The sequence below is a fragment of the Streptomyces sp. NPDC046821 genome, from assembly GCF_040645335.1.
Taxonomy (GTDB): Bacteria; Actinomycetota; Actinomycetes; order Streptomycetales; family Streptomycetaceae; genus Streptomyces.
The window spans coordinates 360035-448040 of sequence record NZ_JBEYYB010000007.1 but is presented as its reverse complement, the minus strand read 5'-3'; the positions used below and the strand labels follow the sequence as shown (position 1 = coordinate 448040).

Annotated in this window: 73 protein-coding genes, 2 tRNA genes and 1 riboswitch (1 of these 76 only partly in view); of the genes, 28 read left to right on the top strand and 47 right to left on the bottom strand. The window is 70.9% G+C overall.

The window, feature by feature from the left end; translation table 11 throughout:
• Positions 1-896, bottom strand: an 896-nt coding sequence (gene hutU, locus ABZ893_RS17085; RefSeq protein WP_361403523.1) for a urocanate hydratase, incomplete at its 3' end; no start/stop codon positions are given.
• 163 nt (positions 897-1059) lie between these two features.
• On the opposite strand from hutU, the gene ABZ893_RS17080 reads away from it, so the two are divergent.
• On the top strand, positions 1060-2412 hold the full coding sequence (locus ABZ893_RS17080) for a diaminopimelate decarboxylase (protein ID WP_361403520.1): 1353 nt from the start codon (positions 1060-1062) through the stop codon (positions 2410-2412).
• A 125-nt stretch (positions 2413-2537) separates the two neighbouring features.
• Here the strand turns inward: ABZ893_RS17080 and ABZ893_RS17075 are convergent, their stop codons facing one another.
• Positions 2538-3938: a cytosine permease gene (locus tag ABZ893_RS17075; protein WP_361403517.1), complete on the bottom strand. Its 1401-nt coding sequence runs from the start codon at positions 3936-3938 to the stop codon at positions 2538-2540.
• A gap of 346 nt (positions 3939-4284) precedes the next feature.
• Here ABZ893_RS17075 and ABZ893_RS17070 point away from each other — a divergent pair, with 346 nt between their 5' ends.
• Positions 4285-5145: a MurR/RpiR family transcriptional regulator gene (locus ABZ893_RS17070; RefSeq protein WP_361403514.1), complete on the top strand. Its 861-nt coding sequence runs from the start codon at positions 4285-4287 to the stop codon at positions 5143-5145.
• A 305-nt stretch (positions 5146-5450) separates the two neighbouring features.
• Here ABZ893_RS17070 and ABZ893_RS17065 read toward each other — a convergent pair whose 3' ends face one another.
• Positions 5451-6839 carry a cystathionine beta-synthase gene (locus ABZ893_RS17065; RefSeq protein ID WP_361403511.1) on the bottom strand — a complete coding sequence of 463 codons (1389 nt, stop codon included), beginning with the start codon at positions 6837-6839 and terminating at the stop codon, positions 5451-5453.
• A 173-nt stretch (positions 6840-7012) separates the two neighbouring features.
• Here ABZ893_RS17065 and ABZ893_RS17060 point away from each other — a divergent pair, with 173 nt between their 5' ends.
• The 3 genes from ABZ893_RS17060 (at position 7013) to ABZ893_RS17050 (ending at position 10496) form a co-directional block, all read left to right on the top strand.
• Positions 7013-8047, top strand: coding sequence for an SGNH/GDSL hydrolase family protein (locus ABZ893_RS17060; protein WP_361403610.1), 1035 nt, complete (start codon positions 7013-7015; stop codon positions 8045-8047).
• Positions 8048-8203: 156 nt separating this feature from the next.
• Positions 8204-9424 carry an acetyl-CoA C-acetyltransferase gene (locus tag ABZ893_RS17055; protein WP_361403508.1) on the top strand — a complete coding sequence of 407 codons (1221 nt, stop codon included), beginning with the start codon at positions 8204-8206 and terminating at the stop codon, positions 9422-9424.
• A gap of 253 nt (positions 9425-9677) precedes the next feature.
• The gene (locus ABZ893_RS17050; RefSeq protein ID WP_361403607.1) at positions 9678-10496 is read left to right on the top strand and encodes a hypothetical protein; all 819 of its coding nucleotides are present in this window, start codon (positions 9678-9680) and stop codon (positions 10494-10496) included.
• 49 nt (positions 10497-10545) lie between these two features.
• Here the strand turns inward: ABZ893_RS17050 and ABZ893_RS17045 are convergent, their stop codons facing one another.
• On the bottom strand, positions 10546-10857 hold the full coding sequence (locus ABZ893_RS17045; protein WP_361403505.1) for a hypothetical protein: 312 nt from the start codon (positions 10855-10857) through the stop codon (positions 10546-10548).
• 98 nt (positions 10858-10955) lie between these two features.
• On the opposite strand from ABZ893_RS17045, the gene ABZ893_RS17040 reads away from it, so the two are divergent.
• Positions 10956-11186: a DUF4287 domain-containing protein gene (locus tag ABZ893_RS17040; protein WP_361403605.1), complete on the top strand. Its 231-nt coding sequence runs from the start codon at positions 10956-10958 to the stop codon at positions 11184-11186.
• A gap of 96 nt (positions 11187-11282) precedes the next feature.
• Here ABZ893_RS17040 and ABZ893_RS17035 read toward each other — a convergent pair whose 3' ends face one another.
• From ABZ893_RS17035 to ABZ893_RS17020, 4 genes are all read right to left on the bottom strand, one after another.
• Complete coding sequence (locus ABZ893_RS17035; protein WP_361403502.1) at positions 11283-12134, bottom strand: Bax inhibitor-1/YccA family protein; 852 nt, start codon at positions 12132-12134, stop codon at positions 11283-11285.
• Between the two features lie 204 nt (positions 12135-12338).
• Positions 12339-12425: transfer RNA gene (locus tag ABZ893_RS17030), tRNA-Leu, on the bottom strand.
• A gap of 302 nt (positions 12426-12727) precedes the next feature.
• The gene (locus tag ABZ893_RS17025) at positions 12728-14023 is read right to left on the bottom strand and encodes a cyclopropane-fatty-acyl-phospholipid synthase family protein (protein ID WP_361403499.1); all 1296 of its coding nucleotides are present in this window, start codon (positions 14021-14023) and stop codon (positions 12728-12730) included.
• Between the two features lie 282 nt (positions 14024-14305).
• The gene (locus ABZ893_RS17020) at positions 14306-15697 is read right to left on the bottom strand and encodes an NAD(P)/FAD-dependent oxidoreductase (RefSeq protein ID WP_361403496.1); all 1392 of its coding nucleotides are present in this window, start codon (positions 15695-15697) and stop codon (positions 14306-14308) included.
• 524 nt (positions 15698-16221) lie between these two features.
• Here ABZ893_RS17020 and ABZ893_RS17015 point away from each other — a divergent pair.
• Both ABZ893_RS17015 and ABZ893_RS17010 read left to right on the top strand, forming a co-directional pair.
• Positions 16222-16494 (top strand): type II toxin-antitoxin system Phd/YefM family antitoxin, encoded by a 273-nt coding sequence (locus ABZ893_RS17015; RefSeq protein WP_361403495.1) that lies wholly within the window; start codon positions 16222-16224, stop codon positions 16492-16494.
• Positions 16491-16760 (top strand): type II toxin-antitoxin system RelE/ParE family toxin, encoded by a 270-nt coding sequence (locus tag ABZ893_RS17010; RefSeq protein ID WP_361403492.1) that lies wholly within the window; start codon positions 16491-16493, stop codon positions 16758-16760. Before ABZ893_RS17015 ends, ABZ893_RS17010 begins: the two co-directional genes overlap by 4 nt.
• Positions 16761-16772: 12 nt before the next feature.
• Here ABZ893_RS17010 and ABZ893_RS17005 read toward each other — a convergent pair whose 3' ends face one another.
• The 12 genes from ABZ893_RS17005 to ABZ893_RS16950 all read right to left on the bottom strand — a co-directional run bounded on the left by ABZ893_RS17005 (position 16773) and on the right by ABZ893_RS16950 (position 30379).
• Complete coding sequence (locus tag ABZ893_RS17005; protein WP_361403489.1) at positions 16773-17723, bottom strand: Ppx/GppA phosphatase family protein; 951 nt, start codon at positions 17721-17723, stop codon at positions 16773-16775.
• Positions 17720-18250 carry a DUF501 domain-containing protein gene (locus ABZ893_RS17000; protein WP_361403486.1) on the bottom strand — a complete coding sequence of 177 codons (531 nt, stop codon included), beginning with the start codon at positions 18248-18250 and terminating at the stop codon, positions 17720-17722. The genes ABZ893_RS17005 and ABZ893_RS17000 overlap by 4 nt, the downstream gene beginning before the upstream one ends.
• A 66-nt stretch (positions 18251-18316) precedes the next feature.
• Positions 18317-18805 carry a septum formation initiator family protein gene (locus ABZ893_RS16995; RefSeq protein ID WP_361403483.1) on the bottom strand — a complete coding sequence of 163 codons (489 nt, stop codon included), beginning with the start codon at positions 18803-18805 and terminating at the stop codon, positions 18317-18319.
• An 87-nt stretch (positions 18806-18892) separates the two neighbouring features.
• Positions 18893-20173, bottom strand: coding sequence for a phosphopyruvate hydratase (gene eno / locus ABZ893_RS16990; RefSeq protein WP_361403481.1), 1281 nt, complete (start codon positions 20171-20173; stop codon positions 18893-18895).
• Between the two features lie 358 nt (positions 20174-20531).
• Positions 20532-21227, bottom strand: coding sequence for a transglycosylase family protein (locus ABZ893_RS16985; protein WP_361403479.1), 696 nt, complete (start codon positions 21225-21227; stop codon positions 20532-20534).
• Positions 21228-21231: 4 nt separating this feature from the next.
• Positions 21232-21448: riboswitch (cyclic di-AMP (ydaO/yuaA leader) on the bottom strand.
• Between the two features lie 124 nt (positions 21449-21572).
• Positions 21573-22583 carry a transglycosylase family protein gene (locus tag ABZ893_RS16980; protein WP_361403476.1) on the bottom strand — a complete coding sequence of 337 codons (1011 nt, stop codon included), beginning with the start codon at positions 22581-22583 and terminating at the stop codon, positions 21573-21575.
• Between the two features lie 153 nt (positions 22584-22736).
• Positions 22737-23987: a cytochrome P450 gene (locus ABZ893_RS16975; RefSeq protein ID WP_361403474.1), complete on the bottom strand. Its 1251-nt coding sequence runs from the start codon at positions 23985-23987 to the stop codon at positions 22737-22739.
• A 59-nt stretch (positions 23988-24046) separates the two neighbouring features.
• Positions 24047-25054, bottom strand: coding sequence for a nucleoside triphosphate pyrophosphohydrolase (locus ABZ893_RS16970; protein ID WP_361403472.1), 1008 nt, complete (start codon positions 25052-25054; stop codon positions 24047-24049).
• 34 nt (positions 25055-25088) lie between these two features.
• On the bottom strand, positions 25089-25796 hold the full coding sequence (locus tag ABZ893_RS16965; protein ID WP_361403469.1) for a SurA N-terminal domain-containing protein: 708 nt from the start codon (positions 25794-25796) through the stop codon (positions 25089-25091).
• Between the two features lie 146 nt (positions 25797-25942).
• A complete protein-coding gene (locus ABZ893_RS16960; protein ID WP_361403603.1) occupies positions 25943-27433 on the bottom strand; it encodes a protein kinase in 1491 nt (496 codons plus the stop codon).
• Between the two features lie 50 nt (positions 27434-27483).
• Positions 27484-28128, bottom strand: coding sequence for a hypothetical protein (locus ABZ893_RS16955; protein ID WP_361403466.1), 645 nt, complete (start codon positions 28126-28128; stop codon positions 27484-27486).
• 124 nt (positions 28129-28252) lie between these two features.
• A complete protein-coding gene (locus ABZ893_RS16950; protein ID WP_361403464.1) occupies positions 28253-30379 on the bottom strand; it encodes an N-6 DNA methylase in 2127 nt (708 codons plus the stop codon).
• 177 nt (positions 30380-30556) lie between these two features.
• Between ABZ893_RS16950 and ABZ893_RS16945 the strand changes: the two genes are divergently transcribed.
• Positions 30557-31339 carry a hypothetical protein gene (locus ABZ893_RS16945; RefSeq protein WP_361403461.1) on the top strand — a complete coding sequence of 261 codons (783 nt, stop codon included), beginning with the start codon at positions 30557-30559 and terminating at the stop codon, positions 31337-31339.
• A 106-nt stretch (positions 31340-31445) separates the two neighbouring features.
• Here the strand turns inward: ABZ893_RS16945 and ABZ893_RS16940 are convergent, their stop codons facing one another.
• From ABZ893_RS16940 to ABZ893_RS16925, 4 genes are all read right to left on the bottom strand, one after another.
• A complete protein-coding gene (locus tag ABZ893_RS16940; RefSeq protein WP_361403600.1) occupies positions 31446-32171 on the bottom strand; it encodes an HNH endonuclease family protein in 726 nt (241 codons plus the stop codon).
• Between the two features lie 205 nt (positions 32172-32376).
• On the bottom strand, positions 32377-35907 hold the full coding sequence (gene mfd / locus ABZ893_RS16935) for a transcription-repair coupling factor (protein ID WP_361403457.1): 3531 nt from the start codon (positions 35905-35907) through the stop codon (positions 32377-32379).
• Positions 35908-36117: 210 nt separating this feature from the next.
• Positions 36118-38673 carry an FtsX-like permease family protein gene (locus ABZ893_RS16930; RefSeq protein ID WP_361403454.1) on the bottom strand — a complete coding sequence of 852 codons (2556 nt, stop codon included), beginning with the start codon at positions 38671-38673 and terminating at the stop codon, positions 36118-36120.
• 47 nt (positions 38674-38720) lie between these two features.
• Positions 38721-39509, bottom strand: a complete 789-nt coding sequence (locus ABZ893_RS16925; protein WP_361403451.1) for an ABC transporter ATP-binding protein — start codon at positions 39507-39509, stop codon at positions 38721-38723.
• A gap of 343 nt (positions 39510-39852) precedes the next feature.
• Here ABZ893_RS16925 and ABZ893_RS16920 point away from each other — a divergent pair, with 343 nt between their 5' ends.
• Positions 39853-41430, top strand: a complete 1578-nt coding sequence (locus ABZ893_RS16920) for an MDR family MFS transporter (RefSeq protein WP_361403448.1) — start codon at positions 39853-39855, stop codon at positions 41428-41430.
• 330 nt (positions 41431-41760) lie between these two features.
• Here ABZ893_RS16920 and ABZ893_RS16915 read toward each other — a convergent pair whose 3' ends face one another.
• From ABZ893_RS16915 to ABZ893_RS16905, 3 genes are all read right to left on the bottom strand, one after another.
• Positions 41761-42657 carry a cellulose-binding protein gene (locus tag ABZ893_RS16915; RefSeq protein ID WP_361403445.1) on the bottom strand — a complete coding sequence of 299 codons (897 nt, stop codon included), beginning with the start codon at positions 42655-42657 and terminating at the stop codon, positions 41761-41763.
• A 264-nt stretch (positions 42658-42921) separates the two neighbouring features.
• Positions 42922-45744: an SUKH-4 family immunity protein gene (locus ABZ893_RS16910; RefSeq protein ID WP_361403442.1), complete on the bottom strand. Its 2823-nt coding sequence runs from the start codon at positions 45742-45744 to the stop codon at positions 42922-42924.
• Between the two features lie 7 nt (positions 45745-45751).
• The gene (locus ABZ893_RS16905; protein ID WP_361403439.1) at positions 45752-46807 is read right to left on the bottom strand and encodes an SMI1/KNR4 family protein; all 1056 of its coding nucleotides are present in this window, start codon (positions 46805-46807) and stop codon (positions 45752-45754) included.
• A 221-nt stretch (positions 46808-47028) separates the two neighbouring features.
• Between ABZ893_RS16905 and ABZ893_RS16900 the strand changes: the two genes are divergently transcribed.
• The gene (locus ABZ893_RS16900) at positions 47029-47598 is read left to right on the top strand and encodes a YwqJ-related putative deaminase (RefSeq protein WP_361403436.1); all 570 of its coding nucleotides are present in this window, start codon (positions 47029-47031) and stop codon (positions 47596-47598) included.
• 58 nt (positions 47599-47656) lie between these two features.
• A complete protein-coding gene (locus tag ABZ893_RS16895; protein WP_361403433.1) occupies positions 47657-48142 on the top strand; it encodes an SUKH-3 domain-containing protein in 486 nt (161 codons plus the stop codon).
• A gap of 233 nt (positions 48143-48375) precedes the next feature.
• On the opposite strand, the gene ABZ893_RS16890 is transcribed toward ABZ893_RS16895, so the two are convergent.
• Positions 48376-49698 (bottom strand): histidine kinase, encoded by a 1323-nt coding sequence (locus ABZ893_RS16890; RefSeq protein ID WP_361403430.1) that lies wholly within the window; start codon positions 49696-49698, stop codon positions 48376-48378.
• Between the two features lie 167 nt (positions 49699-49865).
• On the opposite strand from ABZ893_RS16890, the gene ABZ893_RS16885 reads away from it, so the two are divergent.
• From ABZ893_RS16885 to ABZ893_RS16855, 7 genes are all read left to right on the top strand, one after another.
• The gene (locus ABZ893_RS16885) at positions 49866-50576 is read left to right on the top strand and encodes a hypothetical protein (RefSeq protein WP_361403427.1); all 711 of its coding nucleotides are present in this window, start codon (positions 49866-49868) and stop codon (positions 50574-50576) included.
• Positions 50577-50603: 27 nt separating this feature from the next.
• Positions 50604-50676: transfer RNA gene (locus tag ABZ893_RS16880), tRNA-Gln, on the top strand.
• Positions 50677-50795: 119 nt separating this feature from the next.
• On the top strand, positions 50796-52244 hold the full coding sequence (glmU, locus tag ABZ893_RS16875) for a bifunctional UDP-N-acetylglucosamine diphosphorylase/glucosamine-1-phosphate N-acetyltransferase GlmU (RefSeq protein WP_361403425.1): 1449 nt from the start codon (positions 50796-50798) through the stop codon (positions 52242-52244).
• Between the two features lie 119 nt (positions 52245-52363).
• Positions 52364-53338 (top strand): ribose-phosphate diphosphokinase, encoded by a 975-nt coding sequence (locus tag ABZ893_RS16870; protein WP_361403422.1) that lies wholly within the window; start codon positions 52364-52366, stop codon positions 53336-53338.
• Between the two features lie 223 nt (positions 53339-53561).
• Positions 53562-54146, top strand: coding sequence for a 50S ribosomal protein L25/general stress protein Ctc (locus tag ABZ893_RS16865; protein WP_361403421.1), 585 nt, complete (start codon positions 53562-53564; stop codon positions 54144-54146).
• Between the two features lie 87 nt (positions 54147-54233).
• Entirely contained in the window at positions 54234-54830 is a 597-nt protein-coding gene (gene pth, locus ABZ893_RS16860; RefSeq protein WP_361403418.1) for an aminoacyl-tRNA hydrolase, read from the top strand.
• Between the two features lie 55 nt (positions 54831-54885).
• A complete protein-coding gene (locus ABZ893_RS16855; RefSeq protein WP_361403415.1) occupies positions 54886-55341 on the top strand; it encodes a hypothetical protein in 456 nt (151 codons plus the stop codon).
• Between the two features lie 100 nt (positions 55342-55441).
• Here the strand turns inward: ABZ893_RS16855 and ppc are convergent, their stop codons facing one another.
• A complete protein-coding gene (gene ppc, locus ABZ893_RS16850; RefSeq protein WP_361403412.1) occupies positions 55442-58180 on the bottom strand; it encodes a phosphoenolpyruvate carboxylase in 2739 nt (912 codons plus the stop codon).
• A 299-nt stretch (positions 58181-58479) separates the two neighbouring features.
• Here ppc and ABZ893_RS16845 point away from each other — a divergent pair, with 299 nt between their 5' ends.
• Together ABZ893_RS16845 and ABZ893_RS16840 are read left to right on the top strand one after the other, a co-directional pair.
• Positions 58480-59475 (top strand): fatty acid desaturase, encoded by a 996-nt coding sequence (locus tag ABZ893_RS16845; RefSeq protein ID WP_361403409.1) that lies wholly within the window; start codon positions 58480-58482, stop codon positions 59473-59475.
• On the top strand, positions 59472-60155 hold the full coding sequence (locus ABZ893_RS16840; RefSeq protein WP_361403406.1) for a TetR/AcrR family transcriptional regulator: 684 nt from the start codon (positions 59472-59474) through the stop codon (positions 60153-60155). The genes ABZ893_RS16845 and ABZ893_RS16840 overlap by 4 nt, the downstream gene beginning before the upstream one ends.
• Positions 60156-60326: 171 nt before the next feature.
• On the opposite strand, the gene ABZ893_RS16835 is transcribed toward ABZ893_RS16840, so the two are convergent.
• Positions 60327-61118 (bottom strand): trans-aconitate 2-methyltransferase, encoded by a 792-nt coding sequence (locus ABZ893_RS16835; RefSeq protein ID WP_361403403.1) that lies wholly within the window; start codon positions 61116-61118, stop codon positions 60327-60329.
• Positions 61119-61207: 89 nt separating this feature from the next.
• On the opposite strand from ABZ893_RS16835, the gene ABZ893_RS16830 reads away from it, so the two are divergent.
• The gene (locus ABZ893_RS16830) at positions 61208-61705 is read left to right on the top strand and encodes a MarR family transcriptional regulator (RefSeq protein ID WP_361403400.1); all 498 of its coding nucleotides are present in this window, start codon (positions 61208-61210) and stop codon (positions 61703-61705) included.
• A 15-nt stretch (positions 61706-61720) separates the two neighbouring features.
• Here ABZ893_RS16830 and ABZ893_RS16825 read toward each other — a convergent pair whose 3' ends face one another.
• Both ABZ893_RS16825 and ABZ893_RS16820 read right to left on the bottom strand, forming a co-directional pair.
• On the bottom strand, positions 61721-62128 hold the full coding sequence (locus tag ABZ893_RS16825; RefSeq protein ID WP_361403597.1) for a hypothetical protein: 408 nt from the start codon (positions 62126-62128) through the stop codon (positions 61721-61723).
• Positions 62129-62306: 178 nt separating this feature from the next.
• Positions 62307-63059 (bottom strand): response regulator transcription factor, encoded by a 753-nt coding sequence (locus ABZ893_RS16820; protein WP_361403397.1) that lies wholly within the window; start codon positions 63057-63059, stop codon positions 62307-62309.
• Positions 63060-63319: 260 nt separating this feature from the next.
• On the opposite strand from ABZ893_RS16820, the gene ABZ893_RS16815 reads away from it, so the two are divergent.
• Positions 63320-63775, top strand: coding sequence for a GNAT family N-acetyltransferase (locus tag ABZ893_RS16815; protein ID WP_361403394.1), 456 nt, complete (start codon positions 63320-63322; stop codon positions 63773-63775).
• 2 nt (positions 63776-63777) lie between these two features.
• Here the strand turns inward: ABZ893_RS16815 and galK are convergent, their stop codons facing one another.
• The 14 genes from galK to rsmI form a co-directional block, all read right to left on the bottom strand.
• The gene (gene galK, locus ABZ893_RS16810) at positions 63778-64938 is read right to left on the bottom strand and encodes a galactokinase (protein ID WP_361403391.1); all 1161 of its coding nucleotides are present in this window, start codon (positions 64936-64938) and stop codon (positions 63778-63780) included.
• 3 nt (positions 64939-64941) lie between these two features.
• Positions 64942-65907, bottom strand: coding sequence for a UDP-glucose 4-epimerase GalE (gene galE / locus ABZ893_RS16805; protein WP_361403388.1), 966 nt, complete (start codon positions 65905-65907; stop codon positions 64942-64944).
• The gene (gene galT / locus ABZ893_RS16800) at positions 65904-66974 is read right to left on the bottom strand and encodes a galactose-1-phosphate uridylyltransferase (RefSeq protein WP_361403385.1); all 1071 of its coding nucleotides are present in this window, start codon (positions 66972-66974) and stop codon (positions 65904-65906) included. Before galT ends, galE begins: the two co-directional genes overlap by 4 nt.
• A 200-nt stretch (positions 66975-67174) precedes the next feature.
• Positions 67175-67870 carry a response regulator transcription factor gene (locus ABZ893_RS16795; RefSeq protein WP_361403382.1) on the bottom strand — a complete coding sequence of 232 codons (696 nt, stop codon included), beginning with the start codon at positions 67868-67870 and terminating at the stop codon, positions 67175-67177.
• Between the two features lie 258 nt (positions 67871-68128).
• Positions 68129-70060: a PQQ-binding-like beta-propeller repeat protein gene (locus tag ABZ893_RS16790; RefSeq protein ID WP_361403379.1), complete on the bottom strand. Its 1932-nt coding sequence runs from the start codon at positions 70058-70060 to the stop codon at positions 68129-68131.
• 76 nt (positions 70061-70136) lie between these two features.
• Positions 70137-71969, bottom strand: a complete 1833-nt coding sequence (locus ABZ893_RS16785; RefSeq protein ID WP_361403376.1) for a PQQ-binding-like beta-propeller repeat protein — start codon at positions 71967-71969, stop codon at positions 70137-70139.
• Positions 71970-72150: 181 nt separating this feature from the next.
• Positions 72151-73962 carry an ABC-F family ATP-binding cassette domain-containing protein gene (locus ABZ893_RS16780; protein WP_361403374.1) on the bottom strand — a complete coding sequence of 604 codons (1812 nt, stop codon included), beginning with the start codon at positions 73960-73962 and terminating at the stop codon, positions 72151-72153.
• Between the two features lie 23 nt (positions 73963-73985).
• The gene (locus ABZ893_RS16775; RefSeq protein WP_361403372.1) at positions 73986-74267 is read right to left on the bottom strand and encodes a hypothetical protein; all 282 of its coding nucleotides are present in this window, start codon (positions 74265-74267) and stop codon (positions 73986-73988) included.
• A 186-nt stretch (positions 74268-74453) separates the two neighbouring features.
• Positions 74454-75353, bottom strand: a complete 900-nt coding sequence (locus ABZ893_RS16770; protein ID WP_361403369.1) for a 4-(cytidine 5'-diphospho)-2-C-methyl-D-erythritol kinase — start codon at positions 75351-75353, stop codon at positions 74454-74456.
• Positions 75350-76228 carry a 16S rRNA (adenine(1518)-N(6)/adenine(1519)-N(6))-dimethyltransferase RsmA gene (gene rsmA / locus ABZ893_RS16765; protein WP_361403366.1) on the bottom strand — a complete coding sequence of 293 codons (879 nt, stop codon included), beginning with the start codon at positions 76226-76228 and terminating at the stop codon, positions 75350-75352. The genes ABZ893_RS16770 and rsmA overlap by 4 nt, the downstream gene beginning before the upstream one ends.
• Before the next feature lie 61 nt (positions 76229-76289).
• Positions 76290-77624, bottom strand: a complete 1335-nt coding sequence (locus ABZ893_RS16760; RefSeq protein WP_361403363.1) for a ubiquitin-like domain-containing protein — start codon at positions 77622-77624, stop codon at positions 76290-76292.
• A gap of 134 nt (positions 77625-77758) precedes the next feature.
• Positions 77759-78640, bottom strand: coding sequence for a TatD family hydrolase (locus ABZ893_RS16755; protein WP_361403360.1), 882 nt, complete (start codon positions 78638-78640; stop codon positions 77759-77761).
• A 46-nt stretch (positions 78641-78686) separates the two neighbouring features.
• Positions 78687-79127, bottom strand: a complete 441-nt coding sequence (locus ABZ893_RS16750) for a hypothetical protein (protein WP_361403358.1) — start codon at positions 79125-79127, stop codon at positions 78687-78689.
• A 195-nt stretch (positions 79128-79322) separates the two neighbouring features.
• The gene (gene rsmI / locus ABZ893_RS16745) at positions 79323-80219 is read right to left on the bottom strand and encodes a 16S rRNA (cytidine(1402)-2'-O)-methyltransferase (protein ID WP_361403355.1); all 897 of its coding nucleotides are present in this window, start codon (positions 80217-80219) and stop codon (positions 79323-79325) included.
• A 197-nt stretch (positions 80220-80416) separates the two neighbouring features.
• Between rsmI and ABZ893_RS16740 the strand changes: the two genes are divergently transcribed.
• The 5 genes from ABZ893_RS16740 (at position 80417) to ABZ893_RS16720 (ending at position 87320) form a co-directional block, all read left to right on the top strand.
• Entirely contained in the window at positions 80417-82171 is a 1755-nt protein-coding gene (locus ABZ893_RS16740) for a phospholipid carrier-dependent glycosyltransferase (RefSeq protein WP_361403353.1), read from the top strand.
• Positions 82172-82223: 52 nt separating this feature from the next.
• Positions 82224-83861: a penicillin-binding transpeptidase domain-containing protein gene (locus tag ABZ893_RS16735; RefSeq protein ID WP_361403350.1), complete on the top strand. Its 1638-nt coding sequence runs from the start codon at positions 82224-82226 to the stop codon at positions 83859-83861.
• Positions 83862-83962: 101 nt separating this feature from the next.
• The gene (locus tag ABZ893_RS16730) at positions 83963-85624 is read left to right on the top strand and encodes a penicillin-binding transpeptidase domain-containing protein (protein ID WP_361403594.1); all 1662 of its coding nucleotides are present in this window, start codon (positions 83963-83965) and stop codon (positions 85622-85624) included.
• Between the two features lie 335 nt (positions 85625-85959).
• Positions 85960-86469 carry a YbaK/EbsC family protein gene (locus tag ABZ893_RS16725; protein ID WP_361403347.1) on the top strand — a complete coding sequence of 170 codons (510 nt, stop codon included), beginning with the start codon at positions 85960-85962 and terminating at the stop codon, positions 86467-86469.
• Complete coding sequence (locus ABZ893_RS16720) at positions 86466-87320, top strand: DMT family transporter (RefSeq protein ID WP_361403344.1); 855 nt, start codon at positions 86466-86468, stop codon at positions 87318-87320. Before ABZ893_RS16725 ends, ABZ893_RS16720 begins: the two co-directional genes overlap by 4 nt.
• A 164-nt stretch (positions 87321-87484) precedes the next feature.
• Here the strand turns inward: ABZ893_RS16720 and ABZ893_RS16715 are convergent, their stop codons facing one another.
• On the bottom strand, positions 87485-88006 hold the 3' portion of the coding sequence (locus tag ABZ893_RS16715) for an SDR family NAD(P)-dependent oxidoreductase (protein ID WP_361403591.1). Its footprint extends 264 nt past the window's final position; only the last 522 of its 786 coding nucleotides appear in the window; its start codon lies off the right edge, out of view — the gene reads right to left on this strand; the stop codon is at positions 87485-87487.

Below are 88006 nucleotides of genomic sequence, written 5' to 3'. Positions count from 1 at the left end.
AGGCGCATCGACTGGCGGGCCTTCTCCGTGAAGCCGGCCGGGTCCGCCTCGCGCTCCTTGTCCCAGTCCTCGACCGAGATGCCGACCGGCAGGTACGCCAGCGGGTCGTGGGCCGAGGTCTGGTCCGTCACGATGTCGATCGGGGCGCCGCGGCGCAGCAGCTCCGGGAAGATCTCGGCGGCGTTGCCGACGACACCGATGGACAGGCCACGACGCTCGTCACGGGCCTTGATCGCCAGCTCGAGCGCGTGGTCCAGGTTGTCGGCCTTGACGTCCAGGTAACGGGTGCCGATGCGGCGGTCGATACGGGTCTCGTCGACGTCGACACAGAGGGCGACGCCCTCGTTCATCGTCACGGCCAGCGGCTGCGCGCCACCCATGCCGCCCATACCGGCGGTCAGCGTGATGGTGCCCGCGAGGGTGCCGTTGAACTTCTTCTTCGCGACCGCGCCGAAGGTCTCGTACGTGCCCTGGACGATGCCCTGCGAACCGATGTAGATCCACGAACCGGCCGTCATCTGGCCGTACATCGTCAGGCCCTCGGCCTCCAGCTTGCGGAACTCCTCCCAGTTCGCCCAGTCGCCGACCAGGTTGGAGTTCGCGAGGAGCACACGCGGCGCCCACTCGTTGGTGCGCATGACACCGACCGGCTTGCCGGACTGGACGAGGAGCGTCTCGTCGTTCTTCAGCGTCTTGAGCGTGCGCACGATCGCGTCGTACGCCTCCCAGGAGCGGGCGGCCTTGCCGGTGCCTCCGTACACGACGAGCTTGTCGGGGTGCTCGGCGACCTCGGGGTCGAGGTTGTTCTGCAGCATCCGGAGGGCGCCCTCCTGCTGCCACCCCAGGGTGTTGAGCTCGGTGCCGCGCGGGGCTCGTACCGGGCGGGGTCCTGACATGGCTTCCTCCTAGATGCTGCCGTCCAACCAGACACACGTGTGTGCTGTCTAGCGACTGTTGCTGTGGTTATTCACAATATGGCGCTCTGAATAGAACTAGTCAATACGTCGTGCCCGCCCGTTGCCCGGCGGCGGGCACACGCCGGGTGGTTGCCTGGATCCCATGACTGAGGACCAGCAGCGCACGTACGACGCCGCCACCCGCCGTGACCTGGCCGTTCGCTCCGCCGTCCGTCAAGGGCTCATCGGCCCCGCCGCCCCCGTGGCGGGCCTCCTCGACGTGACCGGAATCCGCGCATCGGCCGCCTCCCTGATCGCCGCGTTCCGGGCCGTCACCGCTCCGGGCACGCCCGTTCTGCACGCGTTCGCGGTGAAAGCGACGCCGCTCGTCCCTATCCTGCGCCTGTTGCGCGCGGAAGGCATCGGGGCGGAGGTGGCCAGTCCGGGCGAGCTGGCCCTCGCCCGCGCCGCCGGTCTGGAACCCGCCCGCACCGTCCTCGACTCCCCCGCCAAGACCCCGGCCGAACTGCGCGAGGCCCTGGCCTTCGGCATCGCCGTCAACGCGGACAACCCGCAGGAACTCGCCCGCATCGACGCCCTCGTACGCTCCGCGCCGACGAGGTCGCCCATCGGCCTCCGCGTGAACCCACAGATCGGCGCCGGGTCGATCGGCGCCCTCTCGACGGCGACCGCGACCTCCAAGTTCGGCGTCGCCCTGCGCGACGAGGGAGCGCGCGCGTGGGTCGTCCAGGCCTACCTGGACCGCCCCTGGCTGACCCGCCTGCACACGCACTCCGGCTCGCAGGGCGTGCCCCTGGAACTGATGGCCCAGGGCGTGGCCGCCACGTACGAGCTGGCGGAGGAGATCAACCGCGCGGCGGGCCGTCAGCAGATCGACACCGTCGACCTCGGCGGCGGACTCCCTGTGAACTTCGCCTCCGACGAGGAGAGCCCGACGTACGCGGACTACGCGCGGCTCCTCGCCCAGACCGTCCCCGGGCTGCTCGACGGGCGCTACGGGCTCGTCACGGAGTTCGGCCGCTCACTGCTCGCCAAGCACGGCACGGTCGTCGCCCTCGTCGAGTACGCGAAGACGTCCGGCGGCCGCCCGATCGCGGTCACCCACGCCGGCGTCCAGTCCGCGACCCGCACCGTGTACGCGCCCGAGTCCTGGCCCCTGCGGATCGCGGCCTACGACGCGAAGGGCCACCCGAAGTCCGGCCCGCCCGTGGCCCAGGACGTGGCGGGCCCCGCGTGCTTCGCCGGCGACCTCCTCGCCGAGAACCGCGAGCTCCCGCTCCTGGAACAGGGCGACTACGCCGCCGCCCTCGACACCGGCGCCTACTACTTCGCCCACCACTACTCGTACAACTCCCTGCCCCGGCCCGGCGTCCACGGCTTCACGGCGCACCCGGGCGGGCCGGTCACGTTCGCGACGGTCCGGGAGCCGCAGACGGCGGCCGAGATCGTCGCGGAGTCGGGGGGAGCGCAGCGGGACGCGCTGCTGGGGCTCTGAGGCGGTGCGACCAGCAAGACTCTGAGCCGGGGCGCACAGCAAGAGGGGGACCGGCCCCATGTCGGTGGAGCCGGCCCCCCTCTTGGGGCTGTGTCAGGCCTTACGTCTTGGGGCCGTGCCAGGCCTTATGACGCGACGGTCTCGGGCAGGATCGTCTGGTCCGGGATGTGGGCCTTGTTACGGCGGGCCACCAGCCAGTACAGGACCGCCGGGACGACGAGGCCCACGATCCAGGAGATGTCGGCGCCGCCCAGGGGCGCGACGAGCGGGCCGGTGTAGAAGGCCGTGGACAGGAACGGGAGCTGCGCGACCAGACCCAGCGCGTACACGCCGAGCGCGTCCCAGCGCCAGGTGCCGTAGCGGCCGTTCGGGTCGGAGAGCGCCGGGATGTCGTAGCGCTCACGCGAGATCAGGTAGTAGTCGACCAGGTTGATCGCCGACCACGGCGTGAAGAACGTCAGCAGGAACAGCAGGAAGTCCTTGAAGGACGACAGGAAGCTGTCCTTGCCGAGCAGCGCGACGACGGTGCCCGCGATCATGATCAGCGCGATGTACGCGGCGCGGCCGCGCTGCGAGAGGACCTTCTGGCCGCGGAAACCGCTGACGCTCGTCACCATCGACATGAAGCCGCCGTAGGTGTTGAGCACGTTGATGGTCAGCTTGCCGAGCGCGATCACGAAGTACAGGAACGAGGCGATGATGCCCGCGCCGCCGAGGCCGACGACGTAGCTGACCTGGTTGGCGAGGAACTTCTCGCCGGCGGTCGCCGCGACGAGGACGCCGAACGTCATCGACCACTGCGAGCCGAGCGCCGAGCCCGAAAGGGTCCACCAGAACGTGGCCTTCGACGAGGTCGAGCGGGGCAGGTAGCGCGAGTAGTCCGCGACGTACGGGCCGAAGGCGAGCTGCCAGGACGCGGAGAGCGAGATGGCGAGCAGGAACATCGGCGCGCTGAAGTGCGCGTTGTGCAGGAGCGCGGACACGTCGACGCGGTCCAGGAGCCGGATGCCGAGGTACACGAAGGCGAGGGCGCAGATGACGCTGGCGACCCGGCCGAGCGCGTGGATGATGCGGTAGCCGACGGCCGCCATCACGCCGGTGACCAGCGCGAAGATGACGATGCCGGAGGTGTCGCCGGTGTGGGTGAGCTGGCCGACGGCCTGCCCGGCGAGCACCGTGCCGCTGGCGAAGAAGCCGACGTACATCAGGACGACGAGGAGCAGCGGGACGACCGCGCCGCGCACGCCGAACTGGGCGCGGGACTGGATCATCTGCGGCAGGCCGAGCTTGGGGCCCTGCGCCGAGTGCAGCGCCATGACGGCGCCGCCGAGCAGGTTGCCGAGGACGAGGCCGATGATCGACCAGACCACGTCACCGCCGAAGACGACGGCGAGCGCGCCGGTCACGACGGCGGTGATCTGGAGGTTCGCCCCGAGCCAGAGCGTGAACTGCGAGAACGCAGTGCCATGGCGCTCGCTGTCCGGGACTACGTCGATGGAGCGCCGCTCCACCAGTGTTTCCGCCATGATGCGACACCCCTTCCGGTCCTGTGCATGTGTCTGCGCGGTGTGTACGTGCGTCACGCCCGCGGGCTTCTTCACCGCGCGACGGACTGCATACCGTCATGCAGAGTTTCCGGCCGTGAATAAATTGTCAATACCTGAAGGAAAATCCCCATGTAAAGCGCTAGTAAACGGCCCTGGAAGGCGGGGCCGGATGCCCGAATCGCGGTGATTCACACCACTTCGCCGTCTCATGCCTCGGACGTTCCCGGCAGTTACGGGTGTCTGCCGCCACAGCCCTGGTGTCGGACCCCCGCCTTGAATAAGCTCATACAACAGCGAAGCTCACTGAATGGACTGACGGGGAGACATGAGCAACCGCACGGAAATCGGCACGGGCGCGAACACCCCCTCCGCGCGCCTCCAGCACCTCTTCGAGAACCACCGGCTCACGCCGACCCAGCGCCGCATCGCCCACTGCATGGTGCGCCGCGCCGCCGACGTGCCGTTCCTGTCCTCCGTGGAACTCGCCGAACTCGCCGGGGTCAGCCAGCCCTCCGTGACCCGCTTCGCCGTGGCACTCGGCTTCGACGGCTACCCCGACCTGCGCAGGCACCTGCGCGAGGTCGCCCCCGTCGAACCCGCCGCCGCGGCCTCCGCCAACGAGTACCAGCAGGCCGTCGAGGCGGAGATAGAGAATCTGCGTCACCTCGCGCAGCTCCTCGCCGACCCGGCCCCCGTCGAGCGTGCAGGCCGCATCCTCGCCGAGTCCCGCCCGCTCCTCGTCCTCGGCCTGCGCGCCGCCGCCTCCCAGGCCTACGGCTTCTCGTACTTCGCGGCGAAGGTCCACCCGGACGTCCGGCTCCTCGACGAGGGCGGCACGACGCTGGCCGACCGCGTCCACGCCGCCAAGAACGCGGGAGCCACCGCGCTGCTCTGCTTCGCGCTCCCCCGCCACCCGAAAGAGGTCGTGGAGGCGCTGGCCTACGCGAAGTCGGCGGGCCTCACCGTCGTGACGGTCGCCGACTCGGCGTTCGCCCCCGTCGCCCCGTACTCGGACCTGCTCATCCCGGCGGCGGTCGGCGAGGGCCTGGCCTTCGACACCGCGTGCTCGCCGATGCTGCTCGGCCGCGTCCTGCTCGAAGCGATGTGCGACAACCTGCCGGAGGCCCAGGCACGCCTGGAGGAGTTCGACGCGCGCGCGGTGGAGCGGGGCCTGTTCGCCGAGTGAGGCGTACGGGGAAGCGCGGGAACCGCCGCACCCCCGTGAGCGGAGGGCGGGACTCGGCGGTCCCCGCGAGGAACACGGAACCAGCACGTCAGGGCCGGGCTTCCACCGTGTTCGAGGGCGTCCAGGAAGGACCGGGAGCCGCTCCGGTCCATGACGCCGCTACGGTGCCGGCCCGGGCGGGACTCCGAATCCCGCCCCTGCCGACACCCACCACTGTGCCGGGCTCGTGTTAAGCCGGTGCTGCGCCGACGTGACGCGCTCGTACCGAACACACGAAGCCGCTCCCCTGTGGGACCTGTGCGGGGCTACTTCCCGCCCTTGGCCAGGAACGACAGCAGGTCCTGACGGCTCACGACCCCCTTGGGCTTGCCCTCCACCAGCACGATCGCCGCGTCCGCCGAGCCGAGCACGGCCATCAGGTCCGCCACCGGCTCACCCGAACCGACCTGCGGCAGCGGCGACGACATGTGCTTCTCCAGCGGATCGCCCAGGGAGGCGCGCTGCGTGAAGAGCGCGTCCAGCAGTTCCCGTTCGACGACGGACCCGATGACCTCGGCGGCCATCACGTCCGGGTGCCCGGCCCCCGGCTTCACGATCGGCATCTGCGAGACGCCGTACTCGCGCAGCACGTCGATGGCCTCGCCGACGGTCTCCTCCGGGTGCATATGGACGAGCGACGGCAGCGCGCCGCCCTCCTTGTCCTTGAGCACGTCACTGACGCGGGCACTCGGCCCCTCGTCGTCGAGGAAGCCGTAGTCAGCCATCCACTCATCGTTGAAGATTTTGCTGAGGTACCCGCGCCCGCTGTCCGGCAGCAGCACGACCACCACATCGTCAGGCCCGAGCCGCTCCGCTACTCGCAGCGCCGCGACGACCGCCATGCCGCAGGACCCGCCCACGAGCAGGCCCTCCTCCTTGGCGAGGCGGCGCGTCATCTGGAAGGAGTCCTTGTCGGACACGGCGACGATCTCGTCCGCGACACTGCGGTCGTACGCGGTCGGCCAGAAGTCCTCGCCCACGCCCTCGACGAGGTACGGGCGCCCGGAACCGCCGGAGTACACAGAACCCTCGGGGTCGGCGCCGACGACCTGGACACGGCCCTCGCTCGCGTCCTTCAGATAGCGGCCGGTCCCGGAGATCGTGCCGCCGGTCCCGACACCGGCGACGAAGTGGGTGATCTTCCCTTCCGTCTGTTCCCACAGCTCCGGGCCGGTGGAGTGGTAGTGGGACAGCGGGTTGTTCGGGTTGGAGTACTGGTCCGGCTTCCAGGCCCCCGGCGTCTCACGCACGAGCCGGTCGGAGACGTTGTAGTACGAGTCCGGGTGCTCCGGGTCCACGGCCGTCGGGCAGACGACGACCTCCGCGCCGTACGCCCGCAGCACGTTGATCTTGTCGGTGGAGACCTTGTCGGGGCACACGAAGATGCACTTGTACCCCTTCTGCTGCGCCACGATGGCCAGGCCCACGCCCGTGTTGCCGCTGGTCGGCTCCACGATGGTGCCGCCCGGCTTCAGCTCGCCGCTCTGCTCCGCCGCCTCGATCATGCGCAGCGCGATGCGGTCCTTCACGGACCCGCCGGGGTTGAAGTACTCGACCTTGGCCAGGACGGTCGCCTGAATGCCTGCGGTCACACTGTTGAGCCTCACGAGCGGGGTGTTGCCGACGAGGCTGATCATCGAGTCGTGGAATTGCACCGTTGTCTCCGGGCTTCGATGGATCTGTGAGGGATCCGCGATGTCATGTGCGGTCAGAGTAAGCCGAGTGCCGCTCCTTCATGGCCCGAGGCGATTGGCCGACACTGCACACGGGGCAATGACTGGATGTACGACTGAATACGCACTACAACGCACTACGCAGAGGCAGGTGGCTGCGACGCATGTCGAGGGCGAGAGTGGCACGGCGGATCGCCGCGGGCGCGGCGTACGGCGGCGGCGGTATCGGTCTGGTCGGCGCGGCGGCGGTCGGCGTGCTGATCGCGGAGGCCCAGCTGGCGAAGCGGCAGGTGGGCAATCACGGCAGTGAGGTGCGGGTGCCGTCCGCGGACGGCCTGTACGGCAGGGTCTACGCCGAGCGTCCCTCCGACGCGGGCGCGGACACCGATCCGCTGCGGTTCGCGATGCTGGGCGACTCGACGGCGGCGGGCCAGGGCGTGCACCGGGCCCGGCAGACCCCGGCCGCGCTCCTCGCCTCGGGGCTCGCGGCGGTGGCGGAGCGGCCGGTGGAGCTGCGGAACGTGGCGCTGCCGGGCGCGAGGTCTGACGACCTGGACCGGCAGGTGGCGGTGATCCTCTCGGATCCGGAGTGGGTGCCGGACGTGTGCGTGGTGATGATCGGCGCGAACGACGTCACCCACCGGATGCCGGCGACCCGCTCGGTCCGCCATCTCTCGGCGGCGGTACGGGCGCTGCGCGCGGCCGGGGCCGAGGTGGTGGTCGGTACGTGCCCGGACCTGGGCACGATCGAGCCGGTGAACCAGCCGTTGCGCTATCTCGCCCGCCGGGCCTCACGGCAGCTGGCGGCGGCGCAGACGATCGGCACGGTGGAACAGGGCGGGCGCACGGTGTCCCTCGGCGACCTGCTCGGCCCGGAGTTCCAGGCGAACCCGCGCGAGCTGTTCGGCCCCGACAACTACCACCCGTCGGCGGAGGGCTACGCGACGGCCGCGATGGCGGTGCTCCCGACCCTGTGCGCGTCCCTCGGCCTGTGGCCGGAGGAGGAACGCCCGGACGTGTCGAGGCGCGAGGGCTTCCTGCCGGTGGCGAGGGCGGCGGCGGAGGCAGCGGGAGAGGGCGGCACAGAGGTGACGGCCGCGATGCCGACGGGTCCGCGGGGTCCGTGGGCACTGTTGAAGAGGAGGAGGCGCCGCCGGGTGACTACACAGGACCCGACGCCGGTCACGTGACAGCGCTCTGCCGCTGAGCAAACGCTTAGCAGAATGCGGCAGGCGTCACACGCCTACACCGGTGACCCGGACAGTACGCACAGGTAATTTCGCTCACGGTCCAGCCATTAGCTCGTAAGCGAATACCTCGTACGCGAAGACCCTCTTGGAGCCGTGATGCCCGAAGCCGTGATCGTCTCGACCGCCCGCTCCCCCATCGGCCGCGCCTTCAAGGGGTCCCTCAAGGACCTGCGCCCGGACGACCTGACCGCCACGATCATCCAGGCCGCCCTGGCCAAGGTCCCCGAGCTCGACCCGCGCGACATCGACGACCTGATGCTCGGCTGCGGCCTCCCCGGCGGCGAGCAGGGCTTCAACATGGGCCGCATCGTCTCCGTGAAGATGGGCATGGACCACCTGCCCGGCTGCACCGTCACCCGTTACTGCTCCTCGTCCCTCCAGACGAGCCGCATGGCGCTGCACGCGATCAAGGCCGGCGAGGGCGACGTCTTCATCTCGGCCGGTGTCGAGATGGTGTCGCGCTTCGCGAAGGGCAACTCGGACTCGCTGCCCGACACGCACAACCCGTTCTTCGCCGAGGCGGAGGCCCGTACCGCCGCCGTCGCCGCGTCCGAGGGCGCCTCCTGGCACGACCCGCGCGAGGACGGCCTGGTCCCGGACGCGTACATCGCGATGGGCCAGACCGCCGAGAACCTGGCCCGGCTCAAGGGCGTCACGCGCGAGGACATGGACGCGTTCGGAGTGCGCTCGCAGAACCTCGCCGAGCAGGCCATCAAGAACGGCTTCTGGGAGCGGGAGATCACCCCGGTCACCACGCCCGACGGCACGGTCGTCTCGCAGGACGACGGCCCGCGCGCGGGCGTGACGCTGGAGGGTGTCTCGGGCCTGAAGCCCGTGTTCCGCCCCGACGGCATGATCACCGCGGGCAACTGCTGCCCGCTCAACGACGGCGCCGCCGCCCTGGTGATCATGTCGGACACGAAGGCCCGCGAGCTCGGCCTGACCCCGCTCGCCCGCATCGTCTCCACCGGCGTCTCGGGCCTGTCCCCCGAGATCATGGGCCTCGGCCCGGTCGAGGCGTCGAAGCAGGCGCTGGGTCGCGCGGGCCTGGGCGTCGGCGACATCGACCTGTTCGAGATCAACGAGGCGTTCGCCGCGCAGGTCATCCCGTCCGCCCGTGACCTGGGCATCGACGAGGACAAGCTGAACGTCAACGGCGGCGCCATCGCGGTGGGTCACCCGTTCGGCATGACGGGCGCCCGCATTACTGGCACCCTGATCAACAGCCTCCAGTTCCACGACAAGCAGTTCGGTCTGGAGACCATGTGTGTCGGTGGCGGACAGGGCATGGCGATGGTCATCGAGCGTCTCAGCTGACCTCACAGGCCCCAGAAGTCGTGTTGCGGCTCTGCTGAATCGTGATCCAATCTCCCCCAGGATGTGACGTATCTCCTGGGGGAGAAGGTTTTTGCAGGTCAGCAGGGTCCCCAGGTCATAACACCCCTAAACACCCGGCCAAAAGACCTGTCCATTTCGTGACGTAATGCACTGACAGCGGGATGGTCAAGGCTTCAAGCTGAGGTAGGAAGTCGGGGGTCGACTTGAAACCGGGAGTACGTCAGTGAGCGCCATGTCTCTTGCCCTGCTCATCGCCACGGCCGCCGCCACGGCCGTGGGCGCCGCTGCCCTGCACACCGTCCACGGACTGCGCAGGCAGATCACGGAACTGCGAGACGAGCTCGCCGCGGACCGCGCGATCGCCGCCGGTCATGGCGTGCCCGCCGCGCGCACCACTCCGGACACCGAGGAGATACGCGCGGCCGTGGTCGACGCCCTCGCGGAGGAGCGTGAGCGCGAGCTCGCCGAGGCGCGGGCCTTCTGGGCCGCCCAGGAGGCGCGTGACGCCTCCGACGCGCCTACCGTGCTCGGCGGCTCCCTGGGTATCGGCGACGACCTGTTCATGCCGCGTCAGGCCGATTTCGCGGGCCTGGAGCCGGGTCTCGCGGCGGGCCTGGAGCCCGTGGTGGAACCGGCCGACGCCGGCGCCGACGAGCTCTCCGGTGAGTCCGCCGAGCTGGCGGCCGCCCGCCGCCGGCACCCCTCGCACCCCGACTTCGTGCCGGTTCAGTCGCCCGTGTCGGGCGGCGCCGGCGACCACGAGCGCACGGTGGCGGCCCTGGAGGAGCTGGCCGAGGCCCGCACCGCCCTGGCCGACGTCCGCCCCGGCCCCCTGGGCACGCTGGACGTGTACGTCTTCGTGGACGGCACCACGCTCTGCATGACCCCGGGTCACCGGGAGACCGCGGAGCAGCTGGCCGAGGCCCTGCGCGAGGGCGAGACCCCCGTGCTCCTGGGCGGCTCGGGCGTCTCCGGTGCCTACGCGCTGACCTTCGAGTGCGGCCGCGAGAACGTCTACATCCTGGCCGACCGCGTCATAGCGTCCGTGTAAGCGGCAGCGTCCGCACAAACGACAGCTTCCGAAACGCGCCGGGGACGGCTCACACCCCGGCGCGTTTCTGTGCCTCCTCGACGAGCAGGAGCGCTTCGGCGAGCTGCTCGGGGTCGGCCAGGACGACGGCCAGGTCGTGCGCGGCGACGGTGATCTGGTCGGACCCGGCGAACATCCCGGCGTCCGGCATCTCCCGTACGGGGCCTTCGGGGTCCTCGATGCGCTGGGCCCTGGCGGACAGCTCCCGGGCGAGTGCGAGCGCCTCCGCGGCGGCTCCGCGCTGGAGCCTGCTCTGCGGCGCGGCGCGCAGCCGGTCGGCGAATCGGTCCACTGCGTCCGTCAACGGCGTCGTATCGAGCATGTCGCGACCCTATGCGCCATTGCCCGACTGTTGCCAACGACCGCACGCTCAGGCACCGTGGCTTGAAGGACCGCATCGCACAGCGTCCGGAGGCGCCGATGTCCCAAGTGTTCTCCCAGGAGACTCACGAGAATCTTCTGGCTCGTATCCCCCATTGCACCGGTCGTGAGATCGCCGACTGGCTGCAGACCGTCGAGGATGGCCCCTGCTTCCTCCGTTTCGAAGACAAGGTCAGCTGGCTGCGCGGGGAGCATGACCTCGCGTACGGACACGCGAAGGCGATCATTCACGAGTACGACCTGCGGCGAGCCGCCCGCCGCCTCGGCTGAGGGCTCCCGCCCCGACCCATCCGTCCCCTAACGGCGAAGGGCCCGCGCACCGGACGGTGCGCGGGCCCTTCGCTTCATGGAGCCGGTGGCGGCGGGTCAGTCGCTGCTGCTGAAGATCGCGACGAGCCGCAGCATCTCGACGTAGATCCAGACGAGGGTCATGGTCAGGCCGAACGCGGCCAGCCAGGCCTCCTCGCGCGGAGCGCCGTACGCGATGCCGTCCTCGATCTGCTTGAAGTCCAGCGTCAGGAAGAACGCGCCGAGCAGGATCGCGATGATGCCGACGATCGCACCGAGCGGGCCCATGCTGCGCAGGCCGCCGTCCGGGGCGACGCCGAAGACGACCAGCAGGAGATTGACCGCCATCACGGCGACGAACGCGATCGCGATCGTCATGCCGATACGGGCGTAGCGGGCCGTGACCCGGATCCAGCCCGCCTTGTAGACGAGCAGCGTGGCGCCGGAGACGGCCATCGTGCCGAGCACCGCCTGGAAGGGCGCGCCCGACCAGGCCGTGTTGTACATCTCGCTGATGACGCCGAGGAAGACACCCTCGAAGGCCGCGTACGACAGGATCAGCGCGGGCGAGGCGTTGCGCTTGAACGACTGGACCATGGCCAGGACGAAGGCGATGAGCGCCGCGCCGACGGCCAGGCCGTAGCTCGTGGGCGTCACCGGGAGCAGCGCCCAGGCGAGGGCGGCGCCGACGACGACGGTGCCGAGGGTCATGGCGGAGCGGACGACGACGTCGTCCATCGTCATGCGGCCGGTGGCGGCCGGGGCCTGCGGCGGGGCGCCCTGCAGGTACTGCTGGGCGTAAGGGTTCTGCGCGTAAGGGTTCTGGCCGCCGACCGCGGGTCCCCCGGCCTGCGGCTGCGCGTTGAAGCCCGCGTAGCCGCTGTCGCGGCTGAACCCCCGTCGCGAGAAGACCGGGTTACTGCTCCTCATCTCACTCCTCCATGGCCACGTTGCGCGGCCTTGGCTCAAGGGTAATGGGACGGCAAAGACCCCAGCCTAGTGCTCAGGGAGGATCTTTCCCATCCTGTTACCCGGCAACGTCCGGCGCGTACGCGGTGTTCCGCCGAACGCACGAGAGATGGGACTCAGTGGCGGAAGCGAGGCGGAGAGAGCTGACAGGACGCCACAGCGGAATGGTGCCCGGAACCGGACTTGAACCGGTACGCCCGCGAAGGGGCAGCGAGGTTTAAGCTCGCCGTGTCTGCATTCCACCATCCGGGCAGGCTGTGGGCTCCGCAACAAGTTCTGAGCCTATCGGGACAGATCCCCCGAACAGCGGAACGCCAGCTCGATGTTGTCTTATTTTATTGACGTCTGAGGGTGCATCAGCCCACGGTAGCCGCCATCAGCACATGCCGCAGGCCCTTACCGGCCCGATGGCCCTCCCACCCCCGTCAAGATGGATTGACGGGATTTCACCTGCCACGGTGACACCCGTTCTGGTGGACGCGGGTCATCCCCAGGGATGAGAGGGGCGCCCCCGGCCGCATGACAGGGGGCGCCCGCACTCGTCGTACGCGCCGTCAGTTCCAGGTGCGTGCCCGCAAAGGCATCCCGGAGTCGCCGGAGAGCGGGGTCCGTACGGCGAGGATCTGGTTCACCCCGATCTTGTTCCGCTCGAAGCTGAGCGCGGACGCCGCCATGTAGAGCCGCCAGATCCGCGCTCGGCCCGGAGTGGTGAGCCGGACGGCCCGCTCCCAGTCGGCCTCCAGATTGGCCACCCAGCGGCGCAGCGTGAGCGCGTAGTGCTCGCGGATCGCCTCCAGGTCCCGGACCTCGAACCCGGCCCGCTCCAGGAGCGCGGCCGTCGACCCGACCGGCGCGAGCTCCCCGTCCGGGAAGACGTACGCGTCGATGAACTCGTCGACCTCGTACGCCGATTCGTCCCGCTGGGGGCGCCGCGCGATCTGGTGGTTGAGGAGCCGGCCGCCCGGCTTGAGGAGCGAATGCAGCGCCTCGGCGTACTCCAGGTACCGGTCCGAGCCGACGTGTTCGGCCATCCCGATGGACGAGATCGCGTCGAACGGGCCGTCCCGCACATCGCGGTAGTCCTGGACCCGGATCTCCACCCGGTCCGTCAGCCCCTCCTCCGCCACCCGCTTACGGGCGTACGCGGCCTGCTCCTGGGAGAGCGTGACGCCGACGACGCTCACGCCGAACTCACGGGCCGCGTGGATGGCCATCGAGCCCCAGCCACAGCCCACGTCGAGCAGCCGCTGACCCGGCGTCAGGCCCAGCTTGCGGGCCACGAGATCGAGCTTGGCGCGCTGGGCGTCCTCAAGGGTGCCGTCCGGCTCCCAGTACGCGCACGAGTAGACCATCGACGGGCCGAGCACCAGCTCGTAGAAGTCGTTGCCCACGTCGTAGTGGTGGCTGATGGCCCGTCGGTCGCTGTGCTTGGTGTGCAGATGGAGGCGGCCGCGGCGGCGCATCTCCTCCTGAGGCGGCGCGGGCGGCGGGAACGGCCGTGCGATCCGGACCAGTTGGCGGACGGCGGACCTGACCTTCGGCTCCTTCAGCACCTCGACGAGGCGTCTGGAGTCCTCCTCCGGGCGCTCCCAGATGAGCCCGGCCATCCGGTCGAGCGCGTCGTAGAGATCGCCCTCCACGTCCAGGTCGCCGGCCACCCAGGCGCGGGCGAGGCCCAGCTCTCCGGGCTTCCACAGCAGGCGGCGCAGGGCGCGGCGGCTGCGTACGACGAGGATGGGTCCGCCGGGCGGGCCGGCCTCCGAACCGTCCCACGCCCGGAGCCGCACGGGGAGCGGTGCTCCGAGCAGTTGTTCGGCAAGGTTCTTGAGCCGCAGTGCGGCGTCTGGCATGGCGCACACCTCCGAATCGGAGCGTCCCCTGCTCGCGCGAGGCCGAGAGCTCGGGGAAGAAATCCCGGAACCGTCCAACACCACGTAAACACCAACAGGGCGCTCTCACAGTCCCATTGCGGCGTTACGACTCGGCAAAGATACGTGCAGACGCCACGCAGATCGAGGGGTTTTCCCTGCCGGAGCGCCCCGGAAAGGTCCCTGAAAAGGCCCCGGGAACGCCCGAGGGGCGCTCGCACCACGGATGGCGAGCGCCCCTTGGGGGTGAAGCATGACCAGAGGTCAGGAGGCCTTGGCCTTCTCCTCGACCTTCGGCTTCTCGGCGGCGGCCGGGGCCGGCGCCGGCTTGGCGGCCTCGTAGAACTCCTCGCGCGGAGTCTCCAGGGCGCCGAGCGCGGTGATGTCGCGCTTCTGGAACATGTTGATCGTCCACTCGGCGATCACACGGATCTTGCGGTTGTACGTCGGCATCGCCATGCCGTGGTAGCCACGGTGCATGTACCAGGCGAGGCGGCCCTTGAGCTTGATCTTCATCTTGCCCATGACGATCATCGCGACGCCCTTGTGCAGGCCGAGACCCGCGACGGCGCCCTTGTTCGCGTGGCTGTACTCCTTCTGCGGGAAGCCCCGCATACCGGAGACCACGTTGTCGCCGAGGACCTTGGCCTGACGCATGGCGTGCTGCGCGTTCGGCGGGCACCAGGCGTTCGGGTTGCCGGCCTTGCGGCCGACGAGGTCCGGAACCTGGGCGTTGTCGCCCGCGGCCCAGATGTAGTCGCTGCCCTGGACCTGGAGGGTGGCCTGGGTGTCCACGTGACCACGCGGGCCGAGCGGCAGACCGAAGCGGGCGAGGGCCGGGTTCGGCTTGACGCCGGCGGTCCACACGACGGTGTTGGAGTCGACCTCGAGGCCGTTGCTGAGCACGACGTGACCGTCGACGCAGGAGGGCATCGTGGTGCCGAGGTAGATCTCGATACCGCGGGACTCCAGGTGCTTCTTGCCGTACTGGCCGAGCTCCGGGCCGACCTCGGGCAGCACCTTGTCGGCGGCGTCGACGAGCACGAAGCGCATGTCCTCGCGCTTCACGTTCTTGTAGAACTTGGCCGCGTCGCGCGCCAGGTCCTCGACCTCACCGATCGTCTCGGCACCCGCGAAGCCACCGCCGACGAAGACGAAGGTGAGCGCCTTGCGGCGGATCTCCTCGTCCGTCGTGGACTCGGCCTTGTCGAGCTGCTCGAGCACGTGGTTGCGCAGGCCGATGGCCTCCTCGACACCCTTCATACCGATACCCACTTCGGCGAGGCCGGGGGTCGGGAAGGTCCGGGAGACCGCGCCGAGCGCGATCACCAGGAAGTCGAAGGGAACCTCGTACGCCTCGCCGACGAGCGGGGCGACCGTGGCGACCTTGCGGTCCTGGTCGATGGTGGTGACCCGGCCGGTGAGAATCTCGGCTCCGGGCACAGCGCGTCGCAGCGGGACGACGACGTTGCGCGGCGAGATGCTGCCGGCGGCGGTTTCGGGGAGGAAGGGCTGGTAGGTCATGTACGAGCGCGGGTCCACGACCGTGACGGTCGCTTCCGCATAACGCATCTTCTTGAGAATGCGCCGTGCTGCGTACAGGCCTACGTACCCACCGCCTACTACGAGGATCCTGGGACGCTCCGTGGTGCTCATGCCATCGAGTATCCACCCGTCTGGAGGGGGTCGCTCGTGCGCCCCTTCACAAGCATGACAAGGGCTTGTGCTATCCTGCGCCGCTCACGTGACCCAGGCCATGCCTCTGGCGGGGAACCACGATGCCACACCGGGCGTTACGCACCCCCGTTGAGCTGCCGCTCCGGGCCTGCGGCAAGGGTGGACCACTCGCCCGGACGAGCCCTGAGCCGCCGGGAGTTCGACGCTTCGCGTAACCCCCTCCGGACCCCTGAGACCCCCGCAGGCGGGCCAGAAGCCCCCGAACCGCGCCCAACGGGCCTGAATTCCTTGTGAAGAACTTCACGAAGTTTCTCGGCGACGTGTCTCCAGGGACCGCCAAAACCCGCTTTCGTGCCCCTCAAACCCCCTCCACGCCCTCAAAAACGAAGGCGGTTCGGGGGATCGGGCGGCGGATCGGAAGGGGGTTGAGGGAGGTTCCCTTGAGGGGCTCACGCGACCCCCAGGGCTGGCGCCGTGTACACGGGAGTGCGTACATTTGGCTCATGACTGACCACACCGTGACCGTCAGGGAAGCACGCTCACACCTCGCGGAGCACATCAACCGGGCCGAGCAAGGCACTCCGACAGTCATCACGCGCAACGGCACCCCGGTCGCCGCAGTCGTGCCCATCACCGACTTCGAAGCGTTGGAGGAGGCGGCCGACGTACTGCTGGCCCGCGAAGCGGAAGCAGTTCTGGCCGACGGCGGGCCCACGGTCTCGATGGCCGAGTTGCTGGCGGATCTGTTCAGCGAGCGCGGTGAAGGCGCCGCGTGAAGTACGCGTTCCGGTTCACCGCGGCAGCACAGCGGCAGCTCCGGGCCGTCAGCCGACTCGATGCCATGCGCATCCTGACCGCACTGACGGCGCTCGGCGACGATCCGTACCGCGAGGACGCCGACGTCAAGAAGCTCACCGGCCCGTCGGGGCTCTACCGGCTCCGGGTCGGCAGCTACCGGGTCGCCTACCAGATCAACGACGGTGAACTCGTCATCCTCGTCGTCAAGGTGGGCGACCGGCGCGACGTCTACCGCAACCTGTAAAGCCTGCTCAGCTCACGCTGCCACCAAGGACCACGCGATGCCGTCCAAAATGTCGTGCTCGCTCACCACGACCTCCTTGGCGCCGGTCCACTCCATGATCAGGCGGAGGACCAGGGCGCCGGCGGCGATGACGTCCACCCGTCCCGGGTGGATCACGGGGTGCAGGGCGCGCTGGTCGTGCGTCGATGTCAGGAGCCAGTCCGTCAGTTCGGCGACCTTCTCGTAGGAGACACGGCAGTGGTGGATGGCCACCGAGTCGTACTCCTTGAGGCCGAGCGCGAGCGCGGCGACCGTCGTCACGGAGCCGGCGAGGCCCACGAGCGTACGGGCCGCGGTCAGCGGGACGGTCTGCGTCACGAGGTCCAGGGCCGCGACGACGTCCTCACGGATCGCCTCGATCTGCGCGGGCGTCGGCGGGTCGGTGACCTTGCCGTCCTCCCCCACCAGATGGCGCTCCGTCATACGCACACAGCCGACGTCCACGGACCGGGCGGCGCCCACCGCGTCGTCGCCCACGACGAACTCCGTCGAACCGCCGCCGATGTCCACGACCAGGTACGGCTTGTCCAGGTCGGCCCGGCCCATCAGCTCCTTCGTCGCGCCGGTGAACGAGAACTGGGCCTCGTCGTCACCGGTGATGACCTCGGGCTCGACACCCAGGATGTCCACGACGCCGCGCACGAAGTCGTCCCGGTTCTCGGCGTCGCGCGACGCGGACGTGGCCACGAAGCGGAGCTTCTCGGCGCCGTGCCGCTCGATGATCCCGGCGTACTCGCGGCAGGCCGCGAAGGTGCGCTCCAGGGCCTCGGGGGCGAGGCGGCCGGTGCGGTCGACGCCCTGGCCGAGCCGCACGATCGTCATGCGCCGGTCCAGGTCGACGAGTTCGCCCGTCGCCGGGTCCAGGTCGGCGACGAGCAGCCGGATCGAGTTCGTGCCGCAGTCGATCGCGGCGACGCGGGTCACTCGCTCTCCTCGGAGGCGGGCGAGACGCACGGGCCCTTCGCCCACCACTCGGGCAGCATCGCGATGGCCTCGTCGCCCAGCGGGTTCACGCCGGGGCCGGCGGCCAGCGAGTGGCCGACCAGGACGTGCAGGCACTTCACCCGGTCCGGCATACCGCCCGCGCTCGGGAAGCCCTCCAGGACCTCGATCGCGTCACGGCGCGCGATGTAGTCCTCGTGCGCGGCGCGGTACGCGGCGGCCAGCTCGGGGTCGCTCTGGAGACGCTCGGTCATCTCCTTCATGACGCCGTTCGCCTCGAGCGTGCCGATCGCGGAGGCCGCGCGCGGGCACGTGAGGTAGTACGTCGTCGGGAACGGGGTGCCGTCCTCGAGCCGCGGGGCCGTCTCGACCACGTCCGGGTTGCCGCAGGGGCAGCGGTGCGCGATGGCCCGCAGGCCGCGCGGCGGGCGCCCGAGCTGCTCCTTGAACGCGTGGATGTCGGCGTCCGTGGGGGCGGTCGGCTCGGTCTGGGGCGGGGGCGTGTCCATGCCGGGTGGCTTTCCTTCAGTGAACTTCGGTGGGTATGGGTGCTGCTGTGCTTCGGTGCGGGCGGGTCAGCTGCCGGGGTGGTCGGCCTTGTCGACGCCTTCCCAGACGTTCGAGTACCACGGCCGGTCCGACGCACCCTCGTCGGAGCGCATCCGTTGCGCCGCGGCCGGGTCGCGCATGATGTAGCCGGTCTCGCCCGGCATCACCAGGTGCAGCCGCTCGCGGATCCGCTGCTCGGCGTACGAGTCGTCCTGCCAGCGCGCCTTCTCGTCGCGCAGCCGGTTCACCCGGGCCTCGGCGGCCTGCTGCTGGCGCTTGAGGTCGTCGATCTCCCCGCGCTGGGAGACGTACTGCCTTATGGGATAGGCGAGCGCGACGATCAGCGTGCACAGGACGAGCGCGAGCAGGGCCGCGCGGCCGGTGAGGCGGGAGCGGCGGGCCTGGCGCCGGGTCTGGGAGCGGTAGACGCGCTCGGCGGTCTGCTCGCCGAGCGCACGCAGCCGGGTCGCGGTGGAGAACCGGTCACGGTCCCTGTCCCGGACTCTCCCGGCCATGCGCGCCTCCCCTGTTACGTGCGTACGTCCCCGCACACGGTACGGGACCGAGTGCGGGGACGTACGTAACTACCTCGTCAGCCGAGGTCAGCCCTTGAAGCGGGGGAACGCGCTGCGACCGGCGTAGACCGCCGCGTCGTCCAGGATCTCCTCGATGCGCAGGAGCTGGTTGTACTTGGCGACGCGCTCGGAGCGGGCCGGGGCGCCCGTCTTGATCTGGCCGCAGTTGGTGGCGACGGCGAGGTCGGCGATGGTGACGTCCTCGGTCTCACCGGAGCGGTGCGACATCATGCACTTGAAGCCGCTGCGCTGGGCCAGCTCGACGGCGTCCAGGGTCTCGGTCAGCGAACCGATCTGGTTGACCTTGACGAGCAGGGCGTTGGCCGAGTTCTCCTCGATGCCGCGGGCCAGGCGCTCCGGGTTGGTGACGAACAGGTCGTCGCCGACGAGCTGCACCTTGTCGCCGAGCTTCTCGGTGACGACGTTCCAGCCGGCCCAGTCGTCCTCGAACAGCGGGTCCTCGATGGAGACGAGCGGGTACGCCGCGACGAGCTCCTCGTAGTACTCCGTCATCTCGGCGGCGGAGCGCTCCTTGCCCTCGAAGAGGTACTTGCCGTCCTTGTAGAACTCGGAGGCGGCGACGTCGAGCGCGAGGGCGACCTGCTGGCCGGGGACGTAACCGGCCTCCTTGATCGCCTCGAGGATCAGGTCGAGGGCCTCACGGTTCGAGCCGAGGTTCGGGGCGAAGCCGCCCTCGTCACCGAGGCCCGTGGCCAGACCCTTGCTCTTCAGGACCTTCTTGAGGGTGTGGTAGACCTCGGTGCCCCAGCGCAGCGCCTCGGAGAAGGACTCCGCGCCGATCGGGGCGATCATGAACTCCTGGATGTCGACGTTGGAGTCGGCGTGCGACCCACCGTTCAGGATGTTCATCATCGGGACGGGCAGCAGGTGCGCGTTCGGACCGCCGAGGTAGCGGAACAGCGGCAGGTCGCTGGCCTCGGACGCGGCGTGCGCGACGGCGAGCGAGACGCCGAGGATGGCGTTGGCGCCGAGGGAGCCCTTGTTGTCGGTGGCGTCCAGGTCGAACATCGCCTGGTCGATCAGGCGCTGCTCGGTGGCGTCGTAGCCGACGAGCTCCGGGCCGATCTGCTCGATGACGGCGAGGACGGCCTTCTCGACACCCTTGCCCTGGTAACGGTTCGGGTCACCGTCGCGAAGCTCGATGGCCTCGAACGCACCGGTGGAGGCACCGGACGGGACAGCGGCACGACCGGTGCTGCCGTCGTCGAGGCCGACCTCGACCTCGACCGTGGGGTTGCCTCGGGAGTCCAGGATTTCCCGGGCTACGACGACGTCGATGGACGGCACGAGCATCTCCTTATGGGATGTGACGCAACTACGCCGGGCCGCTCGGTCCGGCAACACGAGCCTAACCGGCTCCGGGGCCGGCGCCGCCCTGTGGCCCGCCCCGTGGACAAAACCGAGAGCGAATTGTTTCCCAACGGAACAAAAAGCTCCGGCGGACGACGGGCGAAAGCGCGGTCCCCCACAGGCCTCCACAAAGCCAGAACCCCGCCCCGGGTGCGACGGGGGAGGCGCACCCGGGGCGGGGAGTTCTTGAGGGACAAAGACGCGGTACCGGCGGTCCGCCGGAGGCCGGTACCCGCGTCTCACCTCTTTATTACTGCAGAGGCTTCTTGGCAGAGGCCTCTTTTGTAGAGGCTTCTTACTTGAGGTGGAGCTGCTGGCCCGGGAAGATCAGGTCGGCGTTGTCGACGATGTCCTTGTTCAGCTTGAAGAGCTTGTCCCAGCCGCCCTTGACGTGGTGGGCCTGGGCGATCTTGCTGAGGGTGTCGCCGGACTTGACCTTGTACTCGCCGTCACCCTTCTTGACCGTCTTGCCGGTCGGGGTCTGGACGGTCTTCTTCGACTCCTGCTTCGGGGCGGCGGGCTTCACGCGCTCCTGGCTGCGGGTGGTCGGCTGCTGGGTGCGCTCCTGCTGCTGCGGCTGGGCCTGCGGCTTCGCGGGGGCCGGAGCGGAGTTGGACGTGGAGGCGCCGGACAGGCCCACACCACAGGTCGGCCAGGCACCCTTGCCCTGGCTGGCCAGGACCTTCTCTGCGACGGCTATCTGCTGCGACTTGGAGGCCAGGTCGGCGCGGGAGGCGTAGGCGGTGCCGCCGTACGCGGCCCAGGTGGACGCGGAGAACTGCACGCCGCCGTAGTAGCCGTTGCCCGTGTTGATCGACCAGTTGCCGCCGGACTCACACTGTGCGACCGCGTCCCACTCGGAGGTGGTGGCGGCGGAGGCGCCGGTGGCACCCATCAGCGGAACGGCGACGGCGGCACCGGCGACGCCGGCCAGCGTGGCGACGCGGACGGCCTTGGACGGACGACGGTGCTTGCCCTTGGAAAACAGCATGGAGAGATCCCCTCACCGACGCCTACGAGGTGAGCTGTCGGGTTCGGGCCGGATGAGTGCCCGGTCGCACGACTTGCGTGCGACTTCACCCCAAGCCGGTCCTCCGGCCGTCTCTCAACGGCCGGGACCGGCGCTTACCTTGGGTCCCCCGCTCCTGCCCACGGCGCTTACGCGACGACTGTTCCCGTTCGGACATTGGCAGGATTCGGCGTGACATCCGACGGGGCCCGCTGTGGCGAGCGGTCCTGACCGTAAGCAGTGAATCGCCCGGATTTCAAAGACGATCAGGGTCTTTGAGATCCATCTCTCATTGTCGCGAAAGCGGACATTAAGCCCGAACTGCCGCTACTTTTCGCCCGATTCGAGCCCAAGATCCAGACTCTGACCAGGAAGGATGAGGTTCGGGTCGGAGCCGACCGTCTTCTTGTTCTCCGCGTACAGCGCGGACCATCCACCGCGCACGTCATGGGCGTCCGCGATGTCCCACAGGTTGTCACCCGGGCGCACGGTGTATGTGCCTTCGTCCGTATTCGACCCCGCGCGGGCGCTTTCTCCGCCGCGCGAGGCGTGCCGGCCGGAGCTGTCGGCGGTGCGTGAGGGGGCTTTGGTCTCGTCGGCGGCCGCGTCGCCGCGGTGGCGGCCGGAGGCGGGCGAGGCGTCGGGGGTGGGCGTCGAGGGGGTCGCCGAGGCCGACGGGAGCGACGGGGTCGACGAGACCCACGGAGCCTCCGGGGTCGAAGTCGCCCCGTCCTGGCCGGACTTGTCACCCTGGGAGCCATCCGAGGCGTTACTGGCTTTATCGCCGGACTTGTCGGAATTCTTCCCATGAGAGCCACCGGAGCCGCTCTTCGCGTCCGAGGTCGCCGCGCCGGACGGAGTGGCACTGTCGCCACCCTTCGCCGCGTCACCGCTCCCGGAATCGCCGACGGACACCGACGGGGTCGGCAGCGCCACCCCGGGGTCGACGTTCGGCGGCGCCTCGTCCGTCGTGAGCCCCGACGTCACCGAGCACACCGGCCACGCACGCGGGCCCTGGTCGTCGAGAACCTTCTCGGCGACGGCGATCTGCTGCGAACGGCTGGCCTGGTCGGCGCGCGGGGCGAAGTCGAGACCGCCGTACTTCTCCCACATCTCCTGCGAGAACTGGAGCCCGCCGTAGTACCCGTTGCCCGGGTCGGCGCTCCAGGAGCCGCCGCTCTCGCACTCGGCGAGCTTGTCCCAGGTCGCCGAGGACGCGGCGCTCGCGTTGGTGGCCGCGAGCAGTGGAATCGCGAGGGCCGATCCGGTCACTCCCGCCGCGACGACGATCGCGGGAGCCTGGCGGGGGCGACGGTGACGACCGTTCCCGGAGAGCATGGAGACGCCTTTCGGGTGACTATCGCGACGGATGGTGCCGCGGTGACTCGTGAACGTAGCCGCACTCGAACGCTTGTCACAAGCGGATGCAGCAGAGATCACGTAAAAGTCACAGTCCTGACGCACCGTCAGCTATGGGGCTCCGCCCGGGTCTTACGGGCGCGGCGCGAACTCGACCGGCAGCGTGCGCAACCCACGCATGATGAGCCCGCCACGCCACCGCAAATCGGCAGGATCTCCCGCAAGTCGCAGGTCCGGAAGGCGCGTCAGAAGCGTTGCCAGGGCGGCCTGTCCTTCGAGCCGCGCGAGGGGCGCGCCGAGGCAGTAGTGGATACCGTGCCCGTAACCGAGGTGCTGATTGTCACGCCGGGAGAGGTCGAGCGTGTCGGGGTCGTCGAACCGTGCCGGGTCGCGGTCGGCCGCGGCGAGTACGACGAGGACGGGGTCGCCTGCGGCGATGTCCTGGCCGCCGATCGTGAGCGGCTGCGTCGCGAACCGCCACGTGGCCAGCTCCACCGGGCCGTCGTAGCGCAGCAGTTCCTCGATGCCGGTCTCCAGGAGGGCGGTCTCGCCGGCGGCCAGCGAGTTCTGGAGACGTGCGCGCTGCTCGGGGTGGGTGAGCAGCGCGTACGTGCCGTTGCCGATCAGATTGACGGTCGTCTCGAACCCTGCGAACAAAAGGATGAAGGCCATCGCGGCGGCCTCGTTCTCCGTCAGGTGTTCGCCGTGGTCGGAGGCGCGGATGAGGCCGGAGATGAGGTCGTCGCCGGGGTCGTTGCGCTTGCGGTGGATGAGTTCGGCGAGGTAGCCGCGCATCTTCTTGACGGAGCGCGCGACGCCGCCGCGCGGGCCTCCCCTGTGCCGGATCATCATGCCCGCCCAGTCGCGGAAGTCGTCCTGGTCCTCGCGTGGGACGCCGAGCAGGTCGCAGATCGCGTAGATGGGGAGCGGGAAGGCGAACTCGTGGATGAGGTCGGCCTCCCCCTTCGCCGCGAACTGGTCGATGAGGTGGTCGGTCAACTCCTGGACGCGCGGTGCGAATTCGGCCACCCGGCGCGGGGTGAAGGCCTTCGAGACGAGGCGGCGCAGGCGGGTGTGGTCCGGCGGGTCGATGTTGAGCAGATGCGTCATCAGCTCGGCCTTGCGCTCCCCCGGGATGCCCGTCTTGCCCTTGGCGTGGGCGGGCTCGTCGTGGTGCGCCGGGTTCTTCGACAGCCGCTGGTCGGCCAGCGCCTGCTTCGCGTCCGCGTACCGCGTGACCAGCCAGGCCTCGACCCCGCTGGGCAGCGTGGTGCGGTGGACCGGTGAGTGCTCGCGCAGCCAGGCGTACGCGGGGTACGGATCGGTGGCGAACTCCCAGGTGAAGAGTTCGGGGGCGCTGCGCTGCGGGGGGTTTTCGGTCACGGGTCGACGGTATAGGGGACGGGCGCCCACTCCGACGCCCGCTCCCCACGGCACCTCGTTTACCGGTCGAGCCCCTCCGCCCCCCGGATCGCGTCCCTGTACGCCCGGGCCGCCGCGCGCAGTGCTGCCTCCGGGTCCACCCCGTCCGCCTCGGCACGCAGCGCCAGCGTCAGGAGTTCGTAGCCGACGCCCTCGCCCGACGGGATCCGGACGTCGAGGCCGGCCGTGCGGGCGCGGGAGCCGAGCTTCGCCGCGAGGGCCAGGCCGGGCTGGCCCACCGGGACGCCGTCCGTGACGGATTCGCGCTGCTTCTCCACGGCCTTCGTGCGCAGCCAGTGCTTCTTCACCTCTTCCGGGGTGAGGGCGGTGTCGTCGCCGAAGACGTGCGGGTGGCGGTGGATGAGCTTCTCGACGATGCCGCCCGCGACGTCGTCGACGGAGAACGGCTCGTCCCCTTCCTCACCGGAGGCCTCCTCGGCGATGCGGGCGTGGAACACGACCTGGAGGAGGACGTCCCCCAGCTCCTCGCGCAGCTCGTCCCGGTCGCCGTCCTCGATCGCCTCGACGAGTTCGTACGCCTCCTCGATCGCGTACTTCGCCAGGCCCTTGTGGGTCTGCTGCGACGACCAGGGGCATTCGCGGCGGATGCGGTCCATGACCTGGACGAGGTCGAGGAGGCGGGCGCCGGGCAGGTCGTAGGAGGCCGGGAGCAGTTCGAGGTCGGGCATCGCGACGCGGCCCGAGCCGGCGAGGGTGGCGAGGCCGTCGGTGAGGCGCCGGTCGCCCTCGGCGGTGGCGAGGACGACGATCGTGCGGCCGCCGTCCGCGCAGGCCTCGACCAGCTCGCGGGCAGTGGGCGCCGCCTGCCCGACCTCGATGCCCGCTTCCCGCAGATACGGCAGCTGCGGGTGGCCGGCGTCGGCGCACAGCACCTGGTCGGCGGCGCGCAGGAGCTGCCAGGCCGGCCAGGACAGCAGGCCGGGCGCGACGCGGTGGCTGGTGGTGAGCAGGACGATGCGGCCGGTGGGGACGGCGGGCTCGGCGGCGGGTGCGTTCTCGGCGTTCACGTCTCGAACGTAACCCAGGCCGCCCGCCGCTCCCCTACATGGGCTGCTTGCCCTCGGCTCCCGCGGCCGTGACCTCGCGCACCCACGGGGTCTTCGCGTCGGCGCGGCCGCGTGCCTTGGCGATGTCCCAGGTGCCGTAGCGCGGGTTCAGGTCGACGTTCAGCTTCTTGGAGGCCTGGTCGAGGGCCTTCCAGAAGGGGGCCTGGTCGGCCGGGTTCTGGGACTGCATGTCGGCGCCGACCTGCTTGCCGAGCGCCAGCACCTCCAGGTCGGTGCGCGACATCTCGTCGACGCGCTGGGGCGCGACGTTGTACTGCTGGAGCAGGGCGAGCCGCAGCTGCTTGGCGCCGCCGGCCTGCCGCGCCATCTCGGCCTCGTGGTCCTGGATCTGCTTGCGGGTGATGCCGATCCCCGCGTCGGTCGCGGCCTGGTGCAGGACGCGGTCGAAGACCATCGAGTTGAGGGTGGAGCGGGTGAGGCCGCCGGACTTGGCGATGGCCTGCTCGTACTGCCGGCCGTTCCCGGTCGCGGCCCGCTGGGCGGCGCGCACCTCGTTCACCCGGACCTGGAGCTGGGAGACGGTGATGCGTTCGCTGCCGACGACGGCCGCGGCGCCGGGGTGCGGCGCCTCGTTGCCGCAGGCGGTGAGGAGGGGGACCGCGACTAGGGCGGCGGAGGAGAGGGCGAGCGCGGTGCGGCGGCTGGTGCGGCGGCTGTTGCGGCGGCTGTTGCGGCGGTGCAAGGTTGCCTCCCTGCGACGAGTTTGTGCGTCGGTGCACAAAGTCCGGCGGTGATCGATGTTAGGCAGTGGCCGTGCTCTCGGCCAGCTATTCGGCCCAACGATTCGCCGGGAGTTGGGGCACTCTCCCGCGCACGGCCGCTCGCGGGTCAGCCCCGGACCTGCCCGAGCCACTGCAGCGTGCGGCGGATTTCGGCCGGGAACGGATGCCCGGGTCCCTGGAGGCGCTCGGAGTCGTGCAGCAGGCGTACGAGGGTGTCGTGGGCGGCGGCGCGGTCGCCGAGGGCGAGCAGCAAGTGGCCGGTGCGGCGCCGCACTTCGAGGGGCAGGGTGAGGTCCGTGGTCGCGTACTGGTTCTCGTAATAGGGGAGCAGGGCGCGGTATTCGGCCAGTGCGGCGGCCGGTTCGCCGAGCTGTTCCAGGCACTGGGCTGCTTCGTAGCGGAACTGGAGGGCCTGGGGGTCGGCCTGGCCGGCCTCCGCGGCGCGCTCCTCGGCGAGGCGGCGCAGCTCGGGGAGCGCGCGGCGGTACTGGCCGTCGTCCATGAGCGTGGCGGCGTACTGCTTGCGGAGGGTGCGGACGACGGGTGAGTGCTCGCCGTGCTGGGCCGCGGCGGCGGGCAGGATCGCGCCGAGGATGTCGACGGCCTGTGTGATCCGGCCTTCGCCGAGGAGCCGCTTGACCTCGTCGACGGCGCCGACGACGTCGGCCTTGCCCTGGTCGGTGTGGGGCGTCGGGGCGGCGGCCTGGGGCGCGGGAGTGCGGGCGCGGTCGGGCCAGGGGGCGTGCGGGCGCAGGAACGGGCGGGTGGGGTCGAGGGGCCCGCCGGTCGGGGTGCCGCGCGCGGGCAGCAGCGGGAGCAGCGCCTCGTACGTCTCCTGGGCGGAGGCCGGGCGGTGCTGGGGGTCCTTGGCGAGCAGGCGCAGGACGAGCGCTTCGAGGGGTTCGGGGACCTCGGGGCGCAGCCGGCGGACCGGGATCGGCGGCTCGTAGAGGTGCCGGTGCAGGACGCCGAGCGCGGTGGAACCGGCGAACGGCACGTCCCCGCTGAGGAGTTCGTGCAGGAGTACGCCGAGTGCGTAGAGGTCGGTGTACGGGCCGACGGCGCCGCCCATGGCCTGTTCGGGGGCCATGTAGGCGGGGCTGCCGATGGGCGAGCCGGTGTGGGTGAGGCGCGTGGTGTCGGTGTCGAGGACGGAGGCGACGCCGAGGTCGAGGACGGTGACGGTGCCGTCCTGCTTGATCATCACGTTCCGCGGCTTGAGGTCGCGGTGCACGATCGGCACGGCGTGCACCGCGCACAGGACGGCGCACAGCTGGGCGGCGACGGAGACGGCCCACTGCCAGGGGTACGGGTCGTGCTCGGCGAGGTGGTCCGAGAGGTCGGCGCCGTCGACGTACTGCATGACGAGGTAGAGGTCCTCGCCCTGGGTGCCCGCGTCGTGGACGGTGACGAGGCCGGGGTGGTCGACCTGGGCGGTGACGCGGCACTCGCGGACGAAGCGTCGGCGCAGCTCGTCGGCCTCCTGGCCCGCGACGCGGTCGGGGCGCAGCAGCTTCACGGCGACGCGCCGGTCGAGCCGCTGGTCGTACGCCGTCCAGACCTGGCCCATGCCGCCCTGGCCGATGAGGGTGGACAGCTCGTACCGTCCGGCGACGAGCTGTCCGCCGCCGGTGTTCGGGGCCTGGGTCACCGTCCGCCTTCCTGCTTTCGCAGGTAGTCACTGAGTTCGTCGAGCTCGGCGCGGACCTGGTCGATGCGGTGGGCCTGCGGCGGCTGGTTCATGGGGCCGGGTATGGGGGTGGGGGTCGGCGCGGGACCGGCGGTCTGCGTGGGCTGCGCGTGGACGGGCGTCGTCGTGGGCGGCGGCGTGGGAGCGTAGCGCCCCTGCGGGTAGCCGTACACGGGCCCGCCGGTGAGCGGGGGCTGCTGCCCGAACGGGTTCGGGACCTGGCTCGCCTTCGCGTACCCGCCGCCGTAGTACGCGGCGCGCTTCCTGCGGCTGTGGCGGATGTCGGCGATGAGGTAGTACGTGACGACCCCGGCGAGCGTGAGCATCATGATCGTCATGCCGCCGTTGCCCCGCCAGGTCGTGAACTCGCTCTCCCCGGGGTCGCTGGCGAGCAGCGCGAACGTGCCCGCCTGGAGCGCGGCGACGGACCCGAAGACGATCCAGTGGGTCCGGGTACGGGTCGTCAGCGCGAGGCTGAGCAGCGCCGTCCACGCCAGGAATCCCATGCTCAGCACGGCCATCGCCACGAACACGACGCGCAGCACGATCCGCCCGGCCTCCGACGGGCGTGGTGGCGGTGGCATGTAGCCGTTGCCGTACATGGCCGCTCCTGCTCGCTCCTGCTGACGGGTCCTTCGGGTCCTACGTGTGTGTCGAGCGTATAGGCCGACTCCGACAACGGGCCCTGGGTTGTACGGAACCGTAGTGGGACCGGTACCGGACACGTCACCCGGGGCCGAGCGTGCCGTCCGTGAGTCCGTCGTGCAGGCCGCGCACGAGCTGTTCGCCTAGGCGGGCGGCCTGGCGCAGGGAGTCCTCGAACTCGGCCAGGGCGCGGAAGCGTTCGCCGTAGCGGTGCTGGTCGGCCAGTGGCAGGCGCGGCAGTTGGAGGCGGCGCACGTCGAGCCGGGTGGCGGTGGACGCGTAGCTGCTGGCCTGCCGGTGGTTGGCGGTGCCGCGCAGGAACCCGGCGAGGAACCAGGGGTCGAGAGCGGCCCGGTTCGGGCGCAGCAGGGTGAGGCCGCGGCCGAGCGCGGCACCCGCGGTGGCCTCGTCGACGACGCGGACGACAGCACCGCCGCCGGCCGGCGGGACGACCACGTCGCCGGTCTCGACGAGTACGGGTTCCTCGTCGCCGCTCTGGAGTGTGCCGGAGGGTGCGGTTCCGGCGAGGACGTCGTGGTCGGTGAGGACGGGGATGCGGGTGTCGGTCGAGGGGGTGACCGTAGCCGCAGTCGTCGCCGTCGCCGTCGCCGTCCGCAGCAACAGCGTGCCCGCGCGGGCGAGTTCGCCGACCGTGGTGAGGGGCCAGCGGGGTGGGGCGTCGGCGGGGTGCGGGCCGTCGGGGGTGCGGTCGGCGGTGCGCCGCAGGGTGTCGCCCAGGCGGTCCCGTACGTCGGCCAGCTGTTCGACGCCGCCGCCCTCGGCCGGGGGCGGCAGCCGGCGCGCGGGCGCGAGGTCCACCTCGTCGTCGAGCAGTTCGATGACGGGCACGGAGCGGGCGATGCCCGGCCGTTCGTCGAGGGTGCCGTCGCGGTCGAAGGTGCGCCAGGCGTCGAGCACGGTCTGCCGCACCTGCTCCCAGGGCAGCCGGTCGCGTCCGTCGCCGGGTCCGGCGGGGGCGCCGCCGGTCGTCTCCACGAGGAGCAGTTCCGGTGCCGGTGGCGTGCCCGCGCCGGGCCTGCGCAGGACCCACAGGTGCAGCGGGATGTTGTTGGGCGGGACCGATCCGGCGGGCAGCGCGATCACCGCGCGCAGGGCGCCCCGGCGCAGCAGGTCGGCGCGGATACGGCGGCCGGAGCGGCGGGACGCGGCGGCGGGCGGCATCAGCAGGACTGCGGTGCCGCCGTCGCGCAGGCGGGCCAACGCGTGCTGGATCCAGGCGAGTTCGGACTCGGTGCGGGCCGGGAACCCGTACTCCCAGCGGGCGTCGTAGGCGAGTTCGTCGTGGCCCCAGTTGCGTTCGTTGAACGGGGGGTGGGCGAGGACGGCGTCGGCGCGGACGTCGGGGAACGCGTCGGCGCGCAGGGTGTCACCGGCGGCCGTGCGCACGGTGGCGCCGTCGCCGCTCACGGAGCCGAGGGCGAGGCGGAGCGCGGTGAGGGCGGCGAGTTCGGGGGCGCTGTCCTGGCCGTAGAGGTGCCGGTCGGGCCCCGCGTCGAGGTCGCGGACGGCGCGCAGGAGGGCGCCGGTGCCGCAGGCCGGGTCGAGGACGGTGCGGGCGGGCCCGGCGAGCGCGGCCATGAGTTCGGCGGGGCCGGCGGGGGTGAGGGTGTACTGGCGCGGGTTGGCGTCGAGATGCCGGCCGAGCAGGAACTCGTACGTCTGACGGGCGCCCAGCTCGGCGGCGAGTTCGGCGGCGCCGCGCAGGAGCGGGACGGAGGGGGCGAGCGGGGTGGTGGGCGTGGACCCGGCGCCGGTCCCGACGCCGTCGAGGTGCACCGCGCGCACGTCCGGCGGGCCGAAGCGGCGCGTGAGTACGTCGTCCAGGGCGGCCGGGAGGCGCGCGGCCAGCTGCTCGTCGGAGAGGGCGGCGAGGTCGAGCCAGTCGGTGGGCCGGTCGTGGACGAGGAGCAGGGCGCAGCCCGCGTGCAGGAGGGCGACGGCGGGGCCCGCGGGGTGTCCGGCGAGCTGCTGCCAGACCCGTTCGCGCAGTGGCACTTCGGCAAGTTTGCCCTGGTCGCGCAGCCAGTTCTCGACGTCGGCGAGGGCGAAGGAAGGGCTGGTCTCGGTGCCGCCGACGGGCTTGGGGAAGTCGGGGTGGCGGCGGCGCCAGTTGCTGACGGCGGCACGGCCGACCCCGGCGAGCCGCGCGATCCCGGCCGCGGTCACTTCTGTCGCGTGGTCCTGCACTCGCCGTGCTCCCCTCGGCTCCCCCGCATGAACGTGGCGCCGAGCATACCCGCGCACGCGTAAGCCCCCCATTCACGCCCGTGTAAACACTTGGACACGTAAACGGTGTTGACTCGGTTCACAGGCGATGTTCTCATTGACCTATCGGAACGAGAGCCTTCTGTGGGGGGATCCACCATGGGCATGAAGAACAAGATCGCGCTGGGCGCCGTCGTCGCCGTCGCCACGCTTACCGCGTGCGGGCCGGGGGGTACCGCTGACGGCGCGAGCGACAAGCCGGCCTCAGCGAAGGGCGCGAGCGAGAAATCGGCCGCCCCCTTCGCTGACCTGTCAGGACCTCAGATCGTCAACAAGGCGATGGAGGCCACTCGCAGCGCCTCGTCCCTCACCGTGAAGGGGAGCGCCCCGGACGGCGACGGCGGGCAGATCGCGCTCGACGTCTCCCTCGACAGACGGGGCGAGTGCAAGGGCTCGCTGGGCATGGCGGGGCAGGGGAACGTCGACCTCATAAAGACGGGCCCGACCCTGTATCTCAAGTCGGACGAGAAGTTCCTGCGCGCCCAGTCCAAGGGCGAGTCCAAGGCCGACACCGAGGCCGTCGTGAAGATGCTCGCCGGGCGCTGGATGAAGTCGAAGGCGGACAGCCCCGACAGCAAGGAGATGACGGACTTCTGCGACCTCGGCACGCTGCTCGCCGAGTTCCGCAGCAACGACAACGTCGCCCGCAAGGGCAAGGCGACGACGGTCGACGGCACGCCCGCGTTCACCCTCACCGAGAGCGACGGCAAGGACGACTACACGATCTACGTGGCGACGGAGGGCAAGCCGTATCTGCTGAAGCTCGTCACGAAGTCCGCCAAGGAGCCGAGTTCACTCACGTTCTCGGGCTACGACAGACCGGTGAACGCCAAGGCTCCGGCGGACAAGGACGTGGTCGACCTGGACAAGATGGGGAGCTGACGCGCGGGGACCGGGCCCGCTGGCTCCTGGCTCAGCGCGAATCAGCTCCCGGCGCGCGCCCCTCGCGGCCCGCCCGCCCCGCCCCGCTCCCGAGCGGAGCGCTCCGTCAGCGGGCGTGGAAGCGCGAAGGCGCCTCCGTCGGGTTGCCGCCCTTGGGCAGTGCCTGGTCGGGGCAGTCCGACAACACCCGCTTCATGGCGTCCCGTTCGGCGGCCGTCACCCACAGCCCGTACTTCGTCTTCACGGCGACCTGCCCGGCGACATACGTGCACCGGTACCCCTTCTGGGGCGGCAGCCAGGTCGAGGTGTCGCCCTCGCCCTTGCTGCGGTTGGGGCCGGCGTCGACCGCGAGGAGGTTGAGCGGGTCGTTGGCGAGGGCGATGCGCTTGCTCGGGTTCCACTGCTGGGCACCCTTCTGCCAGGCGTCGGACAGCGCCACGAGGTGGTCGATGTCGATCTGGCTGCGCCCGCGCGTGAAGGTGATCTCCCGGCCGGTGTACGGGTCGGACGTGAGCCTCCCCGACGCCACAGTGCAGTCGCCGCCGCGGAACTTCACGTCCGTCAGATCCCGCTTGAGGATGTCGTCCCGGGTGTCGCAGCCGTTCGAGTCGGTGTCGGCCCAGGCGCTGCCGAACCGTTCCCTCGCGTAGCCCGTCTTGGGCGCCCGCCCCTTGACGGTCAGCGAGTCGACGGCGGCGAGCGCGCTGCCCGCCTTGCCCTCCGGCCCGGAACCTGAGCCCGATCCGGAGCCGCCCCGCTGCTCCACGGTGCATCCGGCGGCGGCCACGGCCACCAGTACGACGGTGACGGCTGCCCGCCCGGCGCCTCGCATCACGACGCTTCCCCCCTGCTCTTCCGGTTCGGGTGTCACCGTACCGGGTCAACGCCCCGTTGACGGGGACTCACAGGGAAGCGAGCGGAGGCGCCGGACGCCTCCGCTTCCACAACTGAAGAGCGGACCGGTCCTACGACCCCGGGCCCGACCGCCCACCGCGCCAGGGCCGACCGCCGTCTACGGCCCCAGGGCAGACCGCCGTCTACGACCCCAGGATCGACGTCAGGAACTCGCCCACCCAGCCGAGCAGTTCGCGTCCGACGAGCGGCTTGCCGCCCACCTTCGCGGTCTTGGGGCGCGGCACGAGCACCTGGTGCGCCGCCGCCTTGATGACCGTGCCCGGGTAGAGCCGCTTGAGCCGCAGCTCCTGCGACTCCCTCAGCTCCACGGGCGCGAAGCGGATGTTGTTGCCCTGAAGGACGATCTCGCCGACCCCGCAGGCCCGCGCGAACATGCGAAGTCCCGCGACGAGCAGCAGGTTCTCGACGGGTTCGGGCAGCTTGCCGTAGCGGTCGGTGAGTTCCTCGCGGACCGCCTTGACGTCGGCCTCCGTGTTGGCGGAGGCGATGGCACGGTAGGCCTGGAGCCTGAGCCGCTCGCCGGGCGCGTAGTCGTGCGGGACGTGCGCGTCGACCGGCAGCTCGATCTTGACCTCGAGCGGCGGCTCCTCCTCGACGCCGCCTTCGAGCGAGGCCCGGTAGTCGGCGACGGCCTCGCCGACCATACGGACGTAGAGGTCGAAGCCGACGCCCGCGATGTGTCCGGACTGCTCGCCGCCGAGCAGGTTGCCCGCGCCGCGGATCTCCAGGTCCTTCATCGCGACGTACATGCCCGCGCCCATCTCCGTGTGCTGGGCGATGGTGGCGAGACGCTCGTGCGCGGTCTCCGTCAGCGGCTTCTCCGGCGGGTACAGGAAGTACGCGTAACCCCGCTCACGCCCACGCCCCACACGGCCGCGCAGCTGGTGGAGCTGCGACAGGCCGAAGTTGTCGCCGCGCTCGACGATGAGGGTGTTGGCGTTCGAGATGTCGATGCCGGACTCGACGATCGTCGTCGAGACGAGGACGTCGAACTTCTTCTCCCAGAAGTCCACGACGACCTGTTCCAGGGCCTGTTCGGACATCTGGCCGTGGGCCGTCGCGATACGCGCCTCGGGGATGATGTCGCGCAGCCGGGCCGCCGCGCGGTCGATGGACTCGACGCGGTTGTGGATGTAGAAGACCTGGCCCTCGCGCAGCAGTTCACGGCGCACGGCCGCGCCGATCTGCTTCTCCTCGTACGGGCCGACGAACGTGAGGACCGGGTGGCGCTCCTCGGGCGGCGTCGTGATCGTCGACATCTCACGGATGCCGGTGACGGCCATTTCGAGCGTACGGGGGATGGGGGTCGCGGACATCGTCAGCACGTCCACGTTGGCCCGGAGCTTCTTCAGCTGCTCCTTGTGCTCGACACCGAAGCGCTGCTCCTCGTCGACGATGACCAGGCCCAGGTCCTTGAACTTCGTCTCGGACGAGAACAGCCGGTGCGTGCCGATGACGATGTCCACGGCCCCGTCGCGCAGGCCCTCCAGGGTCGCCTTCGACTCGGTGTCCGTCTGGAAGCGCGACAGCGCCCGTACCTTCACGGGGAACTGCTGGTAGCGCTCGGAGAACGTCCCGAAGTGCTGCTGCACGAGGAGGGTCGTCGGCACGAGTACGGCGACCTGCTTGCCGTCCTGGACGGCCTTGAACGCGGCGCGCACCGCGATCTCCGTCTTGCCGTAACCCACGTCGCCGCAGATCAGCCGGTCCATCGGGACCGTCTTCTCCATGTCCTCCTTGACCTCGGCGATCGTCGTGAGCTGGTCGGGGGTCTCCGCGTACGGGAACGCGTCCTCCAGCTCGCGCTGCCAGGGGGTGTCCGGGCCGAAGGAGTGGCCGGGGGCCGCCATGCGCGCCGAGTACAGCTTGATGAGGTCGGCGGCGATCTCCTTGACGGCCTTCTTGGCGCGCGCCTTCGTCTTGGTCCAGTCGGCGCCGCCGAGCCGGTGCAGGGTCGGGGCCTCGCCGCCGACGTACTTGGTGATCTGCTCCAGCTGGTCGGTGGGGATGTAGAGGCGGTCGCCGGGCTGGCCGCGCTTGGCGGGGGCGTACTCGACGACGAGGTACTCGCGGGTGGCGCCCTGCACCACGCGCTGGACCATCTCGATGTAGCGGCCCACGCCGTGCTGCTCGTGGACGATGTAGTCGCCGGATTCGAGGGTGAGCGGGTCGATGGTCTTGCGGCGGCGGGCCGGCATCCGCTGGCCGTCCTTGCCGGCGGCCTTCTGGCCGGTCAGGTCGGTCTCGGTGAGGACCGCGAGCCTGAGGGCAGGGTCCACGAAGCCGTAGTCGATGGAGCCGCAGGAGACCTGCACGACCGACGGGGTCAGCTCGGTCAGCTGCTGGTCGAGGCGGGCCGCGATGCCCTCGCCGCCGAGCACCTCGACGGTGCGGGTGGCGGGGCCGTGCGCCTCGGTGACGTAGACCGTGCGCCAGCCGTCGGACAGCCAGCCCTTGGTGTCGGCGAGCGCCCGCGCGGTGTCGCCCCGGTACGACTCGGGGGCGTGCATCCCGAGCTTCAGGGTGTCCGACCCAAGCTCTTCGTCAGCCGCGAAAGGCGAGACCGACCACCACATCATGTCCAGCTCGCGCGCCCGGTCCCGGACGTCGGCGATGGACCACAGGGACGCCGCGTCCACGTCGATCGGGGCCTCACCGCCGCCCGCGGTCGCCGCCCACGACGCCTGGAGGAACTCCTGCGACGTGGCGACGAGGTCGGAGGCGCGCGTGCGCACCCGCTCCGGGTCGCAGACGACCGCCATGGAGCCCTCGGGCAGGACGTCGAGCAGCAGCTCCATGTCGTCGACGAGGACAGGAGCGAGGGATTCCATGCCTTCTACGGCGATGCCCTCCGCGATCTTGCCGAGGAGTTCGCCCAGCTCAGGGTGCTCCTCGGCGAGGGCGGCGGCCCGCTCGCGTACGGAATCGGTGAGCAGGAGCTCGCGGCAGGGCGGCGCCCACAGGCCGTGCTCGGCGACCTCGAGGGACCTCTGGTCCGCGACCTTGAAGTAGCGGATCTCCTCGACGTCGTCGCCCCAGAACTCGACGCGGAGCGGGTGCTCCTCGGTCGGCGGGAAGACGTCGAGGATGCCGCCGCGCACGGCGAACTCGCCGCGCTTCTCGACGAGTTCGACCCGGGCGTACGCGGCCGCCGCGAGCGCTTCGACCGTCTCGTTCAGGTCGGCGCTCTGCCCGGTGCGCAGCGCCACGGGCTCCAGGTCGCCGAGCCCCTTGACCTGCGGCTGGAGCACCGACCTGACGGGCGCGACGACGACGGAGACCGGGCCGGTCTCGGGGTCGTCGCTGCGGGGGTGGGCGAGGCGGCGCAGGACGGCGAGGCGGCGGCCCACGGTGTCGGAGCGCGGGGAGAGCCGCTCGTGCGGCAGCGTCTCCCAGGAGGGGTACTCGACGACGCCGTCCGGCGGGAGCAGCGAGCGCAGGGCGGCGGCCAGGTCCTCGGCCTCACGCCCGGTCGCCGTCACGGCGAGCACGGTCCGGCCGGTCTCCCGCGCGAGGCCCGCCACGGCGAAGGGCCGCGCGGCGGGCGGTCCGACCAGGTCCACGTGCGGGCGGTTCCCGTCACCGGCGGCCTTCACCGCTTCGGCGAGCGCGGAGTCTCGTACGACGGCGTCCAGCAGACCGTGCAGGCTCATGAAGGTCTTCCATCCCGGAGAGTGGGCAACGCGATGCGCCCGACACGTCGAACGGGCCGGGGGGCTTCCAGACTACGACGCGCCACGGACACCCGCGTGCGGATCTTCCGCGGTCCCGCTGACGTGCGGCAGCCCGTCGCCCGCACGCACGGCGGCCTCGGAGCGTCCGTGCTCGACGCTCCGGGGCCGCCGTCCCCGTTCACCCCCGGCCTACTCCGTAGCGATCGCCCCCAGCACATTCATCCGCCCCGCCCGGAACGCCGGGATCAAGGCTGCGAACAGGCCCACGAAGGCCGAGCCGGCGAAGACCGTGAGGATGGTCGTCCAGGGGATCTGGAGGACGTCCAGGCCCTCCAGGGCGAGGAGTTTCTGGGCCGTCGCGCCCCAGCCCATGCCGAGGCCGAGGCCCAGGAGCGCGCCGAAGAGGGCGATGACCACCGACTCCAGGCGGATCATGCGGCGCAGCTGGCGGCGGGAGAGGCCGATGGCACGCATCAGGCCGATCTCGCGGGTCCGCTCGACGACCGACAGGGCCAGCGTGTTCACGACGCCCAGGATCGCCACGATGATCGCGAGGGCGAGCAGCCCGTAGATCATGTTGAGGAGCTGGCCGATCTGGTCCCTGAGGGTCTTCTTGTAGTCGGTCTGGTCCTTGACGTGGACCGTCGGGTCGGCGGCGACCGCGGACTTCAGCGCCTTGTACGCCTGGTCGGCCTTGCCGGGCTGCGCCTTGGCGAACATCATCCCGTTCAGCGGCAGCCGGTCCGCCGGCACGTACCGTTCGGCGGTCGCGAGGTTCACGTACATCGCGCCCTTGTCGAACGTGGTGTCGTCCGAGGTGATCGCCGCGATCCGCAGGCGGGCCGTGCGGCCGTGGTCGAAGGCGACGCTCATCGTGTCGCCGACCTTGAGGTGGTTCTTCCCGGCGAACGCCGAGCCGACCGACATCGCGTCCTTCCCGTACGCCGCCGACAGCTCACCGGCGGTCGTCTCGCGCCGCAGGTCCTGCGCGTACGACGGGGTCGCGGCGACCAGGCCCTCCTCCTCCTTCACTCCGCCCGGCGTGGTCAGCGTCGCCTTCACGAACTTGACCTCGGTGACGCGGGAGACGTACGGCGCCTCCTTCAGGGCCTCGGCGGCCTGGGGCTTCAGGCCGTTCTGCCCCTGGACGATGAAGTCGGCGCCGACCGACTTGTCGAGCTCGCTCGTGGCCGAGGCGACCATCGAGGAGCCGACGACGGACAGGCAGGCCACGAGCGCGAGGCCGATCATCAGGGCCGCGCCGGTGGCGCCGGTGCGGCGCGGGTTGCGCAGCGCGTTCCGCTCCGCCATGCGGCCGACAGGGCCGAACATCCGCAGCAGTACGACGCTGATCACGCGGACCACGCCCCCCGCGAGCAGCGGCCCGACCACCACGAACCCGACGAGCGTGGCGACGATGCCGACGCCCAGCCACAGGGACCCCTCGCTCGCCTTCGCCGCCTGCGTCGCCGTGTAGAGCGCGAAGCCGCCGCCCGCCGTGAGGACGATCCCGATCAGGCCACGCACCAGTCCCGCCTTGACGTCGGCGGGGGTGCCCGCGTCCCTGAGCGCGGCCATCGGCGACACCTTGCCCGCGCGGCGGGCCGGTACGTACGCGGCGAGGACGGTCACGACGATGCCGAGAAGCAGCCCGGTCACCGGCGTCGTCCACCGGATCGTCAGGTCGTCCGTGGACAGGTCCATGCCCATGGACGACATCAGCTTCATCAGACCGACGGCGAGCCCCACGCCCGCGCCGACCCCGACGACCGACCCGACGACACCGAGCAGCAGCGCCTCCACAAGCACCGACCGGTTGACCTGCTTACGGCTCGACCCGATCGCCCGCATCAGGCCGATCTCGCGGGTGCGCTGGGCGACCAGCATCGAGAACGTATTGATGATCAGGAAGATGCCGACGAGGAACGCGATCCCGGCGAAGCCGAGCATGGCGTACTTGATGACGTCCATGAAGGAGCCGACGTCCTTGCGGTTGGCGTCCGCCGTCTCCTTCTGCGTCTGGAACTTGTACGGCCCGTCGAGGGACGCCGCGACGTTCTTCTTGAGCTGGGCGTCACTGACACCGGCGTCGGCTGTGACGTTGATCTGCGTGAACTGCCCTGCGCTGCCCAGGAGTTCACGCTGCGCGGTGGCCGTGTCGAAGAAGACGACGGCCGCCCCCGGATTGGTCACTGTGAAGGAGGCGATGCCGACGATCCGCGCTCTGAAGTCACCGGTGGCCGCGATGGTGCGCAGCTCGTCGCCGAGCTTCAGGTGGTGCTTGTCGGCGGTGTTGGAGTCGACCATGACCTCGGTGGGCCCGCGCGGGGCGTGACCCGAGCTGATCTTCATGGACCGCAGGTCGTTACGGGTCCAGTTGCCCGCGATAGTGGGGGCGCCGTTCTCGGACCCCATGTTCTTGTCGGCCGCGTTCACGACGGTCACGTCCATCGAACTGACCGCGCCCTCGGCCGACTTGACGCCCTCGGCCCGCGCGACCCGGGCGACGGCGGAGGCCGGCATCGACTCGGGCCGCCCGGTGTCGCTGTTCTCGGCCTGCGCGTCCTTCGGACTGACAGTCACGTCCGACGACGTCGCCGCGAAGAGCTTGTCGAACGTCGTGTCCATCGTGTCCGTGAAGACGAGCGTGCCGCACACGAACGCCACCGACAGCAGCACGGCGACGGCGGAGAGCGCCATACGCCCCTTGTGCGCGAAGAAGTTGCGCAGGGAGGTCTTCAACATGGTGTTGCCACTCACCCGGGAAGTCGTCCGGGCACCCGTACGCGCACTCATGACGTGCGGCCCCGCGCGTCGAAGTCCTTCATGCGGTCGAGGACGGACTCGGCCGTGGGGCGGAGCATCTCGTCGACGATGCGGCCGTCCGCGAGGTAGAGCACCCGGTCCGCGTACGACGCGGCGACCGGGTCGTGGGTGACCATCACGATGGTCTGGCCCAGCTCGTCGACGGACTGCCGCAGGAAGCCGAGGATCTCGGCGCCGGCGCGCGAGTCCAGGTTGCCGGTCGGCTCGTCGCCGAAGATGATCTCCGGCCGGGCGGCGAGGGCGCGGGCCACTGCGACGCGCTGCTGCTGGCCGCCGGACAGCTCGGTGGGCCGGTGCTTCAGGCGCTCCGCGAGGCCGACCGTCCGTACGACGCGCTCCAGCCACTCCTTGTCCGGCTTGCGGCCCGCGATGTCCATGGGGAGCGTGATGTTCTCCAGGGCGTTCAGCGTCGGCAGCAGGTTGAACGCCTGGAAGACGAAGCCGATCCGGTCCCGGCGCAGCCGCGTGAGCTTCTTGTCCTTGAGGCCGGTGATCTCGGTGTCGTCCAGGTAGATCTGCCCGGACGTCACGTTGTCGAGCCCGGCCAGGCAGTGCATGAGCGTGGACTTGCCGGACCCCGAGGGGCCCATGATCGCGGTGAACTCACCGCGGGCGATGTCCACGTCGACCTGGTCGAGGGCGACGACGCGCGTCTCGCCCGAGCCGTAGGCCTTGACGACCTGCCGCGCCCGCGCGGCAACGGCCGCCTGCCCTCCAGTACCTCCGTGCCGGGGAATGGTCACAGCCGTTGTCACGGTACGTCTCCTCTTCCTGAACGAGTCTGAGTGAGCGGATGCGGTGTACGTCAGAGTCTGGTGACGCGGGGCCCCTGGCGCGCTGGTGGAAGTCGCCGTCTTTCCCGGGGGAAAACCCCACCCCTCGACGGTAGGAAGAACCCCCCTCCCCTCTCGTCCTCCACGAGTACGAACCGCCCCCGATCCCTGATACGGAGGTCCCCCTAGGGGAGGTCCACCCGCCGGTGGAGTGGGGTCTAGGGGTTGGTCCACCTCTGGGCGCAGTCACTCTGCACCCTGCCGCTGCGGCAGGTGCAAGTGAGAAGGTGTCGAGGGTGAGATAGATGCAGGGGGAAGGAATCCGGTGGGCGGGGCGGCATCGCAAGCGAGTACGAGTACGGGCACAGGAGCGAACGCGAACCGGCGGCGGGGCGCAGTGGTCGCCGCCCTGATGCTCTCCATGGCAGTGGTGGCCCTCGACTCCACCATCGTCTCCACCGCCGTCCCGCAGATCGTCGGCGACCTCGGCGGCTTCTCCGTCTTCTCCTGGCTCTTCTCCGGCTACCTGCTCGCCGTCACCGTCACCCTGCCGGTCTACGGCAAGCTGTCCGACACGTTCGGCCGCAAGCCCGTACTCATCGGCGGCACCGTCCTCTTCCTCCTCGGCTCGACGCTGTGCGCGGCCTCCTGGAACATGGGCGCGCTCATCGCGTTCCGCGTCGTCCAGGGCCTGGGCGGCGGCGCCATCCAGGGCACGGTCCAGACGCTGGCCGCCGACCTCTACCCGCTCAAGGAGCGCCCCCGCATACAGGCCAGGCTCTCCACGGTGTGGGCGACCTCGTCCGTCGCGGGCCCCGCACTCGGCGGCCTGCTCGCCTCCGGCGCGGGCTGGCGCTGGATCTTCCTCATCAACCTCCCCGTCGGCGCCCTCGCCCTCTGGCTCGTCGCCCGCCAACTCCACGAGCCCGTACGGGAGAAGGGCCCGCGCGCCCCCATCGACTGGGCCGGCGCACTCGCCGTGTTCGCGTGCGGCGGCGTCCTGCTGACGGCCCTGGTCCAGGGCGGCGTCGCGTGGGACTGGCTGTCGACGCCGTCAATCGCCTTGTTCGGTACGGGAATTGCGCTCATCGGGGTCGTGGTCGCCGTCGAGCGGCGCGCCGCCGAACCGATCATCCCGGGCTGGGTCTGGCGCCGCCGCACGATCGCGGCGGTGAACCTCGCACTCGGCGCGCTGGGCCTCCTGATGGTGGCGCCGACGGTGTTCGTCCCGACGTACGCGCAGGCCGTCCTGGGCCTCGCTCCGATGGCGGCGGGCTTCGTCCTGTCCGCGATGACGCTGAGCTGGCCGGTCTCGGCGGCGATGAGCCAGCACGTCTACCGCCGAATAGGCTTCCGCAACACGGCGGTGGTAGGCATCACGGCGGCCGTCCTGATCCTCCTGGCCTTCCCGCTCCTCCCCTACCCGGGCGCCGCGTGGCAGCCCGCGCTGATCATGCTGGCGCTGGGCGCGGCACTCGGCCTCTTCCAACTCCCGCTGATCGTCGGGGTCCAGTCGACGGTGGGCTGGGCGGAACGCGGCACGACGACGGCCTCGGTCCTGTTCTGCCGCCAGATCGGCCAGACACTGGGCGCGGCCCTGTTCGGAGCGGTGGCCAACACGGTCCTGGCGCGGCGCTTGGGCGGCGCGGGCTCACTGGACGCGGTGGCGAAGGCCCTGGAGAACCCGACGTCGATCGCAGACCCGGACCGCCTGCGCCACGCGGTGGCAACGGCGGTGGACGCGGTCTACGTAGGCGCGGCGGGCGCGGCAGCCCTCGCCCTGATCATCCTCCTGACCTTGGCCCCACGCCGCTTCCCGGCACTCGACCAGGAACCGGCGCCGGAACCGGACGCTACGGGGTCACGCCCGCGGGAGGACGGGGCCACGACGCCGCGAGGGTGAGGGCCGCGTGGCGAGGGCGCGAGTTGAGGGCACGAGTTGGTTGAGGGCGGAAGCCGCCGCCGCAGGGCCATGCCCTGAGCGCCTACGGAGTGCTGCCCGCGAGACCGCGCGCCGCGAGCGCCGCGAAGCCGCCGGCCCGACTCCGCACGAAGCGCCCCCGCCATCCCGCCGGCGACGACTGCCCCGGCAAGCCGTCAGACCACCCGCCGGTTCAGCCCCCAGCACCGGCGGCGCTCCACCAGGAACGCACCCCCAACGGACTCCCCCGTAACCGACCGGCCCCCGACGAATCCCCCGTAACCGAGCGAGCCCCCTAAGACTCCTACTCCCCTACTCCTCGCCCGTAATAGACCGCCCCGTCAGCGCGGCCAGTGTGCTGCGGACGTGTTCCATGTGGGCGCGGAGCTCATCGCTCTGTTCGGCGTGTTCGCGCAGGATGCGTTCCGTTTCGCGGTTGACGCGCTCCTCGTGGCGGTTCGCCTCCGCGAGGAGGTCCGCCGCGCCCGCCTCCGCGTCCTCCTGGCCGTGGCGGGCGGCTTCCTCCGTGTCGGCGTACGTGCGCCGCGCCTCCGAGAGACGCCCCTCGGCCTGCTCCGTGCGTTCCGCGTCGCGCGCGTCCGCCGCGGCCTCGCGCGCGTCCATCTCCCGCTCGGCCTCGGCCCGCCGCTCGGCGTGGTCCTTCTCCTGGCCGGCGAGCGTCGCAGCCGTCCGCTTCCTCATGGCGTAGAGCCCGGCCAGCGCATCCGACCGCTGCTCCGAGGCAACGTCACGCGCCGTCGCACGGATCCCGTCCGCCGTGGCCGTGTCCGCGCCCACCCGCTCGTCGGCGGCCTTCTCCGCCGCGGCCAGTACGGCGTCGGCGTCGGCGCGCGCAGCGTCACGTACGGCCTGCGCCGCCGCGTCCCCGTCCTCCCCGATCCGCCGGACGGCATCCGCCGCACCAGTCCCCACCGCCTCGACCTCGTCCTGCACGAGGGCGAAGAGCGCGCGGGCGCGCGGAGTCAGGGACTCGTACTCCTGCGGGGCGAGCCCCCCGACGGCCAGCCGCAGGCGCTCCGCCTCGGCCTCGAGGTCCGCCACCTGGGCGGCCAGCAGGGCGGCGCGCTCATGGGCGTCGTCGCGGTCCCGGAACAGCTCGGCGGCCTTGGCGTCCACCTGCTCGGGGTGGTAGCCGCGGCCCCGTCCCAACACGAAGCCCTGGGGCGACACCGATGCACCGCTACTCATCCTGAATTCCCCTCTGGATTCCGGCTCTCCGGCCCGGCACGCGTCAAATCACGTCGATCACGTCGATGACGTCGGTCCGAAGTGCTCATAACGCGACACTCCGCCCAACCTCCCGACAAGGATGCGTCAAATTCTGCCGAAAGCCGGAATCGGTTACCCATCCGCGAGCGACGTCACACGGCACCTCCACAACCAGCGGCGCCCGCCGGAAAAGAGGCGCGCGACCGATACGGCCGCACGCCCCTCTCCGTGCTCACGTACGCGTTACAGCAGCCCGTCCCACATCTGCTCGAGCAGCACCGACCACCAGCCCTCCGGCGACGCGAGTGCCGCCGGGTCGACGGCGGCCAGCTGCGCCTGGAAGTCGACGGTCCAGCGGCCCGCCTGCTCCTGGTTGAGCCCGAACCGCAGCGGCCACATCCTGCCGAGCACGGCCAGGCTGCGCGCGAACTCGGGCAGCCCCGTGTTCACGAACTGCGGCGGCACGGGAGCGCCACCCGGCCCGGCCTCGACCGGCACGGTCACGATGTTCGCCGTGCCGTACTGGACACAGACGGCACGCCCGAAGTCGCTGCCCATCACGAGGTACGACCCCGCATCCGACGCGGGCTGCACCCCCCGCTCCTGCGCCAGCTCGGCGAGCGTCGGCACCGGGCGGCCCGGCTGGGCCTGCGCCCAGAAGAACGGCCCGAAGTCGGCGGGCAGACCCGCGACGACGAGGGTGTGCGCCACGATGTCCGGCACGCCCTGCCGGGACACGGACCGCTGGTCGAACCGGTACACACCGGGCCCGAAGGCCGCGGCCAGCTCCTGCCCGATCGCCTCCGGCGGAACCGGCGGCATGGGCTGGGCGGGCGGCAGCGGAGCCCGTACCGGCGCGAGCCGCGCCGGCCCGTCGGCGACCTGGTGCAACTCGCCCTGGTGCGCAATGAGTTGCTGCATACCCTGCTGACGCGAGGCATGGTCGCGGCCGTACGGGGCGATGGACGTGATCCGGGCCTGCGGCCACTGCTCACGGATCATGCGGGCGCAGTACGCACCCGGCAGCTCGCAGGACTCCAGCTCCGTGTGCAGCTCCAGAACCTGGTCCGGCGGGATGTTCATGCCGCGCAGCTCGTGGAAGATCTGCCACTCGGGGTGCGGAGTACCGGGCGCCGAGCGGCGGATGAGCTGCTGCTCGGACCCGTCGGGCGCGCGGTAACGCAGCACAGCCTGGTACCCGGGCCCGACGGTCGGCTGACCGGTGGGCTGCGGATACCCGTACGCGGCGGGGGGCGGCCCGCCCGGAACCTGCTGACCGGGCATGGGCGGCGGCATCGGCATACCGCCGGGCGCCTGCGGCGGCGGGGGCGGCGGCATACCGGGACCGACCTGTCCGGGCCCGGCGAGCATGGTCGCGGCGGCGTGCACACCACCGGGCGGGGTGCCGGGCGCACCGGGTGCGCCGGGAGCCCCAGGCATACCGGGCGCGCCGGGTGCCGCCGGCGGAGGCGGCGTACCGGGACCGACCTGGCCCGGACCGGCCAGCATCGTCGCGGCCGCGTGCACACCACCGGGCGGCGTACCAGGAGCCCCAGGCGGACCGGGAGGCTGCGGCGTACCGGGCGCACCCGGCGGCATCGGCGCACCCGCACCAGGCGCTCCGGGCGGACCGGGAGGCTGAGGCGCCCCCGGAGTCCCGGGCGCGCCGGGCGGCTTGGGCGCACCAGGGCCACCCATGGTGCCGGGCGCGAGCATGGTCGCGGCGTGGTGCACACCGCCGGGCGGCGTGGCACCCGGCGCGGGCGGGACGTCAGGCCCGTCGGGGAGCTGCGAGACGAGCTGCGTCGCCACGTAACCACCGGCCGGAGCACCGGGAGCGCCGGGAGCCGGAGGCCGCGCACCGGGAGTACCGGGCGCGCCGGGCGGCGGCGGAGTCGTCGAACCGCCCCCGCGCGAAGCACCGCGCGGCGGACCCTGCGCCTTGCTGGTCGCGGCGTCGGCGATGTCCCCGGCACCGGGGGCGAGCGGCCGCCCGGAAGCGTCCAGCCCGGCGGCGGCCGGCACACCCTGCGCCGGAGTCCCCGGCACGCCGGCCCCCGAACTCCCGGGCACCGGCGGCACGTTGACACCGGAAGCCGGAGTACCCGGCCCCTGCGGGTACCCGTACGCATCGGGTGCACCCGGCACCGGCGGCACATCGGCACCGGCCGGCGGCGGAGGCGTACCGGGACCCTGCGGATACCCGTACGCGTCCGGCGCACCCGGCGGCGGAGTCTGCGGAACACCGGGCAGAGGCGTCGGCTGCGCGCCGGTCGGCGGAGTCTGAGGCGTGGCCGGCTTTATGGCCGGAGCAACAGCCGTACTCGGAAGCTGACTGCCGCCCGACATCAGCGCGGTCTTGGCCTCGGGCGGCGTGACGGGCGGGCCGCTGTCGGCCAGCGGAGGCGCGAACACGGTCGCGGGCAGCTGGACCGAACGGTCCTCTTCCTCACCGGCGTTGGTGTCCGTACCGGCCCACGGGGTGGCCCCGACAGGAGCAGCGGGCGAAGCGGGCCACGGAGCAGCCCCACTGTCACCGCCACCGCCAGAAGCCGCCACGACCTCCGGAGAAGAAGCCTCCGAAGAAGCCGAACCCGAAGAAAACGAACCCGAAGAAGCCGAAGCCGCAGCAGACGAAGCCGCCCCAGAAGCAGCAGCCCCCGTCGGGGCGCTCTCCCCCCTACGGTCCGGAATCCCCAGCTTGTCCGCCGCCTCCTGGAGCCACTCAGGCGGGCTCAACAGGAAGGACGTCTGATTGAGATCAACCCGCTCGGGCGGAGCCTCCGCCGGCGCCGGCGAGGCGGCAGGCTGCCCGTACTCCTCCTCGTACCGCCGGATCACCTCACCCACCGGCAGTCCCGGCCACAGCGTGGCGTCACCGCTGTCGCGCGCGATGACGAGCCGCTGGCGCCCGCCGTCGGACACCGGACCGCCCTCGCGGTCCTCGGCCCACACCACGAACCCCAGCTCGAACTCCCGCACCCGCACCTCACGGTGCTGGTAGCCAGGCACATCCCCGTTGATCCACTCTTCGGCGCGCTCCTGCGCCTGCGCGAACGTCACCATCGGACACTCACCCTTCGTCCGGGACAGTCGAAGCAGCCGAAGCGGCCGGCACGGCAGGGTCGACGGCGCGCGCGAAGCCGCCGTCCACCATCAGGTTCGCCACCGTCTCCAGCTCCGGCGGATTGCCCGCGAGCCGGGCGAGGAACGCGTCGAAGTCGTCACCGCAGGGCAGCAGCAGACGCTCCACCCGCTCGGCGACGGACCACCCGGCGGTGTCCCCGTTGTCCCGCGCGTCGTCGTACGCGCAGAACCACACGGAACCGATCCGCTCACCCTTGACCTTCACGGCGAGAATGCCGCCCTGCACGAACCCGACGCCCAGATAGTCCTTGGTCAGGTGATCGCGCAGACACTTGTTGACGTACACCAGGTCGTTGACCGCGGCTTCGTCGCGCACCGTGAAGAACGGCTGGTCGATCAGCAGCCCCAACTCGGCGTCGAGCGCCGCCCCCACAGGGGCACACCCGCCCGCGGCCTTGAGGAACGCCCGGTACGCGCCGGGCAGCCGGTACCCCAGATCCTCCTCGGCACCGAGAACCTGCTGCTCCGTCACGGCGACGGACGACTTCGGCAGCCCGAAGTGGGCGGGCCGCGTCTCCTGCAACGGGCGCGTGCCGCGCTTGCGGTGGTCCACCGCGGCAGTGGCGAGTCCGCCGTGATGACGCAGCAGAGCCTTCACCTCGACCGGCACCAGCTCCATGCGCCGGCTCCCCGGCACGTGGTGCCAGGTCCAGCCGTGCGGCGTCGCGACGGGCACGATCGTGTCCCACAGCTCGTGCCCGGCGGCGGCCATCGCGGCGTTGGCGGACACGTAATCCGTGAGCCGCAGCTCGTCAACGCCGAAGCCCTCAGGAGGATCGGCGATCTCGGTCGCGGCACGCGCATACGCGGAGAAGTCCGGGAAGCCGTTCCCGTCGATCCGTACACCTCTGGGATGGCGCGCCGCGCGGACCGGGTCCGGGAAGTGCACGACCTGCCCGGCGTAGGCCGCGTTCGGCGGCGCGGCTTGTCCCCCAGCCTGGCGGCTGGGCGGTGCCCCCAGCCCTAGCCGACCTGTCGTCATGGCGGTTGCCCCCTGCGGCACTGTTATGGATCGCGGATAGCGACAGCCTATGCGGTAGTAAGACAGCGGTCACCGGCCCTCCGGTTCCATGACCAGCAGTCACCCCACCGTGACGATGAGCCCACGCTCCCGCGTGTCGCCCCGCCCCAGCTTCCGCAGCACGGGCCCCATTTGGCAGTCTGTGCCTGCAACCCGGGGGATTGCAGAGGGGAAGCAAGCACATGCAGAGCAGCACCGCACCGTCATCCGACACAGCCGTCGCGGGGGCCACGAAGCCCGGCACCGGGAACCGTCCCGCCGCCGACGGCGCCTCCGGCGACCCCCGCGTCGGCTGGAGCAGCACCGAGGACAAGCCGGCCCCCACGCTGCGTCAGCGCCGTGACGGCATCCTGCCGACAGTCGCCGCCGCGCTCTCCGTCCGCGGCACCACGCTGACCAGTACCGCGGCCCGCGGCGAGCAGGCCCCCGCCCTGCACCCGCTCGTCCAGGACTTCCTCGACGCGCTCACCAGCGCGCAGCGCGACCGCTTCACAGGACGCTGCGCGGAGACGATCCTCATCTCCCGTCACCTGGCGGCCGCCGAGGAAGAACGTTCGAAGCGTGCCAGACGCAAACCGATGACCAACGGCGAAGCCCGCAAGACCCTCAAGCACGCGAAACTCACGACGCGGCGCATCCGCGAGGACGGCGACCCCCTGCACGGCGGCTTCGCCCGCCCCTGCCGCGCCTGCGCCGCGCTCACCGCGCACTTCGGCGTCCACGTGGTCGACCCGGAGACGGACACCGACTGACGACGCAGCAGGACGCACGACCGCAGGCAGCAGCAGACCAAAGACGAGGCCACTGAGCATGACCGCCGACCGCAACCGCTTCACCGCTCCCGTCGACGCCGCGCTGCGCGCCGCCGGCTGGCAGCCCGGCCGCTGGGACATCAAGCAGGCCGAATTCTGGGCCGACGCCCTCCGCACCCACACCTCCCCGGCCGGCCACCGCCACGCCGTCTTCCCGGCAGCGGTGGAGGCCTGGGCCGAATTCGGCGGCCTCCACCTCACGCCCCAGGGCCCCGGCCGCCAGATAGCCCCGACCCAGCCCCACCTGGACCCCCTGCACGGCCTCCACATGGCCCGCACCCTCGGAGACCTGGGCCGAGCCCTGGACACCGAGGTCGCCCCACTGGGCGCGGAATCCGGCTCGGAAGCGCTCCTGGCCATCGACGCGGAAGGCAGGGTCTACGCCCTGGACCACAGCGGCGACTGGTACCTGGGCGCAGGCATCGACCAGGCCCTGGAAACCCTGATCACAGGCACCCAGCCAACGCGCCTGGCAGCACCGTAAAAAAACCGGCCCCCAGCCGAGTACGAGACGGAACGCACCCGAGACAGGCCCCACCGGGCCGGCGGCCGCGTACGAAACAGGAGGGGCCGTGGCGGGATGTGCGCGCGGAGCCACCAGCACCACACGCAGGTGCCATAAGCCCGGGTACGCCAACCGCTAGAACAGCGAGCACGTACATCCCGGCGCGGCCCCGCACCCGAAATCAGGCAGCGCCAGAGCGCCAGACAAGACGTTCAAGCGGCCGGCAAAACAGCCGAAACCCGATACCCCCCGGCATCGGTGGGCCCGCACACAAACACACCCCCCAGCCCCACAACCCGCTCCTTCATCCCCACCAGCCCATTCCCCCCACTGGGCAACCGAGCCCCAACCCCCGCCTCCGCACCCTCCGGAGGAGCCTCGTTCTCGACCTGCATGGCGATCTCGGACACCCGATGGGCCAACCGCACATAGGTCTTCGCCCCGGCAGCGTGCTTGTGGACGTTGGTCAACGCTTCCTGAACAACGCGATAAGCGGTCTGCTCAACGGCAGCGCCATAACCCCGGGCATCCCCCTGCACAACAAGCTCAACGGCCATCCCGGCAGCCCGAGACTGCCCGACAAGCTCATCAAGATCCCCCAGACAGGGCCCGTCCTCATCATCGACCGCCCGAGAAACAGCAGAAGCGGCAGCAGCAGCAACAGCCCCCACGGCAGCGAGCGGCGGCGCAACAGAACCAGCCCCCACCCCCGGCCCCCCACCGGCCCGCAACACCCCCAACATCTCCCGCAACTCAGTAAGCGCCTGCCGCCCCATATCCCCCACCAACGCCGCGTTCTTCACGGCCTTCTCAGGATCCTTACGGGCAACGGCCTGCAACGCGGCAGCATGAACGACCATCAGCGAGACCCGATGCGCGACAACGTCATGCATCTCGCGAGCGATCCGGGTCCGCTCCTCGCCCCGAGCCCACTCGGCCCGCTCCTCAGCTCGCTCGGCCAGCAACTGAAGCTCCCGCTCCAGCGAATCGTTCCGCTCCCGCAAGCTCTCCATGAGCCGCCGCCGCGCACCGACGTAAAGCCCGAGCAACAGGGGCGGAGCCGTAAGCCCCAACGACGTAGTGACCCCGACGAACGGAACAAACCAGTCCCCGACCCGAGTCAGATCCCCGCGCCCCATGTTCTGCTGAGCCCGCACGACAGCGACGATCAACGTCCCGAGAAAAGACATCCCGGCAAGCGCACCGATGATCCGCCGAGGCATCTCAGAGGCGGCGAGCGTATAAAGCCCGACGACCCCGAGCAGCACCCCCATCTGCGCCGGCGTAACGGCAACACCGACGAGCACCACAGCAATGGGCCACCGCCGCCGGAACAGCAGCACGGCCCCGGAGATCACCCCGAAACCGACCCCCACCCCCACCGGAACCCCGGCATCACGAGCGAACCCGACCCCCTCGAACCCACACTCAACAGCCGACGCGACCGCCAGCCCGACATCGAGCCCGGCACTACGCCACCGCCCCCACCACCACGGCCCCCCGGCCGCCCGGTGCATCTCCCCCGTCGTGGTCATGACTTCCAGCCTACGGGCGCACCCCACCCGATTTCCGGCGAGTTTCCACCGCGCGCCTCTCACACACCCCGCGTTCGAACAGAAGCGAAACCAGCGGGTATCCCCCGAACTGTTGGTCCATATACAAATACGACGCACCCAAGCCCATCCCGAACGAACCTGTGCCCATGACGCAGAGCACAGGAACGAAGCGCCCCAACGCAAAAACGCATCTACGAGATCGCGCACGAGAGCTGCGACGGCTGGGGCGGACATACAACGAGATCAAGGCCGAACTGGGCTGCTCGAAGAGTTCGGTCTCACTCTGGGTGAGGGACCTGCCGAAGCCGGAGCCGCGCTGCACACCCGAAGAGCAGCGGGCCCGCATGAACGCGGGCCTCGCCCAGCTGCGCGCGACTCAGGAGAACGAGCGCAGGGAGACGAAGCGCACTGCCACAGCAGCCGTCGGGGCACTCTCCGAGCGGGAGCTCTTCTTGACGGGCGTCGCTCTCTATTGGGCCGAGGGCACCAAGAGCAAGCCACATCGCCGCTCCGAAGCCCTTCAGTTCATCAACAGCGACCCCGACGTGATTCGACTCTTCATGAGCTGGCTCGAACTGCTCGGCGTCACCCCCGACCGCCTGACGCTGCGCGTCAGCATCCACGAGTCGGCAGACATAGCCGCGGCGGAGGCGCACTGGGCGGAAGTTGTCGGCGTGGACGCTTCCGCGTTCAGCAAGGCCACGGTCAAGAAGCACAACCCTCGAACCGTCCGGAAGAACACCGGCGTCGGCTACCACGGCTGTCTGGTCATCTACGTCCGTCGAAGCGCCGAGCTGTACCGTCGCATGGAAGGCGCCTGGTACGGCATAGTGTTGGGTGCCACCTCGGCGACCTGACCGAATGTCCGGTTCGCCCGAGATTATTCCCCCATGGTGTAATCAGGCAGCACTGCGGTTTTTGGTACCGTCTGTTCAGGTTCGAATCCTGATGGGGGAGCTGGCGTACGCGGGGCCCGGCCGCACGGCCGAGGCCCCGCTCTTATTTCCGGCCCACAACGCCCCGGTATCCTGCGGATGTCCACCCCCGCACAGCATCCGAAGCCGAAGGGCACACCCGTGAGCGCCACACGCCCCACCGCCGTCGTCGTTCTTGCAGCGGGTGAGGGCACCCGTATGAAGTCGGCCACTCCCAAAGTTCTGCACGAGATCAGTGGCAGGTCGCTCGTCGGGCATGTGCTCGCCGCCGCACGGGAGTTGGAGCCGGAGAACCTCGTCGTCGTCGTGGGTCACGAGCGTGAGCGGGTCCGTGAGCACCTCGCCGCGATCGACCCCGAGACCCGTACCGCCGTGCAGGAGCAGCAGAACGGCACCGGGCACGCGGTCCGCATGGGGCTCGAGGAGCTCGGTGGCCGGGTCGACGGGACCGTGATCGTGGTGTGTGGTGACACTCCGCTGCTGACCGGCGAGACGCTGCGGGAGCTGTCGGCGACGCACTCCGCCGACGGCAACGCGGTGACCGTGCTGACGGCCGAGGTGCCGGACGCGACGGGTTACGGCCGCATCGTGCGGGACGAGGCCACGGGCGCCGTCACGGCGATCGTCGAGCACAAGGACGCGAGCGAGGCGCAGCGCGCGATCCGGGAGATCAACTCGGGTGTGTTCGCGTTCGACGGTCAGCTGCTCGTGGACGCGCTGGGCAAGGTGCGTACGGACAACAGCCAGGGCGAGGAGTACCTGACGGACGTCCTCGGGATCCTGCGTGAGGCGGGGCACCGGGTCGGCGCGTCCGTCGCCGCGGATCACCGCGAGATCGCCGGCATCAACAACCGTGTGCAGCTGTCGGAGGCCCGCCGGACGCTGAACGACCGGCTCCTGGAGCGGGCGATGCTCGCCGGTGTGACGGTGATCGACCCGGCGTCGACGTGGATCGACGTGACGGTGACCTTCGACCGGGACGCGCTCGTGCACCCGGCCACGCAGCTGCTCGGCTCGACGCACCTGGGCGAGGGCTCCGAGGTGGGCCCGAACTCGCGCCTGAAGGACACGAAGGTGCACGCGGGCGCCCGTGTGGACAACACGGTGGCGGACGGCGCCGAGGTGGGCGAGGGCGCGTCGGTGGGCCCGTTCGCGTATCTGCGTCCCGGCACGCGCCTCGGTGTGAAGTCCAAGATCGGTACGTACGTCGAGACGAAGAACGCGACGATCGGTGAGGGCACGAAGGTGCCGCACCTGTCGTACGTGGGTGACGCGACGATCGGTGACTTCAGCAACATCGGCGCGGCCAGCGTGTTCGTGAACTACGACGGTGAGGCCAAGCACCACTCCGTCGTCGGGTCGCACTGCAAGACGGGTTCGGACAACATGTTTGTGGCTCCTGTCACGATCGGCGACGGTGCTTACACCGCCGCGGGGTCCGTGATCACGAAGGACGTACCGGCCGGTTCGCTGGCCGTGGCCCGAGGCCAGCAGCGGAATATCGCGGGTTGGGTGGCCCGGAAGCGTCCGGGGAGCGCGGCCGCGAGGGCGGCCGAGGAGGCCGCCCGGAATCCGGAAAGTGAAGGCTGACCGGAAACAGGTACGTGCGACACGGCGTACCGTGATAGATGCACAAGATTCGGCTGCCTCGCTGGTAATGGGACAAGCGGGCGCAGCGGCGGAAAGACTCGTCTGAGGAGACAAGTGCTGTGACCGGGATCAAGACGACCGGCGAGAAGAAGCTGATGCTCTTCTCCGGCCGCGCCCACCCCGAGCTTGCCGAGGAGGTCGCTCACCAGCTCGGTGTCGGGATCGTTCCGACCAAGGCCTTCGATTTCGCCAACGGCGAGATCTACGTCCGCTACCAGGAGTCCGCTCGCGGCGCCGACTGCTTTCTGATCCAGAGCCACACGGCTCCGATCAACAAGTGGATCATGGAGCAGCTCATCATGATCGACGCGCTGAAGCGCGCGTCGGCCCGCTCCATCACGGTGATCGTGCCGTTCTACGGTTACGCGCGGCAGGACAAGAAGCACCGCGGACGTGAACCGATCTCGGCGCGCCTGGTGGCGGACCTGATGAAGACGGCCGGTGCCGACCGCATCCTGACGGTCGATCTGCACACGGACCAGATCCAGGGCTTCTTCGACGGCCCGGTGGACCACCTGTTCGCGCTGCCGATCCTGGCGGACTACGTGGGCGCGAAGGTCGACCGCAGCAAGCTCACGGTGGTGTCTCCGGACGCCGGCCGTGTGCGGGTCGCGGACCGCTGGTGCGACCGCCTCGGCGCGCCGCTGGCGATCGTCCACAAGCGCCGTGACAAGGACGTCGCGAACCAGGTCACCGTCCACGAGGTGGTCGGTGACGTGAAGGGCCGCGTCTGCGTCCTGGTCGACGACATGATCGACACGGGCGGCACGATCGTCGCCGCCGCGGACGCGCTGTTCGCGCACGGTGCGGAGGACGTCATCGTGACGGCGACGCACGGTGTGCTTTCGGGTCCGGCCGCGGACCGGCTGAAGAACTCGAAGGTGAGCGAGTTCGTGTTCACGGACACGCTGCCGACGCCGGGTGAGCTGGAGCTGGACAAGATCACGGTGCTGTCGATCGCGCCGACGATCGCGCGCGCGGTGCGTGAGGTCTTCGAGGACGGTTCGGTGACGAGCCTCTTCGAGGAGCAGTAAGAGACCTCGAACTCGGGGCAGGCGTGACCGTGCGCCGGTTCCGATGATCGATTTCTGGGGCGGCCTCCCCGCCGGGTAGACTCTTCGAGTTGCTCGGCGAGGGAGGCCGCTCTCATTTCCGTACGGAGATGGTGGCGGCGGTCCGTTATCGACGCGCTCTTCGTAGCAGGCCCGTTCGTGGCCGGGTGACCACCTTCCCCATCGATTTCTACGAGGAGTGCACATGTCCGAGGTCAAGCTCGCCGCATCCGTCCGTACCCAGTTCGGCAAGGGTGCCGCCCGCTCCGTCCGCCGTGACGGCCTGGTTCCCGGTGTCATCTACGGTCACGGCTCCGAGCCGGTCCACGTGACGCTGCCGGGCCACGAGCTGCTGCTCGCCCTGCGTACGCCGAACGTCCTGCTGTCCCTGGACATCGACGGCAAGCACGAGCTGGCGATCCCGAAGGCCGTCCAGCGTGACGCCATCAAGGGCTTCCTGGTCCACGTCGACCTGCTCCTCGTCAAGAAGGGCGAGAAGGTCACGGTCGAGCTTCCCGTCGAGACCGAGGGCGACCTGGCCCCGGGCAGCTTCCTCGTCGAGAACGTGCTGAACACGCTCTCCGTCGAGGCCGAGGCCACGCACATCCCGACCTCCGTCACCGTGTCGATCGCGGGCCTGGAGGCCGGCAACTCGATCCACGCGAAGGACGTCAAGCTTCCGGCCGGCACCACCCTGGTGACCGACGCCGAGGCCGTCGTCATCCAGATCCTGGCCGCCCAGGCCGAGGAGCCCGCCGCCGAGGCCGAGGCCGAGGGCGCCGAGGCCTGAGCCGTACGCTCTGCTTGACGGGGTGGCGGGCCACTGCGGCCCGCCACCCCGTTTTTCATTGCCCTATGTAGAGGAGACGCGGTCCCGATGACGACCGATGCCACTGCCCCCTGGCTCATCGTGGGTCTCGGCAACCCCGGGCCCGAGTACGCGATGAACCGGCACAACGTGGGCTTCATGGTGGCCGACCTGCTGGCGGAGCGGATCGGCGGCAAGTTCAAGCGGGCCGGGAAGGCGCAGGCGCAGGTCCTGGAGGGGCGGATCGGTTCGCCGGGTCCGCAGAACCGCCGGGTGATCGTGGCGAAGCCGATGTCGTTCATGAACGTGTCGGGCGGTCCGGTCACGGGTCTGCGGGACTTCTACAAGGTGCCGGTCGCCAACATCGTGGCGATCCATGACGAGCTGGACATCGACTACGGGACGATGCGGCTGAAGCTGGGCGGCGGCGACAACGGGCACAACGGCCTGAAGTCGATCACCAAGTCGATGGGGCCGGACTACCACCGGGTGCGGTTCGGCATCGGGCGTCCGCCGGGCCGGATGCAGGTCGCGGACTTCGTGCTCAAGGACTTCTCGTCCACGGAGCGCAAGGAACTGGACTACCTGGTGGACCGTGCGGCGGACTCGGTGGAGTGCCTGGTCACGGAGGGTCTGGAGCGGGCGCAGAGCGCGTACAACTCCTGAGCCGGCGTGGGGCGCCGGTTGACGCTCGGCAGGGCCATGGCCAAGGATCGCCGCCATGCTGTCGAACACGCGCCGGGTCGTGATGGCGGCCGCGGCCCTGCTGATCCTGCTCGCGGGCGCCTGGATGTCCTGGTCGTCGGCGCGGTACGTACTGTTCGCCGACGGCCATGAACGCGGCACGCTGACGGTCGCCGCCTGCGCCGACCGGACCTGCACGGGCGCGTACGCCCCGCTGTCCCCCGGCTCACACGCCCGCGCCAAGGTGGTCATCACCCGCTCGTTCGCGGAAAAACGAGGCGTACGGGTCCCGGTGGTCCTGAAGCCGGGCACCCCCGAGGCCATCCGCACGGGAGCGCCGGGCTTCTTCCACGCGTGGGTGCCGTTGGGGGGAGCGCTGTTGCTGGCCTCCGTGCTGATCGCAGGAGGACTACGCCTGAGGCGATGGGCCTGGGCCACAGCAGCAGCGGGAGTAGCCCTACTCACCGCCGCCTTCGCCGCGCTCATCTCGTAACTGACCGCTGTGGGCAGGCGTTCCGCAGGGCGGAACGGGTGGGCACAGCCCACGCGCAGGGCGCCGACAACAAGGGCGCCCACCCATTCCACCCCGGGCATCAGCCCGTGTTACGCAGCCCCGCCGCAACCCCGTTCACCGTCAGCAGCAACGCCCGCCCCAGCAACGGATCCGCCTCCGCCCCCACCGCGGCAGCATCCCGCTGACGCTTCAACAGAGCAACCTGCAGATAAGAAATCGGGTCAAGATAAGCGTCCCGAATAGCGAACGTCTGCTGCAACACCGGCTGCGTATCAAGCAGTTCCTCCCCACCCGTGATGCGCAGCACCTCCCGCACGGTCAGCTCATGCTCCGCCTCGATGTCGGCGAACACATGCTTGAGCTCGTCGGGCACGAGCGTGTCGACGTAGTGCCGGGCGATCCTCAGGTCCGTCTTCGCGAGCGTCATCTCGACGTTCGAGAGGAAGTTCCGGAAGAAGTGCCACTGCTCGCTCATCTCGTCGAGCACGCTGTCGAGCCCGGCCTCGCGCAGCGCCTTCAGACCGGAGCCGACGCCGAACCAGCCGGGCACGATCTGCCGGGACTGCGTCCAGCCGAACACCCACGGGATGGCGCGCAGCCCGTCGAGCGAGACGCCCGAGCCGGGGCGGCGCGAGGGCCGGGAGCCCAGGTGCAGGTCGGCGAGCTGGTCGACCGGCGTCGACGCCAGGAAGTAGGACGGCAGGTCCGGGTCCTCGACCAGCTTGCGGTACGCGGCGTGCGCGGCGTCCGAGACGACGTCCATCGCGGCGTCCCAGCGCGCGAGCGCCTCGTCGGACTGGCGGGGCGCGGTGTGCAGGGCGGACGCCTGGAGCGTGGCGGCGACGGTGAGTTCGAGGTTCTCGCGGGCCAGGGACGGCACGAGGTACTTGTCGGAGATGACCTCGCCCTGCTCGGTGACCTTGATCTCGCCTTCGAGGGTGCCCCACGGCTGCGCGAGGATCGCGTCGTGCGAGGGGCCGCCGCCGCGGCCGACGGTGCCGCCGCGGCCGTGGAAGAGGCGCAGCCGCACCCCGTACCGGTGGGCGACGTCGCGCAGCCGGCGCTGGGCGCGGTGGATCTCCCACTGCGAGGTGGTGATGCCGCCGAACTTGGAGGAGTCCGAGTAGCCGAGCATGACCTCCTGGACGTCGCCGCGCAGGGCGACCAGGCGCCGGTAGGAGGGGTCGGCGAGCATCTCGTCGAGGATGACGTCGGCGGCACGCAGCTCGTCGGTGGTCTCCAGGAGCGGCACGATGCCGATCTTGGCCCAGCCGCCGTGCAGGTCGATGAGTCCGGCCTCGCGGGCGAGGACGGCCGCGGCGAACACGTCGTCGGCGCCCTGGCACATCGAGATGATGTACGACTCGATGACCTCGGGCCCGAACACGTCGAGGGCGCGGCGGACGGTGTGGAAGACGCCGAGGGTCTTCTCGCCGGCGGCGTCGAGGGGCGCGGGCGAGGGGGCGAGCGGCCTGCGGGACCTGAGTTCCTTGGCGAGGAGCTTCTGGCGGTACTCACGGGGCATGTCGGCGTAGCGCCAGGACTCCTCGCCGAGCCGGTCGAAGAGCTGGCCGAGGGCGTGGTGGTGGGCGTCGGCGTGCTCGCGTACGTCCATGGTGGCGAGCTGGAGGCCGAACGCGGCGAGGGTGCGGATGATGCGGTTCATCCGGCCTTCGGCGAACAGGCCGCCGCGGTGCGCGCGCAGCGAGTTCTGGACGAGCGTGAGGTCGTGGAGGAGTTCGCCGGTGCCGAGGTAGTCGCGGCCTTCCTCGTGGGCGGTGCCCTTGGCGAGGCGCAGCTTGGTGTTCTCCAGCTTCTGCCGGATGCAGGTGGCCTTGAGCCGGTAGGGCTCCTCGGAGTTGAGGCGCTTATAGCGGGGGCTGATCTCCGGGAGCCGGTCCAGGTCGCTCTGGAGGGAGGCGAGGAGTTCGTCGGTGGCGCCGCTGTAGCGGACCGAGTTCGACAGGAAGCCGCGCAGTTCGTCGACGAGTTCCAGGGCGTCGTTGATGCCGTGCTCGTGCTGGAGGATCAGGACGTCCCAGGTGACCTGCGGGGTCACGTTCGGGTTGCCGTCGCGGTCGCCGCCGATCCAGGTGCCGAAGGTGAGCGGCCGTGTGGCGTCGGGGAGGGTGACGCCGACGCGCTGGAGCTCGGCGGTGAGGTCTTCGAGGACGTCGCCGACGGCTCCGGCGTGCAGCTCGTCGAGGTAGTAGATCGCGTTCCGCGCCTCGTCGGTGGGCTCGGGGCGTACGACGCGCAGTTCGTCCGTCTGCCACACGAGGTCGATGTTCTCGGCGAGGCGGGTGTCGTAGCGGCGGCGGTCGGCCTCGATGACGGGGGTCTCGAGGAGTTCGGCGACGCGGCGCAGCTTGTTCAGGACGGAGCGCCGGGCGGCCTCCGTCGGGTGCGCGGTGAAGACCGGCCGTACGTTCAGGTGCTGGACGGTCTCGCGCAGGTGGTCGGGGTCCGCGTCCTTGAGCCGGTCGGCCGTACGGGCGAGGAGGCCGCCCTCGGCGGCGCGGCGGGCGCGCAGCTCACGGCCGCGGTGGACCTGCTCGGTCACGTTCGCCAGATGGAAGTACGTGGAGAAGGCGCGGACCAGCTTGGCCGCGGTCTCCAGCTCGGTGTCGCCGAGGAGGCGGGCGGCGGCCTCGCCGTCCTCACGGGTGAGGCTGCGGACCTTCTCGACCAGTTCGAGGAGCTCGGGTCCCTCCTGGCGTACGAGTGTCTCGCCGAGGAGATCGCCGAGTCGGCGGATGTCGGCGCGCAGCTCGGCGCTGGAGGTGGCCTCACGGCTCCGGTCGTCGGCACTGCTCACAGGTGCGGCTCCTTGCAGTGGTGAAGCACGTCTGGGAGGGAAACCCCGGGTCCGGGTCATGGTCCCGGGTGATCCCCGGGCGGGCCCAGGGGAAATCCCGGATGGTGATAACAGAGCGGACCGCGCTGTCCGACCGTTCCCCAGGATAGGTGTCCACCCCTAGGGGCCGTTTTGCGGGCCTCTTGCCGCTCGTCCGCTCGCTGCCATACTTACGACGCCGTAAGTTACGGACCCGTAGTAAGTGTTTTTCCCAGCACCACATCCCCGTTCTCGACCCTCGACCCCACAGGGGACGCCCCATGACTCCAAGCCCCCACCTGATCGACGAGGCCCCCGAGGCGTCGTCGGCCGACCCGTCCGGCGCGGCGCTGCCGTCCGCCACCCTCGGCGGTGAACAGAAGCGTTCGGTGGAGCAGCTCGCGCTCCTGCTCTTCATCACCGTCCCGTTCCTGGCGCTGGTCGCGGCGGTGCCGCTGGCCTGGGGCTGGGGTGTGAGCTGGCTCGACCTCGGCCTGCTCGTGTTCTTCTACTACCTGGGCTGCCACGGCATCACGATCGGCTTCCACCGGTACTTCACGCACGGCTCCTTCAAGGCGAAGCGCCCGCTGCGGATCGCGCTGGCGATCATGGGCTCGATGGCGGTCGAGGGGCCGATCGTGCGCTGGGTGGCCGACCACCGCAAGCACCACAAGTTCTCCGACGCGGAGGGTGACCCGCACTCGCCGTGGCGCTTCGGCGAGACGCTGCCAGCGCTGATGAAGGGCCTGTGGTGGGCGCACATCGGCTGGATGTTCGACGAGGAACAGACGCCGCAGGAGAAGTACGCGCCGGACCTGGTGAAGGATCCGGCCATAAGGGCGATCTCCCGCCAGTTCGTCTACTGGACGATCCTGTCGCTTGCGCTGCCTCCGCTGATCGGCGGTCTGGTGACGATGTCCTGGTGGGGCGCCTTCACGGCCTTCTTCTGGGGCTCGCTGGTACGCGTAGCGCTCCTCCACCACGTCACGTGGTCGATCAACTCCATCTGCCACGCGGTGGGCAAGCGCCCGTTCAAGTCGCGGGACCGCTCGGGCAACGTGTGGTGGCTGGCCGTCCTGTCCTGCGGTGAGTCGTGGCACAACCTGCACCACGCGGACCCGACGTCGGCCCGGCACGGCGTGATGCGCGGCCAGGTGGACTCCTCGGCGCGGCTCATCCGCTGGTTCGAGCAGCTGGGCTGGGCGAGCGACGTGCGCTGGCCGTCGAAGGAGCGGATCGCCTCCCGCCGCCGGCCGCAAGCCGCTGACGCGGCATGATGGAACGCGTGGCGACCGACCCGAGCACTGCGACCCCCGCCGGCAACGAGAAACCGCGGCGCGCGCGCCGTACCCGGATGACCGGTGCGGAGCGCCGCCAACAGCTCCTGGAGATCGGCCGCACCCTCTTCGCGGAGAAGGGCTTCGAGGCCACGTCGGTGGAGGAGATCGCGGCGAAGGCCGGGGTCTCCAAGCCGGTGGTGTACGAGCACTTCGGCGGCAAGGAGGGCCTGTACGCCGTTGTGGTGGACCGGGAGATGCGCCAGCTCCTCGACATGGTGACCGGCTCCCTGACGGCCGGGCATCCGCGTGAGCTGTGCGAACAGGCGGCGTTCGCGCTCCTCGACTACATCGAGGAGTACACGGACGGCTTCCGCATCCTGGTCCGCGACTCGCCCATCCCGCAGTCCACGGGCTCGTTCGCGTCGCTCATCTCGGACATCGCGACGCAGGTCGAGGACATTCTCGCGGGCGAGTTCAAGACGCGGGGCTTCGACCCGAAGCTGGCGCCGTTGTATGCGCAGGCTCTGGTGGGAATGGTGGCCCTCACCGGCCAGTGGTGGCTGGATGCGCGACGGCCTGAGAAGGCGGAGGTTGCGGCGCATCTGGTGAATCTTGCGTGGCATGGGCTTGATGGGTTGGAGGCTCGGCCTCGGCTGATAGGGCACCGGAAGCGTTGACGCTTTCGGGTGCGGGTTGGTGGGGGCTGGTCGCGCAGTTCCCCGCGCCCCTGAAATGCAGGCACTGCGTGCCGCATTTCCCCGATGAAGGCTGAGCGGCGAAGCCGCTCGCCTTCAGGGGCGCGGGGCTGTGTCATTAGCGGCTCCGCCGCGGGGCGCGACCAGCCACACTCAGCCCGCAGCCGAACGCCTCGCCACCACAAAGATCCGCCGGAACGGGAAAACGGTGCCATGTTCCGTCGCCGGGTACGCCTCGCGCAGCAGCCCCGCGTACTCCGCGACGAACTCCTCCCGCCCCGCCGGGTCCCCGGCAAGCGCGGTCAGGACGGGCCGCAGCCCCGTCCCCTTCACCCAGTCCAGCACCGGGTCAGACCCCTCCAGCACATGCAGATACGTCGTCTCCCACGCATCGACGTCACAGCCAAGCGCAGCGAGCCGCTCCAGATACCGCGCCGGCGAGGCGACCGCGTCCCCATGACGCAGCACACCCCCCACCCGCTCCCGCCACCGCGCCGACCCCGCCAGCTCCCGCATCAGCACATGACTGGGCGCCTCGAAGTTCCCCGGCACCTGAAACGCGAATGTCCCGCCGGAGGCAACGGCTCCGACCCAGTCGGGGAACCGGTCCATATGACCCGGCACCCACTGGAGCAACGCGTTGGAAATGATCAGGTCGAAGGTCTCGCCGGGCGTCCACGTACCCGCATCGGCAAGGACGAAGTCGAGCCGATCAGAGGCGTACGCGGCGGCCCGCTCAAGCATCTGCGGCGAATTGTCGTAGCCCGTGATCCGGGCCTCGGGAAACCGCCGGGCGAGCAGCGCGGTCACGTTGCCCGCCCCGCAGCCGAGGTCGGCGATCCGGGCCGGTTCTCCCTGGACACGGGCGAGAAGGTCGAGGAAGGGACGCGTACGGTGATCGGCGTGGCGGAGGTACTGCTGCGGGTCCCAGACGGGTGCGCTCATGGCGCCCAGGGTGCTCCCAGGATTATCTCGATGTCAAGATAGTTGTATTCAAGAGACTTCATGTCGAGCGAACAACTAGACTGATCGCCATGGAGGATGAGGTCGACCGTCTGGTCGCAGCATGGCGGAGAGAGCGCCCTGACCTCGACGTGGAGCCCCTGGAGGTGCTCAGTCGGGTCAGCAGGCTGGCGCGCCACCTGGACCGGGCCCGGCGCCTGGCATTCGCCGAGCACCAGCTCGAGCCGTGGGAGTTCGACGTACTGACGTCGCTGCGCCGAGCCGGCGCCCCCTATCAGCTCTCCCCCGGGCAGCTCCTCACCCAGACTCTCGTCACGTCCGGCACGATGACCAACCGGATCGACCGGCTCGCCAAGAAGGGCCTCGTCGAGCGCCTGCCCGACCCGAGCGACCGGCGGGGCGTCCTGGTGCGCCTGACCACCGAGGGACAGGACCGCGCCGACCAGGCACTCGCGGGCCTCCTCGACCAGGAGCGCGCCATCCTCGTAGAGCTGTCGCACGGCCAGCGTGGCGAACTGGCCAATCTGCTACGGCAGTTGACCGCCCCGTTCGACAACATCCCCGGCTGACGCACGCTCCGCGGGTCAGGCGGGGGCGGTTGCCGCGCCCGCGCTCCCGGTGGACCTGCGCCTGTCCACACGCAGGGCCAACGCTGTCGCCACGGCGCCCGCGCCCTCCCACAGGCCCACTCCGATGAACCCCGTCGGGGCTCGCTCGCCGAGGACCGCGAGCGTGAAGACGGTGCAGGTCAGCAGCCTGAACGGGACCGTCCAACGGAAGAAGGCCGTCCAGTCGCCGGCCGCGGCCAGCACGTAGTAGACACCCATGTTGAGCGCGGCCATCGACGACGCGGTCAGAAAGACGAGCGTGTGGTCCCCCTCGGGCCGCCCTCCATCGGGCGCTGCGGCGAACCCCATGACCCCGATCAGCGCGTCCGGCGCCGTGAGCCCCACGATCCCCATGACAGCGGCCAGCACCCCGAAAACGGACATGGTCCACCCGGCGCTCGATCGGGGCCGGATCTTGAGCTGCACGCACTTCTCCCTCGATGTGTTCGTCTGACGCCCCGATGAAGGCTGGGCGGCGAAGCCGTTCGCCTTCAGGGGCGCGGGGAACTGCGCAACCAGCCACGACGAAACCCGCACCCGCCCGAAAAGCTCACCCGGTACTTCAGCTCGCGGCCTCCAGATCAGCCGGGCCGACTCCCGCACGCCGGGCGAGCGCCACCGCCGCCAGCGTGGAGTGGACGCCCAGCTTCCCCAGGACGTTCTGCATGTGCGTACGGACCGTGTGCGGGGACAGGAACAGGCGCTCGGCGACGGCCTTGCGGCCGAGGCCCGCCACCATGCAGCGCAGCACCTCGCGCTCGCGCGGCGTCAGCGACTCCACCAGGCGCTCGGACTCGGTGCGGTGCTTGCGGGCGGCGGTCAGCTCGCGCAGGACGGCCGTGAGCAGCGCGGGCGGCAGATGCGTCTCGTCGCGCAGCACGCCCCGGATGACGGTGAGCAGCCGCGACAGCGAACAGTCCTTGGCCACCCAGCCGGAGGCCCCCGCCTGGAGCGCGAGGGCCGCGCGGCGCGGGTCGTCCTTCTCCGCGAGCACCACGGTCCGTACGTCGGGCAGGGCCGACCGCACTCCCGCCACCAGCGAGATCCCGTCGACCGGGCCGCCGTCCTGGCCGGGCCCCGCGTCGGGGACGACGGCCGCCGGGCGCGGGCCGTGCAGGGCCGCGCCCAGGTCGGCGTCGACGAGCAGGACGTCGAACCGGCGCCCCTCCGCCGCCGCGCGGTCCAGGCAGCGCAGTGCGGCGGGGCCGCTGCCGGCCGCGGACACGTCCACGTCGGGCTCGGCGGCGAGGGCCGCGGCGAGCGACTCGGCGAAGATGCGGTGGTCGTCGACGACCAGCACTCGGATCCGGACCACGTGTTCAACCCCCTTCCCCGGGCTCCTCACGGAGCGGGGACTCCCCGGCGCCGGGGCCGGCGCGGGTGACGACGCTCGGAGCGGCGGGTCGGCGCGGTCGCACGGCCGCCGCCGTGCCGGCACCGCCACCCCCACTCCGGGCGTCGTTCCCGGCCGTATCACCCCTGATCAGCACCGGCCCCCACCGATGCTGCCCATCAGAGTAGGGCTGTGGGCCGGGAGCGGAAGGGAATTTGCAGAACTGGCTTGTCCTCGCGTTTATGGTGAGGCGTATGTTTCGTATTGAGACAGAAGTCGACAAACAGCGGCGCGATCTTCTTCATGCCCGGCTGCGCGACACCAACACCGCGGCGTCGCCCGAGCTCAGGGCGCTGCGCGGAACCCCCGAGGACCGTGAAGTACCGCTCCAGGTATGGGCGTTGGACGAGTACGGGGAGATCGCCGGCGGCCTCGACGCCCACACGTGGGCGACCTGGCTCCATGTGAACCTGCTCTGGGTCGACGACCGCCACCGCACGAAGGGCCTCGGCTCCCGCCTCCTCGCCGAGGCGGAACGCATCGCCCACGACGACCGCGCCTGCCACGGCGCCCGCGTCGAGACGTGGGACTTCCAGGCCCCCGGCTTCTACCGCCAGCACGGCTACGACCTCGTCTGCGTCATCCCCGACTACCCGCCCGGCATCAAGGAATTCACCCTGACCAAGAGGCTCACCTGAGCTCAGACCAGCCGTCGCGCCCCCGGTGACGGAATCGCCGGGAACACGCGTGGCGCCGTGAAGCCCGCCTCCGCGAACGCCTCCGTCACCGCCTTCGTCACCGCGTCCGCGTCCGTCTCCGCCACCAGGACGACCGCCGAGCCGCCGAAACCGCCGCCCGTCATCCGCGCCCCGAGCGCCCCCGCCGCGTTCGCGGTCTCCACGGCGAGATCCAGCTCCGCGCACGAGATCCGCAGGTCGTCACGGAGCGAGACGTGGCCCTCGGTCAGGACCGGGCCGATCGCCCGTACGTCACCCGCGTCGAGAAGCGCGATGACCCGCTCCACACGGTGGTCGTCGCCGACGACGTGGCGGACGTAGCGCACGATCCGCTCGTCGGTGCGTCCGGCCAACAGGGCCAGAGCGTCGTCCAGTTCGGCGTAAGACACGTCGCGCAGATGCGAGACGCCGAGTGCTCGCGCGCCCGCCTCGCAGCCCGCGCGGCGTTCCGCGTACGCGCCGTCGCCCAGCTCGTGCTTGACGCGGGTGTCGACGACGAGGAGTTGCAGGCCGTGGGCCGCGAGGTCGAACGGGACCTGGCGGACGGACAGGTCGCGGCAGTCCAGGTGCAGGGCGTGCCCTTCGGTGGCGCACGCCGACGCCATCTGATCCATGATCCCGCAGGGCACGCGCACGAAGTCGTTCTCGGCGCGCTGTGCGATACGCGCCAACTCCGGCCCGCTCAGGCCGAGTTGGAAGAGGTCGTTGAGCGCGAACGCCATGACGACCTCAAGGGCGGCCGACGAGGAGAGGCCCGCGCCGGTCGGCACCGTCGACGCGAGGTGCACGTCGGCGCCGGTGATCGCGTGCCCGGCCTCGCGCAGCGCCCACACCACGCCCGCGAGGTACGCGGCCCAGCCGCCCTGCCCGAACGCGGAGAGCGGGGCGAGCCCGTCGGCGCGCAGTTCGGCGACCGGGGCGTCGATGTCCGCGGAGTGCAGCCGCAGCACGCCGTCGGTGCGCCGCGCAACGGCGGCCACGGCGGTGTGCGGCAGCGCGAGCGGCATCACGAAGCCCTCGTTGAAGTCGGTGTACTCGCCGATGAGGTTGACGCGGCCGGGCGCGGCCCAGACCCCCTCGGGCTCGTATCCGTACAGATCGCTGAACTGCGCGGCGACGGACATGAGTCACCCCTCCTGGCGGGCCTGGGCGAAGGCCCAGGCGTCGGCGACGATGCCCGCGAGGTCCGCGCGGGACGGGTTCCAGCCGAGGCGCTCGCGCGCGACCTGGGCGGAGGCGACGAGGACGGCCGGGTCGCCGCCGCGGCGCGGTGCGGCGGCCTCGGGGATCGGGTGGCCGGTGACCTGGCGGACGGTCTCGATGACCTCGCGGACGGAGAAACCGTTGCCGTTGCCGAGGTTGCAGATCAGGTGCTCACCCGTGGTCGCGGCGCCGAGGGCGAGGAGGTGGGCCTCGGCGAGGTCGGCGACGTGGATGTAGTCGCGGACGCAGGTGCCGTCGGGCGTCGGGTAGTCGTCGCCGTAGACGGAGATCGCGTCGCGGCGGCCCTGGGCGACCTGGAGGACGAGCGGGATGAGGTGGGACTCGGGGTCGTGGCGCTCGCCGCAACTGCCGTACGCACCGGCCACGTTGAAGTAGCGCAGCGACACGGCGGCCAGGCCGTGGGCGGCCGCCTCGCCGGTGATCATGTGGTCGACGGCGAGCTTCGTGGCGCCGTACGGGGAGGTGGGGGCGGTGGGGTCGGACTCGGTGATGGGCGAGCTCACGGGCTCCCCGTACGTCGCCGCGGTGGACGAGAAGACGAGCGTGCGGACGTCCGCGTCGCGCATCGCGCCGAGCAGCGCCATCGTGCCGCCGACGTTGTTCTCCCAGTACTTCTCGGGCTTCACGACGGACTCGCCGACCTGCGAGAAGGCGGCGAAGTGCAGGACGGCGTCGTACGAGGAGTCCAGCCACTTGGCGGCGTCCCGGATGTCGCCCTCGATGAACTCGGCGCCCGCCGGGACTCCCGCGCGGAACCCGGTCGAGAGGTTGTCGAGGACGGTCACCCGGTGGCCGGCCTCCAGGAGATGCTGGGCGACCACGCTGCCGACATAGCCCGCACCACCCGTGACCAGGTACTTCCCGCTCATGAACTCGCTACCTCTCGCAGTCGCTGGGCCGCGGTTTCCGGCGGCACGTCGTTGATGAACACACTCATGCCGGATTCGGAACCCGCGAGGAACTTCAGCTTGCCGGAAGTGCGGCGGATGGTGAAAAGCTCGAGGTGCAGCGCGAAGTCGTGGCGTCGCACCCCGTCGATCCCGCCGCACGCGTCGAGTGTGCCGAACGGCGCCTGGTGCCAGGCGGAGATGTACGGCGTCGGCGGCTCACCCGCACCGAAGATCCGGTCGAAGCGCCTCAACAGTTCCAGATACACCTGGGGAAACTCTGTGCGCGCCGCGTCGTCGAGCGCGAGCAGATCGGGCACCCGGCGCTTCGGGTAGAGGTGCACCTCGTACGGCCAGTGCGCCGCGTACGGGACGAAGGCCACCCAGTGGTCGCCCTCGATGACGACCCGCTCGCCGGTGCGCTCCTCGGCGAGGACGTCGTCGAACAGGTTGCGGCCGCCGGTGCGCTCCTTGTACTCGGCGAGCGAGCGCAGCATGAGGGCGGTGCGGGGGGTGGTGAAGGGGTAGCCGTAGATCTGGCCGTGCGGGTGGCCGAGGGTGACGCCGATCTCGGCGCCGCGGTTCTCGAAGCAGAAGACCTGTTCCACGGACGGGAGTTGGGCCATCTCGGCGGTGCGGTCGGTCCAGGCCTCCAGGACGAGTCCGGCCTGTTCCTCGGTCAGGTCGGCGAAGGACGCCTCGTGGTCGGACGTGAAGCAGACGACCTCGCAGCGGCCCGCGTCCCCGGCGAGCGAGGGGAAGCGGTTCTCGAACACGGCGACGTCGTACGAGGAGTCGGGGATCTCGCTGAGCCGGTCCCCCTCGGACGGGCACAGGGGGCATTCGTCGGCCGGGGGGTGGTAGGTGCGGGCCTGCCGGTGGGAGGCGACGGCGACCGCGTCGCCGAGCAGGGGGTCGCGGCGTATCTGGGTGGAGCTGGCGACGGGGTCCAGGGGGCGCCGGTCCACCGCGTCCCGTACGACGTCGTCGCGCGAGTCGAAGTAGATGAGCTCGCGACCGTCGGCGAGCCGGGTCGACGTCTTCTTCACCTGTGCTGCTCCTCGTCCACACCCGCCAACAACTCAACAGAATCAAACATAACAAAGCACGGGGCAACGGGGCCGTCAAGGGATCGCGCGCACAAACGCTTACGCAGAAGGGGAGTTGTGGGCACACTAAAGAAAGTGGCGAGGGCGCCCGAGAAGACTCTCCGGTCCACCCACCACAACCGAACAAAGAACCTCAGCCGCTACACACCATCAGGCCCGGCATCGAGCGGCAGCGCCCCCGCCCGGTCGAGCAGCCCCGTACGCGCCGCGAGCGCCGCCGCCTCCAGACGCGAACCGACGCCCAGCTTCATCAGGACCCGCTGCACATGCGTACGGGCCGTGCTCGGCGCGATGCCCATGCCGGCCGCGATGACCCGGGTGTCCTCGCCCTCCGCGACCCGCACCAGGACCTCGACCTCACGCGGCGTCAGCACTTCCAGCAGCCGCTGCGCCTCGTCGTCGGGCTGCGCGGCCGGGTTGAGCAGCTCGGCGAAGGCCCCTTGGAGGAGCTGCGGCGCCACGGCCGCCTCGCCCGCCCGCGCCTTCATCAGGGCACGCTCGACACCCTCGATCCGCTCGTCGTGCCGTACGTATCCGGAGGCACCGGCCGCGAACGCCGCCGCGATGCCGCGCGGTGACGGCACCGGCCCGAGGACGACCACCGCCACCTGCGGGCGCTCCCGCTTGATCCGCACGATCGGGTCGAAGATGCCCGGCTGCGCGGGCGTCGCCGTACCGATCAGGCAGACCTCGGGCACCCGCGCGATCACCAGGTCGGCCGCTCCCGCGGCGGGCGCGGCCGCCGCGAGGACCCGGTGTCCGCGCAGCTTCAGGGCCGAGGCGAGCGCCTCGGCGAGCAGTCGGTGGTCGTCGACCACCATGAGCCGCACGGCCATAGAGCCCTCCCCCACATCCCCCGGGACCCCACAAGGCCCCGCACACCCCCACGGTCCGGAAAGCCCCCCGACTCCCCGCCCTCCTCATCCCCGGGAAGCTACACGCTCCTCCGCCATAGCGCTTCCCCTACGACGAGAAGTGCCTGAACTGCCGGTATCTCCCGGCCGGCAAGCGCGTACCTACGCCGACGGCCCCGCACCGGGAAGCGGTACGGGGCCGTCGGGTACGGCTCGCAGCGGCGCTCGGCCGCCCCTGAGCTACTGCGTGGCGAAGGCCACGGCCTCGTACTCCTTGTCGTCCGCCGAGTACGGGTGGGAGATGAGGTCCTTCGACATGATCAGGCGGCCGTTGGTGTAGAGCATCTCGGACGTCCTCGGGACCATGCCGCTGATGACGCTGGACACGGCTTCCGTCGCCGGAGTGACCAGGAGCGTCGTCTCCTTCAGCGTCTTCGGGTCGATCGTGACGATCTCGGAGCCCTTGTCGTAGGGGCCGTCCTTGTACGCCAGGATGTTCCCGCCGTCCATGCGGACCGGGAAGATCTTGTAGTCGCCGCCGTCGACGCGGTCACCGGTGGGCTTGCCGGTCGCCAGCGAGAACGACACGATCTCGTTGGTCGTGCTGATGCCGCTGCCCTGGTGCTCCTTGGTCGGCATGTAGACCCGGTCGTTGCCGACCGTGATGCCCTTGCAGTCGTGGACCAGGACGACGTCGCAGTCGAAGTCGTACTTGTCCTTCTCCAGCGAGATCTTGGCGCGGAGCTGCCCGGTGTTGTCGTCGAGCGAGAACAGGTCCGAATACTGGACCTCCTCACCGGTGGCGATCACGAACGTGACCGGCTTGGTGGAGACCACGGCGATCACGTTCACATTGGCCGGGACCTTGTAGGTCCACTTCGGCTTGCCCGTCGCCGGGTCGAGGAGCTGCACCTGGTGCTTCTCGTCCCCGAAGTCACCGCACTTGCGGACCGCGACCAGCTGCTCGCCGCCGCGGTAGCCCATGTCCTTGCACGAGCCGGTCTGCGGCTGCCAGAGGATCTTGCCGGTCTTGAGGTCGAAGGCCGCGCCGCCGTCGTAGCCGCCGCCGGCCGCCAGCGTGGAGCCGGTGATCGACAGCTCCTTGAACGCGATCTCACGACCGCCGCTCTCGAGGCTCTTCGTCCACAGCTTCTTGCCGGTGTCGACGTTGAATACCGTGATCTGCGTGCAGTTCTCCGGCGTGTAGTCCTTGGCCTTGCGCGGGGCGGCCTCGCTGACGACGGCGCTCAGGCCGTCCTCGGTGATCTCGGGGGCGGCGCCGCACGTCTGGCCGGACATCGGGAGGGCCCAGGACTTCTTGCCGGTGACGGAGCTGTAGCCGACGATCTCGTCGAGCCCCGACTTGGCGTACGTCGTGTCGGTGAGCCAGGAGCCCTTGACGGTGAAGACCTCATTCTTGGGCACCTCGTGCTGAGGGAGCTGGAAGAGGACCTGGGCGCTGGTGTTCGCCGGGGCCTTCTCCTTGCTCTCCCCGCCGATCGGGCCGCCGCCCGAGCCGCCCTTGTTGTCGCCGCCGCCCTTGCCGCCGCCACCGGTCGGTCCCGCGGAGCTGGCGTTCGTGTCGTCACCGGACGACGAGGAGTACCAGACACCGCCGCCGACGATCAGGGCGACCGCGACGACGGCACCGATGATGATCATCATCTGGTTGCTGATCTTCTTGCCGACGCCGGCGCCCGCCGTCTGCATGGGCGTCGTGGCGGGCGGCGGGTACGCGCCGTACTGGGGCTGCTGGCCCGGGTAGCCGTAGCCCTGCTGGGGCTGCTGGGCCGGGTAGCCGTACTGGGGCGCCGGGGCCTGCGGCTGGCCGTAGCCGGGCTGGCCCTGCGGCGCCATCGGCATGGTCGGGGGCTGCGGCGGCTGTCCCGGGGGCGGCGTCTGGGGTGCCTGCGGGTAGCCGTAACCGGGCTGCTGCGCGGGCGGCGGCGTGGGCGCGCCGAACCCTGCGGGCGGCGGGTCCTGGGGCGCGCCGAAGCCCTGGGCCGGGGGCTCCTGCGGGGCGCCGAAGCCTCCCGCCGGCGGCTCCTGCGGGGCACCGAAGCCCGGGGCCGGGGGCTCCGCGGGCTTGCCGAAGCTGACCGGCGGGGGATCCTGCGGCGTGCCGGAACCGTCCTGCGGCGGCTCGTTCGGCGGCTGGGGCGGCTGGGTCATGACGTGTGTACCTCGTGATGCGGGAAGGAGGAGCGGACGGCGGAGCAGTGGGCGGTAACTGACAGCGGGACGGTGGCTAGTTGCCGTACGCCAGCATCAGCTTCTCCTGGCCCTTGATGTTGCCGGACAGACGCGTCGTGGAGATGTAGAAGCGTCCGTCGACGTAGTCGATCGCCTTGGAGTAGAAGCCGCTCTCGATCTCGGCGGTGCCCGCCGGGTTCTGCAGCAGCGTCTTCGGCGTGTGCGAGCCCGACGCCGCGACGGAGACGACCTTGCCCCCGGCGTCGTACGAGGCGTTGACGTAGGCGATCAGGTCGCCGCCCTGCGTCTTCAGCGGCAGCATGTTCTCGGCCACCGGCGACTTCACGCGCCAGCGCTCCTTGCCGCTGTCCAGGCTGATCGCGACGACCTCGTTGGCACTGCCGCTGGAGGCCTTGGTCGGCAGGTACAGCGTGTCGGCGTCGGCCGCGACGCCGGTGCAGCCCTGGAGATTACGGTCGAGGATGGCCCAGCCGCACTCGGGCGCCCACTGCTCGTCGACCTTGACCTCGGACCGCACCGCGCCGCTGCCGTCCTTCAGCGTGGTGATGTTCCACTGCTTCTTGTCCTCGTTCGTCAGGTAGAGGACGACCGGGGACAGGGAGTAGGTGCGGGCGACCTTCCAGCCCTTGGGGAACGCCTTGGTCCACTTCGTCTTGCCGGTGGCCGGATCCAGCTCCTGGATCTCCTCGTGCTCCTTGTCCGTGGAGGCACCGCAGGAGGAGACGGCCAGCAGGCGCTCGCCGCCGGCGAACGCCGACGGGAAGCAGGCGGCGCCGTACTTCTTCTTCTCGAAGATCTGCTTGCCGTCGGCCGCGCTCAGGCCGACGCCGGACATCTGCCGGCCGACCATCAGCGTCTTGCCGGCGTAGGTGAGCTCGATCCCGGTGCTGGTGCTGTCGAAGAGGGCACCCTCGGAGATCTTCGCCTCCCAGTCCTTCTTGCCGGTCTTCAGGTCGATCTGCTCCACCGTGTTGCACTTGGCGCGGTCGGTGATGCCGCTCATGTACGCGACGGCGACCTTGTCCTCGTCGGACTTCTGCGCGGTGGCGCCGCAGATCTTCTGCGGCAGCGTGACCGTCGGCCAGCTCGGGCGGCCGCCCTCGATGTCGTACCCGACGATCTCGTTGTAGGCGGCCTTCGCGGCGATCGTGTCGGTGATCCACATGCCGGGGGCGTCCGCGCCGGAACCGGGTGCCTTGGGGGCCGTCTTGTACCAGAGGATCTTCGACTCGCCCGCCTTGCGGCCCGCGTTGAGGTCCTCCGAGCCGGCGTTCCCGTCACCGGAGCCGTCACCCGGGTTGACCGGGGCGGAGCTCGCGGGCTTCGGGTCCTGGCTCTTGTCGGCGACCGGCTTCTTCGGGTCACCGCCGCCGCCCACGACCGCCCAGACCACACCGCCGGCGATCACGACGACGGCCACCGCGGCGGCCGTGATGATCCCGGCCTTGCTCTTGAAGAAGTTGCCGCCACCGCCGCCCGGGGCCGCCGGGCCACCGGGGAACTGGGGCTGCTGCTGCGGGTACCCGTACTGCGGCTGCTGGCCGTACGGACCCGGCTGCTGGCCGTAGGGGCCGGGCTGCTGGGGCTGACCGTAGGGACCGGGCTGCTGCGCGGGCTGACCGTACGGGCCCGGCTGCTGCGGGTAGCCGTAGGGGCCGCCCTGCGGGGGCTGGCCGTACGGGCCGGGCTGCTGGGGGTAGCCGTATCCGGGCTGCGGGGCCGGCGGCGTCTGCGGGGCACCGGCCGGCGGCTGGGCCGGAGGCTGTGGGGCGCCGGCCGGAGGCTGCGGCGGCTGGGCCGGAGGCTGCTCGGGATCCTGTGGTGCTCCGAATCCGCCTTGCGGCGGCTGATTGGGCGGCTGAGTCATCAGCGCTCCCCCCGTCTTCACTGATGTGTTCTGCTCGCCTGGTCGTTTTCAGGTCGTTCTCTGGCCGGTCTCAGGCAGGTACCGGCGCCCTTTTCTATCACCCTGTGCACTAGCACATAGGGCCGGTCGCTCCCCTGTTCCCAAGGGAGGACCGGCCCGTGATGGGTCTGTTACTGGGTCTTCACGCGTCCTCCGCGAGTTCCAGCCAGCGCATCTCCAACTCCTCGCGCTCGCCGCCCAGTTCCCTCAGTTCCGCGTCCAGCTTGGCCACCTTCGCGAAGTCTGTGGCGTTCTCGGCGATCTGTGCGTGCAGCTTGGTCTCCTTCTCGGAGATCTTGTCCAGCTGACGCTCGATCTTCTGGAGCTCCTTCTTCGCGGCGCGGGCGTCCGCGGCGGAGACGGTCTTCTGCGCGGCGGGCGCGGCGGCGGCGATCGGGGAGGCGGCGGCCACCGCGTCCTCCATCGCGTGCCGGCGCTCCAGGTACTCGTCGATGCCGCGCGGCAGCATCCGCAGCGCGCCGTCACCGAGCAGCGCGAACACCCGGTCCGTCGTGCGCTCGATGAAGAACCGGTCGTGGGAGATCACGACCATGGAGCCGGGCCAGCCGTCGAGCAGGTCCTCCAGCTGCGTCAGGGTCTCGATGTCGAGGTCGTTCGTCGGCTCGTCGAGGAAGAGCACGTTCGGCTCGTCCATGAGCAGGCGCAGGATCTGGAGGCGACGGCGCTCACCACCGGAGAGGTCGCCGACCGGCGTCCACTGCTTCTCCTTGTTGAAGCCGAACGTCTCGCAGAGCTGGCCCGCGGTCATCTCGCGGCCCTTGCCGAGGTCGACGCGGTCGCGGACCTGCTGCACGGCCTGGAGGACCCGCAGTTCGGGGTTGAGTTCGGCGACCTCCTGGGAGAGGTAGGCGAGCTTCACGGTCTTGCCGACGACGACCCGGCCGGCGGCCGGCTGCGCCTCGCCCTCGGTACGGGCGGCCTGCGCGAGGGCGCGCAGCAGGGAGGTCTTGCCCGCGCCGTTCACGCCGACCAGGCCGATGCGGTCGCCGGGGCCGAGCTGCCAGGTCAGGTGCTTGAGGAGCACCTTGGGCCCGGCCTGCACGGTGACGTCTTCCAGGTCGAACACGGTCTTGCCGAGCCGGGAGCTGGCGAACTTCATCAGCTCGCTCTTGTCGCGCGGCTCCGGCACGTCGGCGATGAGCTCGTTCGCGGCCTCGATGCGGTAGCGGGGCTTGGAGGTGCGGGCGGGGGCGCCGCGGCGCAGCCAGGCCAGCTCCTTGCGCATCAGGTTCTGCCGCTTGGCCTCCTCGGTCGCGGCGATGCGCTCGCGCTCGGCCCGCGCGAAGACGTAGTCGCTGTAGCCGCCCTCGTACTCGAAGACGTCGCCCTTCTGCACGTCCCACATGCGGGTGCAGACCTGGTCGAGGAACCAGCGGTCGTGGGTCACGCAGACGAGCGCGGAGCGGCGGGCCTGGAGGTGGCTCGCCAGCCAGGAGATGCCCTCGACGTCGAGGTGGTTGGTGGGCTCGTCGAGGACGATCAGGTCGGGCTCGCCGATGAGGAGCTTCGCGAGCGCGATACGGCGCCGCTCGCCGCCGGAGAGCGGGCCGATGACGGTGTCGAGGCCCTTCTCGAAGCCGGGCAGGTCGAGACCGCCGAAGAGTCCGGTGAGCACGTCGCGGACCTTGGCGTCGCCGGCCCACTCGTGGTCGGCCATGTCACCGATGACCTCGTGCCGGACGGTCGCCTCGGGGTCGAGGGAGTCGTGCTGGGTGAGGACGCCGAGGCGCAGGCCACCGCTGTGCGTGACGCGGCCGGTGTCGGCCTCCTCCAGCTTGGCGAGCATCCGGATGAGGGTGGTCTTGCCGTCTCCGTTCCGCCCGACGACACCGATCCGGTCCCCTTCGGACACGCCGAGCGATACGCCGTCGAGCAGGGCACGCGTGCCGTACACCTTGCTGACTGCCTCGACATTGACCAGGTTGACTGCCATTTCGCTCCTGACAAGGGGATGGATCAGTCTTCCAGCGTAGTCGCCGCGCCCGGCGTCCCCGGCCGTGCGTACCGTCGCCGGGCCCGCCCGCACCGGCGCGCGGCGGCCCGGCCGAGGGCCGCGACCTCGCGGGGGCGGGCCACCCGGCCCTGCAGCGGGCCGCCGGCCGGCGGCGGCAGAAGGTGGCCGCGGGTGGCGAGGGCGGTGTGCAGCCCGACGAGGGCGAGGGCGCCGAGCGGGACGACGGCTCGGCCGATACGGCGCCGGCGGCGCCGGTGCCGGGCGTCCGTGTTGTCGGTGGTCATGACGACCACGGTGTCGCGACCTGGGCGGGGGCCGACAGCGTGCGCGTACTCAGTTACTCATGAGTACGCACCCGCGCCGGGGCGTCAGCCCTTGATGAGCGTCAGCCTTTGACGAGCGTCAGCCTTTGACGAGCGTCAGCCCTTGACGAGCGTCAGCTCTTGATGAGCGTCAGCCTTCGACGAGCGTCAGCTCTTGATGACCGTCGCGCCCGCCGCCGGGGACGAGGCCACCCGTGCCGAGCGGCAAGTGCCCGACTCCGTAAGGGAGTTGGCGATCCGGTGGGCCGACTCCGCGTCCGCCGCGAGGTACGCCGTCGTCGGGCCGGAGCCCGAGACCAGTGCGGCGAGCGCGCCCGCCGCCGTGCCCGTGTCGAGCGTGGACTTCAGGGACGGGAAGAGCGAGAGGGCCGCGGGCTGGAGGTCGTTCGTGACGGTGGCCGCCAGAGCGGACACGTCGCCGGTGCGCAGGGCGTCGAGGAGCGCGGGCGCGGCGACGGGCTCGGGCACGTCACGCCCTTCCCAGAGCCGGTCGAACTCGCGGTACACGGCGGGCGTCGACAGACCCCCGTCGGCGGCCGCGAACACCCACCAGAACTCGCCGCCCACGTCCAGGAGTTGCAGCTTCTCGCCGCGTCCGGTGCCGAGCGCGGCCCCGCCGACGAGGCTGAACGGCACGTCGCTGCCCAACTCGGCGCAGATGTCCAGGAGTTCGGCCCGCGAGGCACCCGTGCCCCACAGCGCGTCGCAGGCCACGAGCGCGCCGGCCGCGTCGGCGGAACCGCCCGCCATGCCGCCCGCGACAGGGATGTCCTTGGCGATGTGCAGGTGGACGCGGGGCTCGATCCCGTACCGCTCGCCGAGCGCGATCGCGGCGCGGGCCGCGAGGTTCGTACGGTCGAGGGGGACCTGGTCCGCGCCGGGGCCCTCGCAGGTGAGGGTCAGTTCACCTGCGGGCGTCGCCGTGACGTCGTCGTAGAGGCCGACGGCGAGGAAGACATTGGCGAGGTCGTGGAAGCCGTCGGGGCGGGCGCCGCCCACCGCGAGCTGGACGTTGACCTTGGCGGGGACCCGAACGGTGACGCTCACGCCTGGTCTCCGGCGTTCTTGTTCTCCGCGATCCGCGCGAACTCCTCGACGGTCAGGGCCTCACCGCGAGCCTGCGGCGAGACACCGGCCGCGACCAGGGCGGCCTCGGCGGCGGCGGCCGATCCGGCCCAGCCGGACAGCGCGGCCCGCAGGGTCTTGCGGCGCTGCGCGAAGGCCGCGTCGACGACGGCGAAGACCTCGCGCTTGGAGGCGGTCGTCGCCACCGGCTCGGTGCGCCGGACCAGCGAGACGAGACCGCTGTCGACGTTCGGCGCGGGCCAGAAGACGTTCCGCCCGATGGACCCGGCGCGCTTCACGTCCGCGTACCAGTTGGCCTTGACCGACGGGACGCCGTAGACCTTCGAGCCGGGGGCGGCGGCGAGGCGGTCGGCGACCTCGGCCTGCACCATGACGAGCGTGCGCTCGATGGTCGGGAAGGTGTCGAGCATGTGCAGCAGGACCGGCACGGCGACGTTGTAGGGCAGGTTCGCGACGAGCGCCGTGGGCGCCGGGCCCGGCAGTTCGGACACGAGCATCGCGTCGGAGTGGACGAGCGCGAACGCGTCCTTCTTCCGCGGGAGGCGCGCCTCGATCGTCGCGGGGAGCGCGGCGGCGAGCACGTCGTCGATCTCCACGGCGGTGACGTGGGCCGCCACGTCCAGGAGCGCCAGGGTCAGCGAGCCGAGGCCCGGTCCGACCTCGACGACGTTGTCCTCGGGGGTGACCTCGGCGGTGCGCACGATACGGCGGACCGTGTTGGCGTCGATGACGAAGTTCTGGCCGCGCTGTTTCGTGGGCCGTACGCCCAGGGCTGCCGCCAGTTCGCGGATGTCGGCGGGGCCAAGCAGGGGGCCCTGGGGGTCAGTGGTGCTCACGGTCTCAGGGTACGGGGCGTACCGCTGACCCCCGCCCACGCCTACCTGTGCGGCCGCCCGCCTACCCGTGCAGGCGCCCCCCGCAGTGCGGCCACGGCCCGGTGCCGCGCTGCACGTACAGCTTCTTCGCCCGGTACGTCTGCTCCGACGCGGACGCGTCCTGCGGCCGGCCCCCGCCGCCCAGGCTGTGCCAGGTCTGTACGTCGAACTGGTAGAGCCCGCCGTACGTGCCGGTCGCGTCGGTCGCGGAGGGGCTGCCGCCCGACTCGCACTGCGCGAGCCCGTTCCAGTTCAGGCTGTCCGTCCCGGCGACGGAGGACGGCAGCGGTTTGGTGCCGACCTTCACGACCTGGCTGCGCGGCTCGCGCACGACCTCGGTCCGCACCCGGCGCGGCTTCTGCCGGACGCCGTTGACGGTGCGCAGGGAGTAGGTGACGCGGCGGGTGCCCTGCTGGCCGGCGCGCTCGACGACCTCGGTGCCGCGGAACAGGGTCGGGTCGTCGCTCCGCTCCACCTCGAACGCGATGGGTTCGTCCCGTACTTCGGTGCTGCCCTTGATCCGCATGACGGTGACCGTCTGCCCGTCGCGCGGGAAGCTGTCCTGCGGCACCGACGTGGTGTCCTCGCCGTGCAGCTGGACGCCCGCCTCGTCGACGACCTCCCGCACGGTGGCGGCGTTCGTGCGGACGGTGGTTTCGCGGCCGTCGGCCATGACCGTGACGCTGCGCTCGGTGCGGACGTCGAGCGCGAGTCCGTCGCGGGCGATGCGGCGGGAGCGGGACGTGGACACGTAGGCGCCCTCGGCCCGGACGCCGAGCTGGCGCAGGGCGCCCGCCACGGTGCCGGCGGTGGTCCACACCTTGCGGCGCTCCCCGTCGAGGGTGAGGTGGACGGGCCGGCCGTAGCGCACGGCGACCTCGTCTCCGCTGGCCAGGGCGGCGCCGGGGGCGGGAGCGACGATGTCGTGCGGGCCGACGGTGAGTCCTTCGTCGGCGAGCAGGTCGGAGACGTCGCCCGCGAAGGTGTGCAGGGTGCGGGACTTGCCGTCGACGCTGAGTTCGACGGCCTTGTCGGCGGCGACGAACGCGGTCGTGCCGCCGGCGAGTACCGCGACGACGAGCGCCTGCGGCAACAGGCGCCCCAGGGATTCCGGACGCTCGGGCCGTCTCTTGCGCCGCGCCGCCCGCCGGGCCTCGGCGCGCCCCCCGGACCGCGGGACGGGGGCGGGCTGCTGCGGCACCGCCGTCTCGGGGACCTGCCACGCGGGCAGCGTCTCCATGGACTCGAAGCCGGGCCGGTAGGTGTCACCCGGGTACGGGCCGGGCGCTAACCCGTACCCGCCGGGAGCGTCGAGCGTCTCCTGCGGTTCGTACGTCCCGTACGGCGAATTGCTCACGACAGCGCTCCTGGGTCCGGATCGGGCGAGGAGAACCTAGCGGAGCGACGGTCACTCTCCAAAGCCACGCGACTACGTTGTGTCGCGCCCCGGGCCCGCGCCGGACCGCCCGCCGGAGCCGCGGGCGTGATCCGTCAGTAATCGAACGCGCGCGCAGTGTTCGCGGAGACCGCCGCCGCCAAGGTGTCCTCGTCCAGGCCCTTGACCGCGGCCATCGCGCGCAGCGTGACCGGAATGAGATACGGGGCGTTAGGCCGTCCGCGGTAGGGCGCGGGGGTCAGGAAGGGCGCGTCGGTCTCGACCAGGACGAGTTCGCGCGGGGCGACGGCCAGCGCGTCACGCAGATGCTGGGCGTTCTTGAAGGTGACGTTCCCGGCGAACGACATGTAGTAGCCGTGCTCCGCGCAGACCTTCGCCATCGCCGCGTCACCCGAGTAGCAGTGGAAGACGGTGCGCTCGGGGGCGCCCTCCTCCTTGAGGATCCGCAGCACGTCGTCGTGGGCGTCCCGGTCGTGGATCACAAGTGCCTTGCCGTGCCGCTTGGCGATCTCGATGTGTGCACGGAACGAACGCTCCTGCGCGGCCATGCCTTCAGGTCCCGTACGGAAGTGGTCGAGGCCGGTCTCGCCGACGCCCTTCACGTGCGGGAGGGCCGCGAGTCGGTCGATCTCGGCGAGCGCCTCGTCGAGGGCCGCGTCACCGCCGGCCGGCCGCTCGCCCTGCCGGGACCAGCCGTCGGGGTCGCCCAGGACGATCCGGGGCGCCTCGTTCGGGTGCAGGGCGACGGTGGCGTGCACGCTCGCGTGGGCCGCCGCGGTGTCGGCGGCCCAGCGGGACCCGTTCACGTCGCAGCCGACCTGGACGACCGTCGTCACACCCACCGACGCGGCCTTGGCGAGGCCCTCCTCCACCGTGCCCGACTGCATGTCGAGGTGGGTGTGCGAGTCGGCGACCGGCACCGACAGGGGCGCGGGCAGCGGCGGCGGGGTGACGTCCTTCGAACGGTCAGAGCTCATGCCCCGATCCTACGAAGCCGGGGCGCGGGGCCAGAGGGGCGGCCGCTCAGTCGTGCTTGCGGTGGTGGAAGGGGTGGAGGAGGTCGGAGAGGTGCCAGTGATGGTGCTGCTTCGCGGGACGCTCCTCGCCGCCCGCGGCCTGCGGCTCGCGCGGGTGCGGCGTCGTCGCCGGGCGGTGCATCACGTCGCGGACGGACGAGACGCGTCCGGCCCGCATGATCCGTACGACATGGCCGTCGCAGTTGGCGCACGTGGGACGGGTCAGCGGGGACGGGACCCGCGCGCCTCCCGCCACGTACATCACGAACTCCGCGCCGTCACCGTCGATGTGGTGCTCGATCTCGTACGACTGTTCCCAGCCGTGACCGCACCTCATGCAGGCGAAAGAGTACGACTCGTGGGCTATCGCCGTGGCCGCGCTCCGGTTCGGTATCGGGGGCGCGGTTGCACTGGCCGGGGTCGGTACGGCGCCTGCGATCTCACTCATGCCAGCTCCTCTTGTCCGGTGGACAAGGCACCTCCGGGCGGGGGCATTACATCCACCCTGAAGCGTGGGACAGGTGCGTCCCTTCAACCAGTGGACGCTTCTCCCGGCGGATACGCATCAGGCCTGTCGACTGTTGGAGCTGATTTGGCCTTTCCATGCCGGAACGGACCTGATGCGGGGCCTGCGCTTTGCCTTTCAGGCTAGTCCTTTGCCCGCCGATGGGGCGTCGCGCGCGGCATTCTTTGCCGCCACCACGGCGTCGAAGACCTCCCGTTTGGGTAGGCCTGCTTCGGCGGCCACGGCGGCGATCGCCTCCTTGCGCCGCTCCCCCGCCTCCTCCCGCACGAGCACCCTGCGTACCAGCTCAGAGGCGTCGAGTTCCTCCGCGCCCTTCTCCGGGGCGCCCTCCACGACGACGGTGATCTCGCCGCGTACGCCCTCGGCCGCCCAGCGCGCGAGCTCCCCGAGCGGGCCGCGCTTCACTTCCTCGTACGTCTTGGTGAGCTCGCGGCACACGGCCGCGCGGCGGTCCTCGCCGAAGGCCTCGGCCATCGCGGCGAGGGTGTCGTCGAGGCGGTGCGGGGCCTCGAAGTAGACGAGGGTGCGGCGCTCGTCGGCCACCTCGCGCAGCCGGCCCATGCGCTCGCCGGCCTTGCGGGGCAGGAAGCCCTCGAAGCAGAACCGGTCGACGGGGAGCCCGGACAGCGCGAGCGCGGTGAGCACGGCGGACGGGCCCGGTACGGCGGTGACCTTGATGTCCCGCTCGACGGCCGCGGCGACGAGCCGGTACCCGGGGTCGGACACGGACGGCATCCCGGCGTCGGTCACGAGGAGCACCCGGGCCCCGCCCGCGAGCGCCTCGACCAGCTCGGGCGTACGGGCGGACTCGTTCCCCTCGAAGTAGGACACGACGCGTCCGGCGGGCGTCACGCCGAGCGCCTGCGTCAGACGGCGCAGCCGGCGGGTGTCCTCGGCGGCGATGACGTCGGCGGCGGCCAGCTCCGCGCTGAGCCGGGGCGGCGCGTCCGCCACGTCACCGATGGGCGTGCCCGCGAGCACGAGCGTTCCGGGGGAATCAGAGCTAGCTGTCACCGGTCCATCCTCGCAGGGGCGGGAACGACGGCGTCCCGCCCCTCCGCCGCCCGCCCGACCCAGTGGGTCCCGCCCCGCTGCCTCCCGCCCGGCTAGGTGGGTCCCGCGCCCGTACGGCCCGACCCGGTCGGGGCACTCGCGGGACTCGGGAATCGGCAGTCGCCCCCTCACACAGCCGCGTTCCCTACGATGGCGCGGTGACCCGTACCGCTTCTTCCGCCACCTCGCTCTCGACCAGCGCTCCGCCGGCCCCCGGCGAGGAGCGGCAGCCGTCGACGTGGGAGCGGCGGCTGCGCCGGTTCGGTCACGTGGCGCGGCCGAGAGGTGACGTGGGGTCGCGGCTCGTGCCGCCGTACGCGCCGCCGTCGTCCCGTCTGTGGGCGACGCTCGGCATCGGCGACGGCACCGCGCGGGCGCTCACGCGCTGGTCGGCCTGGCTCGGCCCGCTGGTCGTGACGCTCGTCGCGGGCCTCATGCGGTTCTGGCGCCTCGGCAGCCCGAAGGCCGTGATATTCGACGAGACGTACTACGCGAAGGACGCGTGGGCGCTGATCCACCGCGGCTTCGAGGTCAACTGGGACAAGAACGCCAACGACCTGATCCTCAGGACCGGCGGCCACGTCCCGATCCCGCACGAGGCCGCGTACGTCGTGCATCCGCCGGTCGGCAAGTACGTCATCGGCATCGGCGAGTGGATGTTCGGGTTCACCCCGTTCGGCTGGCGGTTCATGACAGCGCTGCTCGGGACGCTGACGGTGTTCCTGGTGTGCCGCATCGGGCGGCGGCTGCTGCGGTCGACGTTCCTGGGCTGTCTGGCCGGGCTGCTGCTCGCGGTGGACGGGCTCGCGTTCGTGATGAGCCGCACGGCGCTGCTCGACTCCGTCCTCGTGTTCTTCGTGGTCGCCGCGTTCGGCTGCCTGGTCGTGGACCGCGACAGGGCGCGCGGGGCGCTGGCCGCCGCACTGCCGAGGGGTGAGGACGGCGTGCCGCGCCCCGACGCGCACGTCGCCGAGACGCTGGGCCTCGGCTGGCGCCCGTGGCGGCTGCTCGCCGGCCTGTGCCTGGGCCTCGCCGCCGGCACGAAGTGGAACGGCTTCATCTATCTGGCCGCGTTCGGCATCCTCACGGTCCTGTGGGACGTCGGCGCGCGCCGCGTCGCGGGGGCCAGGCGGCCGTACGCCACCGTGCTCAAGCGGGATCTCGGCTGGGCGTTCCTGTCGACGGTCCCGGTCGCGGTCGGCACGTACGTCCTGTCCTGGCTGGGCTGGATCCTTTCTCCGGCCGACGGGACCGGCGGCTACTTCCGCAACTGGGCGGCGACCTCCGGCCGCGGCGGCTCCTGGACCTGGCTGCCCGACTGGGTGCGCAGCCTGTGGCACTACGAGCACGAGGTCTACAAGTTCAACGTCGGCCTGAGCTCCCCGCACATCTACCAGTCGAACCCGTGGAGCTGGCTCGTCGACGGCCGCCCGGTCTCGTACTTCTACGAGTCCCCGGCGCCCGGCAAGGACGGCTGTCCGGTGGGCGCCGGCGACAAGTGCGCCCGCGAGGTCCTCGCGCTCGGCACCCCGCTCCTGTGGTGGGCCGCCGTCTTCGCCGTCCTCTATCTGCTGTGGCGCTGGTTCTTCCGCCGTGACTGGCGGGCGGGCGCGATCGCGTGCGGCATCGCGGCGGGCTACCTGCCGTGGTTCAACTACCAGGAACGCACGATCTTCTTCTTCTACGCGGTCGTGTTCGTGCCGTTCCTGTGCCTGGGCGTCGCGATGCTGGTGGGCGCGATCCTGGGGCCACCCGGGTCCTCGGAGCGGCGCCGGATCGTGGGCGCGGCGGGCGCGGGCGCCCTCGTCCTCCTGATCGTGTGGAATTTCATCTACTTCTGGCCGATCTATACGGGTCAGGCCATCCCGTTCGACTCCTGGCAGTCACGTATGTGGCTCGATACGTGGGTGTGACACCGAAAGCCGGTCTACAGTCCCCCCAGGAACCTGGGGGAGGGGACTGGACATGCGAAGAGGGGTCAAGGCCACTGTGGTCGGCGGGGTGTTCGCCGTCATGGTCGGAGGCGCGGGGTACGGCGGCTACAACCTGGTGACGGCCGTCACCGGGACGGGCGGATCCAGTACGGCGGGGGCTCCCGCGCCGCGCAGGACCGGGCCACCGACGGCGGACGAGATCAAGGACGTGTCGCAGAAGTTCCTCACCGCGTGGGCGGAGGAGAACCCGGACGCGGCGTCGAACTACACGAACAACGCGGACGCGGCGCTCGCGGCGCTGACCGGCTGGAGCGACGACGCGCACGTCACGCACACCACTCTGACGGCGGGCGCGCGCTCGGGTGCCCGGGTCCCGTTCACGGTGAAGGCCACGGTGGCGTACGGCGGGAAGAAGAAGACCCTGTCGTACGACTCCGCGCTCACGGTCGTGCGGGGGCTCAGCACCGGCCGGGCGCTGGTCGACTGGCAGGCGTCCGTGGTGCATCCGGACATGGAGCGCGGCGACACCCTCGTCACCGGCGAGGCCGAGGCGCCGCCCATCGAGGCCGTCGACCGCGCGGGCAACGTCCTGACGGCGGACAAGTACCCCTCGCTCGGCCCGATCCTCGACAAGCTTCGCGAGAAGTACGGCGACCAGACCGGCGGCGAGCCGGGCGTGGAGACGTACATCAAGCGCGAGAGCGAGGACGCGGGCTCCAAGACGCTGCTCACGCTCGCCAAGGGCAAGGCGGGGAAGCTGCCGACAACGCTGAGTGCGACCGCGCAGGCGGCGGCGGAGCGGGCGGTGCTGAGCTACGCCGAGTCGTCCGTGGTGGCCGTGCAGCCGAGCACGGGCGACATCCTCGCGGTCGCCAACCACCGCAAGGACGACTTCAACGCCGCCTTCCTGGGCCAGCAGCCTCCCGGCTCCACGATGAAGATCATCACCGCGGCCATGCTCATTGACAACGGTGTCGCCTCCATGAACAGCCCGGCGCCGTGCCCGGACACCGCGACCTGGCAGAGCCAGACGTTCCACAACCTGCCGGGGATGCGGCCGAACGAGAGCGCCACGCTCGCGGACAGCTTCGCGCGGTCCTGCAACACGGCGTTCGTGAAGCTCATCGACGAACAGCCGCTGACGGACGAGTCGTTGACCCGCGAGGCACAGGACCGGTTCGGCCTCGGCCAGGAGAACTGGAAGACCGGCATCGCCTCGGCCGACGGCACGGTCCCCGCGTCCGGCGGGCCCGACCGCGCCGCCAACGCCATCGGACAGGGCCAGGTCCAGATGAATCCGCTGAACATGGCGTCCGTCACGGCGACCGTGAAGAACGGCGCCTTCCGCCAGCCCGTGCTCGTGCCGCGCTCCCTCGACGACCGTGAACTCGCGCAGGCCCAAGGGCTCGCCCCGGGTACGGCTTCGCAGTTGCGGACCATGATGTATCGCACAGCGACGGTGGGAACCGCGGCGCAGGTGATGGCGGGTCTGGGTACCGAAATCGGCGCCAAGACCGGCTCCGCCGAGGTCACCGGACAGGAGAAGTCGAACAGCTGGTTCGCCGGTTATCGCGGGGATGTCGCGGCTGCCGCGGTCACCGAGGAGGGCGGCCACGGCGGCGACGCGGCGGGCCCGATCGTGGCTGCGGTGCTGCGGGCCGGAACCTGAGACTCCGTCGGGGGCACACATCTGGACGCCTTAGTCTGGGCCGTCCCGCGAGGAATTGAGCGGACCGGGCTACGACGGAGGAACGGGTGGGCAGCAGGGGTATGCGGCACGAGCGCAAGAAGGCGAACGCCGCGGTGATCGGCGGGGTGGCCGCCGTCGTGGTGCTCGGCGGAGGAGCCGGCGCGTACGCCCTCTTCGGCGGCAGCGGCTCGGAGCAGACGCAGACGGCCGCCGCCGACGACAAGCCCAAGGTGCCCTCCGGGCCCGTCACCTCGGCCGAGGCCCGCACCGCGGCCGACCGCTTCCTGACCGCGTGGGCCGCGGGCGACACCGCGAAGGCGGCCGCCGCCACGGACGACGCCCCTTCGGCGACGGCTGCGCTCACCTCGTACACCAAGGACGCCCACCTGACCGGCGTGAAGCTGACGCCGGGCAAGGGCTCCGGCGCCAAGCTGCCCTTCTCCGTGTCCACCACCGTCTCGTACAAGGGGAAGAGCAAGCCGTTCGCCTACGGGTCCGAACTCACCGTCGTGCGGCGGGCGCAGGACGGCAAGCCGCTCGTCGGCTGGAAGACGTCCGTCCTGCACCCGGACCTCACCCAGGACGGCGACAAGCTCGTCACGGGCGAGGCCGGCGACCCCCCGATCACGGCGACCGACCGCGACGGCAAGGAACTGTCGACGGACAAGTTCCCCTCGCTCGCCACGGTCATCGACGGGCTGCGCGAGCGGTACGGCAAGACGGCGGGCGGCACCGCCGGCATCGAACTGCGCGTCGTCCACAAGGACAGCGGCAAGAAGAGCGAGCAGCAGCCCGACAAGACGCTGGTCACCCTCACCAAGGGCACGCCCGGCACCCTGCGCACCACCATCAGCCCCGTCTCGCAGGCCGCGGCCGAACACGAGGTCGCGGGCCGGGACAAGGCCGCCGTCGTCGCCATCAAGCCGTCGACCGGCGAGATCCTCGCGGTCGCCAACTCCCGCCCCGGGGGCTTCAACACCGCGTTCCAGGGCTCGCTGGCCCCCGGCTCCACGATGAAGATCGTGACGTCGTCCCTCCTCCTGGAGAAGAACCTCGCGGGCGTCGACAAGCCGCACCCGTGCCCCAAGTACGTGACGTACGGCGGCTGGAAGTTCCAGAACGACAAGAAGTTCGAGATCAAGAACGGCACGTTCAAGGCGAGCTTCGCGCGGTCCTGCAACACGGCCTTCATCAGCCAGGCCGAGAAACTGCACGACGACGACCTGACCAAGCAGGCCCAGGAGGTCTTCGGGCTCGGCCGCGGCAACTGGTCCATCGGCGTCCCCAGCTTCGACGGCGGCGTCCCCGTGCAGTCCCAGGCGCAGATGGCCGCTTCGCTGATCGGTCAGGGCGGCGTCCGGATGAACCCGCTGAACATGGCGTCCGTCGTCGCCACCGCCGAGACGGGCGTCTTCCGGCAGCCGTACCTCGTCTCGCCCGACGTCGACCACCGCACCCTCGCGACGGCCTCCCGCAAGCTCTCCCCCGCGACCGTGAGCGGCCTGCGCGACCTGCTGCACTACACGGCCGTGGCCGGTACGGCTGTCGAGCCGATGTCCGGCCTCGGCTCGGACATGGGCGCGAAGACGGGCTCTGCGGAGGTCGACAACCAGAAGAAGCCGAACGGCTGGTTCACGGCCTGGCGCGGCGACCTCGCCTCGGCGGCGGTCGTCCAGCAGGGCGGTCACGGTGGGGATTCGGCGGGGCCGGTTGTGCGGAAGATGTTGCTGGCGGGGGGCTGAGCGCTGGCGGGGGGCTGGGCGCTGGCCGGGGGGGCTGAGCGCTGGCGGCTAGCTGAGCGCTGGCGGCGGTGGGCGTTCCGTGGGGTGAGGCGGGACGGGCCTGGTGGCCGGGAGGCGGTGCTGCGTTGTGGGGCGGGGCCGCGGCGGTGTGTACGTGCTCGCCATCCCTTCTCCTGGGCCGCCATGTTCTGCGCCCGGGGAGTGGGCTTGTGTGCTCCGCGCACACACCGCCACGTCCCCTCTCGCGCGCGGGCGGCTGCGGGGGCGTCTCGGTCTCGGTTGCTACGGCCGATACCCGGTCGCGTGGTCTGTACACCGACGGCTACCGTGCCGGGATGAGTACCCCTGAGTCCACCGGATCCGCCTCCGCCCACCCTCGCTTTGCCGCCGCCCTCACCGAGTTGGGCCTGGCCGACGTACTCCCGCTCGTCCGCCGCTTCCCGGACGCGGCACGTACCGCGCAGGAGGCCGCCGCCGCGATCGGCTGTGAACTCAGCGAGATCTGCAAGTCGTTGATCTTCGCGGCGGACTCGGTCCCGGTCCTGGTCCTGATGGACGGGTCGTCGCGGGTGGACCTGGAGCTGGTGCGGCGCGAGCTGGGCGCGGACAAGGTCACGCGCGCGAAGGCGGACGTCGTGCGCGAGACGACGGGGTACGCGATCGGCGGCGTCCCGCCCTTCGGGCACGTGACCCGGACCCGCGTCCTGGCGGACCGTTCGCTCCTCGACCACGACATCGTGTGGGCCGCCGCCGGCAACCCCCACGCGGTGTTCCCGATGGACCCGAAGTCGCTGATCACCCATGCCGGCGCCACCCTCGTGGACGTACGCGAGACCGATCGGTGACCCCGCTCGTCGCGGCGGCCGTCCTCCTCGCGGCGGTCACCCACGCGAGCTGGAACGCGATCGCCCACCACATCACCGACAAGCTGGTCGGCTTCACCCTGATCTCGGGCGGCGGCGCCCTGATCGGCCTCGCCGCCGCACCCTTCGTACCACTCCCGCACGCCGCCGCCTGGCCGTACCTGGTCGGCTCGGCCGTCCTCCACGTCGCGTACTACGCCCTGCTCATGCGGTCGTTCAGACTCGGCGACTTCGGCCAGGCCTACCCGATCGCGCGCGGCACGGCACCCCTCGTGGTGACGGTGCTCGCGGCGCTCTTCGCGGGCGAGGTCCCCGACGGCTGGCAGGCGGCGGGCATCGCCGTCTCCTGCGCGGGCCTGACGGGTCTCGCCCTGTGGGGCATACGGGGTTCAGGGCGCAGGCCCGCGTGGGCGGCCGTGGGGGCGGCGCTCGCGACGGGCGTGTCCATCGCCGCTTACACGGTGGTGGACGGCCTCGGCGTGCGCGCGTCCGGGAACTCGCTCGGGTACATCGCGTGGCTGATGATCCTCGGCGGGCTCGGCGTTCCGGTGTACGCGGGGTGGGTGTGGCGCGGTGAACTGGGCGCGCGGGTACGGCCGTTCGCGGAGGTCGGGCTGCTGGGGGCAGCGCTTTCGGTGGCCGCGTACGGGCTCGTGCTGTGGGCCCAGACCCGGGCGGACCTCGCGCCGGTGTCGGCGCTGCGTGAGTCCTCGATCATCGTGGGCGCGGCGATCGGGGCGGTGTTCTTCAAGGAACGGTTCGGGGCGCCGCGGCTGGTCGCGGCGGGGCTGATGGTGGCGGGGATCGGGCTGATGCTGCGGGCGGCGGGATAGGGGGCGGGGATCGGGCTGATGCTGGGGGCGGCGGGGTAGGGGGCGGGGCTTATGGGGGCGGGGCTTATGGGGGCGGGTCTCATGGGGCGCGGGTCTCATGGGGCGCGGGTCATACGGGGGCGGGTCATATGGGGCGCGCGGGGTGGCTTCGGCGGGCCTGCGTGTTACCTGACCGCGTGCCGGAATCCCATGTTCACTGAGGTCAGCCCGCCGTCGACCGGGAGCGTCACGCCCGTGATCCACGCCGCGTCGCGTGACGCGAGGAACGCGACGGCGGCGGCCACGTCCTCCGGCTCCCCCACCCGGCCGAGAGGGTAGAGGTCCCGGACCACGTCGACGTCGGCGCCCCGGTTCGACCAGGCGGGGGTGCGTACGGTGCCGGGTGCGACGAGATTGACGCGTACGCCGCGCGGCCCGGCGTGGCCGGCGAGGGTGCGGGTCAGCGAGACGAGCCCTGCCTTGGCGGCGCTGTAGGCGTGATTGCCGTAGTCCTGAAGGCCGTTGACGGACCCGATGCTCACGATGGCGCCGCGTCCGGAGGCTACGAGGTGGGGCAGTGCGGCGCGGGAGCAGCGGTACGCGCCGGTCAGGGTGATGTCGAGGTCGCGGGCCCATACGTCGTCGGGCTCGTCCTCGAAGCGGGTGGCGTCGGGGCTGCACGCGTAGGCGTTGTTGACCAGCACGTC

Excerpts from the sequence above, each read along its gene's own strand:
- ABZ893_RS17025 (WP_361403499.1), bottom strand. The coding sequence starts at position 14,023 with ATGCCAGACGCCGCACTGCGGCTCAAGAACCTTGCCGAACAACTGCTC.
- ABZ893_RS16840 (WP_361403406.1), top strand. The coding sequence starts at position 59,472 with ATGATGGAACGCGTGGCGACCGACCCGAGCACTGCGACCCCCGCCGGC.
- ABZ893_RS16790 (WP_361403379.1), bottom strand. The coding sequence starts at position 70,060 with ATGACCCAGCCGCCCCAGCCGCCGAACGAGCCGCCGCAGGACGGTTCC.
- ABZ893_RS16890 (WP_361403430.1), bottom strand. The coding sequence starts at position 49,698 with ATGACCACGACGGGGGAGATGCACCGGGCGGCCGGGGGGCCGTGGTGG.
- pth (WP_361403418.1), top strand. The coding sequence starts at position 54,234 with ATGACGACCGATGCCACTGCCCCCTGGCTCATCGTGGGTCTCGGCAAC.
- ABZ893_RS17070 (WP_361403514.1), top strand. The coding sequence starts at position 4,285 with ATGAGCAACCGCACGGAAATCGGCACGGGCGCGAACACCCCCTCCGCG.
- ABZ893_RS16730 (WP_361403594.1), top strand. The coding sequence starts at position 83,963 with ATGCGGCACGAGCGCAAGAAGGCGAACGCCGCGGTGATCGGCGGGGTG.
- ABZ893_RS16835 (WP_361403403.1), bottom strand. The coding sequence starts at position 61,118 with ATGAGCGCACCCGTCTGGGACCCGCAGCAGTACCTCCGCCACGCCGAT.
- ABZ893_RS17040 (WP_361403605.1), top strand. The coding sequence starts at position 10,956 with ATGTCCCAAGTGTTCTCCCAGGAGACTCACGAGAATCTTCTGGCTCGT.
- ABZ893_RS17055 (WP_361403508.1), top strand. The coding sequence starts at position 8,204 with ATGCCCGAAGCCGTGATCGTCTCGACCGCCCGCTCCCCCATCGGCCGC.
- ABZ893_RS16945 (WP_361403461.1), top strand. The coding sequence starts at position 30,557 with ATGGGCATGAAGAACAAGATCGCGCTGGGCGCCGTCGTCGCCGTCGCC.
- galE (WP_361403388.1), bottom strand. The coding sequence starts at position 65,907 with ATGAGCGGGAAGTACCTGGTCACGGGTGGTGCGGGCTATGTCGGCAGC.
- ABZ893_RS16855 (WP_361403415.1), top strand. The coding sequence starts at position 54,886 with ATGCTGTCGAACACGCGCCGGGTCGTGATGGCGGCCGCGGCCCTGCTG.
- ABZ893_RS17075 (WP_361403517.1), bottom strand. The coding sequence starts at position 3,938 with ATGGCGGAAACACTGGTGGAGCGGCGCTCCATCGACGTAGTCCCGGAC.
- ABZ893_RS16735 (WP_361403350.1), top strand. The coding sequence starts at position 82,224 with ATGCGAAGAGGGGTCAAGGCCACTGTGGTCGGCGGGGTGTTCGCCGTC.
- ABZ893_RS16955 (WP_361403466.1), bottom strand. The coding sequence starts at position 28,128 with ATGTACGGCAACGGCTACATGCCACCGCCACCACGCCCGTCGGAGGCC.
- ABZ893_RS16785 (WP_361403376.1), bottom strand. The coding sequence starts at position 71,969 with ATGACTCAGCCGCCCAATCAGCCGCCGCAAGGCGGATTCGGAGCACCA.
- ABZ893_RS17045 (WP_361403505.1), bottom strand. The coding sequence starts at position 10,857 with ATGCTCGATACGACGCCGTTGACGGACGCAGTGGACCGATTCGCCGAC.
- ABZ893_RS16845 (WP_361403409.1), top strand. The coding sequence starts at position 58,480 with ATGACTCCAAGCCCCCACCTGATCGACGAGGCCCCCGAGGCGTCGTCG.
- ABZ893_RS17015 (WP_361403495.1), top strand. The coding sequence starts at position 16,222 with ATGACTGACCACACCGTGACCGTCAGGGAAGCACGCTCACACCTCGCG.
- ABZ893_RS16830 (WP_361403400.1), top strand. The coding sequence starts at position 61,208 with ATGGAGGATGAGGTCGACCGTCTGGTCGCAGCATGGCGGAGAGAGCGC.
- ABZ893_RS16750 (WP_361403358.1), bottom strand. The coding sequence starts at position 79,127 with ATGAGTGAGATCGCAGGCGCCGTACCGACCCCGGCCAGTGCAACCGCG.
- ABZ893_RS16905 (WP_361403439.1), bottom strand. The coding sequence starts at position 46,807 with ATGACGACAGGTCGGCTAGGGCTGGGGGCACCGCCCAGCCGCCAGGCT.
- ABZ893_RS16895 (WP_361403433.1), top strand. The coding sequence starts at position 47,657 with ATGACCGCCGACCGCAACCGCTTCACCGCTCCCGTCGACGCCGCGCTG.
- ABZ893_RS17050 (WP_361403607.1), top strand. The coding sequence starts at position 9,678 with ATGTCTCTTGCCCTGCTCATCGCCACGGCCGCCGCCACGGCCGTGGGC.
- ABZ893_RS16825 (WP_361403597.1), bottom strand. The coding sequence starts at position 62,128 with ATGTCCGTTTTCGGGGTGCTGGCCGCTGTCATGGGGATCGTGGGGCTC.
- ABZ893_RS16795 (WP_361403382.1), bottom strand. The coding sequence starts at position 67,870 with ATGGCCGTGCGGCTCATGGTGGTCGACGACCACCGACTGCTCGCCGAG.
- ABZ893_RS16980 (WP_361403476.1), bottom strand. The coding sequence starts at position 22,583 with ATGCTCTCCGGGAACGGTCGTCACCGTCGCCCCCGCCAGGCTCCCGCG.
- ABZ893_RS16940 (WP_361403600.1), bottom strand. The coding sequence starts at position 32,171 with ATGCGAGGCGCCGGGCGGGCAGCCGTCACCGTCGTACTGGTGGCCGTG.
- ABZ893_RS16885 (WP_361403427.1), top strand. The coding sequence starts at position 49,866 with ATGACGCAGAGCACAGGAACGAAGCGCCCCAACGCAAAAACGCATCTA.
- ABZ893_RS16910 (WP_361403442.1), bottom strand. The coding sequence starts at position 45,744 with ATGGTGACGTTCGCGCAGGCGCAGGAGCGCGCCGAAGAGTGGATCAAC.
- ABZ893_RS17035 (WP_361403502.1), bottom strand. The coding sequence starts at position 12,134 with ATGAGGAGCAGTAACCCGGTCTTCTCGCGACGGGGGTTCAGCCGCGAC.
- ABZ893_RS16775 (WP_361403372.1), bottom strand. The coding sequence starts at position 74,267 with ATGACCACCGACAACACGGACGCCCGGCACCGGCGCCGCCGGCGCCGT.
- ABZ893_RS16900 (WP_361403436.1), top strand. The coding sequence starts at position 47,029 with ATGCAGAGCAGCACCGCACCGTCATCCGACACAGCCGTCGCGGGGGCC.
- ABZ893_RS16995 (WP_361403483.1), bottom strand. The coding sequence starts at position 18,805 with ATGGCCGGGAGAGTCCGGGACAGGGACCGTGACCGGTTCTCCACCGCG.
- ABZ893_RS17000 (WP_361403486.1), bottom strand. The coding sequence starts at position 18,250 with ATGGACACGCCCCCGCCCCAGACCGAGCCGACCGCCCCCACGGACGCC.
- ABZ893_RS16985 (WP_361403479.1), bottom strand. The coding sequence starts at position 21,227 with ATGCTGTTTTCCAAGGGCAAGCACCGTCGTCCGTCCAAGGCCGTCCGC.
- ABZ893_RS17020 (WP_361403496.1), bottom strand. The coding sequence starts at position 15,697 with ATGAGCACCACGGAGCGTCCCAGGATCCTCGTAGTAGGCGGTGGGTAC.
- ABZ893_RS16780 (WP_361403374.1), bottom strand. The coding sequence starts at position 73,962 with ATGGCAGTCAACCTGGTCAATGTCGAGGCAGTCAGCAAGGTGTACGGC.
- ABZ893_RS16755 (WP_361403360.1), bottom strand. The coding sequence starts at position 78,640 with ATGAGCTCTGACCGTTCGAAGGACGTCACCCCGCCGCCGCTGCCCGCG.
- galK (WP_361403391.1), bottom strand. The coding sequence starts at position 64,938 with ATGTCCGTCGCCGCGCAGTTCAGCGATCTGTACGGATACGAGCCCGAG.
- mfd (WP_361403457.1), bottom strand. The coding sequence starts at position 35,907 with ATGAGCCTGCACGGTCTGCTGGACGCCGTCGTACGAGACTCCGCGCTC.
- ABZ893_RS17080 (WP_361403520.1), top strand. The coding sequence starts at position 1,060 with ATGACTGAGGACCAGCAGCGCACGTACGACGCCGCCACCCGCCGTGAC.
- ABZ893_RS16725 (WP_361403347.1), top strand. The coding sequence starts at position 85,960 with ATGAGTACCCCTGAGTCCACCGGATCCGCCTCCGCCCACCCTCGCTTT.
- ABZ893_RS16815 (WP_361403394.1), top strand. The coding sequence starts at position 63,320 with ATGGTGAGGCGTATGTTTCGTATTGAGACAGAAGTCGACAAACAGCGG.
- ABZ893_RS16915 (WP_361403445.1), bottom strand. The coding sequence starts at position 42,657 with ATGAGTAGCGGTGCATCGGTGTCGCCCCAGGGCTTCGTGTTGGGACGG.
- ABZ893_RS16930 (WP_361403454.1), bottom strand. The coding sequence starts at position 38,673 with ATGTTGAAGACCTCCCTGCGCAACTTCTTCGCGCACAAGGGGCGTATG.
- ABZ893_RS16865 (WP_361403421.1), top strand. The coding sequence starts at position 53,562 with ATGTCCGAGGTCAAGCTCGCCGCATCCGTCCGTACCCAGTTCGGCAAG.